At 52.5% G+C, this 115,343-nt stretch carries 115 protein-coding genes and 4 tRNA genes (2 of these 119 only partly in view); 45 read left to right on the forward strand and 74 right to left on the reverse strand.

From position 1 onward, the window contains the following. Together tamB and tamA are read right to left on the reverse strand one after the other, a co-directional pair. Positions 1-231: the beginning of an autotransporter assembly complex protein TamB gene (gene tamB / locus KI228_RS19335; RefSeq protein ID WP_061069564.1), read on the reverse strand. The gene continues 3,549 nt to the left of window position 1, outside the view; only the first 231 of its 3,780 coding nucleotides appear in the window; its start codon is at positions 229-231; its stop codon lies off the left edge, out of view. Then, on the reverse strand, positions 228-1,961 hold the full coding sequence (gene tamA, locus KI228_RS19340) for an autotransporter assembly complex protein TamA (protein ID WP_061069563.1): 1,734 nt from the start codon (positions 1,959-1,961) through the stop codon (positions 228-230). Before tamA ends, tamB begins: the two co-directional genes overlap by 4 nt. 214 nt (positions 1,962-2,175) lie before the next feature. On the opposite strand from tamA, the gene msrA reads away from it, so the two are divergent. The 6 genes from msrA (at position 2,176) to paeA (ending at position 10,214) form a co-directional block, all read left to right on the forward strand. Beyond that, positions 2,176-2,817, forward strand: a complete 642-nt coding sequence (gene msrA / locus KI228_RS19345; RefSeq protein WP_141227657.1) for a peptide-methionine (S)-S-oxide reductase MsrA — start codon at positions 2,176-2,178, stop codon at positions 2,815-2,817. A 585-nt stretch (positions 2,818-3,402) separates the two neighbouring features. Continuing rightward, positions 3,403-3,963, forward strand: coding sequence for a fimbrial protein (locus KI228_RS19350; RefSeq protein ID WP_042999205.1), 561 nt, complete (start codon positions 3,403-3,405; stop codon positions 3,961-3,963). Between the two features lie 64 nt (positions 3,964-4,027). Continuing rightward, positions 4,028-4,747, forward strand: a complete 720-nt coding sequence (locus tag KI228_RS19355) for a fimbrial biogenesis chaperone (protein ID WP_051642297.1) — start codon at positions 4,028-4,030, stop codon at positions 4,745-4,747. A gap of 11 nt (positions 4,748-4,758) precedes the next feature. After that, positions 4,759-7,281 (forward strand): fimbria/pilus outer membrane usher protein, encoded by a 2,523-nt coding sequence (locus tag KI228_RS19360; protein WP_061069562.1) that lies wholly within the window; start codon positions 4,759-4,761, stop codon positions 7,279-7,281. Positions 7,282-7,699: 418 nt separating this feature from the next. After that, entirely contained in the window at positions 7,700-8,692 is a 993-nt protein-coding gene (locus KI228_RS19365) for a fimbrial protein (RefSeq protein ID WP_081097220.1), read from the forward strand. A 184-nt stretch (positions 8,693-8,876) separates the two neighbouring features. Next, positions 8,877-10,214, forward strand: a complete 1,338-nt coding sequence (gene paeA / locus KI228_RS19370) for a polyamine export protein PaeA (protein WP_042999204.1) — start codon at positions 8,877-8,879, stop codon at positions 10,212-10,214. Positions 10,215-10,295: 81 nt separating this feature from the next. On the opposite strand, the gene KI228_RS19375 is transcribed toward paeA, so the two are convergent. Beyond that, positions 10,296-10,502, reverse strand: coding sequence for a DUF1107 domain-containing protein (locus KI228_RS19375; RefSeq protein ID WP_004857160.1), 207 nt, complete (start codon positions 10,500-10,502; stop codon positions 10,296-10,298). Between the two features lie 323 nt (positions 10,503-10,825). On the opposite strand from KI228_RS19375, the gene KI228_RS19380 reads away from it, so the two are divergent. Beyond that, positions 10,826-11,383: a YtfJ family protein gene (locus KI228_RS19380; RefSeq protein ID WP_042999203.1), complete on the forward strand. Its 558-nt coding sequence runs from the start codon at positions 10,826-10,828 to the stop codon at positions 11,381-11,383. Here the strand turns inward: KI228_RS19380 and cysQ are convergent. Next, positions 11,373-12,113, reverse strand: coding sequence for a 3'(2'),5'-bisphosphate nucleotidase CysQ (gene cysQ, locus KI228_RS19385; protein WP_042999202.1), 741 nt, complete (start codon positions 12,111-12,113; stop codon positions 11,373-11,375). The genes KI228_RS19380 and cysQ overlap by 11 nt on opposite strands. Positions 12,114-12,301: 188 nt before the next feature. On the opposite strand from cysQ, the gene cpdB reads away from it, so the two are divergent. Continuing rightward, positions 12,302-14,245 carry a 2',3'-cyclic-nucleotide 2'-phosphodiesterase gene (cpdB, locus tag KI228_RS19390; RefSeq protein ID WP_061069561.1) on the forward strand — a complete coding sequence of 648 codons (1,944 nt, stop codon included), beginning with the start codon at positions 12,302-12,304 and terminating at the stop codon, positions 14,243-14,245. 38 nt (positions 14,246-14,283) lie between these two features. Here the strand turns inward: cpdB and KI228_RS19395 are convergent, their stop codons facing one another. Then, positions 14,284-14,664: a winged helix-turn-helix transcriptional regulator gene (locus KI228_RS19395; protein ID WP_042321550.1), complete on the reverse strand. Its 381-nt coding sequence runs from the start codon at positions 14,662-14,664 to the stop codon at positions 14,284-14,286. 90 nt (positions 14,665-14,754) lie between these two features. Between KI228_RS19395 and KI228_RS19400 the strand changes: the two genes are divergently transcribed. From KI228_RS19400 to ytfE, 4 genes are all read left to right on the forward strand, one after another. Beyond that, positions 14,755-15,603, forward strand: coding sequence for an SDR family oxidoreductase (locus tag KI228_RS19400; RefSeq protein ID WP_141227659.1), 849 nt, complete (start codon positions 14,755-14,757; stop codon positions 15,601-15,603). 81 nt (positions 15,604-15,684) lie between these two features. Continuing rightward, positions 15,685-16,509 (forward strand): AraC family transcriptional regulator, encoded by an 825-nt coding sequence (locus KI228_RS19405; protein WP_061069559.1) that lies wholly within the window; start codon positions 15,685-15,687, stop codon positions 16,507-16,509. 76 nt (positions 16,510-16,585) lie between these two features. Continuing rightward, a complete protein-coding gene (locus tag KI228_RS19410; protein WP_042999198.1) occupies positions 16,586-17,557 on the forward strand; it encodes a DMT family transporter in 972 nt (323 codons plus the stop codon). 88 nt (positions 17,558-17,645) lie between these two features. Then, positions 17,646-18,308 (forward strand): iron-sulfur cluster repair protein YtfE, encoded by a 663-nt coding sequence (ytfE, locus tag KI228_RS19415; protein WP_042999197.1) that lies wholly within the window; start codon positions 17,646-17,648, stop codon positions 18,306-18,308. A gap of 60 nt (positions 18,309-18,368) precedes the next feature. Here ytfE and cycA read toward each other — a convergent pair whose 3' ends face one another. Together cycA and bamJ are read right to left on the reverse strand one after the other, a co-directional pair. After that, a complete protein-coding gene (gene cycA / locus KI228_RS19420) occupies positions 18,369-19,778 on the reverse strand; it encodes a D-serine/D-alanine/glycine transporter (protein ID WP_042999196.1) in 1,410 nt (469 codons plus the stop codon). Positions 19,779-20,100: 322 nt separating this feature from the next. After that, a complete protein-coding gene (gene bamJ / locus KI228_RS19425; RefSeq protein WP_042999195.1) occupies positions 20,101-20,721 on the reverse strand; it encodes a BamJ family beta-barrel-assembly machinery protein in 621 nt (206 codons plus the stop codon). A 222-nt stretch (positions 20,722-20,943) separates the two neighbouring features. On the opposite strand from bamJ, the gene KI228_RS19430 reads away from it, so the two are divergent. Next, a complete protein-coding gene (locus KI228_RS19430; protein ID WP_042999194.1) occupies positions 20,944-21,588 on the forward strand; it encodes an OapA family protein in 645 nt (214 codons plus the stop codon). A 110-nt stretch (positions 21,589-21,698) separates the two neighbouring features. Here the strand turns inward: KI228_RS19430 and KI228_RS19435 are convergent, their stop codons facing one another. The 6 genes from KI228_RS19435 to KI228_RS19460 form a co-directional block, all read right to left on the reverse strand. Then, on the reverse strand, positions 21,699-22,628 hold the full coding sequence (locus KI228_RS19435; protein WP_042999193.1) for a DMT family transporter: 930 nt from the start codon (positions 22,626-22,628) through the stop codon (positions 21,699-21,701). Between the two features lie 144 nt (positions 22,629-22,772). Next, positions 22,773-23,222 (reverse strand): 50S ribosomal protein L9, encoded by a 450-nt coding sequence (rplI, locus tag KI228_RS19440; RefSeq protein WP_042999192.1) that lies wholly within the window; start codon positions 23,220-23,222, stop codon positions 22,773-22,775. A 41-nt stretch (positions 23,223-23,263) separates the two neighbouring features. Then, positions 23,264-23,491, reverse strand: coding sequence for a 30S ribosomal protein S18 (rpsR, locus tag KI228_RS19445; protein WP_000135199.1), 228 nt, complete (start codon positions 23,489-23,491; stop codon positions 23,264-23,266). Between the two features lie 4 nt (positions 23,492-23,495). Then, positions 23,496-23,810 carry a primosomal replication protein N gene (gene priB / locus KI228_RS19450; protein ID WP_042321531.1) on the reverse strand — a complete coding sequence of 105 codons (315 nt, stop codon included), beginning with the start codon at positions 23,808-23,810 and terminating at the stop codon, positions 23,496-23,498. Positions 23,811-23,816: 6 nt separating this feature from the next. Then, positions 23,817-24,212, reverse strand: coding sequence for a 30S ribosomal protein S6 (gene rpsF, locus KI228_RS19455; protein WP_042321529.1), 396 nt, complete (start codon positions 24,210-24,212; stop codon positions 23,817-23,819). A gap of 159 nt (positions 24,213-24,371) precedes the next feature. Beyond that, a complete protein-coding gene (locus KI228_RS19460) occupies positions 24,372-25,136 on the reverse strand; it encodes a TSUP family transporter (protein WP_061069558.1) in 765 nt (254 codons plus the stop codon). 300 nt (positions 25,137-25,436) lie between these two features. Here KI228_RS19460 and yjfY point away from each other — a divergent pair, with 300 nt between their 5' ends. Continuing rightward, positions 25,437-25,712, forward strand: a complete 276-nt coding sequence (yjfY, locus tag KI228_RS19465; protein WP_044257220.1) for a DUF1471 family protein YjfY — start codon at positions 25,437-25,439, stop codon at positions 25,710-25,712. A gap of 99 nt (positions 25,713-25,811) precedes the next feature. Here yjfY and yjfP read toward each other — a convergent pair whose 3' ends face one another. Continuing rightward, a complete protein-coding gene (gene yjfP / locus KI228_RS19470) occupies positions 25,812-26,561 on the reverse strand; it encodes an esterase (protein ID WP_061069557.1) in 750 nt (249 codons plus the stop codon). Positions 26,562-26,742: 181 nt separating this feature from the next. Between yjfP and bsmA the strand changes: the two genes are divergently transcribed. Continuing rightward, positions 26,743-27,072, forward strand: a complete 330-nt coding sequence (gene bsmA, locus KI228_RS19475) for a biofilm peroxide resistance protein BsmA (protein WP_061069556.1) — start codon at positions 26,743-26,745, stop codon at positions 27,070-27,072. 147 nt (positions 27,073-27,219) lie between these two features. Next, positions 27,220-27,495 (forward strand): DUF1471 family protease activator YjfN, encoded by a 276-nt coding sequence (gene yjfN / locus KI228_RS19480; RefSeq protein WP_072140690.1) that lies wholly within the window; start codon positions 27,220-27,222, stop codon positions 27,493-27,495. A gap of 37 nt (positions 27,496-27,532) precedes the next feature. Here yjfN and KI228_RS19485 read toward each other — a convergent pair whose 3' ends face one another. The 15 genes from KI228_RS19485 to nnr form a co-directional block, all read right to left on the reverse strand. After that, a complete protein-coding gene (locus KI228_RS19485) occupies positions 27,533-29,155 on the reverse strand; it encodes an isovaleryl-CoA dehydrogenase (protein ID WP_042999187.1) in 1,623 nt (540 codons plus the stop codon). A gap of 113 nt (positions 29,156-29,268) precedes the next feature. Beyond that, a complete protein-coding gene (gene rlmB / locus KI228_RS19490) occupies positions 29,269-30,000 on the reverse strand; it encodes a 23S rRNA (guanosine(2251)-2'-O)-methyltransferase RlmB (RefSeq protein WP_042321448.1) in 732 nt (243 codons plus the stop codon). Positions 30,001-30,066: 66 nt separating this feature from the next. Then, positions 30,067-32,508, reverse strand: coding sequence for a ribonuclease R (gene rnr, locus KI228_RS19495; protein ID WP_044257223.1), 2,442 nt, complete (start codon positions 32,506-32,508; stop codon positions 30,067-30,069). A 227-nt stretch (positions 32,509-32,735) separates the two neighbouring features. Further along, positions 32,736-33,161 (reverse strand): nitric oxide-sensing transcriptional repressor NsrR, encoded by a 426-nt coding sequence (gene nsrR, locus KI228_RS19500; RefSeq protein WP_042321442.1) that lies wholly within the window; start codon positions 33,159-33,161, stop codon positions 32,736-32,738. A 220-nt stretch (positions 33,162-33,381) separates the two neighbouring features. Continuing rightward, positions 33,382-34,680 carry an adenylosuccinate synthase gene (purA, locus tag KI228_RS19505; protein WP_042321439.1) on the reverse strand — a complete coding sequence of 433 codons (1,299 nt, stop codon included), beginning with the start codon at positions 34,678-34,680 and terminating at the stop codon, positions 33,382-33,384. Positions 34,681-34,783: 103 nt separating this feature from the next. Next, on the reverse strand, positions 34,784-34,981 hold the full coding sequence (locus tag KI228_RS19510) for a DUF2065 domain-containing protein (RefSeq protein WP_042321436.1): 198 nt from the start codon (positions 34,979-34,981) through the stop codon (positions 34,784-34,786). Positions 34,982-35,067: 86 nt separating this feature from the next. Continuing rightward, entirely contained in the window at positions 35,068-36,072 is a 1,005-nt protein-coding gene (gene hflC, locus KI228_RS19515; RefSeq protein ID WP_042321433.1) for a protease modulator HflC, read from the reverse strand. 2 nt (positions 36,073-36,074) lie between these two features. After that, entirely contained in the window at positions 36,075-37,331 is a 1,257-nt protein-coding gene (gene hflK, locus KI228_RS19520; protein WP_042999185.1) for an FtsH protease activity modulator HflK, read from the reverse strand. A gap of 189 nt (positions 37,332-37,520) precedes the next feature. Further along, entirely contained in the window at positions 37,521-38,801 is a 1,281-nt protein-coding gene (hflX, locus tag KI228_RS19525) for a ribosome rescue GTPase HflX (RefSeq protein ID WP_042321426.1), read from the reverse strand. Positions 38,802-38,875: 74 nt separating this feature from the next. Next, positions 38,876-39,184, reverse strand: coding sequence for an RNA chaperone Hfq (gene hfq / locus KI228_RS19530; protein ID WP_061069555.1), 309 nt, complete (start codon positions 39,182-39,184; stop codon positions 38,876-38,878). 83 nt (positions 39,185-39,267) lie between these two features. Beyond that, the gene (miaA, locus tag KI228_RS19535; protein ID WP_044265686.1) at positions 39,268-40,218 is read right to left on the reverse strand and encodes a tRNA (adenosine(37)-N6)-dimethylallyltransferase MiaA; all 951 of its coding nucleotides are present in this window, start codon (positions 40,216-40,218) and stop codon (positions 39,268-39,270) included. After that, the gene (gene mutL, locus KI228_RS19540; protein WP_042999182.1) at positions 40,211-42,076 is read right to left on the reverse strand and encodes a DNA mismatch repair endonuclease MutL; all 1,866 of its coding nucleotides are present in this window, start codon (positions 42,074-42,076) and stop codon (positions 40,211-40,213) included. The genes miaA and mutL overlap by 8 nt, the downstream gene beginning before the upstream one ends. 9 nt (positions 42,077-42,085) lie before the next feature. Then, positions 42,086-43,417 carry an N-acetylmuramoyl-L-alanine amidase AmiB gene (gene amiB / locus KI228_RS19545; protein ID WP_061069554.1) on the reverse strand — a complete coding sequence of 444 codons (1,332 nt, stop codon included), beginning with the start codon at positions 43,415-43,417 and terminating at the stop codon, positions 42,086-42,088. Positions 43,418-43,433: 16 nt separating this feature from the next. Then, entirely contained in the window at positions 43,434-43,895 is a 462-nt protein-coding gene (gene tsaE, locus KI228_RS19550) for a tRNA (adenosine(37)-N6)-threonylcarbamoyltransferase complex ATPase subunit type 1 TsaE (RefSeq protein ID WP_042999180.1), read from the reverse strand. Further along, positions 43,867-45,414: a bifunctional ADP-dependent NAD(P)H-hydrate dehydratase/NAD(P)H-hydrate epimerase gene (gene nnr, locus KI228_RS19555; protein ID WP_044328470.1), complete on the reverse strand. Its 1,548-nt coding sequence runs from the start codon at positions 45,412-45,414 to the stop codon at positions 43,867-43,869. Before nnr ends, tsaE begins: the two co-directional genes overlap by 29 nt. Here nnr and queG point away from each other — a divergent pair. After that, positions 45,413-46,552: a tRNA epoxyqueuosine(34) reductase QueG gene (gene queG, locus KI228_RS19560; RefSeq protein ID WP_151192019.1), complete on the forward strand. Its 1,140-nt coding sequence runs from the start codon at positions 45,413-45,415 to the stop codon at positions 46,550-46,552. The genes nnr and queG overlap by 2 nt on opposite strands. A 268-nt stretch (positions 46,553-46,820) precedes the next feature. Here the strand turns inward: queG and KI228_RS19565 are convergent. From KI228_RS19565 to orn, 4 genes are all read right to left on the reverse strand, one after another. Beyond that, positions 46,821-46,896: transfer RNA gene (locus KI228_RS19565), tRNA-Gly, on the reverse strand. Between the two features lie 81 nt (positions 46,897-46,977). Continuing rightward, positions 46,978-47,053 (reverse strand) — tRNA-Gly (locus tag KI228_RS19570). A gap of 81 nt (positions 47,054-47,134) precedes the next feature. Further along, positions 47,135-47,210, reverse strand: a tRNA-Gly gene (locus tag KI228_RS19575). 295 nt (positions 47,211-47,505) lie between these two features. Beyond that, positions 47,506-48,051: an oligoribonuclease gene (gene orn, locus KI228_RS19580; RefSeq protein WP_042999177.1), complete on the reverse strand. Its 546-nt coding sequence runs from the start codon at positions 48,049-48,051 to the stop codon at positions 47,506-47,508. 106 nt (positions 48,052-48,157) lie between these two features. Between orn and rsgA the strand changes: the two genes are divergently transcribed. The 3 genes from rsgA (at position 48,158) to mscM (ending at position 53,622) form a co-directional block, all read left to right on the forward strand. Beyond that, positions 48,158-49,210, forward strand: coding sequence for a small ribosomal subunit biogenesis GTPase RsgA (gene rsgA, locus KI228_RS19585; protein ID WP_058587211.1), 1,053 nt, complete (start codon positions 48,158-48,160; stop codon positions 49,208-49,210). Between the two features lie 95 nt (positions 49,211-49,305). Further along, positions 49,306-50,277, forward strand: coding sequence for an archaetidylserine decarboxylase (gene asd / locus KI228_RS19590; RefSeq protein ID WP_042999175.1), 972 nt, complete (start codon positions 49,306-49,308; stop codon positions 50,275-50,277). An 18-nt stretch (positions 50,278-50,295) separates the two neighbouring features. Next, on the forward strand, positions 50,296-53,622 hold the full coding sequence (gene mscM / locus KI228_RS19595; RefSeq protein WP_042999174.1) for a miniconductance mechanosensitive channel MscM: 3,327 nt from the start codon (positions 50,296-50,298) through the stop codon (positions 53,620-53,622). A gap of 58 nt (positions 53,623-53,680) precedes the next feature. Here mscM and KI228_RS19600 read toward each other — a convergent pair whose 3' ends face one another. The 3 genes from KI228_RS19600 to epmA all read right to left on the reverse strand — a co-directional run bounded on the left by KI228_RS19600 (position 53,681) and on the right by epmA (position 56,113). Further along, complete coding sequence (locus tag KI228_RS19600; RefSeq protein WP_061069551.1) at positions 53,681-53,995, reverse strand: YjeO family protein; 315 nt, start codon at positions 53,993-53,995, stop codon at positions 53,681-53,683. After that, on the reverse strand, positions 53,996-54,679 hold the full coding sequence (locus tag KI228_RS19605) for a hypothetical protein (protein WP_306683219.1): 684 nt from the start codon (positions 54,677-54,679) through the stop codon (positions 53,996-53,998). A gap of 456 nt (positions 54,680-55,135) precedes the next feature. Beyond that, positions 55,136-56,113, reverse strand: coding sequence for an elongation factor P--(R)-beta-lysine ligase (gene epmA, locus KI228_RS19610; protein ID WP_042999172.1), 978 nt, complete (start codon positions 56,111-56,113; stop codon positions 55,136-55,138). A 323-nt stretch (positions 56,114-56,436) separates the two neighbouring features. Between epmA and frdA the strand changes: the two genes are divergently transcribed. From frdA to KI228_RS19635, 5 genes are all read left to right on the forward strand, one after another. Beyond that, the gene (frdA, locus tag KI228_RS19615; protein WP_042999171.1) at positions 56,437-58,227 is read left to right on the forward strand and encodes a fumarate reductase (quinol) flavoprotein subunit; all 1,791 of its coding nucleotides are present in this window, start codon (positions 56,437-56,439) and stop codon (positions 58,225-58,227) included. Further along, positions 58,220-58,954: a fumarate reductase iron-sulfur protein gene (gene frdB / locus KI228_RS19620; protein ID WP_042999170.1), complete on the forward strand. Its 735-nt coding sequence runs from the start codon at positions 58,220-58,222 to the stop codon at positions 58,952-58,954. Before frdA ends, frdB begins: the two co-directional genes overlap by 8 nt. Before the next feature lie 10 nt (positions 58,955-58,964). After that, the gene (frdC, locus tag KI228_RS19625) at positions 58,965-59,360 is read left to right on the forward strand and encodes a fumarate reductase subunit FrdC (protein ID WP_042321376.1); all 396 of its coding nucleotides are present in this window, start codon (positions 58,965-58,967) and stop codon (positions 59,358-59,360) included. Between the two features lie 10 nt (positions 59,361-59,370). Further along, entirely contained in the window at positions 59,371-59,730 is a 360-nt protein-coding gene (frdD, locus tag KI228_RS19630) for a fumarate reductase subunit FrdD (protein ID WP_042999169.1), read from the forward strand. Between the two features lie 107 nt (positions 59,731-59,837). Beyond that, positions 59,838-60,371 (forward strand): lipocalin family protein, encoded by a 534-nt coding sequence (locus tag KI228_RS19635; RefSeq protein ID WP_042999168.1) that lies wholly within the window; start codon positions 59,838-59,840, stop codon positions 60,369-60,371. Here KI228_RS19635 and sugE read toward each other — a convergent pair. Continuing rightward, positions 60,368-60,685: a quaternary ammonium compound efflux SMR transporter SugE gene (sugE, locus tag KI228_RS19640; RefSeq protein WP_042321373.1), complete on the reverse strand. Its 318-nt coding sequence runs from the start codon at positions 60,683-60,685 to the stop codon at positions 60,368-60,370. The two genes, KI228_RS19635 and sugE, sit on opposite strands and share 4 nt — an antisense overlap. A 256-nt stretch (positions 60,686-60,941) precedes the next feature. Here sugE and KI228_RS19645 point away from each other — a divergent pair, with 256 nt between their 5' ends. Continuing rightward, the gene (locus KI228_RS19645) at positions 60,942-61,532 is read left to right on the forward strand and encodes a LuxR C-terminal-related transcriptional regulator (protein ID WP_044328366.1); all 591 of its coding nucleotides are present in this window, start codon (positions 60,942-60,944) and stop codon (positions 61,530-61,532) included. Between the two features lie 33 nt (positions 61,533-61,565). On the opposite strand, the gene ecnB is transcribed toward KI228_RS19645, so the two are convergent. From ecnB to efp, 3 genes are all read right to left on the reverse strand, one after another. After that, positions 61,566-61,712 (reverse strand): lipoprotein toxin entericidin B, encoded by a 147-nt coding sequence (gene ecnB, locus KI228_RS19650; RefSeq protein ID WP_042999166.1) that lies wholly within the window; start codon positions 61,710-61,712, stop codon positions 61,566-61,568. A gap of 108 nt (positions 61,713-61,820) precedes the next feature. Beyond that, entirely contained in the window at positions 61,821-61,955 is a 135-nt protein-coding gene (locus tag KI228_RS19655; protein ID WP_042999165.1) for an entericidin A/B family lipoprotein, read from the reverse strand. 63 nt (positions 61,956-62,018) lie between these two features. Continuing rightward, complete coding sequence (gene efp, locus KI228_RS19660) at positions 62,019-62,585, reverse strand: elongation factor P (RefSeq protein WP_042999164.1); 567 nt, start codon at positions 62,583-62,585, stop codon at positions 62,019-62,021. A gap of 41 nt (positions 62,586-62,626) precedes the next feature. Here efp and epmB point away from each other — a divergent pair, with 41 nt between their 5' ends. Further along, positions 62,627-63,655 (forward strand): EF-P beta-lysylation protein EpmB, encoded by a 1,029-nt coding sequence (epmB, locus tag KI228_RS19665; protein WP_046401393.1) that lies wholly within the window; start codon positions 62,627-62,629, stop codon positions 63,653-63,655. Between the two features lie 161 nt (positions 63,656-63,816). After that, the gene (yjeJ, locus tag KI228_RS19670) at positions 63,817-64,683 is read left to right on the forward strand and encodes a YjeJ family protein (RefSeq protein WP_061069550.1); all 867 of its coding nucleotides are present in this window, start codon (positions 63,817-63,819) and stop codon (positions 64,681-64,683) included. 166 nt (positions 64,684-64,849) lie between these two features. Here the strand turns inward: yjeJ and KI228_RS19675 are convergent, their stop codons facing one another. From KI228_RS19675 to KI228_RS19685, 3 genes are all read right to left on the reverse strand, one after another. Continuing rightward, positions 64,850-65,203, reverse strand: coding sequence for a DUF4156 domain-containing protein (locus KI228_RS19675; protein WP_042999161.1), 354 nt, complete (start codon positions 65,201-65,203; stop codon positions 64,850-64,852). A 158-nt stretch (positions 65,204-65,361) separates the two neighbouring features. Further along, positions 65,362-67,008 carry a chaperonin GroEL gene (gene groL, locus KI228_RS19680; RefSeq protein ID WP_003025464.1) on the reverse strand — a complete coding sequence of 549 codons (1,647 nt, stop codon included), beginning with the start codon at positions 67,006-67,008 and terminating at the stop codon, positions 65,362-65,364. Positions 67,009-67,051: 43 nt separating this feature from the next. Beyond that, a complete protein-coding gene (locus KI228_RS19685) occupies positions 67,052-67,345 on the reverse strand; it encodes a co-chaperone GroES (RefSeq protein WP_000027827.1) in 294 nt (97 codons plus the stop codon). 272 nt (positions 67,346-67,617) lie between these two features. Here KI228_RS19685 and yjeH point away from each other — a divergent pair, with 272 nt between their 5' ends. Next, on the forward strand, positions 67,618-68,868 hold the full coding sequence (gene yjeH, locus KI228_RS19690; protein ID WP_042999160.1) for an L-methionine/branched-chain amino acid transporter: 1,251 nt from the start codon (positions 67,618-67,620) through the stop codon (positions 68,866-68,868). 53 nt (positions 68,869-68,921) lie between these two features. Here yjeH and KI228_RS19695 read toward each other — a convergent pair whose 3' ends face one another. Then, a complete protein-coding gene (locus tag KI228_RS19695; RefSeq protein WP_044257251.1) occupies positions 68,922-69,398 on the reverse strand; it encodes an FxsA family protein in 477 nt (158 codons plus the stop codon). 340 nt (positions 69,399-69,738) lie between these two features. Between KI228_RS19695 and aspA the strand changes: the two genes are divergently transcribed. The 5 genes from aspA to KI228_RS19720 all read left to right on the forward strand — a co-directional run bounded on the left by aspA (position 69,739) and on the right by KI228_RS19720 (position 75,354). Further along, complete coding sequence (gene aspA, locus KI228_RS19700) at positions 69,739-71,175, forward strand: aspartate ammonia-lyase (protein ID WP_042999158.1); 1,437 nt, start codon at positions 69,739-69,741, stop codon at positions 71,173-71,175. Between the two features lie 114 nt (positions 71,176-71,289). Further along, complete coding sequence (gene dcuA / locus KI228_RS19705) at positions 71,290-72,591, forward strand: anaerobic C4-dicarboxylate transporter DcuA (RefSeq protein ID WP_042999157.1); 1,302 nt, start codon at positions 71,290-71,292, stop codon at positions 72,589-72,591. Between the two features lie 119 nt (positions 72,592-72,710). After that, entirely contained in the window at positions 72,711-73,058 is a 348-nt protein-coding gene (gene cutA, locus KI228_RS19710; RefSeq protein WP_044257253.1) for a divalent cation tolerance protein CutA, read from the forward strand. Then, positions 73,034-74,743 (forward strand): protein-disulfide reductase DsbD, encoded by a 1,710-nt coding sequence (locus KI228_RS19715; protein WP_042999155.1) that lies wholly within the window; start codon positions 73,034-73,036, stop codon positions 74,741-74,743. The genes cutA and KI228_RS19715 overlap by 25 nt, the downstream gene beginning before the upstream one ends. 35 nt (positions 74,744-74,778) lie before the next feature. Then, positions 74,779-75,354 (forward strand): transcriptional regulator, encoded by a 576-nt coding sequence (locus tag KI228_RS19720; RefSeq protein WP_061070653.1) that lies wholly within the window; start codon positions 74,779-74,781, stop codon positions 75,352-75,354. Here KI228_RS19720 and KI228_RS19725 read toward each other — a convergent pair. Beyond that, positions 75,351-75,941 carry a LysE family translocator gene (locus tag KI228_RS19725; protein ID WP_061069549.1) on the reverse strand — a complete coding sequence of 197 codons (591 nt, stop codon included), beginning with the start codon at positions 75,939-75,941 and terminating at the stop codon, positions 75,351-75,353. The genes KI228_RS19720 and KI228_RS19725 overlap by 4 nt on opposite strands. 38 nt (positions 75,942-75,979) lie before the next feature. After that, entirely contained in the window at positions 75,980-76,825 is an 846-nt protein-coding gene (locus tag KI228_RS19730; protein ID WP_044268503.1) for an AraC family transcriptional regulator, read from the reverse strand. Between the two features lie 169 nt (positions 76,826-76,994). On the opposite strand from KI228_RS19730, the gene KI228_RS19735 reads away from it, so the two are divergent. From KI228_RS19735 to KI228_RS19765, 7 genes are all read left to right on the forward strand, one after another. Beyond that, positions 76,995-77,070, forward strand: a tRNA-Phe gene (locus tag KI228_RS19735). 1,235 nt (positions 77,071-78,305) lie between these two features. Beyond that, positions 78,306-78,845: a fimbrial protein gene (locus KI228_RS19740; RefSeq protein WP_044268420.1), complete on the forward strand. Its 540-nt coding sequence runs from the start codon at positions 78,306-78,308 to the stop codon at positions 78,843-78,845. A 74-nt stretch (positions 78,846-78,919) separates the two neighbouring features. Beyond that, entirely contained in the window at positions 78,920-79,603 is a 684-nt protein-coding gene (locus KI228_RS19745; RefSeq protein WP_061069548.1) for a fimbrial biogenesis chaperone, read from the forward strand. Positions 79,604-79,647: 44 nt separating this feature from the next. Beyond that, positions 79,648-82,128: a fimbria/pilus outer membrane usher protein gene (locus KI228_RS19750; RefSeq protein ID WP_104010292.1), complete on the forward strand. Its 2,481-nt coding sequence runs from the start codon at positions 79,648-79,650 to the stop codon at positions 82,126-82,128. 7 nt (positions 82,129-82,135) lie between these two features. Next, entirely contained in the window at positions 82,136-83,128 is a 993-nt protein-coding gene (locus KI228_RS19755; protein ID WP_142765428.1) for a fimbrial protein, read from the forward strand. A gap of 10 nt (positions 83,129-83,138) precedes the next feature. Next, entirely contained in the window at positions 83,139-83,633 is a 495-nt protein-coding gene (locus KI228_RS19760; RefSeq protein ID WP_212807523.1) for a fimbrial protein, read from the forward strand. Positions 83,634-83,770: 137 nt separating this feature from the next. Then, on the forward strand, positions 83,771-84,385 hold the full coding sequence (locus tag KI228_RS19765; RefSeq protein WP_044268435.1) for a helix-turn-helix domain-containing protein: 615 nt from the start codon (positions 83,771-83,773) through the stop codon (positions 84,383-84,385). A gap of 480 nt (positions 84,386-84,865) precedes the next feature. Here KI228_RS19765 and KI228_RS24535 read toward each other — a convergent pair whose 3' ends face one another. Together KI228_RS24535 and KI228_RS19775 are read right to left on the reverse strand one after the other, a co-directional pair. Further along, complete coding sequence (locus tag KI228_RS24535; protein ID WP_109739553.1) at positions 84,866-85,216, reverse strand: type II toxin -antitoxin system TacA 1-like antitoxin; 351 nt, start codon at positions 85,214-85,216, stop codon at positions 84,866-84,868. 558 nt (positions 85,217-85,774) lie between these two features. Further along, positions 85,775-86,140: a FaeA/PapI family transcriptional regulator gene (locus KI228_RS19775; RefSeq protein WP_044257268.1), complete on the reverse strand. Its 366-nt coding sequence runs from the start codon at positions 86,138-86,140 to the stop codon at positions 85,775-85,777. Between the two features lie 168 nt (positions 86,141-86,308). Here KI228_RS19775 and KI228_RS19780 point away from each other — a divergent pair, with 168 nt between their 5' ends. From KI228_RS19780 to KI228_RS19790, 3 genes are read left to right on the forward strand one after another with little or no spacing between them, the layout of a single operon-like run. After that, complete coding sequence (locus KI228_RS19780; protein WP_044257270.1) at positions 86,309-87,037, forward strand: winged helix-turn-helix domain-containing protein; 729 nt, start codon at positions 86,309-86,311, stop codon at positions 87,035-87,037. Next, the gene (locus tag KI228_RS19785; protein ID WP_044257272.1) at positions 87,030-87,497 is read left to right on the forward strand and encodes a FidL-like protein; all 468 of its coding nucleotides are present in this window, start codon (positions 87,030-87,032) and stop codon (positions 87,495-87,497) included. The genes KI228_RS19780 and KI228_RS19785 overlap by 8 nt, the downstream gene beginning before the upstream one ends. A 51-nt stretch (positions 87,498-87,548) precedes the next feature. Then, complete coding sequence (locus tag KI228_RS19790; protein WP_044257382.1) at positions 87,549-88,721, forward strand: HD-GYP domain-containing protein; 1,173 nt, start codon at positions 87,549-87,551, stop codon at positions 88,719-88,721. A gap of 33 nt (positions 88,722-88,754) precedes the next feature. On the opposite strand, the gene KI228_RS19795 is transcribed toward KI228_RS19790, so the two are convergent. The 26 genes from KI228_RS19795 to KI228_RS19920 all read right to left on the reverse strand — a co-directional run bounded on the left by KI228_RS19795 (position 88,755) and on the right by KI228_RS19920 (position 114,206). Beyond that, entirely contained in the window at positions 88,755-89,492 is a 738-nt protein-coding gene (locus tag KI228_RS19795) for an SDR family NAD(P)-dependent oxidoreductase (RefSeq protein WP_044268441.1), read from the reverse strand. A gap of 1 nt (position 89,493) precedes the next feature. Beyond that, entirely contained in the window at positions 89,494-89,745 is a 252-nt protein-coding gene (locus KI228_RS19800; protein WP_141227662.1) for an acyl carrier protein, read from the reverse strand. Then, on the reverse strand, positions 89,732-90,538 hold the full coding sequence (locus KI228_RS19805; RefSeq protein WP_061069546.1) for a hotdog family protein: 807 nt from the start codon (positions 90,536-90,538) through the stop codon (positions 89,732-89,734). Before KI228_RS19805 ends, KI228_RS19800 begins: the two co-directional genes overlap by 14 nt. Continuing rightward, positions 90,535-91,788, reverse strand: coding sequence for a beta-ketoacyl-[acyl-carrier-protein] synthase family protein (locus KI228_RS19810; protein ID WP_044268448.1), 1,254 nt, complete (start codon positions 91,786-91,788; stop codon positions 90,535-90,537). The genes KI228_RS19805 and KI228_RS19810 overlap by 4 nt, the downstream gene beginning before the upstream one ends. Then, positions 91,775-93,154: a TolC family protein gene (locus tag KI228_RS19815; protein ID WP_061069545.1), complete on the reverse strand. Its 1,380-nt coding sequence runs from the start codon at positions 93,152-93,154 to the stop codon at positions 91,775-91,777. The genes KI228_RS19810 and KI228_RS19815 overlap by 14 nt, the downstream gene beginning before the upstream one ends. Continuing rightward, on the reverse strand, positions 93,151-95,082 hold the full coding sequence (locus KI228_RS19820) for an ATP-binding cassette domain-containing protein (protein WP_046401391.1): 1,932 nt from the start codon (positions 95,080-95,082) through the stop codon (positions 93,151-93,153). The genes KI228_RS19815 and KI228_RS19820 overlap by 4 nt, the downstream gene beginning before the upstream one ends. Before the next feature lie 3 nt (positions 95,083-95,085). Continuing rightward, positions 95,086-96,237, reverse strand: a complete 1,152-nt coding sequence (locus tag KI228_RS19825; protein WP_052517424.1) for an efflux RND transporter periplasmic adaptor subunit — start codon at positions 96,235-96,237, stop codon at positions 95,086-95,088. Continuing rightward, positions 96,234-98,342 (reverse strand): peptidase domain-containing ABC transporter, encoded by a 2,109-nt coding sequence (locus KI228_RS19830; RefSeq protein ID WP_141227663.1) that lies wholly within the window; start codon positions 98,340-98,342, stop codon positions 96,234-96,236. Before KI228_RS19830 ends, KI228_RS19825 begins: the two co-directional genes overlap by 4 nt. Positions 98,343-98,350: 8 nt before the next feature. Beyond that, positions 98,351-99,301, reverse strand: coding sequence for an ABC transporter (locus KI228_RS19835; RefSeq protein ID WP_044257288.1), 951 nt, complete (start codon positions 99,299-99,301; stop codon positions 98,351-98,353). Positions 99,302-99,306: 5 nt separating this feature from the next. Then, positions 99,307-99,978 carry a DsbA family protein gene (locus KI228_RS19840; protein WP_044257291.1) on the reverse strand — a complete coding sequence of 224 codons (672 nt, stop codon included), beginning with the start codon at positions 99,976-99,978 and terminating at the stop codon, positions 99,307-99,309. A 63-nt stretch (positions 99,979-100,041) separates the two neighbouring features. After that, complete coding sequence (locus KI228_RS19845) at positions 100,042-100,239, reverse strand: DUF4762 family protein (RefSeq protein ID WP_044257294.1); 198 nt, start codon at positions 100,237-100,239, stop codon at positions 100,042-100,044. 82 nt (positions 100,240-100,321) lie between these two features. Next, complete coding sequence (locus KI228_RS19850; protein ID WP_054176700.1) at positions 100,322-100,990, reverse strand: helix-turn-helix domain-containing protein; 669 nt, start codon at positions 100,988-100,990, stop codon at positions 100,322-100,324. Positions 100,991-101,013: 23 nt separating this feature from the next. After that, a complete protein-coding gene (locus tag KI228_RS19855; RefSeq protein WP_044257297.1) occupies positions 101,014-101,562 on the reverse strand; it encodes a fimbrial protein in 549 nt (182 codons plus the stop codon). Positions 101,563-101,571: 9 nt separating this feature from the next. After that, positions 101,572-102,627 carry a fimbrial protein gene (locus tag KI228_RS19860; protein WP_044257299.1) on the reverse strand — a complete coding sequence of 352 codons (1,056 nt, stop codon included), beginning with the start codon at positions 102,625-102,627 and terminating at the stop codon, positions 101,572-101,574. Beyond that, positions 102,627-103,250, reverse strand: coding sequence for a fimbrial protein (locus KI228_RS19865; protein WP_052517371.1), 624 nt, complete (start codon positions 103,248-103,250; stop codon positions 102,627-102,629). Before KI228_RS19865 ends, KI228_RS19860 begins: the two co-directional genes overlap by 1 nt. A gap of 17 nt (positions 103,251-103,267) precedes the next feature. Then, positions 103,268-104,011, reverse strand: coding sequence for a fimbrial biogenesis chaperone (locus KI228_RS19870; protein WP_044264050.1), 744 nt, complete (start codon positions 104,009-104,011; stop codon positions 103,268-103,270). A 42-nt stretch (positions 104,012-104,053) separates the two neighbouring features. Then, positions 104,054-106,528: a fimbria/pilus outer membrane usher protein gene (locus KI228_RS19875; RefSeq protein WP_044257386.1), complete on the reverse strand. Its 2,475-nt coding sequence runs from the start codon at positions 106,526-106,528 to the stop codon at positions 104,054-104,056. 63 nt (positions 106,529-106,591) lie between these two features. Continuing rightward, the gene (locus KI228_RS19880) at positions 106,592-107,140 is read right to left on the reverse strand and encodes a fimbrial protein (RefSeq protein ID WP_042999111.1); all 549 of its coding nucleotides are present in this window, start codon (positions 107,138-107,140) and stop codon (positions 106,592-106,594) included. Between the two features lie 68 nt (positions 107,141-107,208). Next, positions 107,209-107,739: a fimbrial protein gene (locus KI228_RS19885; RefSeq protein WP_042999110.1), complete on the reverse strand. Its 531-nt coding sequence runs from the start codon at positions 107,737-107,739 to the stop codon at positions 107,209-107,211. Positions 107,740-108,162: 423 nt separating this feature from the next. Continuing rightward, the gene (locus KI228_RS19890) at positions 108,163-108,639 is read right to left on the reverse strand and encodes a type II toxin-antitoxin system YhaV family toxin (protein ID WP_061069544.1); all 477 of its coding nucleotides are present in this window, start codon (positions 108,637-108,639) and stop codon (positions 108,163-108,165) included. 4 nt (positions 108,640-108,643) lie between these two features. After that, entirely contained in the window at positions 108,644-108,979 is a 336-nt protein-coding gene (locus KI228_RS19895; RefSeq protein ID WP_042999108.1) for a type II toxin-antitoxin system PrlF family antitoxin, read from the reverse strand. A 214-nt stretch (positions 108,980-109,193) separates the two neighbouring features. Beyond that, positions 109,194-109,730 carry a ferredoxin-type protein NapF gene (gene napF / locus KI228_RS19900; RefSeq protein ID WP_042999107.1) on the reverse strand — a complete coding sequence of 179 codons (537 nt, stop codon included), beginning with the start codon at positions 109,728-109,730 and terminating at the stop codon, positions 109,194-109,196. Then, entirely contained in the window at positions 109,727-110,323 is a 597-nt protein-coding gene (locus KI228_RS19905) for a molecular chaperone TorD family protein (protein ID WP_042999106.1), read from the reverse strand. Before KI228_RS19905 ends, napF begins: the two co-directional genes overlap by 4 nt. A gap of 44 nt (positions 110,324-110,367) precedes the next feature. Further along, positions 110,368-111,141, reverse strand: coding sequence for a dimethyl sulfoxide reductase anchor subunit family protein (locus tag KI228_RS19910; protein WP_044257303.1), 774 nt, complete (start codon positions 111,139-111,141; stop codon positions 110,368-110,370). Then, positions 111,134-111,760, reverse strand: coding sequence for a DMSO/selenate family reductase complex B subunit (locus KI228_RS19915; RefSeq protein ID WP_042999104.1), 627 nt, complete (start codon positions 111,758-111,760; stop codon positions 111,134-111,136). Before KI228_RS19915 ends, KI228_RS19910 begins: the two co-directional genes overlap by 8 nt. 13 nt (positions 111,761-111,773) lie before the next feature. After that, positions 111,774-114,206 carry a DMSO/selenate family reductase complex A subunit gene (locus tag KI228_RS19920; protein ID WP_151192020.1) on the reverse strand — a complete coding sequence of 811 codons (2,433 nt, stop codon included), beginning with the start codon at positions 114,204-114,206 and terminating at the stop codon, positions 111,774-111,776. 478 nt (positions 114,207-114,684) lie between these two features. Here KI228_RS19920 and KI228_RS19925 point away from each other — a divergent pair, with 478 nt between their 5' ends. After that, positions 114,685-115,343, forward strand: partial view of a nickel/cobalt transporter gene (locus KI228_RS19925; RefSeq protein ID WP_061069542.1) — the 5' portion only. It continues 292 nt past the right edge of the window; only the first 659 of its 951 coding nucleotides appear in the window; it begins with the start codon at positions 114,685-114,687; its stop codon lies beyond the right edge, outside the window.

Raw genomic sequence — 115,343 nt, forward strand, 5'->3', positions numbered from 1 at the left:
CACTTCCCCGGCGTTAACCGCTACACCAGGCTGGTCAAAGCGGATATTTTTCAGCGACAAATCATGCCAGCCGCCGGTGACCTGACCAATTTCCAGCCCCGGTACCCAGCGATTCGCCGCATTGAAGATCAAATGCAGGCCGGTTGCTGTTCCGACCAGAAACGCCACCGCTCCCAGCAACAGCAGGATAAAAATCAGGATGCCGAGGCTTATCTTCTTCCATAAACTCATAATTCAGGCCCCAGACCGATGTAAAACTGTAAACCGTGTTCCTCTTTGTCGCCGACCGGCACGGCAAAATCGAGCTTGATCGGCCCGACCGGAGACTGCCAGCGTACCCCCACCCCGGCGCCGGTTTTGAAATCGCTTTTGCGGATATCACTGACCGCTTCACCGCTATCGACAAACATCGCCCCCCACCATTTACCGGTCACGTTGTACTGGTATTCCAGCGATCCGGTCACCAGCTTCGAGGCCCCTTTCAGGTCACCATTGCTGTACTCTGGTGAGATGGATTTATATTTGTAGCCACGAATACTGCGGTCGCCCCCGGCGAAGAAACGCAGATCCGGCGGCACTTTGTCGAAATCACCGGTTTCGATCCAGCCAAGATTGCCGCGCATCACGAAGCGATGACGATCGTACAGGGAACGGATCCAGACGTTTTGCGCCTGAAAGACCGAGAAGTCGACATCAGAGCCCCAGGCGGTGTTGGAATAATCAATAGAGTAACGCTGGGAATCGCCCCAGGTGGGCATCAGTCCGCCGCGCGAACGGGTTCGGCTGATCATCACGCCGGGATAGAGCAGCATGGTAGTGTTCGTCACCTGCCCCTGCGTAAAGTGGTCGAGACTCCAGCGCAGGTTAATGGCGCGCTGCCAGCCGCTGGAAAGGTCCCAGTAGCGGGAAACCGCAAGCGTGGTGGAGTCCTGTTCGGTATCGTTGAGATCGGTACGCTTAAAGCCGCCTTGTACCAGATAGTACTGCTCCAGCGGGTTCTTCAGCAGCGGCATTTTGTAGCTGAAATCCAGTTGCTGTTCAGGCGATGAGATACTGGCGCTGGTCGTCAGGCTGTGACCGTAGGAGTTCATCCACGGTTTTTTCCACGTGGTCTTCACGCGCGGCCCCACGTCGGTGGAATACCCCACCCCGGTCTCAATGGTGTTTTCCGTTCGCGGTGAAACCACACCCTTCAGCGGCAGTACTTTGGTTTTTCGCGCTTTGTCGAATTCGGGCGCCACAACCACGGAATTAAACCAGCCAGTCGCCGAGAGTCGACGGTTCAGCTCGCCGAGATCTTTTGACTCGTATGCATCCCCTTCTTTAAAGGGCACCAGATTTTGCAGATACTCCTCGCGGATCTGCGAACCTTCAAAGGAGACGTGACCAAAGCGATAACGTTCACCACTGTCGTAATCGATATCCCAGAACGCCTGATGGCGATCAAGCGCAATACCCAACTGGCTCTTATTAAATTCGCTGTCGAAATACCCTTTACGTAGCGCCACGCTGGTGAGGGATTTTTTAAAGGCGTCATAATCCCCATGATCGAGCACCGTACCGATTGCCGGACGCGTTTTCAGCAGATCCAGGTAATCTCTGTCGGTACGCGCGCCGCCGCGTAAAATGACTTCTGTTCCGCCAATGCGCACCGGTTCACCGGGTGTCACTTTGGCTACCAGCACCTGACGCCCTTTCGCCGGAGGCGGACGCAGATCGAAATCGATGGTCGGTTCATAATAACCGAGCGCCTTCAACCCTTCGCGGATAGCGTCATCCACGCGCGCGCGAAAACGCCGATCCGGCGTGACTTCATCACTCTGGATAGTTGAGAGTTGTGCCCGGACGTTTTTCTCCAGTTCTCCTGATAGCCCTTCGACCTGTAGACGGACGTTCGCGGCAAAAGCAGAACTACTCAAACACAGCAGGCTCACCCAACATAACTGACGGATATGTGGCACTTTTTCTCCTGAAATCCCTTATTTCCACCCCTGGAAAAAAATCATAACGCCGCTCCACGGCTTAACAAAAACCCAACAATTGGGGTTGAAAAACAGACGACACCCCAAATATTTCTTATGTTTACTGTAGACGTATTCGTAACGGTTATTGTGTGCAAATACGCGTCTTGTTACAACCTTAACCCCAATTACTGATTTTCGGGAGAACGGCACCATGAGTTTATTTGATAAAAAGCATCTGATTTCACCGTCAGATGCCCTCCCTGGGCGCAATACCCCGATGCCCGTGGCGACGCTGCATGCCGTCAACAAACACTCGATGACAAATGTCCCCGAAGGGATGGAAATCGCCATTTTCGCCATGGGCTGTTTCTGGGGCGTAGAGCGGTTGTTCTGGCAACTGCCTGGCGTTTACAGCACCGCGGCAGGATACACCGGTGGCTATACGCCCAACCCCACCTACCGGGAAGTCTGCTCCGGTGAAACGGGCCACGCCGAAGCGGTGCGCGTGGTGTACGATCCGGCGGTCATCAGTTATGAGCAATTGCTGCAGGTGTTCTGGGAAAACCACGATCCGGCACAGGGCATGCAGCAGGGCAATGACCACGGCACTCAGTATCGTTCGGCTATCTATCCGCTGACGCCGGAACAGGACAGCGCCGCGCGCGCAAGCCTGGAGCGTTTCCAGGCAGCCATGCGCGCAGCGGGCGACGACCGTCCTATCACCACCGAAATCAGCAACGCGACACCGTTCTATTACGCTGAGGAAGACCATCAGCAGTATCTGCACAAAAACCCGTACGGCTACTGCGGTATCGGCGGGATTGGCGTCTGTTTACCGCCTGGAACAAAATAGAGATTATCAGGGTCCTGAGGGACCCTTTCTTTTTCATCAGCCCCGTAAGCGATAATTAATGGCATTCTCTCCATGAGCCATCGCCAGCCGCGTTTCAGATAAACAAATAGACAAAACTAATAGTTAATAACTATTTTCAATACTCTACATACCATTTGAACCAACAGATTGTTCACTTCCCCTACAAAGCAATAACTAAAAAATAACTATATATTTATTAGCTATTGCAATTAATCATTCGTTGCCATCATGCCTCGTGCACCAGGCCCGATTACCCCTTGAACGTCTGTATGATGGGCTCATCCAACATCGTAGATAACAAATATAAAATTTTAACACCTCGCTGCAAAATTGTAATAATCAAGTAAACCAACCATATAGCAATAATAATTTCATCCAAAATTAGATTATAATCTCCTTGAATGGTTTACATAGAATGTCATAATTTAATTTTCAAACAGAAACACTTAATTACAAAACTTCAAGTGAGCATGGGATTTTTCCATATTGCCACCCATAGATACACCTTATGGAAATAACATACGATCACGATATCACTTATATATTATTCTATGGAGCCAGGCTATGAATAGAAAATTAAAATTAATATCAGCAATGGTATTATCATCAGTTGCCATCGGTAATGCGCATGCTGCGTTGACGGATGATCAGGGAACTGTACATTTCCAGGGGAAAATTATTAATCCGCCCTGTGAAGTATCAACAGATTCAAAGACGGTAAACGTGACTTTCACGCCTATGGTCGCAACTACCTTTGCCGCTATCGGCTCTGAAAATCCGCAAACCCAGGACGTAGTGATTAATCTGAAATCCTGTCCAGCCGATACCACCATCAACCTGACGTTCTCTGGTGCGACTGCCACGACCAGCGATCAGCTGAAAGCAATGACAGGTTCGGATGCCACGGGTGTCGGTATTGTCATGTATGGAACTGGCAGTGCAGCCAGTACAAAAGTTGTTTTTGACAACAAGCCGGATGCGGCCTTTGCACAAACCACGCCAGCCGGTGAAGCCAGTGACCTGGCGTTTAATTATAAGGCTAAAGTTGTTGCAACTGTCACGCCAGCGGATATCAAAGGTGGCGATTTCACGGCAGATACAACCTATACCATTTCCTATCCTTAATGATAAAAGCGTAGAGAAGGCATATTGAATGATATGCCTTTCTGGCTTGCCTTATGATTTGTGAATGATGAAAAAATTAATACGTAATTCCTTTTTGTTAACATCTATATTAACGTGCGCGCCAGCGATTTCAGGTGTGCAGGTTGGCGCAACCCGTATTGTGTACCCATCCAATAGTGATGAGGTTCAGTTGACTGTTCAAAGTAAAAACACATCAACGAATCATCTGGTTCAGGCATGGGTAAGTAATATAGACGATCAAGGTGATGCGCCTTTTATTGCTACCCCCCCTCTTATGAAGCTTGGAGCAGGCCAGGAAACTATTTTCCATTTTATTTATGCCAAAAAAGGAGCTGAACTTCCTAAAGACAGGGAGTCCGTATTCTGGGCTAATATTAAATTTATCGCCAGCACGCCTGAAAACATGCGCGATCAGAGTAAATTGCAGATTGCATCCAGAACGCGCATTAAACTTTTTTATCGCCCGACATCTCTTAAGGATAACGAGGCTTTTAGCGCCTACGAAAAAATTAATTTTTCAAGGCAGGGTAATGCACTGAATATAACCAACCCAACCCCTTTTTATGTGACATTTAACTCTATTACTGTTGATGGCAAACCTGTCACTGCCCCAAAAGATACCTTAACAGCCATGACAATGATGGTGGCACCGTATGGGCATATTTCACTGCCAGCAGCATTAAAAGCGAATTCAGTGATCAAATGGAACGCTATTAGCGATTACGGCAGCGCCACACCGAGTAAAGAATCTGTATTAAAATAAGGTTGAATAGAATGGCCAGAGGCGATATAAGCAGTCAAAATCGTTCGGAAAGGTTTGCTTATTCTGCATTAGCCTTAGCGGTAATGCTCTTGAGCACTTATGCCGTTGCGGAAGACCAGTTTAATCTGAACGCCTTAAGCCATGATACGCCACTCGCCGACAGCAATATCCTGCAAAAGTATATTGCCGATAACGAAATGCTGGAAGGCAGTTTTTTATCAACTATTTATTTTAATTCTAATTATGTAGAGAAAAAAGAAATCAACTACAAACTCTCTACAGATAGAAACCGACTTGTTCCTGCTCTCACCAAAGCAGATTTACGTCGTTACGGTGTCAACGTTGATGTGCTCTCAGGCTTTCAAAAAGTGAAGGACGAAGACACCATTGGGAATATTGGGCAATATATAGACGGTGCCAGTTATACCTATAGCGAGAAAACGCAGCGTCTGGATATCCGCGTACCACAGATAGCCTTAAATCAGGAAGCGAAAGACGCGGTCTCACCCGAATTATGGGATGATGGCTTACCTGCCCTCCTGTTAGGCTACTATTATAGTGGATCACAGTTGTACGCCCGAAACAGTAGCGACGGAAATACAAACAGTAATTTTTTAAGTTTAAACTCGGGTGCTAATCTTGGCGGATGGCGGCTGCGCAATGTATCGAACTATTCCGGCGAAAAGTGGGACGAGCTTTCAACAACGTTGACGCATGATATTAAAACGTTGCGCAGCCAATTTTTAGCCGGGGACAGCAGCACACCTTCGGACATTTTTGATAGCATTCAGTTTCGCGGCGTCAGAGTCTATTCTGATTCCACTATGCATCCTTATAGCGAGCAAGGATTTGCGCCGCTGATTCGTGGTATCGCGCACAGTGATGCTAAAGTCACCATCAAACAAAATGGCTATAAAATTTACGAAACCTACGTCGCTCCTGGCACGTTTGAAATTCGGGATATTAATCAGGTTTCATCCGGGAGTGACTTCGACGTTATCGTGACCGAAGTTGACGGCAGCGAACATACTTTTACCCAATCGTCTTCCTCCTTACCGGTCATGCTGCGTAGTGGCAGTTATAGTTATAGCGTGGCCTACGGCAAATATCAGAGCAATGATGTTTCCGACGCGCCTGATTTCGGCCAGGCTCAGCTTATTTATGGTATGCCATGGGGAATGACTGTCTATGGTGGGCTGATTGGTACCGATATATATCAGTCTGCTGCTCTGGGTATTGGTATGGATTTGCACGCTGTGGGCTCAATTTCTTTTGATGCCACTCAGGCCAAAAGCCAGCTTAATGATGATCAAAATGAAACCGGTATGTCATACCGTCTTCAGTATGCGAAAAACATAGATGCGACTAACACTAACCTGACTATCGCCAGTTATCGCTATTCTTCTGCAAATTTTTACACTTTTGCGGAAACACTTAACCATCGAGACTCAGCGGATATAGCCGATGATATGTACTCCTACAGAGATCTCTATAACCGCCGGAGCCGTGCACAAATCAACATCAGTCAAGCATTGGGAGAATGGGGTAGCTTATATCTGTCGGCTTATCAGCAGGATTACTGGAAACTGAATAAGTCTGAGCGTAATTTCACGTTAGGCTATAACGTGATGCTCAATAATGTTTCGTACTCATTTAACGCGTCACAAACGCAGATGCCCACCAGCCAAACGGATACGCAATATTTATTAACCATTGGTATTCCATTGGATAAATGGTTGCCGCAAACCTGGGCGACTTATGCACTTAACTCTTCACAGCAAGGCAATGCGGGACACCAGCTTGGTATTAATGGCATTGCGCTGAAAGACAATAACTTAACTTACAATATACAACAGTCATACTCAGAGCAGAACAACGCAACAAGCGGCAGCATGAATGCCGCTTATCGCGGCTCATCCGGTACACTGAGCGGTGGTTACAGTTATGATAATAATAGTCAGCGCGTGAATTACAGTGCACAGGGCGGCATAATCGCTCATCCTTTTGGTGTAACCTTAGCGCAAACCTTACCGGAAACCATGACATTAGTTCGCGCACCCGGTGCCGCAAATATTAACGTCAGCGGCGCATCAGGTATTTATACGGATAAACGTGGTTATGCCGTAGTTCCTTACAGTAATCCCTATCGGCAAAACACTATATCGCTGAATACCAGTGGCAGTAGAAATAGTGATATTAGCGATCCGGTAAAAACTGTCGTACCGACTCGTGGTGCAGTGGCTCTCGCGGATTATAAAGTGCGCAGCGGAGCACGTGTGCTTTTTACATTGCTGCACGGTAATAGTACTGTTCCCTTTGGCGCTCTGGTCTCAACCCCGCAAGAGGAAGAGAACCCAACCAGCCTCGTCGACGATCACGGTCAGGTTTATATCACCGGTGTCTCCAAAGGGATGAAACTGGTGGCCCTATGGGGAAATGGCAGTGATCATACTTGTGAGACGCACGTCCCCTCATTATCCGAAAGCGCTGACAGCGAAGCGACCGTAATGCGCCTCTCGCTGGAATGCCATTAATATTGCCAGGTGACAAGATGCGAAATAAAGAATGAGTCCGTGCTGCCGTGATAACGTCTCTTTCTCCTCATGGAGATACCACAACACCGGTACGCGTCCGATATTAATGTTACCTGTCTGAAAATGATCCGTACCAGCATAAAATTTAATAGTACGACGATAAATGGAAAAAACACTATGCTTCATTTAGATAATGTTGATATACCCTCATCTGCTCAAGGGGACGGTATTCAAATCCCATCCAATATCCAACCTGTTTATTTCATTGGACAATATGATTTATTAACTCACATAACAACACAAGTGACCTTGTCCTGTCAGGCCTGTTTAATAGGCTTAACCGCGCTATTAAGACCGTAGATGTCAACGCAACGGCGACATTCGATATGATTTAGCGTTACTACTTTACGGATTAATTATGATCTCACGTTTTATACTGACCTGGATACTGCGTATTTTCTTTAGTGTCTGTGCAATATCTTTATCCTGCTCTGCATGGGCAGATTGTACCCTGAGGAACGGTACAAGTACCGTTTTACAGCAAATCAATATACCTGCATTAAGGTTAAATTATACTAACCCGGCAGATACTATTCTTTGGGAAAGCCCCGTTATCACTGCCTCCACTATGGCGGATATCTATTGTTATACTGATCAAGTGGTTGAATCAGGCTATCAATCAGCAAAGACACCGGTAAGTGACATTTCTACTTCCTATGTTTATGAAACGAACAATCCTGGCATTGGTATAAAAATCCTGGCCGGTCAGGATATGTCCAATTTAATCCCCATGGCCTGGCCGCATGGGACTGAGCAAGCTAAGGCGAGTTACGCTTACAAGCAACAAAATTACTTTAAAGTTCAATTAATTGCTACCGGGTCACGAATTACTACCGGTGTCCTGAATTTAACTAATTACAGCGTTGAACGTGTGTTTGGCTCTGCCCGTCAGTATTTAATGTCCTTTAATCCAACCTCGGTGTTCGTGCAATCTGTTGGCTGTGATATTGAAACCAAAGATATTACCGTCCCATTAACAGGATCACAGGGGATTGCTATCACATCACTTCCTCGTTCCGGCAACACCACCTCTCCCGTAAGCTTTGATATTGTTCTTAATTGCGAACAGGGCACGAATGTGAACATAAAATTTGACGGCACCACCACCGACGGTCAAAAAAAGACGTTGGCGTTGGATAATCCTAATCAGAGTTCCTCCGCTCGCGGTGTTGGCGTACAAGTGATGTATAACTACCAGCCCGTCACCTTCGGAAAAGAGGTTTATTTACTGAGCAATGCAGATTCAACGACGATTACCTTGCCTTTTCAGGCGTGGCTGATTCGTCTGAGCGATGCCATCAAGGCCGGAGACGTCAACGCAACGGCGACATTTGATATGATTTATCGCTGATGGTTTTCTCACTTGCCAACAGAAAGAGATCGACGTTTACCCACCGCTAGCGGCCTGCCCCGCCCTTACGCTATACTAGCCCCTGAACTTACCGGCTCACCTCCACGGGCCGGTTTTCATTAAGTTTTACCACATGGATTTATCAACTTCCCTTCCGAGGATCTGGCGTGACGCCGGATAAGATATGTTAAACAGTATTTTCATTATTCTTTGCCTGATCGCTGTGAGTGCGTTCTTCTCGATATCCGAGATCTCACTTGCCGCCTCACGTAAAATTAAGCTCAAACTGCTGGCCGATGAAGGCAATCTCAATGCGCAACGCGTGTTGAAAATGCAGGAAAACCCGGGGATGTTCTTCACGGTGGTGCAAATCGGTCTGAACGCGGTCGCCATTCTTGGCGGTATCGTCGGTGACGCCGCATTTTCCCCCGCTTTTAACTCGTTATTTTCTCGCTATATGTCGCCGGAACTCTCTGAGCAGTTGAGCTTTATTCTCTCCTTCTCGCTGGTCACCGGTATGTTTATCCTCTTCGCGGACTTAACCCCGAAACGCATCGGTATGATTGCGCCAGAAGCTGTGGCTTTGCGTATCATCAACCCGATGCGCTTCTGTCTGTTTGTTTTCACACCGCTGGTGTGGTTCTTCAACGGGTTGGCGAACGTGATCTTTCGCATCTTCAAATTGCCGATGGTGCGCAAGGATGACATCACGTCTGATGATATTTATGCGGTGGTGGAAGCTGGGGCGCTCGCAGGCGTATTGCGTAAACAGGAACATGAGCTGATTGAGAACGTGTTCGAGCTGGAATCGCGCACCGTGCCGTCATCGATGACGTCGCGTGAAAACGTGATCTGGTTCGATCTGCATGAAGACGAGCAGAGCCTGAAAAACAAAGTGGCGGAACATCCGCACTCCAAGTTCCTTGTCTGTAACGAAGATATTGACCACATCATTGGTTACGTTGACTCGAAAGATTTACTGAATCGTGTTCTGGCGAATCAGAGTATGGCGCTGAACAGCGGCGTGCAGATCCGCAACACCCTGATTGTTCCGGATACGCTAACTCTTTCTGAAGCGCTGGAAAGCTTCAAAACCGCCGGTGAAGACTTTGCGGTGATCATGAACGAATACGCGCTGGTCGTGGGGATCATCACGTTGAATGATGTGATGACCACGCTAATGGGCGATCTGGTCGGTCAGGGTCTGGAAGAGCAGATTGTGGCGCGCGACGAGAACTCCTGGCTGATTGACGGCGGTACGCCGATCGATGACGTGATGCGCGTGCTGGATATCGACGAGTTCCCGCAATCAGGTAACTACGAAACGATTGGCGGCTTTATGATGTTCATGCTGCGTAAAATCCCGAAACGGACCGATTCCGTGAAGTTCTCGGGCTACAAATTCGAAGTGGTGGATATCGATAACTACCGTATCGATCAGTTGCTGGTGACCCGCCTGGACAGTAAACCAAGCGTACTGGTGCCGAAACTGCCGGACGTTCAGGGAGACGTTAAAGCGTAGTATTCGCTTATTCTGCCTACTCCAGAAACATCAACGGCTCCCAATGGGAGCCGTTTTTTAAACTACTGCATAGCACTTTGGTTAAGCCATCTCAGTTTGCAGACGCAGAACCTGACGGTTAACTTCGGACATCACAGACAGATGCTGTTTATCCTTCACTTTTGGGATAAGAATCTTGCCCTTATCAAACTCAAAAGCGCCAACGTCCTTGATATATAACCGTCCACGGAACAGGATCTTCACGTACTTCGCCACTTGCAGTGGGTTGTACCGTTGGAAAATTTTCATTGTTATCTCCTGCTTAAGTCACGCCCTTGTGGTCCCACAATCGGTCCAACCGTTCTAAGGCGCAAAATTTAATGCCATTTGACTATAGACTATCTGTACGATGTTTCCAGCGCGTATAAGTTTATTTACCTTTTCATTACAGTTAATCAGAATCATCTCTGAATCAGGGTGCGGTCCTCAGTATAAGCCTTCGTTTTTCGCAGGATTTGTGCGCCCGTCCGCAAACTGGCATCACTCTTGCGGGAAAAAGCATCATTCGCACATATGATTAAAAATCAGACCTAAGTGGTCGGATCACCTGCAAACAATAAGAAGGAAACACCATGACCTTACGTAAGATTCTCGCGCTGGCGTGCCTGTTAGCGCCAATGATGGCCTCCGCGCATAGCTTCGAAACGGGCCAGCGCGTCCCGCCGGTAGGGATTGCGGATCGCGGCGAATTGATTCTTGAAAATGATAAGTTCAGCTATAAAAGCTGGAACAGCGCACAGTTGCCCGGGAAGGTGCGAATCCTTCAGCACATCGCCGGACGCACCTCTGCGAAAGAAAAAAATGCAACGCTGATTGAAGCGATCAAAGCAGCAAAACTGCCCCATGACGTTTACCAGACCACGACGATCGTCAACACTGACGACGCGATTCCTGGCTCCGGTATGTTTGTGCGCAGCAGCCTCGAGAGCAATAAGAAGCTCTACCCGTGGTCGCAGTTTATTGTCGACAGCAACGGCGTGGCCCGTAAAGCCTGGCAACTGGATGAAGAGAGCTCTGCTATCGCGGTGCTTGATAAAGACGGTCGCGTACAGTGGGCAAAAGACGGCGCGCTAACCCAGGAAGAGGTGCAGCAGGTGATTACCCTGCTGCATAAGTTACTCAATAAATAGAGACCCGAAAGCCGGGGTTGAGGAACGACTCACGCGGGGTGTAGTCCAGCGGTTTACCCTGCCAGTCGTGAACGTGCGCCCCGGCTGCCGCCGCGACAGCATGGCCCGCAGCGGTGTCCCAGACGTTGGTCGGTCCAAAGCGCGGGTACAGTTGCGCCTGTCCCTCCGCGACCAGGCAGAACTTCAGCGACGAACCAATCGACGTCGTCTGGTGCTCGCCCAGCTGTTGTAAATATTCTTTCAGTTCGTTGTCTGCGTGGGAGCGGCTAATCACCACCAGCGGCGGACGCGCGTCACGGACCTGAATTTGCTTGCGCACATTGCACTCTTCTTTCCAGGCTTTGCCGTCCGCCGCGCTGTACATCACTTTCATCACCGGCGCGTAGACCACGCCCAGTACCGGTTTGCCCTTCTCGATAAGCGCAATATTTACGGTAAACTCGCCGTTGCGTTTGATGAACTCTTTGGTGCCATCCAGCGGATCGACTAACCAGTAGCGCTGCCAGTGCCGACGCACGTCCCAGGCTGGCGGGTCCTCTTCGGAGAGCACTGGAATATCTGGCGTCAATTGCGTCAACCCTTCAAGAATCACCGCGTGCGCCGCGATATCGGCCGCTGTCACCGGGGAGTCGTCCGGCTTGCTGGTAATCTCCATCGGTTTGACTCCATCATAAACCTGCATAATGGCATCGCCCGCGTTCCGTGCAAGCTGGCATACGTGTTCTAACATTCTCCACCTCATTTGTGGCAGTGCTCTTAACTCATTGTTTTACTTATACCCGATCAAAAGCGAATCCGCCAACTGTGATAGTGTCTGCGGTTTTGCTTGCTAAACTGATGCATGCTTCACAGTTCTGTAAGCAAGAAGATATAAATACATTTTTTACTGTGTTTCAGATCTTAAAAGGATGCCCTCTGATGATTAAGTTTAGTGCAACGCTTCTGGCCACGCTGATCGCGGCCAGCGTGAATGCCGCGACCGTTGATCTACGGATAATGGAAACCACTGATTTGCATAGCAACATGATGGATTTCGATTATTACAAAGATACCGCAACCGAAAAATTCGGACTGGTACGCACCGCAAGCCTGATTAACGCCGCGCGCGATGAAGCCAAAAACAGCGTGCTGGTCGACAATGGCGATCTGATTCAGGGCAGTCCGCTGGGCGATTATATGGCGGCAAAGGGACTGAAAAAAGGCGAGATCCATCCGGTCTACAAAGCGCTGAATACACTGGATTACGCGGTTGGTAACCTCGGTAACCATGAGTTCAACTACGGGCTGGAATATCTGCAAAAAGCGCTGGCAGGCGCGTCATTCCCTTACGTTAACGCCAATATCATCGACGTTAAGACCAAAAAGCCGTTGTTTACCCCTTATCTTATTAAAGAGACGGATGTCGTCGATCAGGAAGGCCATAAGCAGACGCTGAAAATCGGCTATATCGGGTTTGTCCCTCCGCAGATCATGACCTGGGATAAAGCGAACCTGAGCGGCAAAGTGACGGTTAACGACATTACCGAAACCGCACGTCGCTATGTCCCAGAAATGCGTGAAAAAGGGGCCGATGTGGTGGTGGTGATCGCGCATTCAGGACTCTCTGCTGACCCGTACCAGAGCATGGCCGAGAACTCGGTTTATTATCTCAGTGAAGTGCCCGGCGTGGATGCCATTATGTTTGGTCATGCCCACGCGGTCTTCCCCGGTAAAGACTTTGCCAACATCAAAGGCGCGGATATCGCAAAAGGGACGCTGAACGGCGTGCCGGCGGTGATGCCAGGCATGTGGGGCGATCATCTGGGCGTGGTGGATCTGGTGCTCAATAACGACAGCGGCAAATGGCAGGTAACGCAGGCCAAAGCCGAAGCGCGCCCCATTTACGACACCGCTGCGAAGAAATCACTCGCTGCCGAAGACAGCAAACTGGCGGAGATTCTGAAAGCCGACCACGACGCGACGCGCGAATTTGTCAGCCAGCCGATCGGCAAATCCGCAGATAGCATGTACAGCTATCTGGCGCTGGTGCAGGACGATCCGACCGTTCAGGTGGTCAATAACGCACAGAAAGCCTATGTCGAACATTTCATTCAGGGCGATCCGGATCTGGCGAAACTGCCGGTGCTTTCCGCCGCCGCTCCGTTTAAAGTTGGCGGACGCAAGAACGATCCGGCCAGTTTTGTCGAAGTCGAAAAAGGCCCGTTGACCTTCCGCAATGCCGCTGACCTTTACCTGTACCCGAATACCCTGGTGGTCGTTAAAGCCAGTGGTAAAGAGGTGAAAGAGTGGCTGGAGTGCTCAGCCGGACAGTTTAATCAGATTGATATCACCAGCAGCAAACCGCAGTCGCTCATCAACTGGGATGGGTTTCGTACCTATAACTTCGATGTGATCGACGGCGTGGAATACCAGATTGATGTCTCACAGCCCGCACGCTATGACGGTGAATGCCAGACGGTAAATCCGTCCGCAGAAAGGATTAAAAATCTGACCTTCAACGGCAAGCCGATTGACCCAAATGCCACTTTCCTGGTCGCTACCAATAACTATCGCGCCTATGGCGGTAAGTTTGCCGGAACCGGCGACAACCATATTGCCTTTGCGTCACCGGATGAGAATCGCTCGGTGCTGGCGGCATGGATTGGCGCGGAATCTCAACGCGTCGGGGAAATTCATCCGGCGGCCGATAACAACTGGCGTCTGGCGCCGATTCACAGTGAGAAAAAACTGGATATCCGCTTCGAAACCTCGCCGGGGGATAAAGCCGCCGCGTTTATCAAAGAGGAAGGCCAGTACCCGATGCAAAAAGTGGCGACCGATGAGATCGGTTTCGCAATTTATCAGATGGATTTAAGCAAGTAACGTTAATGCCGGATGACATCCCGCCATCCGGCAACGTTTTACGCCGCCCGTTCTTCCCGTTGTGCTAGCACCTGCGGCAAATTCAGCTCAATCCAGTCCGCCAGCGCGGCGACTTTATCACTGACCTGCTCGCCCAGCGGAGTCAAACTGTATTCCACGTGCGGCGGCACGACCGGATACGAAACCCGGTTGATAAACCCATCCTGCTCCAGCGCCTGCAACGACTGCGCCAGCATCTTCTCGCTCACGCCGCCCATTTTACGCCGCAAATCGCTGAAGCGATGTGTGCCGTCACGTAGCGCCACCAGGATCAAGACGCCCCAGCGACTGGTCACATGCTTTAACACCTCACGCGACGGACACTGCTCGGCGAACAAATTGCCGTCGCGCAGTTGTTGAGAAAGAGTCGATGCACTCATCTTTATACTTACCTTTTTGTACGTACTTACTAAAAGTAAGCTTAAGTGCTAGCTTTATAAAACACAAGCGACACATTAAGGAGTCACCTCATGATTGCTATTACCGGCGCGACGGGCCAACTGGGCCAACACGTTATTGAGAACCTACTGAAAACCGTTCCTGCCAGCCAGATTGTGGCCATCGTTCGCAACCCGGCGAAGGCCACCGCGTTAAGCCAACAGGGAATCACCGTACGTCAGGCGGATTACAGTGACGAAGCGGCATTTACCCAGGCGTTACAGGGTGTGGACAAGCTGCTGTTGATCTCCTCCAGCGAAGTCGGCCAACGTGCCGTTCAGCACCGTAACGTGATTAATGCGGCAAAGGCGGCGAAAGTGAAATTTATCGCCTACACCAGCCTGTTGCATGCCGACCGCTCTCCCCTCGCTTTGCACGTTGAACACGTCGATACCGAGAAGATGCTGGCTGACTCCGGTATTGCCTACGCGCTGTTGCGTAACGGCTGGTATACCGAAAACTATCTCGCCAGCGCCCCTGCTGCGCTGGAGCATGGCGTATTTATCGGTGCGGCGGGCGAGGGCAGAATTGCCAGTGCAACGCGTGCGGATTACGCCGCTGCCGCCGCACAGGTCATCAGCACCGAAGGCCATGCCGGGAAAGTGTATGAACTGGCGGGTGATGAATCCTGGACACTAAGCCAGTTGGCCGCAGAACTGAGTAAACAGAGTGGCAAACCTGTCGTTTATCAGAACATGAGCGAAGCCGATTTCGCCGCCGTGCTGAAAGGGGTCGGTTTGCCAGCAGGACTGGCGGAGATGCTGGCCGATTCAGACATCGGGGCATCCAAAGGCGGTCTGTTCGATGACAGCCACACGCTGAGCAAGCTGATTGGTCGTCCGACCACGTCGCTGGCCGAAAGCGTCAACGGTATTCTGTAAGTGTTAAAAATCGGTTAATTATGGTGGCATCCCCGCGCATCCTCTCTGATAATGACAGGACGATGCGTGGGGAGAGACAACGTGCAAGGTGTACCCGAGCAGTTTAGCGATGAAAAAGACAGCGCCCGCTTTCGCCATCTGGCGCAGGTGCCGGGCGTTGAGTTGTATCACGCCCATATTTCACGCTACGCCTTTGAGCCACACACCCACGAAGCGTTCGGCATTGGCGCGATAGAAGCCGGTGCCGAGCGCTTTCGCTATCGTGGCACGCAGTACGTTGCCCCAGCCCACTCGGTCGTGACGATGAATCCGGATGAGCTGCATACCGGCGAGGCCGAAACCGCCGACGGTTGGCGTTACCGGATGATCTATCTGGAGCCCGATCTGCTGGAAGAGGTGACCGGCATTCGTCACTGGTGGTTTCACGACGTCACACGTCACGATCCGCGCCGCTCCCGTCAGATTTGTTCGCTGATCCACGGACTGTGGCACACCGACGATCCTTTAGCGCAAAAAGGATTGTTGCTGGATCTGATCGACACCTTCCAGCCGCTGGCTCGTCATGCCCCGGCGCCACGGGAAGGCGCGCATCGCTTTGAGCGCGTGCGCGACTATTTACATGACAACTACATGCGGCCGGTCACCCTCGATGAACTGGCGCGCGTTGCCTCGCTTAGCCCCTGGCACTTTCAACGTCAGTTCAAAGCCCATTTCCACGTGACGCCGCACCAGATGCTGATGGCGATCCGTCTGTGGCGGGCAAAAGATTTTCTGACTCTCGGTATGCCCGCTGCGGACGTTGCCGCCGCGACCGGCCTGACCGATCAATCCCATCTCACCCGCGCCTTTACCCATCGCTACGGCATCACTCCCGTGCGCTATCAAAAGCAGGTTTATTCGCGCTAATGCGCAAGCTCATACAATACGCGCCCCGGTTCCCTGCCTACACTTTGCGTCATGTTTAACGATGTGGATGTAAAGCATGATTAGCGGTGTGTTGTACGCCCTGCTGGCAGGGTTGATGTGGGGACTGATTTTTGTCGGACCGTTGATCGTGCCGGAATATCCGGCGGTGCTGCAGTCGATGGGGCGTTATCTGGCATTAGGCTTGATTGCCCTGCCGCTGGCATGGCTCGGACGTGTGCGCCTGCGGCAGCTTTCGGCGAAAGACTGGCTGACCGCGCTGGCGCTGACCATGATGGGCAACCTGATTTATTACGTCTGCCTTGCCAGCGCCATTCAGCGCACCGGCGCACCGGTCTCAACGATGATCATCGGCACGCTGCCGGTCGTCATTCCGGTATTTGCCAACCTGCTGTACAGCCAGCGCGATGGCAGGCTCTCCTGGCTACGGCTGGCCCCAGCACTGCTGCTGATAGGCATCGGATTGCTGTGCGTGAACATTGCGGAACTCAACCAGGGCTTGCCTGATTTTAGCGGCTGGCGCTACGGTTCTGGCATCGCGTTGGCGCTGGTATCAGTGGTGTGCTGGGCCTGGTATGCGCTGCGTAATGCCCGCTGGCTGCGGGAGAACCCGGAAAAACACCCGATGATGTGGGCGACGGCGCAGGCGCTGGTAACCCTGCCCGTTTCGCTGCTGGGCTACCTCGTCGCCTGCTTCTGGCTGCATGGGAAAATGCCCGACTTCGCCCTGCCGTTCGGCCCGCGCCCTGCGGTGTTTGTAGGCCTAATGGTGGCGATTGCGGTGCTGTGCTCATGGGTAGGCGCGCTGTGCTGGAACATTGCCAGCCAGCGATTACCGACGGTGATCCTCGGCCCATTGATCGTGTTCGAAACGCTGGCGGGTTTGCTCTACACCTTCATCTTGCGCCAGACCCTTCCCCCTGTGCTGACGCTCAGCGGTATCGCTTTGCTGGTTATCGGCGTGGTGGTGGCAGTCAGAGCAAAACCGGAAAAACCACGCGTCATTCCGCTTTCAGAGCCAGGCCGTTAATCCGTCCCCCCCCCTCGAAAGGGTTATAGCGCTCGATTAAAGGTGCATTTAAAATGCACCTTATATTATTGAGAATGAGGTAATGGCTATGGCTTATCGCGATCAACCTTTAGGTGAACTGGCGCTCTCTATCCCTCGCGCGTCGGCCCTGTTTCGTAAGTACGATATGGATTACTGCTGCGGCGGTAAGCAGACGCTGGCGCGTGCTGCCGCCCGTAAAGAGCTGGACGTTGATGCTATCGAAGCGCAACTGGCACAACTGGCAGAACAACCGATCGATAAAGACTGGCGTACCGCGCCGCTGGTCGAAATTATCGACCACATCATCGTGCGTTATCACGACAGACACCGCGAGCAACTGCCGGAACTGATCCTGCAAGCCACCAAAGTTGAACGCGTTCATGCTGATAAGCCCAACGTACCAAAAGGTCTGGCGAAGTATCTGACCATGCTGCATCAGGAGCTTTCAAGCCACATGATGAAAGAGGAGCAGATACTGTTCCCGATGATCAAACAGGGCATGGGTAGCCAGGCGATGGGGCCGATCAGCGTCATGGAAAGTGAGCATGATGAAGCGGGGGAACTGCTGGAAGTGATTAAACATACCACCCAGAACGTGACGATCCCGCCAGAAGCGTGCACCACCTGGAAAGCGATGTACAACGGCATCAATGAGATGATTGATGATCTGATGGAACACATCAGTCTGGAAAATAATGTGTTGTTCCCGCGCGCCCTCGCAGGCGAATAAAAAAGGCGCCCGAGAGCGCCCTGATTCATGTAATTGCAGAGCCGCGTCGCGGCTCTTTTTTTAACGAACGCCTGCCATCCGCTTCTTACCAATCAGCCACCAGCCCAGACCCAGCGCAATGAACCACAGCGGCGTGACGAGCAGCGCCTGACGGGTATCATCTTCTAGCGTCAGCAGTACCAGCACGAAGACGAAGAACGCCATGCACACCCAGCACATCAGCTTGCCAAGCGGCATTTTGTAGATTGACTTCTCATGCAGATGTGGACGCTGTTTGCGATACACCAGGTATGAGCACAGGATGATAGTCCAGACGAACATAAACAAGATCGCCGACACTGTCGTGATCATGGTGAACGCGCCAATCACGCTTGGGTTGACATACAGCATCACGACTCCGCCCAGCAGGCAGATACAGGAGAAGGTCAGCCCTTTCGCCGGAACCGCGCGTTTAGACAGCTTAGCGAATGCTTTCGGCGCCACGCCTTCCTGCGCCAGACCAAACAGCATACGGCTGGTAGAGAACACGCCACTGTTTGCAGAGGAAGCAGCGGACGTCAGGACCACGAAGTTAATCACGCTCGCAGCGGCAGGCAGACCCACCAGCACGAACAACTCAACGAACGGACTCTTATCCGGCACCACTGAACTCCACGGCGTTACGGACATGATGACGATCAGCGCAAAGACGTAAAACATGATGATACGAATCGGAATCGAGTTAATGGCGCGCGGCAGCGATTTCTCCGGATCTTTCGTTTCCGCCGCCGTCGTCCCGACCAGTTCGATCCCGACAAAGGCGAACACGGCTATCTGGAAACCGGCAAAGAAGCCGCTAATGCCTTTCGGGAACCAGCCGCCATCATTCCACAGGTGAGCAAACGACGCTTCCACACCGGTTGGCGACTGGAAGTGCATGGCAATCATCACCAGGCCGACGATAATCAGCGACACGATAGCGACGATTTTGATCATCGCGAACCAGAACTCCATCTCACCGAACATTTTCACGGTGGCAAGGTTAAGGCTCAGCAGCAGGATCACTACCGCCAGCGAGGCGACCCAGTCGGAAAGACCGGGGAACCAGAACTGCGCGTAGGCCGTAATAGCGACGACATCCGCCATCCCGGTCACCACCCAACAGAACCAGTAGGTCCAGCCGGTGAAATAACCTGCCCACGGTCCCAGCAGATCCGAAGCAAAGTCGCTAAAAGATTTGTATTCCAGATTCGAGAGCAGCAATTCTCCCATTGCGCGCATCACGAAAAAAAGCATAAAACCAATGATCATATAAACAAAAATGATCGACGGCCCGGCGAGACTGATCGTTTTACCCGACCCCATAAACAGGCCCGTACCAATGGCACCGCCGATGGCGATAAGCTGAATATGTCGGTTTGTAAGATTGCGCCGTAGCGACTGTTCAGTCGGAGCCTGTTCGTCGGCGGCGACTTTTACCTGATCTACCATATTTTATTCTTCCTGTACCTGTCTGTGTTGTGCGGGCTCTGCGGCCTTTAATGCGTCTGTTGTGCATCTATGATACGACGATCCTGTTTTCAGGACTTATCGATATTAGGTAAGAATCGGCGGGATGAATACTAAGATTTAGATATTATGTTAATTATATGTTTAAAGTGAGTGTCATATCACTCTGGTAACGCGAATTAGCTCACAAAAATACACGCAACTGATGCATTTGCAAGATAAAACTCCGATACCCGGCAATCGAGCAGCGTTATTGCGCATTTTTCGTCCCCCTCCGGCGTGGAGGGGGAACAGAAGTGACTAGTTACAGAATTTCCAGCAGTTCGACGTCAAACACCAGGGTGCTGAATGGCGGGATCGACGCACCGGCGCCACGTTCGCCGTAAGCCAGTTCCTGAGGAATGGTCAGTTCCCATTTAGAGCCAACCGGCATCAGGGTCAGCGCTTCAATCCAGCCAGGAATCACGCCGTTTACCGGGAATTCAGCCGGTTCGCCGCGCGCAACAGAGCTGTCAAAGACGGTACCGTCGATCAGTTTACCGGTGTAGTGCACACGAACGCGGTCAGTACGAGCCGGGATAGCGCCTTCGCCCTGAGTCAGGACGCGGAATTGCAGACCAGATTCCGTGCTGTTCACACCGTCTTTCTCACGGTTTTCTTCCAGATATTTCACGCCATCTGCGGCCATCGCCTGGAAGCGTTCGCGACGTACGGCATCCGCACGTTCATGGATCTCGCGCAGCGCGCGGTGTACCACATCAACCGGCACGGCTGGCTGCTTGCCTTCCAGCGCGTCAGCAATACCGGCAACCAGCGCTTCAGGCAACAGCCCTTCCAGTCCGGATTCGCTCAGTTGCTGTCCTACCTGCAAACCAATGCCGTAGCTTGCTTGCGCTTCGATAGTGTCAAAAGTCGGGGTTGCCATCGTATTTCCTTTCATCGGATATAAAAAAGTAGCGGGCAGCATAACAGCCAGGCTTCTCCCGGTAAAATGTTGTCTCGGGGTGGATGACAAATCACGACGAAAAAGAAACAATAGGGATATCCCCCTGTATATGTGCCAAAAACGGGGAATATCACGAACATCATAGCGTTAGCTGTCTATACTCTATGATTGAGGAACGAGACGCGGAGCAGGAGGAAAGCCATGCCCGGGCGCTTTGAATTAAAACCAACCCTGGCGAAAATCTGGCATGCACCGGACAATTTTCGCATTATGGATCCGCTTCCGTCTATGCATCGCCGCGGCATTATCATTGCAGCGATTGTGCTGGTCGTCGGTTTCCTTCTCCCCTCAAGCGACACGAACGATACGCCAGCGGTAACCCGTAACGCGCAACTGGATCTCCAGTCGCAGTCTCAACCCCCGACGGAAGCGCAGCTTCAGGCCCAGCTTGTGGCCCCGCAAAACGATCCAGGCCAGGTCGCTCCCGTTGCGCCGGAACCCATTCAGGAAGGGCAACCGGAAGAGCAACCTCAGTCACAGCAACCGCAAACCCAGCCTTTCCAGCAGGATAGCGGCATTGAGCAGCAATGGCGCTCCTATCGCGTAGAGCCCGGTAAAACCATGGCACAACTGTTCCGCGACCACGGACTGCCACCTACAGATGTTTATGCGATGGCGCAGGTTGAAGGTGCGGGGAAACCGCTAAGCACTCTCCAGAGCGGGCAGATGGTGCAAATTCGCCAGAACGCGAATGGCGTGGTGACCGGACTGACTATCGACACCGGCAACAATCAGCAGGTACTGTTTACTCGTCAACCTGACGGCAGCTTTATCCGCGTACGTTAATTCATCATGCCGGGGTCTGCCAGGTCTGATAAGCGTAGCGCCATCAGGCACATCAGCGCCGTGCCGGATGGCGGCTTGCCCTTATCCGGCCTACCACGGCATTGGCGGCGTTACCGCTTCACCTTATTAACCCACCAGATCCCCGAGCACACCAGAACCAGCGCAATCGCGTATTTCCACTCCAGGATATTCTCACCGAGAAAAATCGCGGACAGCACCGCGCCGGAGACCGGGATCAGGAAGTTAAACGGTGCAATCATCCCCACACGGTTATACTTAAGCAAAATACTCCACAGCGCGAACGCCACTGAAGAGAGCAACGTCAGGTAACCGAGAATCGCCACCGATGCGAGACCGTGAACCGCCAGTGTGCCGCCAAAGACATAACCACCGATCACCAACACCAGCCCGCCAATCCCTAACTGATACCCCGTCATCACGGTTGGATCGACCGTCTGAGAGAGTCGCTTACCGTAAAGTGTCGCGGCGGAGAGAATAAATGCCGCCAGCACAATTGAGCCATCGCCCGCCAGGGTAAAATTAAAATCCAGCAGCCCGCTGTTGAAGTTCACCACCATCACGCCGGTAAAACCGAGAATGCATCCCAGCGTTTTGTTGTAACTCAGTTTGTCGTTCTGATAGATGAAGTGCGCCAACAGCACGCTGAAGAAGGTGCCCGTGGCATTCATGATCGATCCCTTCACGCCGGTAGTGAACGCCAGACCGATGTAAAAGAAGATGTATTGCAGCGAGGTCTGCGTCACTCCCAGCAGCGTCAATTGCCCGAACTGCCGGGAACTCAGGCGGCCAATCGGCTTACGCTGCGCTATCGCCAGCAAGAGTAACAGCAGACCTGCGAACAGGAAGCGGTAACCAGCGAAAACAATTTTGGACGGAATATCGTCAGCGGCGATCTGGAAGATCTCATAACCGCTCTTTATGGCCGGATAGGCGCTGCCCCAGAGCAGACAACAAAACGCCGCGCTCAGCCAGACAACATTTTTACGCGCAAACAAAGGTTGCGGGTGCGGAGTATCCATTCATCACCAGATTGAAATTATGTTTTATTTTTAATGATTATCCCGAAAAGGACAAAGAATAGCCAGAGCGAAAAATGAGGGGAGCAGAAAAGCAAAACGCCGACACAAGGTCGGCGTTTCTTACGACGTTATCAGAATAAAAACTTATTCTGCAACAACGTTAATGGTCAGCTTAGCGAATACTTCGCTGTGAACCTGGAAGTCCACTTCGTGCTCACCAGTGGTACGCAGAACGCCGTTCGGCAGACGAACTTCGCTCTTAGCCACTTCAACGCCAGCTGCAGTTACAGCATCAGCGATGTCGCGGGTACCGATGGAACCGAACAGTTTACCTTCGTCGCCTGCTTTAGACGTGATGGTAACGGTTTCCAGTGCGTTGATTTTCTCTGCGCGTGCATTTGCAGCAGCCAGAACGTCAGCCAGTTTAGCTTCCAGTTCAGCGCGACGTGCTTCGAAGTATTCAACGTTTTTCTTGGTAGCAGGAACAGCTTTACCCTGTGGTACCAGGAAGTTACGAGCATAGCCCGCTTTAACGTTAACCTGATCACCCAGGCTACCCAGGTTTGCTACTTTATCAAGCAGAATAACTTGCATTACCTTATCCTCTCAAAGTCGTATTAATGGACCGTGACCGATTACTGATGACGATCAGTGTACGGCAGCAGAGACAGGTAGCGAGCGCGTTTGATAGCGCGAGCCAGCTGACGCTGGTATTTTGCACGGGTACCGGTGATACGGCTTGGGACAATCTTACCGCTTTCGGTGATGTAGTTTTTCAGCGTAGCGATATCTTTATAGTCGATCTCTTGAACGCCTTCCGCGGTGAAACGGCAGAACTTGCGACGACGGAAATAACGTGCCATATGGCTAGTCTCCAGAATCTATCAATTCAATCTGCTCGGCATGCAGAACCATTTTGCTCAGGCCGTTCTTTGCCTTGTGGCAAGAGATGAACCCCTGAACGGTCACTGCGCTACCGACCGTTATACTGTGAGTAATGGCCTGGTTTTCGTGTCCGCTAACAATCACGGGCATTTGGCACCACGCCTGCCGGTGAAATCCGGCTTCCTCCTGCACAGAACGATGCTCAAGCACGAACTGGCAGTGCGGAATTCCTGATGGACTGACCTTTCGAAGGGGGGTCCTGCACACGGTGCCGGACAACACCAGACGGTTGGTCATCAGAAATTACTCTTCAGAATCCCCAGCTTCAGCATCATCTGCGGTTTCGTTTGCGAAATCATCGCGACGCTCACGGCGCTCGTCTTTCGCTTTAACCATCGGAGATGCTTCGGTAACAGCGTGCTTAGTACGCATTACCATGCTGCGGATAACGGCGTCGTTGAAGCGGAAAGTTGTTTCCAGCTCATCGATCACTTCCTGCGGTGCTTCAACGTTCAGCAGAACGTAGTGAGCTTTGTGCAGTTTGTTGATCGGGTAAGCCAGCTGACGGCGGCCCCAGTCTTCCAGACGGTGGATCTTGCCTTCTGCACCAGTGATGGCAGCAGAGTAACGCTCGATCATACCCGGAACCTGTTCGCTCTGGTCAGGATGGACCATAAAAACGATTTCGTAATGACGCATCGAATTGCTCCTTACGGATTATTCAGCCTCCTGTCTGGGTCAGCCGCGGCCCATGGAGGCAAGGAACGTGTTAAAGGTCGGCTGAAAAATTGACGCGTCATAATACTGGTGTCAGGCCGCAAACTCAAGGTGATTCCAGGAATATTTGTCAGGACGCCCTTAATACATATCCAATAGCATTTTGCCGCTGATGCAGATAGAGACAATCACGATCATCGGCCTGATCACTTTCTTGCCGCGCGTGAGGACTACCGTCGCCCCCAGGCGTGCGCCAAGCGCCTGCCCGGCGAACATCACCAGTCCCAGCGACCAGATCATTTTGCCACCGAAAATGAAGAACAGAATAGAGGCGATGTTGGACGCAAGATTAATGAAATTAGAGTGAATTTGCGCTTTATCGATGCTGTATCCCCACAGCAGGATGTAGCACAGGGTATAAAAGGAACCGGCCCCGGCGCCGAGGAATCCATCATAGAAACCAACGCACCCTCCCCCTATCAGGGAAAAGAGAAACAGTGACACCTGCTGCTTCTTTTTTGGTTCAGTGAGATTGGGGGCAAAAATAAAGTACAGCGCTACCGCGATGATGAGTACCGGTAACAGTTTTTTCAGCAGTTCCGGTTCAATGAACTGGATAAGCGTCGTCCCCAGAGCCGCTCCCACAAACGCGGATAAAAAGACATACTTATGCTGCTGGATGTTGATATGTCCGCGACGCAGAAAGTAGATCCCCGACGTCAATGAACTGCCCAGCGCCTGAATCTTATTGGTCGCCAGCGCATTGGCTGGCGGCAATCCTGAGAGCAATAGCGCTCCAATCGATAAAAACCCACCGCCGCCTGAAACTACATTAATAAAACCCGCTATCAGCGCCACCATAAACATAATGGCGAAGTAGCTGAAATTCATGAATGAAATATCCATATCTTTTTGCCTTATTATCATAAAGTTAGCTTTATGTTTCGGCTCACTATAAGCGGCGATGGCCGACAGTGATATTGACGATTCGGTAAGTGTTCTTGTCAGAAAAACAGGTATTTTTCGCCACAGCAAAACGGGCTAGCCGATTGTTTACATTCAGAAAGAACGGATCGCGGTAATTTTTTGAACAACTGCATCAGAAATGGTCGCTATCGACCGACAAAGTAGCGATTAAAATTAAATCAGACGTTATCGACTAACAGGAGAAATCGCTAATCAGAGTCAGCTGTCGAGGAGGTAGGTATGCGAATCCGTTTTGTCACCCTTCTGGCGGGACTGTTGCTCAGTGCAAATACATTCGCCGCCATTGAAATAGACCACCAGCAAGCCCGAAACATGGATGATGTGCAGAGCTTAGGCGTCATTTACATCAATCATAACTTCGCCACTGAAAGTGATGCAGAAAGGGCCCTGAATGAAGAGACCGATGCGCAGGGCGCAACGTACTACCACGTGATCCTGATGCGGGAACCCGGTAGTAACGGCAACATCCACGCCAGCGCGGATATTTATCGCTAGCACCAGGAAAGTCCAACGAAAAGAAAGCCATAGCTTGACTTGCCCCCTGTTCAGGGGGCTTTTTTTTGCATGATGACGTATGGCTAGCTAGCGCCTGCGTCAGAGATGCTGACGGAAAAACGACACCGTTGCGGCCAGGGCTTCGGGCGTAATGCGATGGCGTACGCCTGCTTGCCACTGACAGGTCAAATTGTGGTCCAGGCCGGCCTGAATCATTGCCTGCTGTAAACGGAAACTTTCCGCCGCTGGCACCACATCATCGTCCTGGCCATGCCATAACAGCAGCGGTCTGTCGGCCAGTCGGGCGAGCTGCTGCGACACATCCCACTTCGCCAACGGCGCAATGATATGCGTGAATTCCTCCTGACGGGCGGGCGTGTCCAGGGCACAAGGGGGAAACAGCGTTCGCGCCAGACGGGTGAAATAACCCGAGCCCATCAGGCTGGCGGCACATTTGACCTCCGGATGCTGAGTCATGATCCCCAGCGCAGTCATTGCCCCCATCGATGCGCCGCCAACCGCAAGACGTTCCTCCAGCAGCCAGTTTTCTGCACGCAGTGCCGCACGTAACGCCGTAAACTCCTGCATGCTCTGCTGCAAAATCTGCCAGAAGTGGCCCATTCTCGCCTGTTCGTCACCATTGAAACGCGCCCCATGTCCGGCGGCGTCTGGCATAATGACCCGAAATCCGGCCTGCGCCAGCGCCACGGCAAAATAGCTGTAGACCAGGCTGGAAGAGGTAAACCCGTGGTAGAAAACAATACACGGCAAAAGTGTACTGCGTTGCCCCGAAGGAAAGGCGTGAAGCAGATGATGTTCCGCCAGTTGACATGTTTCAATTTCAATCATTTGCACCTCTTTTGGCGCGGGTATGCTATAGGTCACATTATTAAACAAGGTGACGTATTCAACAACGATTCATAATGTTGAGAACTGGATTACGCTTTCACGACATTTTCATTCGAAAATCGCGCGGAAGGTAACATTTTGGGAACATTCCCCCAAAGGGAAATTAATAAGGCACTACACTATGGCTATCAGGAAACGAGATAGAGTGATGCGTCGGTTTACCTCTTTGATGTTGGTGATGCTGTTAAGTGGATGTAGCATTCTTCAGGGAACGCCACAGCCAGCACCGCCCGTCGCCGATCATCCGCAGGAAATTCGTCGCGACCAGACACAAGGGTTGCAGCGAATGGGAACCGTGACCTCTCTGGTCAGAGGCTCTCCGGATGATGCAGTTGATGAAGTCAGAGCGAAAGCCGCCGCAGTGAAAGCCGATTATTACGTTATTGTCATGGTTGATGAAACTATCGTGACGGGTCAGTGGTACTCACAGGCCGTCTTATATCGTAAATAATCATTGATGGAATTTAAGCCAATTTCACGTAGCTTTACGCCTCTATACGTTTACCTGTGCACAATAAACCGACAGCAGGAGGCTGGACGTTTATTTCGGCGATGGAATGCCCTGCGCATTGCGGGGAAACGTAAAATGGAGCTGACGATGAAACAATCTCTTGCCTTATCCTCACTGCTGTTAACTGCCGGACTGGTGAGTACGACGGCGCAGTCTGCTGAATTCGCGAGTGCGGATTGCGTGACTGGCCTCAATGAAATTGGCCTGATCTCTGTCAGTAATATTTCCGGAAACCCACAGGATGTGGAGCGGATTGTCGCGTTAAAAGCCGATGAACAAGGCGCATCGTGGTATCGCATTATTCAGATGTATGAAGAGCAGCAGCCTGATAACTGGCGCGTACAAGCCATACTCTACGCATAACAGATTGCCGGATGGCGTAAACGCATCCGGCAACGTATCAGCGCAATCCCCCCGTCGCCCGCAGCAGCAACGCGTCCTGTACCCGTTCTGATAACCGCATTCCGCCGCGCGTATCCAGCATCATCTGACACCAGGCCTGGGCAACAGGCGGTGATGCGTGCCGTAACATTTCTATTCCGCATCCCAACAGGAAAATCTGCTGGGTGATCTCACGACCCAGTTCTTCGGAAGGTTTGCGCAGTCGCGGCAAAAGCTGGCGTACCGCGCGATCAAAATGCCTGTCCTGCCCCCTGACCTCAGAGAATGCCTCACTCAGCATCTCATCGACCCCGGTTTGCTTGTTGATAACCCGCAAGACGTCGAGACACATGACGTTACCGGATCCCTCCCAGATACTATTGACCGGCATTTCCCGGTACAGTCGCGGCAGTTCGCTCTCTTCGCAATACCCTACGCCGCCAAGCACTTCCATTGCCTCCGCCACGAACGGAATGCCGCCTTTACAAACGGCAAATTTTGCCGCTGGCGTGAACAGACGCGCCCAGAGTCGCTCTTTGGCATCGCTACGCCGATCCCAGGCATGGGCCAGACGAAACAATAATGCGGTTTGTCCTTCCAGCTGGAGCGCCATACGACTAAGCACCTGACGCATCATCGGTTGCTCAATCAGCGGCTTGCCGGACACCTGACGCTGGTGCGCGTGGTAAATCGCCACCGAGAAGGCGCGGCGCATCAGTCCGTGACTGCCGAGCGCACAGTCAAAACGCGTCAGACCGCCCATCTTCAGGATATGACGAATGCCTTCTCCCTCATCACCAAGAAGCCAGCCGATGGCATCCTGAAACTCGACTTCCGCGCTGGCATTGGAACGATTCCCCAGCTTGTCTTTCAGCCGTTCAAGGCGGATCGCATTGCGCTGGCCGTCAGGTAAAAAGCGCGGGACGAAGAAACAGGAGAGGCCACCTTTTGCCTGTGCCAGCACCAGATGGGCATCACTTTGCGGCACAGAGAAAAACCATTTATGTCCCACCAGCCGGTACGACCCATCCGCCAGACGCTCGGCGCGGGTGGTGTTGCTCAACACATCAGAACCGCCCTGTTTTTCCGTCATCCCCATGCCGATCAGCAGGCCACGTTTTTGGCCCCCCGGCGCAAGATGCGAATCATAGCGATCGCTGTGTAGCGGCGTTTGCCAGTCGGCAAATACGGCGGGCAACATTTGCTGCAATAGCGGTGTCGCGGCAAAAGTCATGGTGATGGGGCATAACGTGCCGGCCTCCACCTGCGCATGCAGGACAAAGCGGGCTGCCCGGGCGACAAACGATCCGTCTCGCGCCGCCTCTACCCAGGGCAGATTGTGAATACGGTTGGCACACAGTCCCTGCATCAACAGATGCCACGCGGGATGGAAGCGAACGTCGTCCAGACGCTGCCCCTGGGGATCGTAACGTAGCAATTCTGGCGGCCAGGTATTCGCCAGCCGTCCCAGCTCCAGCGATTCCGCAGTGCCAAGTTGTTGACCGATACTGGCGAGAAGTTCGCTGTCCCAGCCTGCCCCCTCACGCGCTACGGCCTCGCAGAGCGCGCCATCAGACAGGAACAGATTGCTGTTATTCAGGGGTAACGGCTGATTAAAAACGGTGTGAGTTTGCCAGTGCATTGTGTTTCCCTCCTTCAATGGCATCTCAATAAGTATGGTCAGTCTGAGGGGAGAATGCCTGGAAAGGAGGGCACAAAAAAGCCATCCTGCTGGATGGCTTCAGAAATCGTCTATTAGCTGCGCTGCCGCACAGCCTCGAACAGACAGATGCCTGTCGCGACAGAAACGTTGAGCGAAGAGACGCTTCCGGCCATTGGAATGCTGATCAGCTCATCGCAATGTTCACGCGTCAGGCGACGCATCCCCTCACCTTCCGCCCCCATCACCAGCGCCATACGGCCGGTCATTTTGCTCTGATAGAGAGTATGGTCAGCTTCACCCGCCGTGCCGACAATCCAGATATTCTCTTCCTGCAACATACGCATGGTACGCGCCAGGTTAGTCACCCGAATCAACGGGACGCTTTCCGCTGCACCGCAGGCGACTTTCTTCGCCGTGGCATTCAACTGCGCAGAACGATCTTTCGGCACGATCACCGCATTAACGCCAGCGGCATCGGCGCTACGCAGACAGGCACCGAGGTTATGCGGATCGGTCACGCCATCAAGGATCAGCAGGAACGGTTGATCCAGCGAAGCAATCAGATCCGGTAGATCGTTTTCCTGATACTGACGACCCGGCTTCACGCGAGCGATAATGCCCTGATGGACGGCTCCTTCGCTTTTCTCATCCAGAAACTGACGGTTTGCCAGTTGGATGACCACGCCCTGTGCTTCCAGAGCATGGATCAGCGGCAGCAGGCGTTTATCTTCACGGCCTTTGAGAATAAAGACATCCTGAAAACGTTCAGGAGCACGCTCCAGCAGGGCCTGCACCGCATGGATGCCGTAAATCATTTCACTCATGAAATCACTCGTTAATAGTTAATCATGCCGGGAGACGCAATGCTTCCCCGGCTTACACTGTCCGGCTTACTGTGCCGTTTTCTTTTTAGCGGCACGCTTTGCTTTTGTCGCCGCCGCTATTTTTTGCGTTTTCTCAGAAGGCTTTTTCGCTTTTCTGGCCTCTTTCTTCGCCGCCTTTGGTTTTTGTTTCTTCTCGCCACGGAAAGCGCTGTCAGGCTCGAAATTGGCTTTCTTACCAACCTGACGACGGCGGCCGGTTTTTTTACCCGCATCGCCTTTCTTCGCTCTTTCACGCGCCGTTTTACCTTCGTTACGCGGCGCACGCTCGCTGGAAATCAGGCTGAAATCAATCTTGCGCTCATCCATATTCACGGCTTCGACTTTCACTTCCACGCGATCGCCAAGACGATAAGTCTGGCCGCTGGATTCGCCGGTCAGGCGCTGTCCCACCTGGTCAAAACGATAGTAGTCGTTATCCAGCGAGGAGACGTGGACCAGGCCATCGATGAACAGTTCGTCCAGACGCACAAAGAAGCCAAAGCCGGTGACGCTGGCAATCACGCCTTTAAAGACGTTGCCGACCTGATCCAGCATGAAGTCGCACTTCAGCCAGTCAGCGACGTCACGGGTTGCTTCATCCGCACGGCGCTCAGCCATCGAACAGTGCTGACCCAGTTGCAGCATCTCTTCCATCGAATAATGGTAGCCACCCGTTTCGGTGGTGTTACCTTTATGGCCCTGCTCTTTCGCCAACAGATACTTAATGGCGCGGTGCAGGGAGAGATCCGGGTAACGACGGATCGGCGAGGTAAAGTGCGCATACGACTGTAGCGCCAGACCAAAGTGACCGCGGTTTTCCGGATCGTAAATCGCCTGCTTCATCGAACGCAGCAGCATCGTTTGCAGCATTTCGGCGTCAGGGCGATCGGCAACCGATTCCAGCAGTTCCGCGTAATCGCGCGGCTCCGGCTTATTACCGCCAGGCAGTTCCAGCCCCAGCTCCGCCAGAACAGAACGGAAGGAAGTGATCGCCTCAGTCGTCGGTTTGTCGTGTATACGGAACAGCGCAGGCTCCTGAGCTTTCTCAACGAAACGCGCCGCCGAGATGTTCGCCAGAATCATGCACTCTTCGATCAGCTTGTGCGCATCGTTACGCTGGGTCTGCTCAATTCGCTCAATACGGCGTTCCGCGTTGAAAATGAACTTCGCTTCTTCACTCTCAAACGAGATGCCGCCGCGCTCTTCACGGGCTTTATCCAACACTTTGTAGAGGTTGTGTAACTCTTCGATATGCTTAACCAGCGGCGCATACTGCTCGCGCAACTCCTGATCGCCCTGCAACATGTGCCAGACCTTGGTGTAGGTCAGACGCGCATGTGAGCTCATCACCGCTTCGTAGAATTTATATCCCGTCAGACGGCCTTTGGTAGAGATGGTCATTTCGCAGACCATGCACAGGCGGTCAACCTGCGGGTTCAGTGAGCACAGGCCGTTGGAGAGCACCTCCGGTAGCATCGGTACCACCTGCGACGGGAAGTACACGGACGTCCCGCGATTACGCGCTTCCTGATCCAGCGGCGTCGGCGGACGCACGTAATAGCTCACGTCAGCAATCGCCACCCATAAACGCCAGCCGCCACCGCGTTTCTTCTCGCAATAGACCGCATCGTCAAAGTCGCGGGCATCTTCGCCGTCGATGGTGACCAGCGGCAAATCGCGTAAATCCACACGCCCGACTTTTGCCTCTTCAGGCACCTCTTCTTTCAGACCGGCAACTTGTTTCTCAACGGCGGCTGGCCAGATATACGGGATTTCATGGGTTCGCAGCGCCATATCGACGGCCATACCGGTTCCCATGTTGTCGCCCAGCACTTCGACGATTTTCCCTACCGCTTTGGTGCGGCGGGTCGGGCGCTGGGTGAGTTCAACCACCACCACAAAGCCCATGCGCGCGCCCATGATATCTTCAGGCGGGATCAGAATATCGAAGCTCAGACGGCTGTCGTCAGGAACCACAAAACCCACGCCCGCTTCAGTAAAGTAACGACCGACAATCTGGCTGGTTTTTGGCACCAGAACGCGCACAATACGCGCTTCACGGCGGCCTTTACGATCCGCGCCCAGCGGTTGCGCCAATACCTGATCGCCATGAATGCAGGTTTTCATCTGCTCGCTGGAGAGATACAAATCGTCTTTACGCCCTTCGACGCGCAGAAAGCCATAGCCATCACGGTGGCCAATAACGGTACCTTTCAGCAGATCGAGGCGTTCCGGCAGCGCATAACACTGCCGACGGGTGAAGACCAGTTGTCCGTCACGCTCCATCGCGCGCAGGCGGCGACGCAGGGCTTCCTGCTGCTCTTCGCCTTTTATGTTCAGTTCCACAGCCAGCTCATCGCGGCTGGCCGGTTTTTCGCGTTTAGTTAAATGTTCGAGGATAAATTCCCGGCTTGGGATAGGATTTTCGTACTTTTCAGCTTCGCGTTCCTGGAAAGGATCTTGTGACATTGAGGTTCCTCCATTGTCAGCTCCGGTGGAATTCCGTCGTCTTTCACGCCGTCTCTTTGTTGGCTGCCTTTGCTCTCCCCAGTCGCTTACTTTTGTAAGCTCCTGGGGATTTATGAGAGACATCCCAGTCTCTCACCGAAGGCCAGCCTGCGGCTGTTCAAATTCGTTCCTGACGAATTTGTCACTCAGTTGCCGCCGCGATACGACGCGAAATGCTTTGGACTTCACTATTCCACCAGCAATAATTTATAAAGCGGTTGATTCTCTTCAACCAAATCGGCCAGCGTGTAGTTATCCAGCTCCGTTAGAAAACTTTGCACGGCCTTAGAAAGCGCCTGTTTGAGTCGACAGGCAGGGGTGATGTGGCAAAACTCGCTGCTACAATTCACCAGCGACAGCGGTTCGAGTTCGCGCACGACATCGCCAATTCGAATAGTATTCGCGGCTTTGCCTAAACGGATCCCGCCATTTTTTCCCCGAATAGCAGTTACAAAGCCCGCCCGACTAAGTTGATTGATTATTTTGACCATATGATTACGGGAAACGCCGTAGACGTCTGTCACTTCCGAAATACTGGTCATGCGACCTTCCGGGAGTGATGCCATATAGATTAGCGCTCGTAGTCCGTAATCGGTGAAACTCGTTAACTGCACATCAACCTCAGGGAAAAGGGGGAATCGGGATACATCTTATTTATATTGATGATAAACCAGCCACTAGCCAGGCCGCTAATTTATTTCAGTTCGGAAGGAAAAAAGCGAGGATTTAACGCACGATTAAGCCGGATGACGACGCCTGGCATCTTGTCCGGCCAACTACACTTTGTAGGCCTGATAAGCGCAGCGCCATCAGGCACTGCGCCACGAACCAAAATTATGCGTCGAACGGGTCACGCAGAATCATGGTCTCAGTACGATCCGGGCCAGTCGAAATAATATCAATCGGCACACCGGTCAGTTCTTCGATACGCTTAATGTAGTTCAGCGCTGCCTGTGGCAAACCGCTACGCTCTTTCACGCCGAAGGTGGACTCAGACCAGCCCGGCATGGTTTCGTAAATCGGCTCGATACCTTCCCAATCGTCAGCCGCCAGCGGTGTTGTGGTCACTTCACGGCCATCCGGCATACGATAAGCGACACAGATTTTCACCTCTTTCAAACCGTCCAGTACGTCCAGTTTGGTCAGGCAGAAGCCCGACAGGGAGTTGATCTGTACTGCACGACGCACAGCAACGGAGTCCAGCCAGCCAGTACGACGACGACGCCCCGTGGTAGCACCGTATTCGTTACCCTGTTTGCACAGGAACTCACCGATGTCATCAAACAGCTCAGTCGGGAACGGACCCGCACCCACACGCGTGGAGTAAGCTTTGATGATACCCAGCACGTAATCCACATAACGCGGACCCAGGCCAGAACCTGTTGCCACGCCACCCGCAGTGGTGTTAGAGGACGTTACGTACGGATAGGTACCGTGGTCAATGTCCAGCAGCGTACCCTGCGCGCCTTCGAACATGACGAAATCGCCACGCTTGCGCGCCTGGTCCAGCAGATCGGACACATCAACAACCATAGAGGTCAGGATGTCGGCAATCGCCATCACATCATCCAGCACTTTCTGGTAGTCAACCGCGTCAACTTTGTAGAAGTTAACCAGCTGGAAGTTGTGATATTCCATCACTTCTTTCAGTTTTTCAGCGAAGGTGGCTTTGTCGAACAGATCGCCAACGCGCAGACCGCGACGGGCGACTTTGTCTTCGTAAGCCGGCCCGATACCACGACCGGTAGTCCCGATCGCTTTCGCGCCACGTGCTTTCTCACGCGCGTTATCCAGCGCAACGTGGTAGTCCAGAATCAGCGGGCATGCTTCAGACAACAGCAGACGCTCACGAACAGGAACACCACGATCTTCCAGTCCTTTCATCTCTTTCATCAGCGCAGCCGGAGACAGCACAACACCGTTACCGATGATGCTGATGACGTTCTCGCGGAGAATACCTGATGGAATAAGATGGAGGACGGTTTTTTCACCGTTGATTACGAGAGTATGGCCTGCGTTGTGACCGCCCTGGTAGCGTACAACATATTTAGCCCGTTCAGTCAGAAGATCGACGATCTTTCCTTTACCTTCGTCACCCCATTGGGTGCCCAGTACGACGACGTTGTTACCCATTTTTCAAAATCACCGTTTGCTTAAAAATGGATTCTACCATCGCTTTTTCAGATATACAGCACTTTTTGCATGCAAAAATTAGCTAAATTCGCACGTTTTTTGATCAGCCAATCGTTTTCCTCAACATGTAGTAGACCACAATGCCTGCAACCACAAGTCCACCACCAAAACGACGTAAAGTATTTTCAGGCAACTGCGTCATGGCAGAAATCATCTTCTTCCATGCTCGCGGGTAAAGCATCGGACCTAAACCTTCAAGCACTAAAACCAGCGCAAGCGCGAGCCAGATTGTTGAGTTCATCGGACGTCCTTTATAAAAAGAAAACCACCGGCATCCTCAGGGATGCGGTGGTTTTATGCGTCTAACCTAAAACCGTTGCGACGATATTATCGCGTTGCGGTATTCGGTGTCTTCATGTAGCGGAAGAAATCGCTGTCCGGGCTCATGACCATGACATCCTGATTGCCTTCGAAGCTCTTCTCGTAAGCACGCAGGCTACGAATAAAGGCGTAGAAGTCAGGATCCTGGCTGAACGCATCGGCAAACAGCTTCGCCGCTTCTGCATCCCCTTCACCGCGCATGATACGCCCCTGACGCTCAGCTTCCGCCAGCGTTTTGGTCACTTCATAGTCGGCTGTCGCGCGCAGTTTTTCCGCTTCTTCCTGACCTTGTGAACGGTGACGACGCGCTACCGCTTCACGCTCAGCGCGCATACGGTTATAGATCGCTTCAGACACTTCGGTCGGCAGGTTGATCTGCTTGATCCGCACGTCGACCACTTCGATACCCAATGCGGCCATACTGTTCGGGTTGATCACCGGCACATTGCCGTTGGTTTCAGCCTGAACACGTTCAGCGGCTTCGGCAATCGCGTTATCCGCTGCCGGGGTCGCCACTTCGTCTTCGGTTCCGGCAGAGCCAGAGTTCAGGGCGTCACGCACTTCCAGGGTCAGGCGACCACGGGAGTCGGTCACAATGTCTTTCACATCCAGACGACCAATCTCAGAACGCAAACGGTCAGAGAACTTACGTTTCAACAGAACTTCAGCCTGAGAAATATCGCCGCCGCCCGTCGCCAGGAAGTAACGGCTGAAATCGCTGATGCGCCATTTGATGTAAGAGTCAACAATCAGGTCTTTCTTCTCTTTGGTGACAAAGCGATCGGCCTGGTTATCCATCGTCTGGATACGCGCGTCGAGCATTTTCACCGACTGAATAAACGGTACCTTAAAGTGCAGACCCGGCTCATAAATCAATGGTTTTTTGTCGGCATCACGCACGACGCTGCTGAACTGGAACTTAATTCCGCGCTCGCCTTCTTTCACCACGAAAATTGAGGTGTACAGCACTACCAGCACGATGATGATAATCGCAATAACTGACTTACGCATCGTTATTCCCCCTGACGCTGGTAGTCGTTACGCTGCGCGTTAGCGCGGCGTTGGTCCATAATATCGCCCTGACTGGTGGACGAGGTGTTGCTTGCTCCGCTGCTGCTGGAAGAAGACGTGGAGGGCAGACGCAGCAGGTTCGAACCGCTATCGCTCTTTGCCGCCGGCGCGCTCGCGCCTTTCAGCATCTGATCCAATGGCAGAACCATCAGATTGCCACCTTTGTCGTTAACCAACACTTTACGGGTATGGCTCAACACTTTTTCCATCGTCTCGATATACAGACGCTCGCGGGTAATCTCTGGCGCCGCTTTATATTCCGGAAGGATTTTCGCAAAGCGCGCCACTTCACCCTGCGCTTCCAGGATGGTTTGCGTTCTGTAAGCACGCGCCTCTTCAAGGATACGCTGTGCCTGACCGTTCGCACGCGGCTGAACTTCGTTGGTATACGCTTCCGCTTCACGGATGTACTGCTGTTCGTTCTCACGGGCAGCAATGGCATCGTCAAACGCCGCTTTCACCTCTTCCGGCGGACGTGCAGCCTGGAAGTTGACGTCCAGCAGGGTAATACCCATGTTATAGGGACGAATGGTCTCTTCCAGTTCACGCTGGGTATCGCTACGAATAACGGTACGCCCTTCGGTCAGGATACGGTCCATGGTGTATTTACCGATCACGCCGCGCAGGGCACTGTCGGTCGCCTGACGCAGACTGTCATCCGCGCTGGTTACGCTAAACAGATATTTTTGCGGATCGGTGATGCGGTACTGCACGTTCATCTCAACGCGCACCACGTTCTCATCTGACGTCAGCATCACACCGGAAGCGGCCAGTTCGCGGACGGCTTCCACGTTCACCGGCGTCACCTCGTCGATAAACGTCGGCTTCCAGTTCAGGCCCGGTTCAACCAGATGGCTGAACTTACCAAAGCGTGTCACCACGCCGCGCTCTGCTTCTTTGATGGTGTAGAAACCGCTCGCCGCCCAGATAATGACGATAGCTGCCGCCGCGATGGAGACGACACGTCCGCCCAGATGCGGGCGCGGGCCTTGCGATGAGCTTCCGCCGCCAGAGCCGGTACCTTTACCGCCTCCCAGTCCACCGAGTTTTTTACTCAGCTTGCGAAAGATGTCATCGAGATCAGGTGGCCCCTGCTCGCGACCACCTTTGTTTCCATTTCCCTCAGAGTTGCCGCCTGGTTTGCTGCTTCCCCACGGGTCGCGGTCTTGTCCGTTATTACCGGGCTGATTCCACGCCATGTTTGTGCTCCATATTTGTTATGCGATGCTATACCTGTGTTTTTTGCGCGGCAGATGCGTTGGCTACATCCCTCAGCTCCCGTCACATAGTTGACTATGCTCCAGAGAATTTCAGGACTTGCCGCCTTCCTGCCGCTCAACCTCCACAAGGTACAGAGGCGAAAAAATCTTCAGGCCATATCCGTCAGATCAGACAACATAGTCTTCCAAAGCCGGTTCTTGTTTACAGAGGCGACGCCAGTCAACGATCGGCAGGCGAACTTGCAGACTTACGCTACCGTCATCCTCCATCCACTCTTTTTCTATTGCCTGAAGCTGATAAAAACGGCTTCTCAGACGCCCTTCCTGCGGCGGCAAACGCAACGTATGCTGCGCCACCTCGCCGGAAAGTCGCTCCGTCAAAGCCTGAAAAAGCTGTGGTATCCCAACCCCTGTCTGCGCGGAAAGCCAGACACGGATCGGTTTGTTCTCTTCATCCCGGTCGATACGCGGTTCAAAGTCATCCAGCATATCGATCTTGTTCATCACCATCAGGGACGGGATCTCGTGAGCATCGATCTCTTCGAGAACCGTATCCACTGCGTCGATGTTTTCCTGCACGCGCACATCCGCTGCATCAACCACATGCAGCAACAGTGTCGCCTGACGCGTTTCCTGGAGGGTCGCTTTAAACGCCGCAACCAGATCGTGCGGAAGATGACGGATAAACCCAACGGTATCCGCCAGCACGGTCTCCCCGACATCCGCCACGTCAATGCGACGCAGCGTCGGATCCAGGGTCGCAAACAGTTGATCTGCCGCATAGACCCTGGCTTCGGTTATCTGATTGAAAAGGGTGGATTTTCCGGCGTTAGTATATCCCACCAGCGAGACGGTCGGGACATCCGCCTTAATGCGCGACTGTCGCCCCTGCTCACGTTGCTTTTCAACTTTTTCCAGGCGCGACTGGATCTGCAATATACGGTTTCGCAATAAACGGCGGTCGGTTTCGAGTTGGGTTTCACCCGGACCGCGCAAACCAATCCCGCCTTTCTGTCTTTCAAGGTGGGTCCAGCCACGGACAAGACGCGTAGCCAGATGGCGCAACTGCGCCAGTTCAACCTGCAATTTCCCCTCATGGGTACGTGCACGCTGCGCAAAAATATCTAAGATAAGGCCAGTGCGGTCGATAACACGACACTCACACAGGCGCTCCAGGTTACGTTCCTGGGCCGGGCTCAATGCATGATCGAATAATACGACGGCAGCGCCTGTCGCTTTTACGGCTTCCGCAATTTCAACGGCTTTACCTTCACCAACAAAGTACTTCGGGTGCGGTGCTTTACGGCTACCGGTAATCACCTGCATTGCTTCGACACCGGCGGAAGAGACCAGAGATTCAAACTCCTGGAGGTCTTCCATATCTTTGTCTTGCGAAAAATAGATGTGTACCAGTACCGCCTGCTCACCGGCGTCATAACGGTCAAACAAGCGTCAACCCCTCGATATAGATCAGCGGGGAACGCAGAAATTCTGGCTCCCCGTGTGTAAAACAGCCAAAAACCTTATTCGGTCTCTTCGCTGTCCTGTTGCGCCGCAGAACCCTGCGCGCCGCTACCGTGATGATAGTTACTGCTGGTACCGCCACCGGCATTGTTACTATGATGAGAAACCGGGCGAGACGGGACAACAGTAGAAATCGCGTGCTTATAAACCATCTGACTGACCGTGTTTTTCAACAGGATCACAAACTGATCAAAAGACTCGATTTGACCTTGCAGCTTAATACCATTCACCAAATAAATAGAAACTGGAACACGTTCCCGACGCAGTGCGTTCAGGAACGGATCTTGTAAAGATTGCCCCTTAGCCATTCTCTCTTTTCCTTATATGCTTATTTGTACTTTGAATCTTTCGATTCTGAAAATTGCGCACGATACGCCTTAATTGTACACATTCAGTTCGCGATAGCACCAACAACCTGTAATACTTCGTTCCGCGCCTGCTCAGGTTTCTCACTGTCAAGCCAGTGCACTCCTTCCCAACCGCGTAACCAGGTTACCTGGCGCTTTGCCAACTGCCTCGTGGCGCAAACACCTCTATAAACCATTTCATCGTATGATATTTCGCCTTCAAGGTATGACCACATCTGGCGGTATCCCACACAACGAATGGAAGGCAAGTCCGTATGCAAATCTCCACGGGCAAAAAGCGCCCGAACTTCTGCTTCAAATCCTGAAGCCAACATCTGATGAAAACGCTGCTCGATGCGTTGATGCAACAGCTCACGGCTCGCTGGGGCGATGGCAAACTGATGCACCTGGTACGGTAAAGCATCACCTGACGTTTGCGTCAGTTCCGTTAAAGTTTTACCCGAAATGAAAAAAACTTCCAGTGCCCGGGAAAGTCTTTGCGGATCATTTGGATGAATACGCGCAGCCGCAACCGGATCGATTGTCTGAAGCTGTTGGTGCAACGCATCCCACCCTTGCTCTGCCGCCTGTTGCTCAATTCTGGCCCTGACCTGCGGGTCTGCCGACGGTAACGGCGAAAGACCTTCCAGCAATGCCTTGAAATACAACATCGTACCGCCCACTAACAGCGGAATACGCCCCGCCGCAGTGATCTCGCTCATCTCCGCCAACGCATCGCGGCGGAAATCCGCAGCAGAATACGCCTGCGACGGATCGCGAATATCCAGCAATCGGTGCGGAGCCGCCTTTAACTCTTCAGCGTCCGGCTTCGCCGTCCCGATATCCATCCCTTTGTAAATAAGGGCGGAATCGACGCTTATCAACTCTACTGGCAAAACTTTACGCAATTCAATCGCTAGCGCCGTTTTACCCGAGGCCGTAGGCCCCATCAAAAAAATTGCCTTTGGCAGGCTCGCCTTACTGATATCACTCATGTTTCAGGGCATTCATCGCCGTATGTAAATCAACAGGTTGTAACAGACCACCCGGCGGCGCCTTCACGAGCTGCGGGCAAAGCCGCTCCACATCAGCCAGCAGGGTAATGGCCTGAGCCATTGTCCACTGCGTATGCTCACTCATCAAATTACGCGCAATCCACTGCGCCAGATTACCAGGTTCACGCGCTGACTGTTGCGTCAGGTAGCCTATCAGTTCAGGAATCAAGATTTGTAAATTTTGTTGGCGTAAGGGTAAAGGCACCGCCCGAATGGTCACATGCTGGGCATCTGCCTGAAATTCAATCCCCAATTCCACCAGTGCGCCCTGCGCATTTTCCAGCGCGGCCTTTTCCTCTGCAGACACTTTTAGCCGCAGCGGGATCAGCAACGGCTGAGCGCAAACCTGCCCCTCTCCCGGCGAAAGCTGCGCCTGACGCAGCCAGCGTTCTGCCACGGGCAGCGCCAGCAGGTGAATACTCCCATCGCGCTCCAGCAGCGCGCAGTCGTTGCCCACAATCGTGAGCACACGGCCAAAGCTCTGACTGTGTCCCGACAGTGCTGACACAGCTGGCTCCGGCGCAGGCGATGATTTTGTCGCATGTGTCGGCGTTTGCAGGAGCTGGCGATACACCTCGCCCTGCTGTTTCTGGTAGCCCGGCTGGGCATGCGGCCAGCTTGCCGCCGTTGGGCGCGGCGCGCTGCTGCCCGCTGTCGGTGTGGAGGCGTAGCGCGGTGCCGTAGGTTCGCGGGCCTGCGCCGGCTCAGCAAAATGGTTACGCCCTGCAGCCACACGGTTTTCCGGAACGTGCCGGGGCGCGGGTTCGCCTTCTGCTTCCAGCGGCAATGGCGATTCAAGCTGCTGTTGCAGCACGCTCAGCACGCCCTGGTAGATAAAGTCATGGACCAGACGCGACTGATGAAAACGCACTTCATGCTTGGCCGGGTGCACGTTGACATCCACCTGATGCGGGTCAATCTCAAGGTACAGCACAAATGCGGGCTGTTGATCGGCGCCCAGCTTATCTTCACAGGCCTGACGAATGGCGTGGTTGATCAACCTGTCGCGCATCATGCGTCCGTTGACGTAGCAGTACTGAATTTCCGCCAGCGCCGTCGTGGTGTGATTGGGATCGGCGACCCAGCCGCGTAAGGTCAGATCGCCATGCTGCCACTCAATCGCCAGCGCATGCTCAAGAAACGGCGTACCACAAATGGCGCCCAGACGACGCTCTTGCGGCCCCTCTTTCGCCACCGCACGGTACTGACGTACCATTTTGCCGTTGTGCGACAAATTGATCGTCACATCAAAACGCGCCAGCGCAATGCGCCGGATGATCTCGTCAATATGATTGAATTCGGTTTTCTCGGTGCGCATAAACTTGCGCCGGGCGGGGGTGTTGTAGAACAGATCGAGGACTTCCAGCGTGGTGCCTACCGGATGCGCGGCCGGTTTGACTGTTACCTCCATGTCGCGCCCTTCGGCGTAGGCTTGCCAGGCTTCCTGTTGCTCTGCGGTGCGTGACGTGAGAGTCAGGCGAGATACCGAGCTGATACTCGCCAGCGCTTCGCCGCGAAAACCCAGGCTAATGATCGCTTCCAGATCGTCAAGAGAGGCAATTTTACTGGTGGCGTGCCGCGCCAGCGCCAGCGCCAGTTCGTCTTTCCTGATCCCGCAACCATTGTCACGGATACGGATCAGCTTCGCGCCGCCGCGCTCGATATCAATATCGATGCGCGTTGCCCCGGCATCAAGGCTGTTTTCCACCAGCTCTTTGACCACCGATGCAGGTCGCTCAACCACCTCACCTGCGGCAATTTGGTTCGCCAGTTGTGGCGGTAACACCTGAATCGGCATGCAAATTCCTTAGTTGATCAACGACTCACCCGGCGTAGCAGCGCTCGCGGTTTGCGCCGCACTTCCCTGCGGAGCCGACTGCATCGGATGCGCCTGGAAGTAGTTACGCAGCCCTTTGTAAATCGCATCGGCCAGTTGTTGCTGATACGCATCGCTCGCCAACAGACGTTCTTCACTGTGATTACTGATAAACCCGGTTTCCACCAGCACCGAGGGAATATCTGGCGAGCGCAGAACGCCCAGGCTGGCATGTTCAGGCCGCCGTTTATGCAGTGACCCAATCCGTTCGAGCTGGCCTAACATGTTGGTTGCCACATCATACCCTACGCGTTGGGAATGGCCGAACTGCAAATCCAGCACCGCCTGGCTTAGGTACGGATCGGCCTGACTGTTTGCCAGCACATCCCCCGCGCCGCCCAACAGCTCCGACTGTTTTTCATGTTCTTCAAGCCAGTTCGCCATTTCGCTGTTGGCGCGCCGGTTCGACAGCACCCACACGGAGGCACCCGTAGCGCTGCGGTTGGGCGCGGCATCGGCGTGAATCGACACCAGGAAGTTGGCGTTTTGCTTACGCGCCACGTCAGAGCGCCCCATCACAGAGATAAAATAATCCCCGTCACGGGTTAACACGCCTTTAAACATCGGATCATCATTAAGCAGCGTGCGCAGTTTACGGGCCACCGCGATAGTGACATTTTTCTCTCGCGTACCGCCGGGGCCGATCGCGCCGGGATCCTGCCCACCGTGCCCGGCATCAATGGCGATCACCACTTTGTCACCATTGCTGGATGTCGCTCTGGCCGCCGGGCGCGTCGCCGTATTGCTGCTGATCACGGCGGTGGTGCGATCGTTGCTGGTTTTAAACGGATTTCGCGCAGGTTCAGTCGGACGCGGCGTCACCACCGGCGTTTCGACGCGTTTAGCGACGACTGGAGCGGGGGGTGGTGGCGGAGGCGTATCGGCGTTAATGGTAAAAACTACCGTGTAGTTTCCGCCATTCTGCCGTTTTACCGCCTCGGTTTTCCCGTTTTCGGTTAAATCCACCATCAGTCGTAGTGACTGTGGATCTTTCGCCGTGCCGGAACGAATGGTCTTCACCAGGTTATTACCGCTAAACATCAGCGGAAGCCCCTGAATGACCCCCGTTTGCTTAATATCCAGCGCAACGGTACGTTTGCCTTCATGGGAAAAGGCATAATCGGGATCGCCAATAAAACTGAGCGTAATACGCGCCTGTCGATCGCCGTTGGAGACCTGGATATCGGAGAGGCTGGCGGCTCCGGCCTGCGCGCACAGCAGAACCAGCATGGCCACCAACCCATTTCTGATACGATAAATCATCCCGCCACCTTTAAGGTTAACCGGCTAAACGCGCCAGCAACGAATCACCTGATGAGGAGACAGCACGGATGCGCGCCTCACGACCTTGCGCCTGGTAATCTATGTGTATTTCGACATCCGGGTCCGGGAGTACACCTTTACCCTGTTGCGGCCATTCCACCAGGCAAATGGCATCGTTGGCAAAATAATCGCGGATCCCCATAAATTCGAGCTCCTCGGGATCGGCAAGACGATACAGATCGAAGTGATAGACCATCAGGTTATCGAGAGAATAGGGTTCGACCAGCGTATAGGTTGGACTTTTTACATTACCGGAATGGCCTAACGCCTGCAGGAATCCCCGACTAAAGGTGGTTTTACCCGCGCCTAAATCACCGTAGAGATAGATCACGGTCGCGCCGTTGCAGGCCTTGGCTACCCGTTGTCCCAGGTCTAATGTTGCCTGTTCGTCAGGTAGCGGAATTACTCGATTCATCATGATAAACGTCAATCACATCAGGGTTAACAATACGCTGTAGCGTGGAAAAAAGATCGGTTGCCAACATGCCGCGCATACCTGCACGCGCCGCCAGAACATCGGCCGCCGCACCGTGAGCCACGCAGCCAGCACAGGCTGCATCATACGGGGTAAACTTCTGTCCGAGCAATGCGCCAATAATACCGGAAAGCACATCGCCCATGCCGCCGCTGGCCATGCCTGCGTTGCCGACATCAGCAATTCCCAACGCCTCCGGTTGTGCGGCAACCACCGTTCCCGCCCCTTTCAACACCGCAACGCCTCCGTAACGTTTTACCAGACGCTGTGCAGAATGTAAGCGATCACTTTCAATTTCTGCGACAGAACACCCCAGTAACCGCGCGGCTTCTCCCGGATGCGGTGTGATGACGCGATTGTGACGTTTATCGGGATTGATTGCCAGCAGGTTCAACGCATCGGCGTCCCAGACCATCGGTTTACGGAAATTCTCGACTTTTTGCAGCGCTTTCTTCCCCCACTCCGCCTGCCCGAGCCCAGGGCCAATGATGATGACATCCGCCCATGCGAGGCTTTCGTCAAGGGACTGCGGCGTCAGTTCATGCACCATCAGTTCGGGACGAGCGGTCAGCAGTGGGGCGATATTTTCGCTGCGCGTCAGCACGCGTACCAGCCCCGCTCCGGCGCGCAGCGCCGCTTCACCGGCCAGTCGAATCGCCCCCGCCGTGCCGTGATCGCCGCCGATCACCACCAGTCGACCGTGATCGCCTTTATGCGACGTTGCACGACGCGGAGAGAGCCAGTGCGCAAGTTGTGAGGCGTCAAAGCGTTGAATCGGCGCGTCCTGCCCTGTCAGCCAGTCGTCCAGTCCCAGCGAATTAAAATGAAGGCGCCCGGTCACATCCCGGGCTTTCCCCGTCAGCAGACCGGGTTTCAGGACGATAAAGGTGACCGTGCGTTCGGCCCGGATGACCGCACCGGGCGTCGCGCCCGTTTGTGCCAGCAACCCGGAAGGAATGTCTATTGAGACAACAGGCGCAGGGTGGGCGTTTGCCCGTTCGATTAATTCAGACAACGGCTCGCGCGGCGCCTGGGTTAACCCGATCCCCAGAAGCGCATCAATAATCAGGTCGATATTTTCCGGCCAGGCAATCGCCGGGGAATGGATCACACCTCCTGCATTCAGCCAGGCTTCCCGCGCCTGTGCGGCCTCCTCGGGCAGCGGTTTATCGCTTTCCAGCGCTACCAGGGTGACCAGAATCCCTGCTGCTTTCGCCAGCCTCGCCACCACATAGCCATCGCCACCATTGTTACCGTGACCGCAGAGCACCAACCAGCGCCGGGCATAAGGCCGGGACTCGCGCGCCACGTCAAACACCGCCTCGCCCGCTCGCAACATCAGTTCGAACAACGTGAGCCCCAGCGTGTCAGCAGCTTCTCGCTCCAGCCGTTTGATGTCATCGGCGGGCCAGATGGAGTGTGGTATACTGATGGGGTTTTTCTTCATTGTATGGTCCGTCATGTCAGAGCCCCTCAATCTCAATCAGTTAGCGCAAAATATTAAGCAGTGGGGGCTGGAACTGGGCTTTCAGCAGGTCGGTATTACCGATACTGACCTGAGCGAGTCCGAACCCAAACTGCAGGCGTGGCTGGACAAACAATACCACGGCGAAATGGACTGGATGGCGCGCCATGGCATGATGCGCGCGCGTCCCCATGAGCTACTGCCTGGCACACTTCGCGTCATCAGCGTGCGCATGAACTATCTTCCCGCCCACGCCGCGTTTGCCCGGACGCTGAAAAATCCCTCGCAGGGTTACATCAGTCGCTATGCCCTGGGCCGCGACTACCATAAGCTTTTACGCAACCGCCTCAAAAAGCTGGGTGAGAGGATTCAGCAGCACTGTGTCTCGCTGAATTTTAGACCTTTTGTCGACTCTGCGCCCATACTTGAGCGCCCGCTGGCAGAAAAAGCCGGTCTGGGATGGACAGGTAAGCACTCACTAATCCTCAACCGTGAGGCCGGGTCGTTTTTCTTTCTTGGTGAGTTACTGATTGATTTGCCCCTGCCGGTTGATGCTCCCGTGGAGGAAGGATGCGGAAAGTGCGTCGCCTGCATCACCACCTGTCCGACCGGGGCGATTGTCGCCTCCTACACGGTGGATGCACGTCGCTGCATCTCCTACCTCACCATCGAACTGGAAGGCGTAATCCCTGAAGCATTGCGACCATTGATGGGCAACCGGATCTACGGTTGTGATGACTGCCAGTTGATTTGCCCATGGAATCGCTACTCGCAGCTGACTGACGAAGACGATTTCAGTCCCCGTAAGCCGCTTCATGCGCCCGAGTTGATTGAGCTGTTCGCCAGAAATGAAGCCTGGTTTTTAAAAGTCACAGAAGGGTCAGCCATTCGTCGTATTGGTCATCTGCGCTGGCTGCGTAATATTGCGGTAGCACTCGGTAATGCGCCCTGGAGTGACGCCGCCCTTTCCGCACTGGAAAGCCGCCGGGGTGAGCACCCACTTCTTGATGAACACATTGAGTGGGCCGTCGCGCAGCAGATCGCGAAGCGAAACGCCGACGTGATCGAGGTGCAATCACCAAAGCAAAGGCGACTGGTTAATGCTATCGAAAAGGGACTTCCACGGGACGCCTGAATCGTCCACAGGCTGTGCATAAAAATAAAAACACATTGCTATTCAAGAACGAAAAAATCGTCAAGTGATCGCATTAACAATTTGTAATCTTAATTTAAACTTTGATTTCAGATAGTTATAAAGAAACTATTCACTTAGCGAAGTATTTGAATATTCCGTAGAAAAATCCGATGCTGTGGATAACTCTGTTCACAAGAGTATGACAGATACAAAACGAAACGACCCCAACGCAAAACGCACTGTGGTTGATTTTCTGGAGATAAGAATTTGGAGCGGGAAACGAGACTCGAACTCGCGACCCCGACCTTGGCAAGGTCGTGCTCTACCAACTGAGCTATTCCCGCTTAATCTTCGTCTTTCAAACTGCTGTCGCAATTCGAAATCCTGCGATTGGGTGGTCTGTGCTAAGAAGCACTTTCAAATTTTGGAGCGGGAAACGAGACTCGAACTCGCGACCCCGACCTTGGCAAGGTCGTGCTCTACCAACTGAGCTATTCCCGCTTAATCTTCGTCTTTCAAACTGCTGTCGCACTTCGAAATTCTGCGATTGGGTGGTCTGTGCTAAGAAGCACTTTCAAATTTTGGAGCGGGAAACGAGACTCGAACTCGCGACCCCGACCTTGGCAAGGTCGTGCTCTACCAACTGAGCTATTCCCGCTTAATCTTCGTCTTTCATGTTGTTGCTGTGTTGGCTGCCTTGCTGCAACATGAAATGCTTTGATTAAAATTTGTTGCTGCCGTAACGCATAATTCTCTGTCGTTACGGGAGGCGCATTATACGAGAAATCCTTTCTCCTGCAACCCCTTCAAACGCAATTTTTTGTGAATTTCGTTTGAGTGACGATTTTATCAGCAAAGCGAGTAATTTAGCGGCAATCTTCGGTATACGCAAGCTTCCCGGATGTAAACTGTAGGCCGGGTAAGGTAAAGCCGCCACCCGGCATAGCCACCTTTTAAAGCTTAATAAAATTCTCACGATAGTAAGCCAGTTCCGCCACCGACTCGCGGATATCATCCATCGCCTTGTGCGTTCCTTCCTTGCTCAAACCGTCCAGAATTTCGGGTTTCCAGCGACGAGCCAGCTCTTTCAGCGTGCTGACATCCAGGTAGCGGTAATGGAAATACGCTTCCAGTTCTGGCATGTACTTAAACAAAAAACGGCGATCCTGTCCGATGCTGTTCCCGCAGATTGGCGACTTACCCGCTGGCACCCACGCTTGCAAAAATTCAATCGTCGCCAGTTCCGCTTCACGTTCACCCATTGTGCTCGCCTTCACTCGCTCCACCAGCCCGCTCCCGGTATGGGTACGCACGTTCCAGTCATCCATCAGTGCCAGCTGTTCATCAGACTGATGAACAGCAATCGTTGGCCCTTCAGCCAGAATATTCAGGTTGGCATCGGTGACCAGTGTGGCGATTTCAATTATGCGATCGCGCTCGGGATCCAGACCGGTCATCTCCAGATCAATCCAAATCAAGTTGTTTTCATTGGCACTCATGCTATTTTCCACCCCTCATACGTCACATTCTGTGTGACTACTCTCAACTAGAATTGTGTGTATCATAGATGTTTTGCCCAACATGGGCGACCAGGAGCCAGTACGATTGAGTAAAAATAAACTCTCCAAAGGCCAACAGCGCCGCGTGAACGCTAATCACCAGCGTCGTCTTAAAACGTCTAAGGAGAAGCCAGACTACGATGACAACCTGTTTGGCGAGACCGCTGAAGGGATCGTCATTAGCCGTTTTGGCATGCATGCCGACGTCGAATCTGCCGACGGTGAAATTCACCGCTGCAACATTCGCCGGACGATCCGCTCGCTAGTGACCGGCGACCGTGTGGTCTGGCGTCCCGGCAAAGCGGCTGCGGAAGGGGTCAACGTCAAAGGCATCGTCGAGGCGGTGCATGAACGTACCTCGGTATTGACGCGCCCGGACTTCTACGATGGCATAAAACCCATTGCCGCCAATATCGACCAGATTGTCATTGTCTCCGCGATTTTACCGGAGCTGTCACTCAATATTATCGACAGGTATCTGGTGGCCTGTGAGACATTGCAGGTTGAGCCGATCATCGTACTCAACAAAATCGATCTGCTGGATGACGAAAGCATGGCGTTTGTGAATGAGCAGATGGATATCTATCGTCATATCGGTTATCGCGTGCTGATGGTCTCCAGCCACACTCAGGATGGTCTGAAACCGCTGGAAGAAGCGCTGACCGGGCGCATCAGCATCTTTGCCGGTCAGTCTGGCGTTGGCAAATCCAGCCTGCTCAACGCATTGCTCGGTCTGCAGGAAGCCATTTTGACCAATGATGTCTCTGACAACTCCGGTCTGGGACAGCACACTACCACCGCGGCCCGCCTCTACCACTTCCCACATGGCGGCGACGTCATCGATTCCCCTGGCGTGCGTGAATTCGGCCTGTGGCACCTGGAGCCGGAACAAATCACCCATGGCTTTGTCGAATTTCATGACTATCTGGGGCTGTGTAAATATCGTGACTGTAAGCACGACACTGACCCAGGCTGCGCCATTCGTGCCGCCGTAGAGGACGGGAAAATTGCGGAAACCCGTTTCGAAAATTATCACCGTATTCTCGAAAGCATGTCGCAGGTAAAAACGCGTAAAAACTTTTCTGATACCGATGACTGACAACTAAGCTAAGCATCGCTAGAATCGTCCCCCTTTTTCAGGATCCGGCATCAACGCCGGGTCAGGAACGATAAAACAATAGCCTGGAGGCTACCTTGTTAAACTCATTTAAACTTTCGCTACAATACATTCTGCCGAAACTATGGCTCACTCGCCTGGCGGGCTGGGGCGCGAGCAAACGAGCGGGATGGCTGACTAAGCTGGTTATCGATCTGTTCGTGAAGTACTACAAGGTCGATATGAAAGAAGCGCAGAAGCCAGATACCGCCAGCTACCGCTCATTCAATGATTTCTTTGTCCGCCCACTGCGTGACGACGTTCGCCCGTTGAATACCGATCCGAACGTACTGGTCATGCCGGCTGACGGTGTCATCAGCCAGTTAGGCGCTATCGAAGAAGATAAGATCCTGCAGGCCAAAGGCCACAACTACAGCCTGGAAGCCCTGCTGGCTGGTAACTACCTGATGGCGGATCTTTTCCGTAACGGGTCGTTTGTGACCACCTATCTGTCTCCGCGTGATTACCACCGCGTGCACATGCCATGTAACGGCATTCTGCGTGAGATGATTTATGTTCCGGGCGATCTGTTCTCGGTTAATCATCTGACGGCCCAGAACGTTCCAAACCTGTTTGCCCGTAATGAGCGTGTTATCTGCCTGTTCGATACGGAGTTTGGCCCAATGGCGCAAATTCTGGTCGGTGCTACGATTGTTGGCAGTATCGAAACCGTCTGGGCGGGAACCATCACGCCGCCGCGCGAGGGCGTGATCAAACGCTGGACCTGGCCTGCCGGAGAAAGCGAAGGCTCCGTGGCGCTGCTGAAGGGTCAGGAAATGGGTCGCTTTAAACTGGGCTCCACGGTGATCAACCTGTTTGCGCCAGGTAAAGTGAATCTGGTCGAGCAGCTTGAGAGCCTCTCTGTGACCAAAATTGGTCAGCCGCTGGCGATCTCCACAGAGACATTCGTTGCGCCAGTCGACGCCGAGCCTGCACCACTGCCAGATGAAGAGATCAAAGCTGAACACGACGCCAGTCCGCTGGTCGACGATAAGAAAGACGAAACCTAATAGTAGAAGGACGTTGCTGTGCGCCTGATTATCGCGTTTCTGATGGCCTGGTGCCTCAGCCAGGGGGCGTACGCTGCAACCGCCCCCGACGCCAAACAAATCACTCAGGAACTGGAGCAGGCGAAATCCGCAAAGCCTGCTCAGCCTGATGTTGTTGAAGCCCTTCAGTCTGCGTTGAACGCGCTCGAGGAACGTAAAGGTTCTCTCGAACGCGCACAGCAATATCAGCAGGTTATCGATAATTTCCCGAAAATGTCCGCCAGCCTGCGCGCGCAGTTAACCAATCTGCGCGATGAACCCCGCAGCGTATCGCCGGGCATGACGACTGATGCGCTGAATCAGGAAATTCTCCAGGTCAGTAGCCAGTTGCTGGAAAAAAGCCGTCAGGCCCAGCAGGAGCAGGAACGCGCCCGTGAGATTGCCGACTCATTAAGCCAACTGCCTCAGCAGCAAACCGATGCCCGCCGACAGCTCAACGAAATTGAACGCCGTATTGGCAGCGCCACCGGCAACACCCCGCTCAACCAGGCGCAAAATTTCAGCATGCAGGCTGAATCCGCTCGCCTGAAAGCGCTGGTTGATGAGCTGGAGCTGGCGCAGTTGTCGGCCAACAACCGTCAGGAACTGGCTCGTATGCGCTCGGAACTGGCGGAAAAACAGAGCCAGCAACTGGATGCGTATTTACAGGCACTGCGCAATCAGCTCAACAGCCAGCGCCAGCGTGAAGCCGAACGGGCGCTGGAAAGTACCGAGTTACTGGCGGAGAATAGCGCTGATTTACCGCCGGATATTGTCGCCCAGTTCAAAGTGAACCGGGAACTGTCAGCCGCGCTGAATCAGCAGGCGCAGCGCATGGATCTCGTCGCCTCTCAGCAACGTCAGGCCGCCAGCCAGACTCAGCAGGTACGTCAGGCGTTGACGACGCTGCGTGAACAGTCGCAATGGTTAGGCTCGTCTAACCTGTTGGGTGAAGCGTTACGCGCCCAGGTGGCACGTCTGCCGGAAATGCCCAAACCCCAGCAGTTGGATACTGAAATGGCGCAACTGCGCGTCCAGCGTCTGCGCTATGAAGATCAGCTCAATAAGCAGCCTCAGCTGCGCCAGCTCCATCAGGCGGACGGGCAGCCGCTCACCGCCGAACAAAACCGTATTCTTGAGGCGCAACTGCGCACCCAACGTGAGCTACTGAATTCGCTGTTACAGGGCGGCGACACGCTGATCCTTGAACTGACCAAGCTGAAGGTCTCCAATAGCCAGCTTGAAGATGCGTTGAAAGAGGTGAACGAAGCGACCCACCGCTATCTGTTCTGGACCTCAGACGTTCGTCCAATGTCATTCTCCTGGCCGATAGATATCGTGCAGGATCTGCGTCGGCTGATCTCACTCGACACCTTCAGCCAGTTAGGTCAGGCCAGCGTGATGATGCTGACCAGCAGAGATACCCTGCTGCCGCTGTTTGGCGCGTTGATTCTGGTCGGGTTCAGCATTTACTCGCGTCGCCACTTTACCCGTTTTCTGGAGCGTTCTGCCGCCCGAGTGGGCAAGGTGACGCAGGATCACTTCTGGCTGACGCTGCGTACCGTGTTCTGGTCGATACTGGTGGCCTCGCCGCTGCCAGTACTGTGGATGACGCTGGGATACGGACTACGCGAGGCCTGGCCTTATCCACTGGCTGTCGCGATAGGCGATGGCGTCACGGCGACGGTGCCGCTGCTGTGGGTCGTGATGATTTGCGCGACATTTGCCCGGCCCAATGGCCTGTTTATCGCCCACTTTGGCTGGCCGCGCGAACGCGTGTCACGTGCGATGCGTTATTATCTGATGAGTATCGGGCTTATCGTGCCGCTGATTATGGCGCTCATCATGTTTGATAACCTCAACGATCGGGAGTTTTCTGGCTCGCTCGGTCGCCTGTGCTTTATGCTGATTTGCGGCGCGCTGGCACTGGTCACCCTGAGCCTGAAAAAAGCCGGGATCCCGCTCTATCTCGATAAAGAAGGCAGCGGCGACAATATCGTGAACAGCATGCTGTGGAACCTGATGATAGGCGCGCCGGTGGTGGCGATACTGGCTGCCGCCGTGGGCTATCTGGCGACGTCACAGGCGCTGCTGGCGCGACTGGAAACCTCTGTCGCCATCTGGTTCCTGCTGTTGGTGATTTATCACGTCATTCGCCGCTGGATGCTGATTCAGCGTCGCAGACTGGCCTTTGACCGTGCCAAGCACCGCCGTGCGGAAATGCTGGCCCAGCGCGCCCGTGGCGAAGAAGAGCCGGCTCATTCAACCAGTCTGGAAGGGACCATCGACGTTGATGAGAGCGAAGTCGATCTTGATGCTATCAGCGCCCAGTCGCTCCGTCTGGTGCGCTCCATCCTGATGCTGATCGCCCTGCTGTCGGTCATTGTGCTGTGGTCGGAAATTCACTCCGCATTCGGCTTCCTCGAAAACATCTCGCTGTGGGACGTCACCTCGACGGTGCAAGGGGTTGAAAGTTTAGAACCCATTACGCTGGGCGCGGTGCTGATCGCGATTCTGGTGTTTATCATCACCACCCAACTGGTGCGTAATCTGCCTGCGCTTCTCGAGCTGGCGTTGCTACAACACCTCGATCTCACGCCGGGTACCGGCTATGCCATTACCACCATCACCAAGTACCTGCTGATGTTAATTGGCGGTCTGGTGGGCTTCTCGATGATCGGGATTGAGTGGGCGAAACTGCAATGGCTGGTGGCGGCACTCGGCGTCGGTCTGGGCTTTGGTTTGCAGGAAATTTTCGCCAACTTTATCTCCGGCCTGATCATCCTGTTTGAAAAGCCGATTCGTATTGGTGACACCGTGACCATTCGCGATCTGACAGGCAGCGTAACGAAGATCAATACCCGCGCGACGACCATCAGCGACTGGGACCGCAAAGAGATCATCGTGCCGAACAAAGCGTTTATCACCGAGCAGTTCATCAACTGGTCGCTGTCTGATTCCGTGACACGCGTGGTGCTGACCATTCCGGCCCCATCCGATGTGAACAGCGAAGAAGTGACGCAGATCCTGCTGACCGCCGCACACCGCTGCTCGTTAGTCATCGATAACCCGGCGCCAGAAGTCTTCCTTGTGGACTTACAACAGGGGATTCAGATCTTCGAACTGCGTATCTATGCCGCCGAGATGGGTCATCGCATGCCACTGCGCCATGAAATCCACCAGTTGATTCTGGCAGGCTTCCGCGAGCACGGTATCGATATGCCGTTCCCACCATTCCAGATGCGTCTGGAAAGTTTGAATGGCCGACAAACAGGAAAAACGCTCAGTTCTGCCGGCAGAAGAAGTCGTCCGGCGGGGAGTTTGTAAATCGTTTGTACGTGTATCAGCAGAGGTTGGTTGTATTCCATCAGCCAATCTCTACTTTTTAGAGGCATAAATGATATCGAATAATAAAACGCCATAACCAAAAACTCAGCAGAGTTAACACAACAAAATATTGCCAAATACTGCGATGTTTTTTCCATATAATCACATAGAGGAAAGGGATAAAGATGGGTAGTGTTATTATCATTCCAGCTGCGCGAATATCGTCATTTTCAATATACATCATGACATCACAGATGTTTTTAATTCCCCTTCCATCGATAAACCATTCCTTACTTTGCGTTGACAACATGGTTATCAATAAAATACAAACCACGCCTCCTATAAAATTCAAAACAAAAGCTTTCCAGTTCATTTAATTTCCTTGCAAAATCTTTTGTAGAATATCTTTCTTTTCTATAATTCGTCGGCCATATTCACTATATTCACGTTCTGCAGAGCCCGGTGATTTTCTAATCGAGAGAATAATATCTTCTTTGGCCCGTATAAGTCCGCGATTATACCTGGACCCCGCTAATATAATTTGCTCATCAGTCAGGTGAAGAGTATCAGTATCTGGATTATCATAGAGAATAAGGTCATGTAAATGGAATGCTACAACACGAATGTTAAAACTGTCATCGAGTAAGCATTGTGATAACCTAAATTGCTGAAAATGCGAAAGCGTGTTTGGGTGAATACCGATTGTTCTGGCAGCGACGCCTATCTGGATCGCGATAGAACCAATAGATGTTGCATTGGACAACTCATTGTTGTTCTTTCCCAGGAGCGCTTCTATTACTTGTCTGAATTGCAGAACGCCAACACCATTGAATCTCTCCGGAGTTCCCCTTACTTCAGCCACCGCAACACCCGCAAGGAGTAACTCGGGTATGCACGCTTCATAAGCATATTGTTTAATTTTTATTCGATGATGTACTAACCAGGCAGTTTTGTAATACCAAAGATATGCTTTTCCTGTCATAAAATACCAATTAGTGGGCAACGCATACCAACGGAAAAAAATCCAAACCATTCCAATGAGGGAAAACGTATTCATCAATATCACAAAAAGGAGGCGAACTGATCACGATAACAATCCCATGATAGACCTCACTATTGAAAAGACAATAACTCTTTCGTCACTGCTCAGGATGAGATAGACATCACAATTATAAAAACGCATGTCAGCCTAACACAATATTATTCCAATAAAAAATTCAAGCCATCTATAAAAACAATAAAATATATAATGCCGTTTATATATTCACACAGCGCGTTATATATAAAGAAAAATATAGCTTCTGCAATTAATATCCATCTAATGGTTAAATAAATATCTCGTGCAACATAAATATATGATGAAGTCGTTCATACTAACCATCTACAGCGACTTAACGTTGAAACCTTAAGGTAGAAGTTACAAAAATAAAATGTGGGCGTTAAATATTAACTGAAAAGCATTCTTTAAAGCGGCGAGAAAAAACACGCCGCTTTGCTTTTTTGATTGAACAAGTTATGCGCGATCAACAGTAAACGCGATCACTTCCGCGAGGCTTTCAGCGCCCAGCGCCAGCATAACCAGACGATCCACACCCAGTGCGACGCCAGAACAGTCCGGCATGCCAACCTTCAACGCCTCAATCAGATTGTTATCGATCGGCTGCTGCGGCAGTCCGCGCGCGGCACGCTTACGGTTATCCTGTTCAAAACGTTGCTGCTGTTCACGCGCATCCGTCAACTCATGGAAACCATTCGCCAGCTCAATACCTTTGAAGTAGACCTCGAAACGTTCCGCTACACGGTGATCTTCCGTACTGATCTGCGCCAGTGATGCCTGGCTTGCCGGGAAGTGATACACAAACGTCGGTTTCTCTTTACCAATGTGCGGCTCAACGCCCATCGCAAACAGCAGTTGCAGTAAGGTATCGCGATCTTCTTCCGTATCGGCAATGTTGCTTAAATCCAGCTTTGCGGCAACTTCACGCAGCTGCGTTTTATCCGCAGACAGCGGATCAATCTCCAGATGACGCTGGAACGCTTGCTGATAAGAGAGGCTCTCCGCCGCCGGGCATTCCAGCACCTGCTGCAGCAAATCATCCACTTCGTTCATCAACCGGTACATGTCGTAATGGGGACGATACCACTCGAGCATAGTAAATTCGGGGTTGTGATGACGCCCCATCTCTTCATTACGGAAGCTACGGCACAGCTGAAAGACCGGACCACACCCTGCCACCAGCAGACGCTTCATGTGATATTCCGGGCTGGTCATTAAATAGAGGTTCATCCCTTGAGAGTGACCGGGGCCGACGAAACGCGTTTCGAACGGGAACAGATGAATGTCTGTGACCGTCGCCTGGCTCATGCAGGGCGTCTCAACCTCCAGCACGCCGCGATCGGCGAAGAAACGACGAATTTCCGTCATAATTGCCGCGCGTTTTAACAGGTTAGGTATGGACGCGCTCGGCTGCCAGGTTGCCGTTTCGCTCATGGTTCTTTCTCCAGTTTAAGACAAGGGCACGAAGTCTACTCGTAACGCGGCAATGAAACAAATTTTGCTCAGGAATACTCCGACACGGCTGAAGGGTTAAAAAACCGTAAAGCGATGGTTTAGTAATTAAATTAATCAAGATCACTGATAATTCCGGCCTCTGACACGCTAAAAAAATCGAACACGTCAAATTTCCCACTCATCGCAGAGACTATACTGTTGTACCTATAAAGGAGCAGTGGAAACGCATTCGCACCCCACCTGTTTCAGGGGTTTTACCCGAAATATGTGGTGGCGAAATTACAATAATCTGGAGGAATGTCGTGCAAACCTTTCAAGCCGATCTTGCCATTATAGGCGCCGGTGGCGCGGGATTACGCGCTGCAATTGCCGCAGCGCAGGCAAATCCTAATGCAAAAATCGCACTGATTTCAAAAGTGTACCCAATGCGCAGTCACACCGTGGCTGCTGAAGGGGGCTCAGCTGCAGTCGCCCAGGATCATGACAGCTTCGACTACCATTTTCACGATACGGTAGCGGGCGGAGACTGGCTGTGTGAACAGGATGTCGTGGATTATTTTGTCCATCACTGTCCTACCGAAATGACCCAACTGGAACAATGGGGCTGCCCGTGGAGTCGTCGCGAAGACGGCAGCGTCAACGTTCGTCGCTTTGGCGGGATGAAAATTGAGCGTACCTGGTTTGCTGCGGATAAAACCGGCTTCCATATGCTGCATACCCTGTTCCAGACTTCTCTGCAGTTCCCGCAGATCCAACGCTTTGACGAACACTTCGTCCTGGATATCCTGGTCGATGATGGTCATGCTCGCGGCCTGGTGGCGATGAACATGATGGAAGGCACGCTGGTACAGATTCGTGCTAATGCGGTAGTAATGGCGACAGGCGGCGCAGGCCGTGTGTATCGCTATAACACCAACGGCGGCATCGTGACCGGTGACGGTATGGGCATGGCGCTGAGCCACGGCGTTCCACTGCGTGACATGGAATTTGTTCAGTATCACCCGACCGGTCTGCCGGGCTCCGGTATTCTGATGACGGAAGGCTGTCGTGGTGAAGGCGGTATTCTGGTCAACAAAAACGGCTACCGTTATCTGCAGGATTACGGCATGGGTCCGGAAACTCCGCTGGGCGAGCCGAAAAACAAATATATGGAACTTGGTCCGCGCGACAAAGTTTCTCAGGCTTTCTGGCACGAATGGCGTAAAGGCAACACCATCTCCACGCCGCGTGGCGATGTTGTACATCTCGACCTGCGTCATCTGGGCGAGAAGAAACTGCTGGAACGTCTGCCGTTCATCTGTGAACTGGCGAAAGCCTATGTGGGCGTCGATCCAGTGAAAGAACCGATTCCGGTGCGTCCGACCGCGCACTACACCATGGGCGGTATCGAAACCGATCAGAACTGCGAAACCCGCATCAAAGGTCTGTTTGCCGTCGGCGAATGTTCTTCTGTGGGTCTGCACGGCGCGAACCGTCTGGGCTCTAACTCTCTGGCTGAGCTGGTGGTCTTTGGCCGTCTGGCAGGCGAGCAGGCGATGGAGCGTGCAGCAACGGCGGGCACTGCTAACGACGCCGCCCTTGACGCACAGGTTGCTGGCGTTGAACAACGTCTGAAAGACCTGGTCAACCAGGAAGGTAACGAGAACTGGTCGAAGATCCGCGACGAAATGGGGCTTTCGATGGAAGAAGGTTGCGGTATTTACCGTACACCGGAACTCATGCAGAAAACCGTGGATAAGCTGGCCGAACTGCAGGAGCGCTTCAAGCGCGTTCGCATCACCGACACCTCCAGCGTATTCAATACCGATCTGCTGTACACCATCGAGCTGGGTCACGGCCTGAACGTCGCTGAGTGTATGGCGCATTCCGCGCTGGCGCGTAAGGAATCACGCGGCGCACACCAACGTCTGGACGAAGGTTGCACCGAACGTGACGACGTCAACTTCCTCAAACATACTCTCGCCTTCCGCGATGCTGATGGCACGACTCGCCTCGACTATAGCGACGTGAAAATCACCACGCTGCCGCCGGCAAAACGTGTTTACGGTGGCGAAGCGGAAGCAGCCGATAAGAAGGAGAAGGCTAATGGCTGAGATGAAAAACCTGAAAGTTGAGGTGGTGCGTTATAACCCTGAGACCGACACCGCGCCGCACAGTGCTTTCTATGAAGTGCCTTATGATGAAACCACGTCACTGCTGGACGCGCTGGGCTACATCAAAGATAACCTGGCACCAGACCTGAGCTATCGCTGGTCCTGCCGTATGGCGATCTGCGGCTCCTGCGGCATGATGGTCAACAATGTGCCGAAACTGGCATGCAAAACCTTCCTGCGTGATTACACCAACGGTATTAAGGTGGAAGCGCTGGGTAACTTCCCGATTGAGCGCGATCTGGTCGTCGATATGACGCACTTTATCGAAAGTCTGGAAGCAATTAAGCCGTACATCATCGGTAACCCGCGTACGCCGGATCAGGGACCAAATATCCAGAGCCCGGCGCAGATGGCGAAGTATCACCAGTTCTCTGGTTGCATCAACTGTGGTCTGTGCTATGCCGCATGTCCGCAGTTCGGCCTGAATCCTGAGTTCATCGGACCGGCTGCAATTACCCTGGCGCATCGTTACAACGAAGATAGCCGCGACCACGGTAAGAAGGAGCGTATGGCACAGTTGAACAGCCCGAACGGCGTATGGACCTGTACTTTCGTGGGCTACTGCTCCGAAGTTTGTCCGAAGCACGTCGATCCGGCGGCTGCCATTCAGCAGGGTAAAGTAGAAAGCTCGAAAGACTTTCTTATCGCTACCCTGAAACCACGCTAAGGAGTGCAACATGACGACTAAACGCAAACCCTATGTGCGGCCGATGACGTCCACCTGGTGGAAAAAATTGCCGTTTTATCGCTTTTACATGCTGCGCGAAGGCACAGCCGTTCCGGCAGTCTGGTTCAGCATTGAGCTGATTTTCGGCCTGTTCGCACTGAAGCATGGTGTCGAATCCTGGGCGGGCTTCGTCGGTTTTCTGCAAAACCCGGTGGTGGTGATCCTCAACGTGATCGCCCTGGCGGCAGCACTGCTGCACACCAAAACCTGGTTTGAGCTGGCGCCGAAAGCCGCCAACATCATCGTAAAAGACGAAAAAATGGGGCCAGAGCCGATCATCAAAGGTCTCTGGGCGGTTACTGTGGTGGCGACCGTAGTCATACTGTTTGTTGCCCTGTTCTGGTAAGGAGTCCGGGATGATTAATCCAAATCCAAAACGTTCTGACGAACCCGTATTCTGGGGTCTGTTTGGCGCAGGCGGTATGTGGGGTGCGATTATCGCGCCAGTGATGGTTCTGCTGGTGGGGATTCTGCTGCCGCTGGGTCTGTTCCCGGGCGATGCCCTGAGCTATGAGCGTGTTCTGGCGTTTGCTCAGAGCTTTATCGGCCGTGCTTTCCTGTTCCTGATGATTGTCCTGCCGCTGTGGTGTGGCTTACACCGTATGCACCACGCGATGCATGACCTGAAAATCCATGTGCCGGCTGGCAAATGGGTGTTCTACGGTCTGGCAGCCATCCTGACCGTCGTCACGGCGATTGGCATTCTGTCCGTCTAACGTCATCCGCCCTCTTGTCTGCTGATAAGAGGGCGTTTTTATCATTCCCGCCATTATTTCCCCCACCAGGTTCTACACTTAGGAAAAAACACCCTAAGGATAAAACTATGCGCCTGCTCCCCATCGTTGCCGCTGTAACCGCTGCGTTTCTTGTGGTCTCCTGTAGTACCCCAACCCCGCCACAGGGCGTTACCGTGGTGAATAACTTCGATGCCAAACGCTATCTCGGAACCTGGTACGAAATTGCCCGCTTTGATCATCGCTTTGAACGCGGACTGGAGAAGGTCACGGCGACTTATAGCCAGCGCGATGACGGTGGCCTTACTGTCATCAATAAAGGCTGGAATCCGGACAGGAACAGATGGCAGCAAAGTGAAGGAAAAGCCTATTTTACCGGTGACCCAAGCCGCGCAGCGCTGAAGGTTTCGTTCTTTGGGCCTTTCTACGGCGGGTATAACGTTATCGCGCTCGACAGAGAGTACCGACACGCGCTGGTCTGCGGCCCGGATCGCGACTACTTGTGGATACTCGCCCGCACGCCAACCATTTCTGACGAAATGAAGCAGCAGATGCTGGCCGTCGCGACCCGGGAAGGGTTTGATGTCAATAAACTTATCTGGGTGAAGCAGCCCGGCGATTAGTGGGTGCTTAATTTCAGACCAATAATACCGACAACGATTAACGCCAGACTTGCCAGACGCATGGGATTGGCCGATTCGCCCAGCAGCAGAATACCGGTGATGGCGGCACCGACGGCGCCAATCCCTGTCCACACGGCATACGCGGTACCCACGGGTAGCGTTTTCATCGCCCACGCAAGGAGCGCCATACTGACGATCATCGCGGCAATGGTGATGATACTCGGTGTCAGGCGACTAAAACCGTGGGTATATTTCAGCCCCACCGCCCAAACGACTTCAAGCAGACCGGCGATTAATAAGATTATCCAGGACATATCAGGCTCCAGAGAAATGGGGCCGTCCCCGATGAAAGAAGCGTTCGCAGGTCGTCCTGCAAAGCTGAAGGTGGAAAAAACATTCTTGCCCGAGCGGCGGTGAATTTCAACATTTTTATCTTTCCGCACCTAAAAGCTTGAATTAGGCGCATTTCGCTGCGTATTTTGCGCATTCAGCACTCATCCGACTTCTCTATGATGGGACGCTTTCTGAAGTCAGGAAGCCATTTGCCTTACTTCTGAATGCGAAAACGCTATGTTGAAAATATTAGTGATTGACCGTTGCCACTTCACCCGCACAGGGATCGAGGCATGGCTTAATCATTCCGAACTCTTTAATACGTCGTTTCTGGTCTCTGGGCTCAATAATCTCTTACTGGTTAAAGAGCACATCCAGCAGTGGAAACCTCACCTGGTTATTGCGGACTTATACGGTTTTCTCAACGACACCCTGTCGGCCGAGTCCATTGCCCCATTTTTACTCGCCTGCGGCAGCAGTCCGTTGATATTACTGGAGTCAGGAGGCGTGATGGTAGAGACGCAGCGCTATCCTGTCTGTGCGTCATTAACCAAGCAGGTCTCTTTGGCGATACTGGCTGAAAATATCCACAACGCCCTGCTGAGCGGCTCGGTATCGGAAGCGCCCGGCAATGCCTCGACGCTGCTTACACCTCAGGAAGAGAAAGTACTGACGATGTGGATGGAGGGGGCGAGTAACAACGCGATTGCCTGTGCTCTCAGTATTCATGGCAAAACGGTGTACACCTACAAACGCAATATCCGCATGAAGTTACACATGGATAATCGCTTTTCGCCGTTTCTTGCGCCAGCCGAACTGAAAAATTAACGGCACGACAACACTGCCGTACCGTTTTCACCGTTACTGCTGAGCTTTGGTTGCTGCGCCTGAAATAGCGTTGCCGCCGTCGGAGATGTCTTCGCCCACACCACGTGTGGTGTTACACGCAGTCAACACGGAGGAAAGTACTAACACAGAAAAGATCGCTGCAATTGTCTTTTTAACCATAACGTCTTCCTTTTCTAGCCAATGTTATTTGTGTAGTGCCACTTAATCATAGACAAGATCCCGAACAATGCCGGGAGATAGACGCTTTTTAGGACGATGAGAAGAAAATTAACTGGCCGCGTGGGAAATGGAATTGCCGAGGTGCTTAATATCCTCACCAAAGCCGCGCGCGGTATTGCAGCCCGCCAGCAACGAGGTGGTGAGAAGAATCAGTGTTACAAGACCGAGAAGACGTTTCATCATTCCTGCCCTGGATAAACAATGGCGCAGCAAAGCTGCTGCACCATAATGAGCTAAACGCGCGGATTATTTAACGCGGGAAACGTATTCGCCTGAACGCGTATCCACTTTAATCACTTCGCCAATCTGAACGAACAGAGGCACTTTAACTACGGCGCCAGTAGACAGCGTTGCCGGCTTGCCACCTGTACCAGCGGTATCGCCTTTCAGACCCGGATCGGTATCAACGATTTCCAGTTCAACAAAGTTCGGCGGCGTCACGGAGATAGGCTGACCGTTCCACAGGGTCACGATGCACTCAGCCTGATCCAGCAACCATTTTCCGCTATCGCCAATCGCTTTAGCATCTGCGGAAAGCTGCTCGAAGGTTTCGTTGTTCATGAAGTGCCAGAACTCGCCGTCGTTGTACAGGTAAGTCAGGTTCATATCTACAACGTCAGCGCCTTCAGCAGAGTCAGTCGACTTGAAGGTTTTCTCAACGCGAGTACCGGTCAGCAGGCGACGCAGTTTCACGCGCGCAAAAGCCTGACCTTTACCTGGTTTAACGAATTCGCTGGCTTCAACCGCATAAGGTTCGCCGTCCAACATGATTTTAAGACCAGCACGAAAATCGTTGCTATAGTACGTTGCCATAAGGCCCTCTGAAAATTGTTAACTGGTAGCTAAGCCACAAAATGGCGCATATTGTAACCCTAAATACCCCATCCAGAGAAGATTGGTTATCGCAACTTGCCGATGTTGTGACCAATCCCGATGAACTCCTGCGTCTTTTGAATATAGACGCAGATGAAAAACTGTTGGCTGGACGCGACGCCAAACGGCTGTTCGCCCTGCGCGTGCCGCGTGCATTTATCGCACGTATGGAAAAAGGCAATCCTGACGATCCGCTTTTACGTCAGGTACTTACCTCCGAAGATGAGTTTATTACCGCGCCGGGTTTCTCCACCGATCCGCTGGAAGAACAGCATAGCGTCGTACCGGGACTGCTGCATAAATACCGTAACCGGGCGCTGCTGCTGGTGAAAGGCGGCTGTGCGGTAAATTGTCGCTATTGCTTCCGTCGCCACTTTCCGTACGCCGAAAATCAGGGAAATAAGCGAAACTGGCAGACGGCGCTGGACTACATTAGCGCGCACACCGAGCTGGATGAGATCATTTTCTCCGGCGGCGATCCGCTGATGGCCAAAGATCATGAGCTGGACTGGCTGCTCACACAACTGGAAGCCATTCCCCATATCAAACGTCTGCGTATTCACAGTCGCCTGCCCATCGTCATCCCTGCGAGGATTACGGAGGGGCTGGTTGCCCGCTTCACCCGTTCTTCGCTGCAGATCCTGCTGGTGAATCACATTAACCACGCTAACGAGGTGGATGACGCGTTTCGACAAGCAATGGCGAAACTACGCATCGCAGGCGTTACGCTGCTCAATCAGAGCGTCCTGTTGCGTGGCGTCAATGATAACGCGCAGACGCTGGCGAACCTCAGTAATGCGCTGTTTGATGCGGGCGTCATGCCCTATTACCTGCACGTGCTGGATAAAGTGCAAGGGGCGGCGCATTTCATGGTGACGGATGATGACGCGCGCCAGATTGTGCGTGAACTGCTCACCCTGGTCTCGGGTTATATGGTGCCCAAACTGGCGCGGGAAATTGGCGGCGAACCGAGTAAAACGCCACTGGATTTACAACTGCGTCAACAATAACCTCGCAATCAGGTGTCCGTATCCGGACACCTGTCACCAAAACCCCGGATTCCCCCATTCTGTATGCTATTTTAGCGACACCTTGCGAACTATATATTTAAAAATCATATGTATAAGTCGCAACTAATCGCTGAATTTATTATTGGTGAGGGAGAACCGTTATGGCTATCAGTATCAAAGGAGTGAATACGGGTGTTATTCGTAAAGCGAACGAATTCATCGCGCTGGCGCTGAAAATTAAAGAGCTAAGGAACAAGGAATCGCTGTTTTTTCTACCTGCGCTGGAATTACGCGATCTGCTGATTGCCGTGGAAAGTCGTCTGTACCAGAAACAGCAACTGAACGCTGCCGAACGTCAGCACTACGAAAAAACGCGCGATGCTATCAGCAAGAAAATGCAGGAAAACACTCCCGCGATGGTGGAAAACGAACTTCGACATGCGGATATTCATCGCCGTGTCACCGCCGTCGCCTTAACTGACGCGAGTGGTGACAACATCACACTGACCTTCACGCTTCACGATGGCACAACCTGCGACCTGCGGGTGAACGAATTGCAGATTGATACTTTGGTGTATGCCATTATTCGGGCGATAGAGAACGCGGGTATGCGGGAACTGGCACTGAGGATCTCCTCGTTGCTGGATTTTTTGCCGCTGTACGATGCGGACTGTCTGGACCATGAGCGACTGGAATACGACGCCTACACGCAGTCAGAGTGGAAACACGCGCTTTTCACGCATTATCTTGCGGTACTTTATCGTTTTACGGATGAAACAGGAAAGGAACGGTTCTGCGGCGCTGTCGTGAAAACCCGCGTTCCATCGGGTAGTAAAGAGGCGGAAGCCATTTCCCGTCGTGTACTCGACTTTAGCCCGAGGCTGAAAAAGCTGGCAGGTAAATCGTGTCAGGCTTTTGTCAGAACGCTGACGGCGGATAAAGCGCAGACGCTGACCCAGGAGCAATGCCTGCGCGCGCTACATCATTTACGGGTTCAGTCCGTTAACGCCTCAACACAGCACGCCTGATGGCGCTGCGCTTATCAGGCCTACGACATAACTTCGAGTCATTACACAAAATCATTCAATCAGAATCGCGGCGGCAAGCGAAGAAATCCCCAGGAGCATAGATAACTATGTGACTGGGGTTTCACAGCGCAGCCAACAAAGAGGCTGGTTGAAGGATGAAGTGTAATCAATTAGGGCACTTATAAACCTGGCCAATCATCTCACTGGCCGTCGGGACAAAGCTGGATAACATGCCCTGGCTCGGGCTGCTGACGCCATAAATCACGTTGCCGCCCATCGCTGCTGCCTGGTTGCGCAGGTCATTTGCCGCACCACGCATAGAACCGCCTTCTTCACCGTGCTGACCTGAAAGCCAGTTGCTTTGCTTCCCGGTGGCCGTGCCAATCAACTGACATTCAGCGCCTGGCTTCTCTTCCACAAAGCGAACACTTTGCCCTGCGGAACTCAGTTCGTTGCTGGAGCTACAACCCGCCATCAGTAGCGCGGCACCGACGATCCCTGCTAAATATTTCACGTGCATGTTATTCCCCATAATCAATGAGCTGGACGTTTTGTCCGTCACTGAATCTTATACTAAAAAGATGACCAAAAGAAAAACCCCCGAACATTTCTGCCCGAGGGTTTCTCATTTCTGGGAGATAAACACCCTGCAGCCTGAAGGATGCAGGGTGTAGGCGATTACATCATGCCGCCCATACCACCCATGCCGCCCATACCACCAGCAGCACCTAAGTCAGGCGCGTCGCCTTTCGGCAGGTCGGTTACCATGCACTCGGTGGTAATCATCAGGCCAGCCACAGAAGCCGCGTACTGCAGAGCAGAACGGGTGACTTTGGTTGGATCCAGGATACCCATATCGATCATGTTGCCGTATTCTTCGGTCGCTGCGTTGTAACCGTAGTTGCCATCGCCCGCTTTCACGGTGTTAGCGACAACAGACGGTTCTTCGCCGCAGTTCAGAACGATCTGACGCAGCGGAGATTCCATTGCGCGCAGCGCAACTTTGATACCGACGTTCTGATCTTCGTTCTGACCTTTCAGGCCAGCGATTTTGGAGGCTACGCGAATCAGCGCCACGCCACCACCGGCAACCACGCCTTCTTCTACCGCAGCACGGGTCGCGTGCAGAGCATCTTCAACGCGGGCTTTTTTCTCTTTCATTTCAACTTCAGTCGCAGCACCAACTTTGATGACTGCCACGCCGCCTGCCAGTTTCGCTACGCGCTCCTGCAGTTTTTCGCGGTCGTAGTCGGAGGTGGCTTCTTCGATCTGCTGACGAATCTGAGTCACACGACCCTGGATTGCCGCTTCGTCACCCACGCCATCGATGATGGTGGTGGTGTCTTTGTTGATCACAACGCGTTTTGCCTGACCCAGGTCTTCCAGCGTTGCTTTTTCCAGCTCCATACCGATCTCTTCAGAGATCACGGTACCGCCAGTCAGAGTCGCGATATCCTGCAGCATCGCTTTACGACGATCGCCGAAACCAGGAGCTTTAACCGCAGCCACTTTCACGATGCCGCGCATGGTGTTAACCACCAGCGTTGCCAGCGCTTCGCCTTCCACATCTTCAGCGATGATCAGCAGCGGTTTGCCTGCTTTCGCAACGGCTTCCAGAACCGGCAGCATTTCGCGGATGTTGGAGATTTTCTTGTCAGCCAGCAGGATGAACGGGCTTTCCAGTTCTACTGCACCAGTTTCCGGCTTGTTGATGAAGTACGGTGACAGGTAGCCACGGTCGAACTGCATACCTTCAACGACGTCCAGTTCGTCCTGCAGACCGGTACCGTCTTCCACGGTAATCACGCCTTCTTTACCGACTTTGTCCATCGCTTCTGCGATCAGTTTACCTACGGTTTCGTCGGAGTTAGCAGAGATGGTACCCACCTGAGCAATGGCTTTAGAGTCGGAGCACGGTACGGACAGCGCTTTCAGTTCTTCAACCGCAGCCGCAACCGCTTTGTCGATACCACGCTTCAGGTCCATCGGGTTCATACCCGCAGCAACGGCTTTCAGCCCTTCGGTGATGATGGACTGAGCCAGTACGGTCGCAGTGGTGGTACCGTCGCCTGCTGCGTCATTCGCTTTAGAGGCGACTTCTTTCACCATCTGCGCGCCCATGTTTTCGAACTTGTCTTCCAGTTCGATTTCACGTGCTACGGAAACACCATCTTTAGTGATGGTCGGTGCACCGAAGGATTTGTCCAGAACGACGTTACGGCCTTTCGGACCGAGGGTGACTTTCACTGCGTCTGCCAGTACGTTTACGCCGCGCAGCATTTTCACACGAGCGTCGTTACCGAATTTTACGTCTTTAGCTGCCATTTTCTCTTTCCCTTAAATTCGTATGTTCAGTGTCGTTCGCGGATTACGCTTCAACAATTGCCAGGATGTCGCTTTCAGACATGATCAACACTTCTTCATTGTCGATCTTCTCAGATTTCACACCGTAACCATCGTTGAAAATCACGATGTCGCCGACTTTCACGTCCAGCGGTTGCACGGTACCGTTATCCAGGATGCGACCCTTACCGACAGCGATGATTTCGCCACGAGTTGATTTACCCGCTGCAGAACCGGTCAGAACGATGCCGCCAGCAGATTTGGACTCAACTTCTTTACGTTTAACGATCACGCGATCATGTAACGGACGAATACTCATTGATAGCTCTCCTTTGAGAAAGTCATTATCAGTTATGGGTGACGCCGGCCCGCTAAGGTTCCCGGCTAGTGACCAGAGAGATGGGGATGGGTTTTTGCCCCTTCAAGGGGCAATGTAAAAAAAAATTCTGATCAGCAAAAAATCCTGTAAAAACCCTACTTACCTCACATTTCTCGCCTATTTAATCGCTGGCGTCATAAGCAAATCTGATTGTGATAACATCGAAAACCTGCGCAGTGGCCTGGCATTCAGGCGCAAACGGATAACAACTCATGAGTGGACTGAAACAAGAGCTTGGATTGGCTCAGGGTATTGGCCTGTTGTCGACATCATTATTGGGAACAGGCGTGTTTGCCGTCCCGGCCCTGGCGGCACTGGTAGCAGGCAACAACAGCCTGTGGGCCTGGCCAGTTTTGATTGTGCTGGTGTTTCCCGTTGCGATTGTGTTTGCCCTGCTAGGCCGACATTACCCCAGCGCAGGCGGCGTCGCACATTTCGTCGGCATGGCGTTTGGCCCACATCTTGAACGGGTCACCGGCTGGCTGTTTTTGTCCGTCATTCCCGTGGGTCTTCCTGCTGCGCTGCACATTGCCGCCGGGTTTGGTCAGGCGATGTTTGGCTGGCACGGCTGGCAACTATTGCTGGCCGAACTGGGTACACTGGCGCTGGTGTGGTTTATCGGTTCACGCGGCGCGAGCTCCAGCGCAAACCTGCAAACGGTGATTGCCGGTCTGATCGTGGCGCTGATTGTCGCTATCTGGTGGGCTGGCGATCTCACACCAGCAGAAATCCCTTTCCCTGCGCCAGCCGATATTGAAATGTCGGGGTTATTCTCCGCGCTGTCGGTGATGTTCTGGTGCTTCGTCGGTCTGGAAGCGTTCGCCCATCTGGCCTCAGAATTCAAAGACCCCGAACGGGATTTCCCTCGCGCACTGATGATGGGTCTGCTGCTGGCCGGTTCGGTCTATTGGGCCTGCACCGTTGTGGTTCTGCACTTTGATGCCTATGGCGAAACGATGGCAGCGGCGGCCTCATTACCGGAAATTGTCGTGCAATTGTTTGGCGTTCAGGCGCTGTGGGTAGCCTGTGTGATCGGTTATCTGGCCTGCTTTGCCAGCCTCAATATTTATATTCAGAGTTTTGCCCGTCTGGTGTGGTCACAGGCGCAATATAAACCGGACCATTATCTGGCCCGCCTCTCCTCCCGTCATATTCCACGCAACGCGCTCAATGCCGTGCTGGGCTGCTGCGTAGTCAGTACGCTGTGCATTTATGCGTTAGAGATCAATCTCGATGCGCTCATCGTCTATGCCAACGGCATCTTTATCATGATCTATCTGTTGTGCATGCTGGCAGGGTGTCGCCTGTTGAAAGGGCGGTATCGCGCGCTGGCAATGGTGGGCGGATTACTATGCCTTCTGTTACTGGCAATGGTCGGCTGGAAGAGTCTGTATGCGCTGATTATGTTGGCGATACTGTGGCTGTTTTTGCCACAACGAAAAAAGGTTGAACATCACTTATAGGCCGGTTCCACGAAAATGCCCGGTGGCGCTTACGCTTACCGGGCCTACGGGAATCAGTCGCGACGATCATCCTTGTGTTCGATACGGTCACGTTCTTCATCTTTGCGCTGGAACTCACCGTCAAAGGTGTCGCCACCGCCGGTTCCGGCGCTAAAGCCGCCACCCGGCATCCGGGAAAAACGCAAATGCGGCATCAGCTTCATCGTCAGATGCTTCTGCACCGGTGGTAATAAAAGAAGAAGGCCGAGGAAGTCGGTGAAAAAGCCGGGCAACAACAGCAACAGACCCGCGATGATCAGCGAAACACTCTTGATCATCTCTTCAGCCGGGCTCTCTCCTGCCGCCATTTTCTGCTGCATCAGCAAAAAGTTCTTAAATCCCTGGTTGCGTACCAGCGACATCCCGATGACCGAGGTGAAAATCACCAGTATGAGCGTCATCAGTACACCCATCACATGGGCAACCTGAATAAAGATAGAAATCTCAATATAAACATAGAGAAAGACTGCAAGTAACGGTATCCAGCGCAAAAGGATTCTCCTCAAACGACCGCCGTGATGCCCACGTCGGCCCGAAAATAGTTGCGATTCGCATTAGTCGGATGTAGGGGTAGTTCGCAAAATTTCAAGCTATTTGTACACTTATTTTTAGAGATAATCCTAAAGCGGTGACCTATTTCACAAAATAATAATTAAGGAGTAATTTACCACACTTAAAGTGATCCAGATTACGGCACAATTTCTGAAGCAGAATATGATCTCGTTGACCAGACCGATGTAGGGGATAATCGTCGGTCAAGAAACAATCGAAACCACATATATTCTGTGTGTTTAGTGCATTCATTGGCAGCTTTAAATAAAGAAGGTTCACATGTTAAACAACATTCGTATCGAAGAAGATCTGTTGGGTACCAGGGAAGTTCCAGCCGAAGCCTACTATGGTGTTCACACTCTGAGAGCGATTGAAAACTTCTACATCAGCAACAACAAAATCAGTGACATCCCTGAATTTGTGCGCGGCATGGTAATGGTTAAGAAGGCCGCTGCTCTGGCAAACAAAGAGTTGCAGACCATCCCTAAGAGTGTAGCGAACGCCATCATTGCTGCATGTGATGAAGTCCTGAATAACGGCAAATGCATGGACCAGTTCCCGGTAGACGTTTACCAGGGCGGTGCAGGCACCTCCGTCAACATGAATACCAACGAAGTGCTGGCCAATATCGGGCTGGAGCTGATGGGTCACCAGAAAGGTGAATATCAGTACTTGAACCCGAACGACCACGTGAACAAATGTCAGTCTACTAACGACGCCTACCCAACCGGTTTCCGCATCGCCGTTTACGCTTCTATCGTAAAACTGGTCGATGCTATCAACCAACTGCGTGAAGGCTTTGAGCGTAAAGCTGTCGAATTCCAGGACATCCTGAAAATGGGTCGTACCCAGTTGCAGGATGCAGTTCCGATGACCCTGGGTCAGGAATTCCGTGCTTTCAGCGTACTGCTGAAAGAAGAAGTGAAAAACATCGAGCGTACCGCTGAACTGCTGCTGGAGGTTAACCTCGGCGCAACGGCTATCGGTACCGGTCTGAATACCCCGAAAGAGTACTCTCCGCTGGCAGTACAGAAACTGGCGGAAGTCACTGGCTTTGCCTGCGTTCCTGCTGAAGACCTGATCGAAGCGACCTCTGACTGCGGCGCTTACGTGATGGTACACGGCGCGCTGAAACGCCTGGCGGTGAAGATGTCCAAAATCTGTAACGACCTGCGCTTGCTCTCCTCTGGCCCACGTGCCGGCCTGAATGAGATCAACCTGCCGGAACTGCAGGCGGGCTCTTCTATCATGCCAGCGAAAGTGAACCCGGTTGTACCGGAAGTCGTCAACCAGGTGTGCTTCAAAGTCATCGGTAACGACATCACCGTCACCATGGCGTCTGAAGCCGGTCAGCTGCAGCTGAACGTGATGGAGCCAGTGATTGGTCAGGCGATGTTTGAATCGATTCACATCCTGAGCAACGCCTGCTACAACCTGCTGGAGAAATGTGTTAACGGTATTACCGCTAACAAAGAAGTGTGCGAAGGGTATGTCTACAACTCTATCGGCATCGTCACCTACCTCAACCCGTTCATCGGCCACCACAACGGCGACATCGTCGGTAAGATTTGTGCCGAAACCGGTAAGAGCGTACGTGAAGTGGTGCTGGAGCGCGGTCTGTTGACTGAAGCTGAGCTGGACGATATTTTCTCCGCACAGAACCTGATGCACCCGGCTTATAAAGCAAAACGCTATACTGATGAAAACGAACAGTAATCGTACAGGGTAGTACCATGGAGGGCACGTCAGATGACGTGCCTTTTTTCTTATAAGAAGTTACTAAATAACAACAATTTAATATCAACTTGTTAAACAACAAGGAAGGCTAATATGATAGTTGTCGAACTTATCATTGTTTTGCTGGCAATCTTTTTGGGCGCCAGACTTGGGGGCATCGGGATTGGATTTGCAGGTGGACTGGGTGTTCTGGTTCTTGCCGCTATCGGCGTGAAACCGGGTAACATTCCGTTCGATGTGATTTCCATCATCATGGCGGTTATCGCTGCTATCTCCGCGATGCAGGTTGCGGGCGGTCTGGACTATCTGGTTAACCAGACAGAAAAACTGCTGCGTCGGAATCCGAAATACATCACGATCCTTGCACCGATCGTGACCTATTTCCTGACTATTTTTGCAGGCACCGGGAACATCTCCCTGGCAACGCTGCCGGTTATCGCTGAAGTGGCGAAGGAACAGGGCATCAAGCCTTGCCGTCCGCTCTCCACCGCGGTGGTTTCCGCTCAGATAGCGATCACTGCATCGCCTATCTCTGCTGCGGTCGTCTACATGTCTTCGGTCATGGAAGGCCATGGCATTAGCTACATCCACCTGCTGTCTGTGGTCATTCCGTCCACGCTGCTGGCGGTGCTGGTAATGTCCTTCCTCGTGACCATGCTGTTCAACTCCAGGCTCTCTGACGATCCGGTATACCGTAAACGTCTGGAAGAGGGTTTGATTGAGCTGCGCGGTGAGAAGCAGATCGAAATCAAACCTATGGCGAAGAACTCCGTCTGGCTGTTCCTGCTGGGCGTAGTGTGCGTAGTGGTTTATGCGATCATCAACAGCCCGAGCCTCGGTCTGGTTGAGAAACCGCTGATGAACACCACCAACGCTATCCTGATCATCATGCTGAGCGTCGCGACGCTGACCACGATCATGTGCAAAGTGGAAACCGACGCCATCCTCAACTCCAGCACCTTCAAAGCCGGTATGAGCGCCTGTATTTGTATTCTGGGCGTTGCATGGCTGGGTGACACGTTCGTGTCTCACAACATTGACTGGATCAAAGACACTGCAGGTGAAGTGATTCAGGGCCATCCGTGGCTGCTGGCTGTCATCTTCTTCTTTGCTTCTGCACTGCTGTACTCTCAGGCAGCAACCGCTAAAGCACTGATGCCGATGGCGCTGGCGCTGAACGTTTCTCCGCTGACTGCCGTTGCGTCTTTCGCTGCGGTTTCTGGTCTGTTCATTCTGCCTACTTACCCAACGCTGGTTGCGGCGGTACAGATGGATGACACCGGGACAACGCGTATCGGTAAATTTGTCTTTAACCACCCGTTCTTCATCCCTGGTACGCTGGGTGTGTTACTGGCGGTTTGCTTCGGCTTCCTGCTGGGCAGTTTCATGCTGTAAGTGTTACCTGCGGGGCGTGTTCACGCCCCGCATTTCCCTCCCCTTTATCTAACATCCTTCCCTCGTCCGTTGTATAGTGACCACTCTTTTGCCGGTCATTCTGTTCATTCGAGGTGTTTATGCATGATGTGAGTCGTCAGGATATCGCCCTCTCCGATGCCGTTGTTGTACTCTGTACCGCGCCGGATGAAGCCACCGCCCAGGATCTGGCGGCCAAAGTGCTGGCAGAAAAACTGGCGGCCTGCGCCACGATTATTCCCGGTGCCACCTCGCTGTATTACTGGGAAGGAAAACTGGAGCAGGAATACGAAGTCCAGATGATCTTAAAAACCTCGGTGGCACACCAGGACGCCTTACTCGATTGCCTGAAGTCTCATCACCCGTATCAAACGCCCGAGCTTCTGGTTTTACCCGTTACCCACGGAGACAGTGATTACCTCTCATGGCTCAACGCATCCTTACGCTGATCCTGCTTTTTTGCAGCACATCGACTTTTGCCGGACTTTTCGACGCGCCGGGTCGCTCGAATTTTGTCCCTGCTGACCAGGCCTTTGCCTTTGACTTTCAGCAAAACCAACACGATCTTAATCTCACCTGGCAGGTGAAAGACGGGTATTACCTGTATCGCAAGCAGATCAGTATTACCCCTGCACGGGCGGAAATCGCGGAAGTGACGCTGCCAGCGGGCGTCTGGCATGAAGATGAGTTCTACGGGAAAAGCGAAATCTATCGCAATACGCTCACCATTCCGGTTACCGTCAACCAGGCGCAGTCTGGCGCCACGCTAACGGTCACGTATCAGGGCTGTGCCGATGCGGGTTTCTGTTATCCGCCGGAAAGCAAAACCGTGCCGCTAAGTGAAGTGACCGCCAGCGCGAAGCCGAAACCAGTGGCGCCAGCAGCAATACAGCAACCGCCGCAGCCGGAGCAAGCGCCAGCCCAGCTCCCCTTCTCCGCCCTGTGGGCGCTGCTGATCGGTATTGGCATCGCTTTTACCCCCTGCGTACTGCCGATGTATCCACTGATTTCCGGCATCGTACTGGGCGGTAAACAGCGTCTTTCCACCGGACGCGCACTGCTGCTGACATTCATCTACGTACAGGGGATGGCGCTGACCTATACCGCGCTGGGGCTGGTGGTGGCCGCCGCCGGATTGCAGTTCCAGGCGGCTCTTCAGCATCCGTATGTCTTAATCGGCCTGGCAGTGGTCTTTACCCTGCTCGCCCTGTCGATGTTCGGCCTGTTCACCCTGCAACTGCCATCGTCGCTGCAAACGCGCCTCACGCTGATGAGTAACCGTCAGCAAGGCGGTTCTGCGGGTGGCGTGTTTGTGATGGGCGCGATTGCCGGGCTGATTTGTTCGCCGTGTACCACCGCACCGCTGAGCGCCATTTTGTTGTATATCGCTCAGAGCGGGAATCTGTGGCTCGGCGGCGGTACGCTGTATCTCTATGCACTAGGGATGGGGCTGCCGCTGATGCTGGTCACCGTCTTTGGTAACCGTCTGCTGCCGAAAAGCGGCCCGTGGATGGCGCAGGTCAAAACGGCGTTTGGCTTTGTTATTCTCGCGCTGCCGGTCTTTTTGCTGGAGCGCATCATCGGCGATACGTGGGGCTTACGCCTGTGGTCGCTGCTGGGCGTGGCCTTCTTTGGCTGGGCGTTTATTACCAGCCTGCAAGCAACGCGTAGCTGGATGCGCATCGTGCAGATAATCCTGCTGGCGGCGGCGCTGGTCAGCGTGCGTCCGCTCCAGGACTGGGCGTTTGGCACGACGGTGACCCAGACACAGGCACATCTGGACTTCAAACCGGTGGCAAGCGTTGAGGAACTCAAACAGGCGCTGGCCGAGGCGAAAGGCAAACCGGTGATGCTGGACCTGTACGCCGACTGGTGCGTCGCCTGTAAAGAGTTTGAAAAGTACACCTTCAGCCATCCACAGGTAAAACAGGCGCTGGGCGATACGGTACTGTTACAGGCTAACGTCACCGCCAATAACGCACAGGATGTGGCGCTGTTGAAGCATTTGCAGGTATTAGGACTGCCAACCATCCTGTTCTTCGATACGCAAGGTCAGGAACACCCGCAGGCACGGGTGACGGGCTTTATGGATGCGGCGACGTTTAGTGCGCATTTGCGCGATCGCCAACCGTGAGCGACACTTTCAGAGGTAAAGACGGAGGAATGACCGTGCAACGTGAAGATGTCCTGGGAGAAGCCCTAAAATTACTCGAGATCCATGGGATTGCGAACACCACACTGGAGATGGTGGCCGAGCGCGTAGATTATCCGCTCGTTGAAATGCAGCGTTTCTGGCCGGACAAAGAGGCCATTCTGTATGACGCGCTGCGCTATCTCAGCCAACAGGTGGATATCTGGCGTCGCCAGCTGTTGCTGGATGACACCCTGAGTGCCGAGCAAAAGCTGCTGGCCCGCTACACGGCGCTGGCAGAGTGCGTGAGTAACAATCGTTACCCGGGCTGCCTGTTTATCGCCGCCTGTACGTTTTATCCCGATCCGTCGCACCCCATTCATCAACTGGCAGATCAGCAAAAAAACGCGGCGCACGATTTCACTCACGAACTGCTGACCACGCTGGAGATTGACGATCCGGCAATGGTGGCTAAACAGATGGAACTGGTGCTGGAAGGCTGTCTGAGCCGTATGCTGGTCAATCGCAGCCATGCGGATGTGGAGACGGCGCATCGTCTGGCAGAAGACATTCTGCGCTTTGCCCAGTGCCGCCAGGGCGGGGCGCTGACCTAAGCAAACACTCCCGCCCACGCAGAGATCAACAAACACAACGCCATCACACGCTGAAAACGCACCATCGCCACGGTGGTGCGAAACACTCGGTTTACCGCCTTTCCCAGCCACGCCCAACACAGCAAACATCCGATAGAGATGAGCAAAAACCACAGCGCCATCAATGCAATATCGCGCAGTGCGTGACTCCCGCTCGGCGCAAACAGACTCACCACCGCCAACGCCATCATCCACGTTTTCGGGTTTACTATCTGCAGCAGCGCCGCGGCGCGCGCGGTAAAGCGATGAGATGGTTTTCCGGACAGATTCGCAGCCGGAGCGTTGAATAACTGCCAGCTCATCCAGCTTAGCCACGCTACGCCTGCCCAGCTCATCACCTGCCGCACCAGCGGATGTTGATGCAATATCTCCCCAGCCCCGGCCCCAGAAATCAACACAATCATGCTCGCCGCCACACAACCGCTGACCAACGCAGGTAGTGTCGCTTTCACGCCATGATGCTGACTGTTCGCCAGGATGAGGATATTGGTGGGACCGGGGGTGATAGAGGCGACAAACGCAAACAGCAAAAACGGCGCGATACTCACAGGCAGACTCCTTTTTAGTTGAGCTTCTGACTGTGACGCTATTTCCTGTAAACGTCTGGAAGGTTTGTGCACAAGCGACGGTAATGCGCAGGCGAAATACGATACGCGCGCTGGAACCAGCGCCCCAGATGGCTTTGATCGGCAAATCCCAATGCTGCTGCGACATTAACCGGCAGCGCGCCCTTCGCCAGCATCTGACGTGCCTTTGCCAGCCGTAGCTGAATCAACCATGCGTGTGGAGCGAGGTGAAACTCGCGTTTAAAGCTGCGCGTCAGCGTAAAACGATCCGTTCCGGTCTCACGCGCCAGATCGGAAAGGCCAATGTTGTCACCCATATGCGCATGCAGATAATCCCGGGCGCGATGGGCGATCGCCGCGCTCTGTATCTGCGAAGGGAGGCGCTTTCGCCAGTGGCAATGGGTGGTGAGCTGTGAAAGAAGATGATCCATCGTACTTTGTTGCACAATACGCATCTCTTCGGTATGCAAGGCGTTAAACGTTTCGCCAATGGCGCGCACCAGCTGCGGCTCACGCGACAGCGTCCGGCTGAAATGCAGGGAATAGCTGTCCGGCGTGGTGTCATAAAGGCCCTGCAACGTTTTTGTCAGCCACTGCTCATCCAGATAAAAGGTGAGATAGGTAAACCCACCGGCCACCGGCGCATCGCCATCATGAATCTCACCCGGCTCCAGCAAAAAAGCATCACCCGGTTGGCTGTGGTGACACTCACGCCGACAGTGAAATTGCTGCGTACCGGAAAGGGTAATACCGACCAGAAAGCTATCGTGCCAGTGCGGGTCAAATGCATGCCCTTCAAAATGGGCTTTGATTGTCTCAATACCGGTATCGGCATGTTGTCGCAGCTCAAGCCAGTCGTTTGCCATACTGCCCTCCTCTCGCTGCCAGCATTGCCTGTTCAGAACGCATCTGTCTGGAAGATTTGTGCAAACTGAACGCAGAAACGCACAGATTGCCGCAAACTTAAGCAGTTGAACAGCTTTTCCCTAAATTAGGTTGACTGTCGTGCATGATTACGGTTTAATGCGCCCCGTTGCCCGGATAGCTCAGTCGGTAGAGCAGGGGATTGAAAATCCCCGTGTCCTTGGTTCGATTCCGAGTCCGGGCACCACTATTCATAAGGCCTCGCTGAAAAGCGGGGCTTTTTTCTTTTCTGGCTACGGTAGATTTCTGGTCGTTGCAACACGTTATTTGTTTGCTGGATTTCACGCCATTTCTGCAAATGTTCTTTGCTGTCAAAGACATCCATACTCTCTGATAAGCCTGTAAACAAACCCGCTTTAGTTCCATGCATTTTTTGAATTCCCGGCCAAATCCTGCGCGAGCGCTATACGCTGACAGCGCAATAACGACTGGTTTTGCAGGTCGGGGGTTATAATAAATCGCTGAGTGATGACGATATTAATATTACTTTTCTTTGTGGCTTTTTTATACCATCTTGAGCTATAGAGTAATGTCGGGTGAAAATCGTAATCAAAAGATCAATCATGGGGAAAACGCAATAAAAAGAATAATGACCCATCCAGATTATCTGGACGCATATAAAGTTATATTTTGTTCTGCACTAACTCAAAATCAAACAGGATTAATGTAATAACTATACGTAAATTCAGATTATGACATTCAAGATTCTGTTTGAATATCATACCAATAAGATGCATTTCTGGCTGAACTTCATGTTCCAACTCTCCAACTCATTGATAATAAAAGTCAGACTAATTTCCTGAAAGTGTGTTCGCTGGCGACAATATGTCCTATAACGCCCAGTATATATGTATTGTAGAGATAGTTTCTCTGAAATGAGAAAAAGCAGACCTGACAGTAATAACTGGGCGCTTCATTTTTTCCACACCATTTTTCGGACAGTTTCAGTCTACTGTCTGTAGCGACTTGCAGCAGCCATTGTAGCACACAATAAAACAAAAGTTTACTAAATAACCGATTTGCAGTGACGAACGTACAGTTTTCTGTAAGTAACCAAAGACTTCGCAAATAAAAATTAATACATCACATTTATGCGTTAGTATGGCTTAAGTATTGGTTGCTTAGAGACAAAAAACCTCGCTAACGAGGGGGGATTGCCCCTGTTGGTGCGGATTGCAGTTCGGTGCAATGACCATTGATGCATTGTTCAATGATATGATTTTATTGCGATTAGTCCTTTTTAGTATACGAAAAACCAATAAATAAAGTCCTATATAGGAGTAAAGAGACTAATTAGGACACATTTACTGTTCGGATTATAGCCACATCGAATTAATATTACTCCAGCTAACCTTCTGGGCTCAGTAAGGTGGTTTTAAAGGTTAATAAAAGACATGCGTCTAAGGATAGAAGGATTTAAAAATGAGTAATAAATTTTTTGCTGTTGCGGTTATGAGTATGTCCGTTGTTATGGGGATGTCTACAGCTCAGGCTAACAACGATGGTACTGTTAATTTTACCGGCGAAATTATAGGTACAGCCTGTACGGTTGATATCGGCGCAAATAACACAATGAATGTTGATCTCGGTAAAGTGAGTAAAACTGTTTTTACCGGAACGGGTACATACGCTTCAGCGACTGAGTTTGACTTAAAAGTGAAGGACTGTCCTGCAACTGGTATAAATGGCATTACCGTTAAGTTTGATGGTACTGCGTACGCTGGCGATAATAGTGTTCTTGCTCTTACCGAGGAAGACGGCGTTGCAACAGGCATTGCGATTGAGCTGTTAGATAAGAGTAAAAAAGCCGTTCCACTGTTTACCGATAGCGATTCATACGCTTTAGAGGCGGGTAAAACTGAGCTTACCATGCCGATGTATGCTCGTTATAAGCAGGTGGCCGCAGCTGTTACTGCCGGTCCGGCAAACTCCAGTGTTCAATTTACTCTTAACTACAACTAATTGGTGGAGTATTGACTAATTAGCACGTGGAGTAAATTTCACGTGCTATTTATAATATTATATAAGATATCATTATGAATCGTTCAATTATCTCTATCATAGCTATTTTAGGTGGCTATTTCCTGGCTTCCTCTGCTCATGCTGGGGTTGTTATAGGCGGTACTCGTATCATTTATGATACGACAAAAAAAGATGCGTCCATTACTGTATCCAATCCTGACAATCATCCTTATTTGATTCAGACCTGGGTGGATAATGTAGAGAATGTCACAAAGGAAGTACCTTTTATTGTCACACCGCCCCTGTATCGACTGAATGCTGGCAAGAAAAGCATGATGCGGATTGTCTATACAGAAAGTTCCTTGCCTGAAAATCAGGAATCAATGTTTTATTTCAATGTAAAAGCAATACCTTCATCATCGGAAACGTCCAGTAATGTGTTACAGGTTGTTGTTAAAAGTAAAATGAAATTGATTTACCGACCCAAAAAATTAAAAGGTATAGAGCCTGAAAGTTTTGCTGAAAATCTGCAATGGAATATCAGTGGGAATCAATTAAATGTAAAAAATCCATCTCCATTTTATATGAACTTTGGAGAGATTAAGCTCAATGGTAGCGCGATCAAATCAGCATCATACGTTGCACCAAACTCTAGCGCAAACTTTACGCTTCCTGGTCCGATGAAAAATGGCGCTATATCGTTTAAATTAATAAATGATTATGGCGGCCTGAGTAAAGAATTTAATTCCAAAATATAATAATGGACTATCTAATGAACTGCTTGCAAGGATCTAGCCCTCGAATGAAGAGGTTGGCATTGTTGGTTGCCTTAGTATCATTAGGTTATCCATTTAATGCTTTGCCTCGCGACCACTTCAATTCTGCGCTATTAGAAAATAATAGACCAGAGATCAAAGGGGTTGATTTGTCATCATTTGAAAATGGAATGCAACGCGCAGGGAAGTATCGCGTTGATATCATTTTGAATAATGATTTCTTTGCCTCAAAAGATATTAATTTTTCCAATGGCGAAGATGGGGAACTAACGCCTTGCCTGAGCATGGACTTTCTAAAAAATTTAGGTGTCCTTGTCGCAAATTTTCCAGAACTAAAAGAAACTGATGGTTGTGTAAATTTTAAGGTCATATCTCAAGCTTCAGCTAACTATGATTTATCAAGCCAGGAATTACAGTTGAGTATTCCTCAGGCTGCATTGTCTCAAAAGGTTCGCGGATTTGTAGACCCCTCATTATGGGATGAAGGTATTCCTGCCTTTTTATTGAATTACAGTATTTCTGGCGATGAGACGAAAAATGATGCCGGTGGCACAACGAACAGTCAGTATGCACGCATTCTGCCTGGAATAAATATCGGCCCATGGCGTTTCAGAAATTACAGTTCTATAAATCATGATGATGTCAATGGGACTCAGGTTGATAGCGTTTATACCTATGTTCAGCGTGATATAAAGTTTCTTAGTAGCCAATTGACGATGGGTGATAGCAACACCCCATCCGATATATTTGATAGTGTCGCATTTCGCGGGACGCAATTGGCAACAGATGAAGATATGAAACCTGATTCCTTGCGTGGATATGCCCCCGTTGTGCGTGGCATCGCCAAAAGTAATGCTCAGGTTATGATCAAGCAAAATGGATACATTATTTATCAAAGTTATGTTCCTGCGGGATCATTTGAAATTAACGATCTCTATCCGACAGGACAGGGGGGCGATCTGACTGTGACAGTGAAAGAGCAGGACGGGAGCACACAGGAATTTGTTGTTCCTTATGCATCTTTGCCCCTGTTGCAACGTGAAAAAAGCTTGAAATACAGTGTTACCGCTGGACAATACCGTCCATCTAATTCTGATGTAGAAAAAACACCGTTCGTGCAAGGGACTGCAATTTATGGTTTGCCGTGGGGAATAACTATATACGGTGGTGTGCAGAATGCGAAATATTATAATTCTCTTGCAATCGGCCTTGGGCGTAATTTAGGAATCATTGGTGCTATTTCAGTAGATGTTATTGCTGCAAAATCAGAACTAAATGACTCACGTAGTGAATCCGGACGCTCATTCCGTGTGCGTTACAGTAAGGATTTTGTCGATACAGGCACCAACTTTGCCATTGCCGGTTACCGCTACTCGACGGAAGGTTTTTATAATTTGCAAGAAGTGCTTGAATCATATGGCAATGAAGATGCAATGCCGAATCGCCGCCGTGACCGAGCTGAAATCAGCTTAACACAATCCTTGGGAGAGAATCTCGGCAGTATAACAGGCAACGCGGTACAAGAAAAATACTGGAATAATGATGAAAAACTTAAATCATATTCATTCAGTTATAATAATTCATTCTCAGGCGTTACTTATTCTATAGTCTATAGTTTAAACAAAAATACTACAGCCAATAACGGCGACGGAACGACGTATAACGAAAACTCATTGATGCTCAATGTTAATATCCCGTTGTCAAGATTTTTGCCTGATACATGGGCAAGTTATAACTTAAATAACAGCGAGCATGGTGGCGCGACACAGACTATAGGTCTTAGCGGTTCTGCACTGGAAGAAAATAACCTTACCTGGAATATGCAACAAACAAAAGACCGGGAAAGTTATTCTGGAAGCTTCATGGCCGATTACAGAGGCGCGTTGGCGGAAACAAATCTGGGTTATAACTATAGCCCGGACTCACAGCAAATAAATTACGGTATATCGGGTGGTGTGGTAATCCACAGTGGCGGTGTGACTTTATCTCAACCGCTGGGTGAAACCATTGCTATTGTTGAAGCGAAAGGAGCTAAGGGTGCTGGTATTTATAATCAGGCCGGTTCTGGAATTGATCGGTTTGGTTATGCGGTAATGAATAGCCTTAGTCCATATCGTAAAAATGATATTTCTCTCGATCCAGGCACTTTTTCGGATAATGTTGAAGTTGAAGATAATGGTGTTACCGTCACGCCAACCAAAGGTGCTGTTGTCAAAGCCAGGTTTAATTCTCATTATGGCTATAAGGCATTAGTAACTTTGAAAAATGGCTCAGGATATGTGCCATTTGGCGCAATGGTAAATTTAGTCGGGGGCGATAATTCCGATGAACAGAGTTTTATTGTTGGGGATCTTGGGCAGGTTTATATCAGTGGTTTGAAAAGCGAAAAAGGAAGTTTGTTAGTGAGATGGGGCAATGATGCAAACAATAACTGCAAGTCTCATTACAATCTGGTCGGTCAACCTTCCGCCGGAAATATGTACAAGACAACTGCAACGTGTGAGTAATAACTACATGAATAATTTCAAATATTATCGACTACTACTTATCGTTTTCTCGTTCTTATTGCTGATAATGTCCAGAGAGGCTTTGGCCATTAAATGTGTCGATGCGGAAACACAGAGTCAGACTGCAACCCAGGCGGTAGGGTCTGTGGCGATACCTAAAACTGACCCTGATGGTAGTATGGCATGGCGTTCACCACTCTTTCATTTACAAATTCAATGCTGGTCAGATAACGGCGATAAAAATGAAGATGTCTATTTATACACTAACCCACTAAAATCGGCTGTCGGCACAGGTATACAGCTGGGGGTCGTGGTAAATGGCCAGGATTTTGACGATATAAGCCAGGGAAGCAAGTGGCATATACCGGGCTGGATGGTGAGCTGCCCGGGCGGTGGCACGTCATCTGAATGTAAAGCCAACCACAGTAGCTTTTATACAATCGATTATTATGTCAAGGTCAGGAAAAAGGGATCTGCATCAGGAACCTATCAGGGGAGTGATACATTCGCTGTTTTTCAGCTTGATGGCGTCGGTGGCTTGAACGTCAATGGTAACTATCGTTTTCAAATCACAGGCTTGAAAAAAATTCGCTTTATAGGCTGCAGTGCAAATATAAATGTCACGCCAACAATTATCGATTTCGGTAATATCCTTTTGCCCGATACGACCTCGCCGGATCAATTTAAAGATAAAAAAGATTTTTCAATCACCGTTTCGCGTAGTTGTAACGACCCATTCAATCTGACGGCCCTTTATACCACCACTGCGGAAACTGATGGTGACAAAGTGAGATTTAATGGGATGTATCTGAAAATTTTTGATAAAACTCGCAACGGTTATGTCAATTTCTCTGATATGTTTCAATTGGTTGACTTTGCAAATCTGACTAATGTGCTCAGTGTTACGTTACCCTTTTCAGTAGAGCTTTATTTTGATGGCAGTGTACTTACGCCAGGGGAATATAGCCCAACTGTGACGGTATCAGTTTTTTATAACTAGCGGGAGCTATATGTTTATTTATAAATATTTGGTTGCTTTGCTGCTGCTGTGTTCTGCATACGTATATGCAGTAGGCTCATTCAACCTTAATTTCCATGTCAGGTTATATCAGAACGGTTGCACTGTTATTGGTGATAAAGATATCTATGTTGACTTTAGCGAAGTCGATGTGAAGCAGGTAAACTCAACACCTGCCCAGGAATTTAGTATCGATCTGAATTGTAATGTAGGGATGCCGAGTGTTTCCCTACAATTCGCTGGCGAAGCCGCAGGCACGAATAACCAATATATAAAAAACAATGGGACAGCTGCAAATGTCGCGGTAGAAATAAGAAGCAAAACTGATGATACTTTGATCAGTAACGGGCGTGTTTTAAGCCAGGTCGTTGATCTCGATACAGGCAGAGCATCGTTTCCGATGAAAGCAAAGATTGTACCTTTAGACGGGACGCTCAAATCAGGCACTCTGTCAGCGGTCGTTGAGTTTACCATTTTATATCCTTGATTAAAATATGCAAACCCGAACGCCTCTTGTCATATCAGCCAAGCGATAACGATGGAATCTTTTTTTTTATTACACTAAACTTGATATGAAAACATGGGAACCATGTTTATGAGGCTATGTTTTTGACTGGAGTAAACATGAATACTTCGCCCGCTAATAATAACTATTCAAACCCACTTTTTGAGTTGATGATACGTCATGGTGAAAAGCGGTTGTATAATCGGGCACAGTTTGTTGTTGATGCAACGAATGATAAGAATATCTATTACGTCACCGAAGGAACCATCAATGTGTTTCGAAAAGGAGATAACATTGTTGTCGGAGTGATAAATGCCCCTTTCATGTTTGGTTTTGCTCTGATGTTTAACCCCATTGATATCGTTATTAAAGGGAGTGGGAAAACAGTAGCCTATGTGCTGCCTAATGACAAAGTTCGAGCACTAATTAGTGAGCTTAATTTGTGGGAGTCTGTTGCTGAACTGCTTTCAAGACGTATTGGCTATTACTCTTATAGGGACAAATCCATACTAGGAAAAGATGCTTATGAACTCATCAGCAAACAACTACAGGAATTAATCAAGTACACGTTAGAACAGCGGGTTGGAATTGTAACGTCGACATTTATCATCGACCGCACTGGGCTGTCTCGCAGTCGAGTAATGTATATCCTCAAGCAGTTGAAAGCCGGTGGATATATAAAAATAATAAAGGGAGTGTTACTCGAAGTTAATTCTCTACCGAAGAAATTCTAGATATTTTTCGTATTAAACGGGATGCTCATGTGCAATGACTATTTCGATAATCTATTCAAATATCTGACCATTACAAATAAACCTTCTAATAAACGCACTGCGCACGATGTCACACTTTTGAAAAACGATAAACTTTTCACTGAATTTCTGGGTCATAACTTCAATGGGGTGTAATGGACTCTCTCAGTATACGTCATAAACTTGTATCCCGCAGATCCTAATAGTTTCTTCTACATGAATCACCTGCAATCCGGCATTACCCACCAACGTTGGCCCGATTCCCAGAGAATGCAGAGATTGTTCTCCCCTAACCCTTGCCAATACCACAACAGGGATCGTATCGATCGCATTGCGGCGAAAGCGGCCAGATGAATGTTCGTCATCACCACGCTTGAGGCCAGCGAGTGGTAAACCATTACCTTCGAATCGCCGACGCAACAAATCAAAGTACGGAAGGCGCCGGTAACCTGATTTTTTCATTCACAGCAATTTCAACCGGTTATCTATAAAATCAACACCGCAGCAGAACGGAGTACAAATATTACCGACGTGAGGCGAATCAGGTGCCTGATCCAGGCGAGTGCGAAATGCCTGATCGGTCTGCGGATCAGCCGTAATGATACGCTTCTCGATCAGCGCTTCTCCGACAGCAGTGCGGATTGCTTCCGGGATAAAATCAGTCTGGTTTTTGCCGCACACCTGCTCAGCGAGTTTTAATGCGCAGATTAAGGATTTCGTGTATCCCCGACCGACCGTCCGCGCCCGACAGGGTGTTGTCCTCCTCTGTAGCGATGGACATAAAGTATTAAGCACGCGTAATGCTGATCTCATTAAGATAGAGATGCGATGATGCCGTTTAATTTCGTGCCAGCTACCGAACGGTCTCACCTAAGCAACCAATCTCATGGTTAATACAGAGGTGATTGTCACCTTCCGTTTTATTTCAGGACAGAACAAAAAAAACAAAAGAGAATATATCTACAACGGTATGCGCGGTTCCTCGTGAAAAAACATGCTAACCATGATCGCTAGTGTGTACAAACTCATCAGGACACAGGCCGGATACCAGTAGAGTCAGATGCAATAATCTCTGGCAGGATATAAAGATCATTAACGAGAAATAGTTGCCCATTGAAACCAGATTTCAAGGGCAACTGATAAGCAAACCATTCAAAAATGTAATGCGGCTTAAAAAGTGCTTAGTGCTACGCTTGTACTTACTGGTAAATACGGATCAAGCGTCCACTCTGCACAAGTATAAACAAAATGGACAAAAGGCAATAGTGACAGCATGCGAACATTAATATTTTATTGGGATTTTTCCTAATGGTTCGCGAGATAATACCCAGTATTTTTCATATTATCAGGACTATCTAATTGACTTTTCACTCATTGTTGCAAATGAAAATACCCCTTGTTAGAATGCCAATCAATATCTGTAGAGTCCTTTGACAAAAACCACTGATGGTGCTTTTGCATTTTATTTCTTATAACCTGGCCATATTTCTCCAGCGGAAGAAGTAAGTGTCTGACTTTATAAATTGAAATGCCACACAGATCGGCAAGTTCTCTGGTCGACAGGCCCTGAGTACTGTGATCTTTTAATAGATTGAGAATAAAAAATTGTTCCGGCCCCCTGATCATCGGCAGGTCACTTATTCCCATTTCCGCCGCTAACATCTGCAGATTGTCATGAGGTACGTTGTAGCCTGGATGTGCTGTACCCGGGTTATATGAACGCAGCGAGAGTTTCATTGCAGACTCCTGGATTTTGAAGGTGTTAGCAGTATGCGTTCACCTGATTCAACCAGCAACATTAGCTTGAAATGAACGCAAATACAGGATTTTTATCTAATATTCATGTCGTTTTATTGAGAGATGACTGTATGTTAGAGGAAAGCAGGGTCTAGGGTGGAGATGAACATGAGGTTCGACATTGAGGGATTTATCACTTTTGACACAGAGGATGCGTCTCTCGTTAACCTGTTGACTGGGGATTGCGTTGAATTATCCCAAACCTCTACACGCTTGTTGGCTGAATTGCTCAATCATCAAGGCGATATCCTTTCGAGAAATGAAATCTTTCAGACTGTTTTTGATAAATATGGCGCCAGAGCGTCAAATAGTAATCTAAATCAATATATCTCCACATTGCGCAGAAACCTGAGCGATCTGGGTATCGCAAAAGAAATCATTGTCACGGTTCCTCGTATTGGTTTCAAAATAGCGGAAGATGCCATTATCAATAACGATCGTGAGTATCGAACGCCATTCCTTGAAGAAAAGGAGCCGGAGGCTCCGCCAGTTGAACCACAGAAACGCTGTCTTAAGCGCTTTACCCGCATTATCGCTCTGGCAATTGCCTTCCTTCTGCTCATAATAAATCCAGGTTCATTCAGAGCCGACACCGATATACAAAAACTGGTTGAGGGTCAGTGCGTCATTTTTATGCCCTCCTCACTCTCATTACGAGAGGTGACAAAGAGCTTTGATTTTGTCCCACAACCATTCGATTGCTCAGAGCAAAAGGAGTTGTACGTTTACAAGCAACAGGTACAAGGAGACCTGGGTGATATTGTGCAATTGTTACTCATTAAATGTGATAAAGACAGCTGCATGAGTTTTTATTACAGAGAAAAAAATAATGCCTAAACAAGCCATTTTTCTTTTGATCGGTGTCGGCCTGTTATTGATCGGCGCGGTTTACTGTTTTACCCGGCCCCCGGTTTTCTCATGCGAGTCACAGTTTTCTGTTATCCAGAGTATCAACAGCGACAACATTCGCGCCGAAGGGCTAATTTTTGTCCACATGACGGATGATCAACTTCTTATCAATATTGACGGACTGCTCACACATAATGAAAAAAAGTATTTAATCTCGCGCACGCTCAAAATGAAATATGAAACATACAATGCCAATGCGCATCTGTATAAGATAATGAGTGTCAAAACCATACATGATAATACTGATAATGTTGATGATGAGATTGCTAATAGTTTGTTGTTTGGCAAAGGCCCTGACGACAAAATAATTTTCCTAAAAAAAGTCAATAATAATGTCATACTATTTGGTAACCACGTATTCCCGCAATATGGTTGCAAACGAGATTAATTAGCGTGGTTTTCTTTAACGAAGCACAGCGAAAGTTAAATGTCTCATTATATGAATATAAAATTAATAGAATCACTGGCTTGCATCTCAAAAATAATAGACATGATTAACCCCAGGCTTAACCTGCATCATGTCAGAACGGCATTCATCGCCTGGCACCTGGCCAGGGAATCGCGGTTCACACCTGCACAGTGCAGGAAAACGCTGCTGGCGGCCCTGCTTCATGATATTGGAGGGCTGAACGAGGAATCGCGCCTTCAACCCCTCAGCTATTACGATAATGAACTCAATAACCATGCGGCCGTTGGTGCTGAATTACTGGCGAGCGTTCCTTTACTGAATCCGTTAAGTTCGATTGTTCGCTATCACCACACCCACTGGGACAATGGAAAAGGCGACTACGTTAACGGTGAAAAAGTGCCCAGAGAGAGCCATGTCGTTTATCTGGCGGATCGTCTGGATGTTTTAATCGCCCTTTACCGTGCTAGCGATATATTATCGGCAAAAGAGGAAATTATTAATATCATTGTTGGCGGCGAACATATTTTATATAACCCCGAATTTATCAATGCTTTCAGAAAAGTAGCAAATTGCGAACACTTCTGGTTAAAAATTAAATCCACAGAGTTCGACGATTATATCCAGGACATCCCCCGCATCCATAACGACTCCATCTCTTTGCATAACTTTCGCGATATCGCCAACATGCTGGCGTTTATTATTGATGGGTTCAGCCAGAACGGCGTCCAGCACTCCCTGGTTGTCGGCCGTATCTCCGGTTACCTGGCTCGAGAAATGGGAATTCCCCCGGTCCAGTGCCTGAAAATCGAAATAGGTGGCTTGTTGCATAACCTGACGTCTCTGGCGCTGTGCGCCGCTCCGGCACATACCGGGGAAGATAATGCTATCTGGGGTGAACTCTATCCAATTGAAGCCATTCGGGATATTGCCCGGTGGTGTCAAATTCAAAAGACAGGGGTTGCACAAGCCACCCATCCTCTTGAAGTGAGGATTCTGAAGGCCAGCATCTGGCTGGCGTCGTTGCTGCAGGGCGTCACGCTGTCATCGGAATTTAAAGTACGCGTCGGGGAAACTGCAGAAATCGCCCCTGAACTGGCGGACATTGTGCGGCAAAATAGCGAGGTTTTACTGCAAATTTTTCAGGAGTCGGTCAAAGAGCGACGCGCCCTGGTCCAGAGAATTAACCAGCTAGGCCTGACCTGAACCGCGAGATGCCATTCTCGCGGTTCTTGCTTATCAGGCGGACAAACCACCGTCCAGCACCAGTGTCTGACCGGTAAGATAGCTACTCCCTTCCCCGGTCAGAAACGCAACCGCGCGGGCGACGTCCTGCGTGCGTCCGAGGCGACGCAGAGGAATATTCTGCCGCATGGTTTTCAATCGGGCTTCCGGAATGGCCTGAACCATCTCACCGTCAATCAACCCCGGAGCCAGACAATTCACCCGAATGCCAAAACGCCCCACTTCTCGCGCCAGCGAATGCGTCAGGCCAATCATCGCCGCCTTGCTGGCGGCATAGGCCGTCTGTCCGCTGTTGCCTTTTATGGCCGTCACGGATGACATAAACACAATCGAGCCACTGCCCTGGGTCATCATGGCGGGCAGCAGAATGCGATTCCAGTTCACCACCGCGACCAGATTGTTTCCCAGCACCTCCTGCCAGTCTCGCGCGTTCTGGTGGATGTGCAGCGCGTCATTGGTCATACCGGCGTTATGGATGATAGCGGCAGGCGCGCCATGCGCCTCGAGCAGAGACATGGCTAACTGCTCGACGCTGGCTTCATCGCTGCCGTCGCAGCGAATGCCCTTCACCCAGGTCGACGTACTCTGGCTTTGCGCGATGTCCAGCGTGCGGGCGATCCCGGCCTCGTTGCGACCGGTAAAGACAATGTTCCATTCAGGCAACAGGTGACTCACCAGCGCCTGGCCGATTCCCCGACTGCCGCCGGTGATGAGCATCCATTTCTTTGCCATATCAACCTGCCATTTCCTGCGCAATACGCTGGCTGAGTTCGCGAAGCGTCATGGTTGGATTTTTCATAAACATTTCAGGGCTGAGCGTGACGTTAAATTCACGCTTCGCCAGTACCATCAGTTCAACGTAGTCGAGGCTGTCCAGCTCCAGTTCAGGCAGCGTCGTCTCTGGTGTCAGCGCCTCCGGCGCCAGGTCTTTGGCGTCACAGATCATTTCACTGATTTTGTCGTAGATCATTTCATGCTGGCTCATTTGATTTTCCTTTTGTCAGCGCGCCGACTTTAAGCGTTACGGCATTGCTAATGTAGTGATGTTGATAACAGGTTCGCGCGGCGATTCGCACTACCACCGCGCCATTCGCAAGGTCGCCAACCACCAGGGCCGGCAAAGTGTCGATCTCTAGATGTTCCGGTAGCGACTCTGCTCGCCAGGGGGCCAGCAGATGACTGTCGAAAATGACTTCCTGATGGGTCTGTACAACAGGAAAGTGAGAAAACAGCGCATCCAGCGTCCGACACGTCGGCAGTATGTCGGCAATCGCCTGCTGGCATAACAGCGCGGTATCCTGGAGAAGATGACGAAACAACAGGGCGTCGAGAAAATGCCATTGCTGAGCGTCGGGCAACAGCGGCAGAAACGTCCGATGCAGCGCGGCCAGCGCCGACGAATCCAGAACCCGTTGGCTTTCGCCATCGACGAGTGGCAGGTGGTTCTCCGGCGTGATCTGGCAAGAAAGGCAGGTCTCTTCGGCAGAAAACTCCCGCACCGACGCCGCAACCCGCTTAGTCGCATCGCGCGTCAGTCGATAGGCGGTATCCCGCCACAGCGGTCGACGCAGACGCACGGTACATTTCAGAAACGGGGCGTCGTCGACCGGCGGACTGATAAACCGCTTTACGTCCAGCAAGGCGCGCATGCCATGTACGCTGAGTCCGCTTCCGCCCCGCGCTTTCACCCACGCCTCGTCAAAGTGTACCGGGTTGTAATCGCCCGAAAACGCGGCCCAGCGCCGGGCATCCTGTTGACCATAATGAAGCGGCATCATACGTGCTTCTCCAGAATCAACGCCGCATTCGCGCCACCAAAGCCGAAGCTCAGGTTTAGCGTGCGACGGACATTGCCCGCACGATGGCCCTCAACCACATAATCCAGATCGCAGCATTCATCCGCTTGCTGGAAATTGGCCGTCGCGGGAATGATGCCGTTGGCGATAGCTTGCAGACAGACAATGCTCTCGAAGGTGCCCGCCGCGGAAATTAAGTGCCCGGAGTACGATTTCGTACTGGAAACCGGAATGGACCACACCGCGTCCCGCAGCGCCATTTTTAGCGACTGCGTTTCATTGATATCGTTCAGCGGCGTCGAGGTACCGTGCGCGTTGATGTAGTCGAGTTGCTCCGGTTCCAGCTCCGCCTGTTGCAGCGCATGGGTGATGGTTTGCACGCGGGCAAGACAGTCTTCCGCCGGCGAGGTGAAATCCCAGGCGTCGGAGAAGTTGGCGTAGCCGGTAATCTCGCCGAGGATCGTCGCGCCGCGTGCCAGTGCCCCTTCGCGCTCTTCCAGACACAGCACCGCCGCCCCTTCCGATAACACAAAACCGCTACGATGGGCGCTGAACGGACAGCTGGCGCGCTGCGGATCCGACGCCTCCTTACTCAGTGCGCCCAGCACGTCAATGTTCCACACCGCGCAGTGGCTGGTGAGAGATTCTCCGGCGCCGGCCAGCATCATCTTTGCCCTGCCGCTGCGGATCACCTCGTAAGCGTCGCCAATAGCGATCGTCCCCGTCGCGCAGGCGGCAACCACCGTATTCTGGTAACCATTGAGTCCCCAGAACTGGCTGCATGCTGCGGTGGTGACGCTGGGCATCGAGTAAAAACAGTTAAACGGTGAAGCGACGCCCGCGGCCGCAAACTCACTTTGTGCGTCGTAGCTTTCGTCCAGTCCTCCCCAGCCGGTTCCCATGATCACGCCGCAGTCGAGCGTGCAGTAGTATTCCTGCGGCGGCCTGACGCCAAAGGCCATCGTCATAGCCTGACGTGCCGCGCTAACGGTCAGCCGGGCAAAGCGCGGCAGCCGACGACGAATCACTGCAGGAACACCTGCCAGGCTCGGCTCGTTATCCACCAGCCCGAGAAAATGGGTGTTGATATTCTGCGCCGTTTTATCGACGTAGCGATAGCCCAGACGGTTATCCATCATCGCCTGCCAGCTCTCATCAGCCGTCGCGCCAAGTGGGGTCACGGCGCCATACCCGGTAACGACGACCCGCTTAAATTCATTATTCGGCTTCATGTTGCATCATCCTGTATTGCGTTTCGCCACCCCCTTGCGCCAGCCAGAGCTGCAACGTGGCGTAGAGGTAGTCGTATTGGGTTTGTGCGAGGGCGTTCTCTAACGTCAACAGATCGTCCTGCGCGTTCAACAACGTCTGAAAATCCACGGCGCCCGCGCGATAGCGGCTTTCCGTCAGGGTTAAACGCCGCTGACTGAGGATCAGCGACTGGTGAAGTCGTGCGCGCTGTTCATCAGCACTCAGGCGGTTTTCCATCGCTTCATCCACTTCGGCGAGCGCGGCGTAGGCCGTCGAGCGAAAGGCGATTGCCGCCTGTTTTACCGCGAGATCCGCTTGCTTCACGGTGAGCTGTTGGGTGTTCCACTGGATAAACGGCAGCGCCAGCGTGCCGCCAATCGTGCGGATCGGATCGCGGAACCATTGGCTGAAGATTTGACTGCCGGCATTCAGTGAGGCATCAAGCGAAAGTGCGGGATAAAACTGCAGCCTTGAAGCGTCGTAACCCGCAAGGGCCGCGCGCAGACGCGACTCCGCTGCCTGAATGTCCGGCCGCTGCGCAATCACCCGTAGCGGTGTTTTTTGCGCAATCGGCACCTGCTGGTTTGCATCCAGCGCGGGTGATTCATCGGCATGCTGTTCTGCCGGTCTGTTGAGCAACAGCGCCAGCGCATTGCGCGTATTCTGACGTTGCTGAACCAGCGTTCGCCACTGATTCTCTCGTTCCAGCAGGGCCTGCTGCGCCTGCAACACATCGAGCTGGCCGACCTTCCCGGCGTTAAACCATGACGTCACCTGCTGCACGGTCTGTTGCGAAATCGCCAGACCGTCACGCTGATTGCGAATCTGCTGGTTATACAGTGCGATACGCCAGTACAACTGGGCGGTGGTGCCCATCGTGGTGAGTACCGTCGCGTGATAATCCTGCTCGCTCGCCACCGCTTCCCACTCGCTTTGCTCACGGGCCCGCGCCAGTTTTCCCCACAGATCCAGTTCCCAGCCGATGGTGATGCCGCTGCTGTAGTTTTCCTGCGCGGATGTTCCCCGGCGTGTGTTTTTGCTGTTACTGGCAGAACCGCTGACCGCCACATCGGGGGTCATATTGGTGTCAGTTAACCCTGCCGCCACACGCGCCTGTTGCACGGTGATGGCCGCCGCCGCGAGATCGTTATTGCTTTCCAGCACCTGTTCAATCACCCGCGACAGTCGGGGATCGCCAAAACGTTGCCAGCCGTATTCCGACACCGTGTCGGTAGCAGGCCCCCATTGGGTGGGCAAAGACAACAGCGGACTCTGGTAGTCGCTGCGGGTCAGTGAGCCACAACCCGCGAGCAATAAAAGTGCGAGCAACACAAGCAATCTTTTCATTCGCGAGCCAGCGCCTCGGTTGGGTTGAGGCGAGCCGCCCTGCGCGCCGGAAAATAGCCAAACGTCAGGCCGATCAGGGCAGAAAACCCACAGGCCATCAGCACCGGAAACGCAGTGAACACCATTGAGAACGCATCGGTCGCAAGGGCGAAAAGATGCCCCGCCACCCACGAACCGAACACGCCCAACAGGCCGCCGAGGGCGCAGATCATCACGGCCTCAATCAGAAACTGGTTCATGATGTCCGAGGGACGCGCACCCACCGACAAGCGGATGCCGATTTCATGCGTCCGCTCTGTCACCGACACCAGCATGATGTTCATCACTCCGACGCCGCCCACCAGCAGGGAGATCGCCGCAATGGCGGTAATCAACAACGACATCGAGTCAGAGGTCTTTTGCAACGCATTCGCCAGCTGATCGTCGGTCTGGATAAAGAAGTCCTTCCGGCCATGTTCCCGCAGCAGATGACGTTCCGCCCGCAGCGCCGCCTCATGCGGTTCCAGCCGCGGTTGAAAACGCAGAATCAACGATTCCAGCGGCTTTTCGCCGGTGAGTCGCTGCTGTAATGACGTATGCGGAACCCAGGCGGTCATAAACCCGCCCACCACTTTCGGGCCGGGTCGTGTCGCCACGCCGATCACCCGCCACGGCGCGCCGCCAATCTGGACTATCTCGTCAAGCGGATTTTCGCCACCGGGAAACAGCGTATCGCGCCCAGTCTCATCGAGAATCAACAGCGGTTCGCCTTCCGCGACGTCGCGTGCGGTAAAGCCATTTCCCTGCACAAAGCGCAGCCCTTGCAGGGCAAAAAAGTCCTGTGACACGCCGGAGAGCATCATGGAGGAGTCGAGCCCTTTGCGAACCGCGAGCGTTGTGCTGCTGACCACCGGCGAGACGCCCATGATCCACGGCAACGCCTGTAAACTGCGCACATCGTCCATCGACAATGCGCGCTCCATATCCGGGCGCTTGCTGCCCCACCCTGTGCCGGGATGGATCTCCAGTGTGGTGCTTCCCAGTTTGCCAATCTCGCTCATGATCGCCTGCCGCGCGCCTTCGCCTACCGCCATCGACGACACCACCGACGCAATGCCGATGATGATCCCCAACATGGAGAGAAACGCGCGCATCCGGTGTCCGAGCAGCGAACGCCAGGCCATGCGGACCGCTTCATGAAGACGGCGGCCCAGCGAGGCGCGTCCGTTATCCTGCTCCGGCAGCGTAATCGGCCGGCAAACGGCGGCGTGCTGAACGTCGCGAATAATTCGCCCGTCGCTGATCTCAATCATTCGCTGCGCTTGCCGGGCAACGTCGCGGTCGTGGGTGACGATGATGACCGTGTGCCCAGCCGCATGCAGCTGATGCAGCACGTCCATTAGCGCCTTGCCGCTGACGCTATCGAGTGCGCCGGTGGGCTCATCCGCGAGGATGATATGCGCACCGTTGATCAGCGCCCGGCAGATGCTCACGCGCTGCTGTTGCCCCCCCGAAAGCTGGGCGGGGCGGTGCTGGAGTCGGTTTTCCAGGCCAAGCTGACGTGCAAGACGCTGGGTGCGTGCATTGCGCTCTTGCGCTGACATTGCGGTGTACAGCGCGGGAATGGCGATGTTCTCTTCCGCCGTCAGATACGGCATCAGGTGATAGCGCTGAAATATAAACCCCAGATAACGACTGCGCAGATCGGCCAGGTGCAGGCTGTCGGCATCATGTACCGGCGTTCCGTTGATCAACACCTCGCCGGAAGAAGGTTTGTCCAGGCAACCGATGATGTTCATCAGCGTGGACTTCCCCGAACCCGAAGCGCCCACAATCGCCACCATCTCACCGCTGTGGAGGGTCAGTGAAATGTCGCTCAGCACCGCAAGCGTCTCGCTTCCCGCGCGGAATGTCCGGCAAACCTGGCGTAAGACGATAATCGGTTCCATCCGCTATCCTCGCACCGTGTCCTGCGCCAGCACCACGCGATCGCCGACCTGCAATCCCTCCAGCACTTCGGCGTATTGCCGGTCATTTATCCCAATGCGGATGGTGCGGGTGCGCGTTTTCCCGTTTTCAACGGTCGTGATGGTGTAACGCTCGGTATCCAGCGCCTGCCCGAGCGCCGCGACCGGCACGCGCAATACGTTTTTTGCTTCGGCAATCTGAATAAAGACCTGCGCCGTCATTGACGTTTTGAGCTCGCGCTCAGCGTTAGGCACTTCAAAGGTACCGGTGTAGTACACCGCCATCGCCTGTTGATTACCGCCCATGCCGCTCTCGCCGGGCGCTTCCAGCGCTTCCTGCGGCGCAGGCTGCACGAAGCCCATCGTACTGACGTAGCGTTTATCCGGATTGGCGATGACGTAAAAGCGCAGCGGCTGACCGGGACGGATTTTTTGCACGTCGGCTTCGGAGATACGCGTTTGCACCTGCATGGTGTCGAGGTTCGCCAGCACCAGAATGGTCGGTGCCGTTTGCGAGGAGACGATGGTCTGCCCTTCCCGGGTGACGATACCCAGCACTTCGCCGTCGATGGGCGCCACAATGCGGGTATAGCTGAGATTGGCCTGCGCCGTTTTCACCGCCATCTCCGCCTGCACAATCTGCGCATCGCTCACGTCAATTTGCTGCACCTGCGCATCGTATTGCGCCTTCGCCTGCTCGTATTCACTGCGCACGGCAGAGCCGTCACGCAGCATCATGCGCTGGCGGTTCAGCTCCTGGCGATAACGTAACAGCGTCGCCTGCGCCGACAGTTTTTGCGCTTTAGCGCTGGCCAGTTGCGCGCGCGTGTTGTTGAGATCCGACTCCTGCAACGTGGGGTCAATTTCCGCCAGCAGTTGTCCTTTTTGCACCTTCTCGCCCTGGCGCACATACAGCTTGCGCAATTGTCCGTTGACCTGCGCACCAACGTTAACCTGCACCGCCGGTTTCAGAACCCCCGTCACCAGCACCACCTTTTCGATATCGCCCGTGCCAATGGTCTCCAGCGGTAAACTCTCCTGCGGCGAGGTCGAAGCCAGCGACGCCCAGGTGACACCGATCGCAACGGCCAGCGCTACTGCACCGCCGATCAGCAGCCAACGCGATTTCGGCGTCATACGTTGACCTCCAGCGGGCTGAGCGTGCCGTCGTTCAGTTGATAAACCCGCTGGAACCGCGACAGAATCGCGTCGCTGTGGGTGACCACAATCAGTGACTTACCGGCTTTCTGGCAATGAGCGTGAATCGTCTCCATGACAATGGCCGCGGTGTCGTCGTCAAGATTGGCGGTCGGTTCGTCAAGCAACAACACCGGACGCGAACTGTACAGCGCGCGCGCCAGCAATAACCGCTGACGCTGGCCGAGCGACAGCGCCGCATGGCTTTCGCGGATCAAGGCGTCGATACCGCCCGGTAATCCGCGTACCACCTCACCCAGCGCGAGGGATTCCAGCAATGCCTCAATCTGCCCACGGTCGCGTTCGCGGTAGTGCGCGTCGAACAACGTAATGTTTTCGCGAACCGTGGCGTTAAACAGAATATCCTCCTGACTTTGCAGGCAGACAAACTGCGCCAGTTGTTGCGAAGGGAGTGCCGAATCTGCGGCATAACAGCCCCCCGCCTGCGGAGAAAACAGGCCGGCAATCAGACGGAGTAAAGTGCTCTTACCCGCACCAGATTCACCGACAATTGCAATCTGATCGCCCGCGCGTAGCGACAGCGACACCGACGACAGCACCGGCCTGGCGGGATCGTAGCCATAGCACAACGACGCAAACGTCAGATCCGGCGCGGTATCGGTGGGAAGTTGCATCGCAAACGAAGCGGGCTTCGCCTCGTCTCGTGGCGCAAACAGCGCATGGGCGCGGGTGTCGATCACGTTCAATTGCGATTTCTGAATGATGGCGTAGAAGATACGCGTGACGTAGGAGGTGAATATTTGCCGCAGGAAGCTATAGGCAAAAAAATCGCCCAGTGAGATCAGTTTGCTGTGCACCATCGGCAGAACCACCAGCATAAACACCACCATCTCCAGGCTTCCGGTGAGCTGATACAGCCCCTCTTTCACCTGCTGATAGACCTTCTGGCGTTGCAGACACGAAAACAGATCGCGACTGAAGTTGGCAAATTGTCCCTGGCGCTGTCCTTCCAGTCCGGCGGTTTTGACGGTCAAAATGCCCTGAATAGTCTCCATGAAAAAATCATTCAGGGTGGCGCTTTTCAGCTGCAATTGCTGGGTGAACCAGCGGTCTCGGATCACCGCCCAGACGCTGATGACCCCCATTACCGTGACGCCGACGGCGGAGATCGCCGCCAGCACGGGCGCAATCCAGAACATGATCGCCAGCGCGATCGTGCAGATCACCCAGTCGGAGCGCAGGCCGTTATCCAGCTCAATCTTTTGCAACAGGCCAATCTGCCAGGCCGTGAAGCGGCTGAAGATCTCCCCCGGCGCCCGTTTTTCGAAAAAACGCAGTGGGTTGTGGAGCAGGCGGGAAAACCCCACACCGCTGTGGATCAGCACAAAGCGTTTGATAAAGCGTTCGCTAATCACCCGCACGCCCAGCGCCATCAGTGAGGAGGCGACAAACGCCAGGATAAACCAGCCGTAGGGAAAGTCGCTGCTGGCCACGCTGGAAAAGGCCTGGTTGATGGCGTTGCTCACCATCGTCGGCATCAGAAATAGCGTCAGCGAGACGAGGAAGGTCAGCAGCATCAGCCGATAGATCCCCGGCACCGCCGCAGTTTCCTGCATGCTCATCGCGCGCGGCGCGCTCTGCGCGGTTGTCGACAACGGCAAATCAGGGTCTGCGGCAACGGCCTGCTCAGGTTCGACAATCAGGGCATAGCCGCTGATCTCCTGCTTAAGCGCGGCAAACGGTAACCACTGCTCACCAATCGCCGGGTTCATCACGCACACGTGGTTGCCTTTGCGCCAGGCCAGCAGGACATAGTGACTTGCACCATAATGCAAAATGGCCGGCAGCGGCAGGTCGCTCAGCTCATCGTGCTCAAACAGGACCGGCGTCGTCGCAATACCCAGCCGCGCCAGAATGCTCATCAGCGTATCCAGTGAGATTCCGTGGTCAGAGGCCGGAAACCACTCGCGCAATGTTGCCAGCGAAACAGGCTGCCCCTGCGTCTGTGCCAGCATCGCCACGCACGCCAGGCCGCACTCGTTGGTCTCTTCCTGAAAGATCAGATTCGGGATCGTGGTCGTCATTTTTATCATCAGTGATTAATAAAGAAGAGAGAATGGCTGTGCCAAAGAAGCCACTCCTGCGGATATTCGCGCAGCGTGGATTCAATAATGTCAGGCAGTTCGCGGGCGACATTCTGACTGCTCACCGGCGGACGAATATGAATGTGCAGACCGTTGTGGTAGCTGAGGTGATAAAACACCACCTGCGCCGTAATCACTCCGGAAAGGCGCACCACGCCATTGTGTAACTTCGCGCTGCGGCCGAATAAACGACACGGCAGTTTCGCCGCCAGCGCCCCTTCGGCCTGTAGGGTGTAGTCCGGCGAGATATCGGGAAAAATAATCATGTTCTGCCGTCCGGTAGCGACATCGGTGATGAGCTCCATCAGGCTGCCGGCCAGCGTTTTGTTCTGCTGATGGATGGAGCAATAGGAGAGGTCGATACCGCCCAGGGCACGGGTCTGCGCGTTGTAGAGTTCGGCGCTGGAAGAGACCACCACGCAGGCTTTACCCGGCGTGACGCAGGCACCGACCATCGCCGCCAGCACGTCCGACACCGTATGTAACGGCGCCAGAATGTAAGGAATGTTCTGCTGATGCAGCGGTGCGACTACGGCATCAAGTTCTGCCGCACAGGCACGGATCTGCTGGAGTAGCGCCGGGTTTTGTCCCCATGTTGCGGCCTCTTCCAGCAGGCGGCGACGCACCGCGATCCAGGCCGCGTTCACCCGGCCGGTTTGCCCGATCAGGCAGCGGGTGTTTTCGTTTGCCACCGCATTGCGTAAGCGATAAGAGCGCCCCAGCAACCGTAGCGCGCAGAGTCCTTTCGCTACGGTCAGTAATGCGGGCAGCGGTAGATAACGCACCATTTTTCGCAGCAGAATCAGTGTTCCCTGAGAAAAATTACGCTTCGCGTCATACAGCCATCCCGCACTGTTTTTAAAACTAAATACGCTCCAGATAATAAAAAATCTGACCACCGCGGTTATTTATCCTCTTTCAGCAATTGCAGCATGCGCTGCGCAAATTGAGGAAATTCACTGTCCTGGGCGACCACGTAGCGTTTATTGATAATAAACATCGGCGTCGCGTTAATATCATAATGCGCGGTAATGGCCGCCATCGTGCTGAGACGGTTTTTAACCGCGTCGCTCTGACGCAGAGTATTAAATTTATCCACATCAATATTGTTTTTGACCAGCCAGGCATTCAATGCCTTCTCATCGGTGAGGTCGACATTACGGGTAATAACGGCGTTATAGGCGCTGTCGCGAACGTTCTTTTCAATCCCCATCTCTTCCAGCGTGGCGAAAATCGGCGCGTAAGCAGCAAGACCGCTGTCTTCACTGGTAATATGAATCGCGGTAAATACACTGCCCGGCGGCAGGGTCCGGGAAAATTCCGCCAGATTTTCTTCGTTAGCCGCACAATAATGGCAACCGTAAGACATCACCTCGATAATACTGCGCGCGTCTTTAATCGGACTCTGAGCAATTTGTTCTGTGCTGACTTCACGAAAAGCCTGTGTTTGTGAGTTATCCGTGGCAAAGGTATTAAAGACAAAAATGTGATAACAAAGCACCGTCATCAACGAAGAGATGACGATCAAACACAGCGAATAGCTGATAATAGTGATGCGTTTAAATTGGGTCGCCATAGTATTCTCGCAGCGGAAAAGATAAACCTGGAGGCGCGGGTACCTCCAGGTCATAGCCAATGATTAGCGGTTCGGAACCCCACCACACTTGCTGGCGTTCGCATCTTTCATTGACGTGGTCGTACCGTGCTTATCCGTGCAGGTTGTCAGTTCCTTACAGGAGGTCACACCACCAATAGTGACGTTCTGATACGTGGTTTCGCAGGTTTTACAGGTTCCGCCCACCACGTTTGCCACTTCGATCGCAGTTAATTTTTTCATCTCTGTTTTCCTTACTTAGGGTTTAATGGGGTGCAATCACTTGCACCGATCGCTCGGCAAATACCACTGCCGAAAAGACAGTTCACGGGTCACACGGCATAATTCCCTTGAACACCGTGAATAACGCAATGTTGTTTCTAATATTCAGTCGTTTCATTAAGTGCCGTTTGATATAGCTCAGGCGTCGGACATCAATATTCACTTCACCGGAAATTTGCGACAGCGATTTCCCTTTGAATATCTCTTCCATCAACCACCATTCATTGCCGGAAATCGTATAATTCATTTCCCGGTGGTGCAGTCTTCTGCGGGTGTAATTCACTAATGAATAGCTAAAGCAGCATCCCTGGCGTCGTTGGTCCAATAATTCCTGAAAAAAAGGGGTGATATTGGCGAGATTCTCGCTTTTCAATAACCAGTGCGCGTTTGGCAACAGCGCATACAACGTGAAAAACAGCGGCATGTTGTGCTCGCTTAATAAAATGATCAGATTCTTGTTTTCACGCTGATAGAAATTATTCATGAGCTGCAGCGCGCGAATCCGCTCACGCGGCAGGCTGTCCAAATCGCAGAGGATCCACAGGCAGCAGTCATCATTCACGCGAGTCTGTAACTGCTTAATCAATTGCGTGTAATCATCCGTTAAGGAATATAAAACATCCGTTTTCTCCGCAAGCAAACTGGCAATCACTGTTTTGATTCCTTGCGAAAAAAAGAGATCTTTGTTGTAAAGAAAACACTGATACACCATGCCTCAATATCCTTTTGATGACGCTACTGATAGTTCAATGTGTAATTCGCTGTGGCGGTAAAAGGTCCGGTGGTCAGGGTGCCGTTTGCTAAGGCATCCGGTTCAGCCTCCACAAATGCCTGGAAGTTAAGCCGTAAAGTGGTGTCGCTGATCGCGGCCGGACGGGTCGCCACATTCAGGCGCACAGGCGTATCGTCTTCCTCCAGAAGACCGATCCCCACGCCACCCGCGTTGCCCGGTGATGTGGCGCTGATCGCCAGTCGGTCCGCCAGATTGCCATTGGCAGTACCGCTGAACGTCACCGTCACAGAATCAAAGACGCTCGGCGTGCAATCCTCTAATTTGATCGTGAACGGAACCGGCACTGTTTTTCCGTTGATATACAGTGACTTGGTCGATACTTTCCCGAAATCGACTGGCACCCGCTCTGAATCAGGCGCAATGCTGCACGGGTAGGCCATCACCACGCCGGTGAAACTGAGATCGCCACCCAGCAACTCCCCCAGCGCCCACACCGGGGCCGGAGCGAGCGCCGTCAATAAACCGGCAAAGACCATTGTTATGCGATGCATATTCCCTCCTTACTGGAATTCAGCCACAACCGTTGCAGATGCATGGAACTCACCTTCCGGAATGACGGAGGTGGTATATTTCGCCACCGGCGCGGCAGTCAGGTTCCAGTCGCCTTCGTTATTGGCAAACCCCGGCACGTTATAGAAGGTATTGGGTGCCACCGGGTTGCCCTGACGATCGCGCAGCGCAATGCCCAGCTCGGAACGATCCGTTGTCCCCTGCGTACTCAGGTATTTACCATCGTCAAACGCAGGATTAGCCTGCTGGATCCCCAATTTGATATTCAGTGCCCCCTGGGCAAAACTGCCGCCCTCGCACTTCACATGAATCGGTACGTTTTTGCTGTAATTGATGCCATTCAGTCGGCTACCGATCCCCGGTATGTTGCCGAAGTCAACGACGATCGGCGTCCCCTGATTGACGATACATTTATCCGGCACGGTGATGACACCGGAAGCGATGGTGATGCGGGAAAGCGGCGTTTGCCCCATTGCGCCCGGCCCCAGGCGACCAAAGAGTTTTGCAATCTCAGATCCTTGCAGGTTCACCCCGTTGATAATCGGTTTGGTGATCATAAAGGTCACCTTCCCCTTTGCACCGGAGGTAAACTGGTTGTCAAGGATCGTGCTGGGCGGGTTACAGTAGTTCTGATTGGCGTCGTTTGAGATGTTATCAAACGGTACTGTTTTATAATCTTGCAGATTCCCGCCGATGTAGATCTCAATTTTAACGTCCATATAGTCATTCAGTTTGAGGTAACCCGGCGTCATTCCGGACTGCGTCAACGTCGCCTGAGACATGTAATACACCGGCTGATCCACCATTGACTGTGTACAGTACGCACGCCCCTGGAACATCCCTGCCAGATTAAACTCGTCAGTAATGGTCGCCCCTGCCTGGTTGGAGGTAATATCATGATTGCTGATATTAATCAGATAGTCATAGGTCCCATTCACCGGTTCAATTTCACCGTCCAGTGCGGACCACGCCGCGCCCGGTAAGCCGAGCGTGCTGAGTGCCAGTAAGACCGGCCATTTGCGGCGGAACAGGCCTGACAGTTTCATTACAAGTACTCCATCTTCAGGCGGACCAGGCTGCTAAAGTCACCCGCGCTCACATGCAACCCCGTGGATTCCAGCGCCGCCATAAAATTCAGTTCACTATCACCAGAGTTCACCAGCCAGGGCGCATGGGTCTGCCCGACATCCAGCGCATTCCCGTTTTTATCGAGCAGGCGCACGCCGGCTCCCTGGGTCGTACCGCTGGTGCGTAATAGCTGGCCGTTATTAAGATCGGATTCACCAACGAACGTCAGTTGCACCGCCTGCTCCCCGGTGCTGTAGGCACGCCAGTCATTCCCGGTGGTTCTGGACGCCAGACTCCCTCGCGACTGCGACGCCCCTTTCAGGCAGTCCTTCAGATACAATTTGAAGCGTACCGGCTCACTGCGATCGCCCGCCTGGCGAAAATTCTGCGCGCTGATCTCGCCCATCTCGACATCCTGAATACGCCCTTGTGTCATCAGCACACAGGGAGAGGCAAACACGGTGCCGTGAAACCGGACAATGCCGCTATCTTCGCTGACATGTTCCTGAGCGCTATGCTGTGGCTGCGCGGGCACATCCGCCCCGCACTGAAACGCCACGCCCATCGCAAGGAGGGCCACCGTGAATAAAGGATTTTGCATTGTCAGGTTCCTCCTGGTTAGCCCTGCTGCGCCGGTGGAAGCGCTTTGCAGGTGTTGCCATCGCAACGAAACTTCAGCTCCGGGTGTCCGCCATAGTCGTTCACGTACATCATGGAAAACTGGCTGACATTTCCGTCCGTTACCGCAAACTGCTGGCTCGATTTGGGCGCGATCATGATCCCCGGGAATTGGGTGATCTTCTGTCCGGCCCCTTTGGACAACCCAAGGATCGTGACGTAGTAAGGCGTTGGATTCTGTACCGTCATCTGGTTGCCGTTTTTCTGGAACACCACCTGGTCCTGCCAGATTTCACTCCGGGTCTTCGGGATCACCGCCGCCGGGCGGTAAAACAGCTTGATGCGCGACTGCATGGCCAGTTGCAGCGTATTCGGTTTATCCGGCTTCGGCGGGATCTCCCGGACGTTGAGGTAGAACAGGCTTTCTCTGTCCTGCGGCAGCTTTTCGATCCCGGCGGTTTTGGTGACGCGCGCGATCCCTTTCTGCCCTCCGTTGATTCGCTGTAGCGGCGGTAACACAATCAGCGGCGAGGTAATCTTGTTGCCCTTTTCATCCTCGACCCACGACTGGGCGAGGAAGGGAATATCCGGGCTGGTATTGGACAGATTGGCGCTCGATGAGGCCTCTTTCTCCGTAATAATGACGCGGGTCCGATCCAGAGAGACCCCCGCCTGCGCGTAGCCGCCAATCATGCTCAGCGCCCACGCCGCCATCAGATATCCGCTATGTCTTTTCTTGCTCATTTTTGGCCTTTTATTACAGTGAGATAACTCGTTCTGTCGGGATTAACGACACGGCAGAAGCGTGTTCGCCGATCCGTTGTTTGCGCCTGGCGGGATCGTCACCTGACATTGCTGTTTACCGCCCCACATCACGTTCAGCGTTTCGTTCGCATTGACTCCCGCAAGCCAGGCTTGCCCGTCTTCCAGCACCATCGCGACGCTTACGCCATCGGTGTTGTAAATTTCCGCGCCGAATGGCGGGACGCTGCCATCCGTGAGGCGTAGCGTCCCCATCATCTTCATCCCCTTCGCCATACCGAAGGCCTGATAGCCAATCGCGCCTTCCGTCAGGGTTGTCGTGCTGATGGCTTTTGACGGTTCGATGTCGCTGTCCATCGCATCCACGTCCACGCGGGTGTCAAAACTGTTGTAGCTCACCACATCCGGCACCACGGCAATGCCGTAGCCGTTAGTCCGCGACTTCTTGCCGTTAAGCGGCACGCCGCCAATGCCATTGGTATCCACCATAACGCGCGCCGTGTTGATCGTTGCGCCGCTGTTATGCATCGCGGCACCGTGGCGGGTTGCCGTGAAGCCACCGCGCAGGGTCGTGCTCAGCGCCATGTACTGGCTCTGCTGATAGCTGGCATTGGTATTGATTTCCGCCAGTTGCGAACGATGCTGGTAATAACCGTCAACGCTGGCGTTACCGCTCTGGCTGGCACCGGCACGAATACGCCACAAGTTGTTGTAATCACTGTTGTCGGTGTAGGACGCCATCGGACTGGTTTTGCCGTTGTTGGTCTGGATATCCAGACCCGCCCATTTGTTGTCGCCAATCGGCACCGACAGCGAGAAGGAGATCGAATCGTCTTTGCGCCCTTTGTAATCGGTACGGTAAGCGGAAAGGTTGGCGGTGATACCGTTGATGTCGCCAATGCGGAAGGCGCGCCCCACCGACATGCCGTAACGATCCTGGCTACGCTTATCCCAGTAGTTCTGGTGCGTCCAGGTCAGGAAGACGGTCGTCGCCTTCCCTGCTTCGCCAGCCCAGAAGGTTTTATTCCCGGTGATGGTATAGAGCTCTTTTTCACGCCCGATGTGGTCGTATCCCTGATAGCGTTCATCGAGATACTGCGCCATTGTGCGGAAGTCTTCCTGCGAGAAGCGGTAGCCCGCAAAGGTAATAGAGCTGTTGTATTCGTCGAAGGTTTTCGCGTAGCTCAGCTTGTAAGAGGTTCCTTTCAGCCGGTTGCCGTCTGGCTCACGGCTCCACGACTCGGTGGCGTCAATGGAAATAGCGCCAAACGCATAGAGATCGCGCCCGATACCCAACGACGCCGCGGTGTACTCTTCACCTGAAGACTGTAAGCCGCCATACAGCGACCACGCGTTACTGACCCCCCATGAGAAATCGCCGGAAAGGAACGTTGGGCCCTGCATTTTATGGTTGTAACGGGACGGCGTACCGCCTGAGATGTTGTAACGAACGTAGCCCGGACGCGTGAGATACGGAATATTGGCGGTGTTCACCTGGAAAGTGGAGACCGAGCCGTCCTGTTCTTCGACGCGTACATCGAGCGTGCCACGCACTGAACTGCGCAAATCCTGAATGTTGAACGGCCCGGCGGGTACGGTCGTTTCATAGATGACGCGCCCACTCTGGCTGACGGTCACTTTGGCGTTGGTACGGGCGATACCATGAATTTCAGGGGCATAGCCCTGTAACGCCGGTGGCAGCATCCGCTCATCGCTGGCAAGGTTGACCCCGGTAAAACGCACGGTATCGAAAACCTGCGAATTCAGGTAGATCTCACCCAGCGTCAGTTTCGCCGCCATCATCGGCAAAGGACGGTAGGCGTAGATCTGATTCCAGTCGAAATCGAATTGATGGTTCTGGCTGTAATAGCTGGTCTGATATTCACCGCGCACACGCCAGCCGCCGATGTTCGCGCCCGCCTGGCCATAGCCTGAAACCGCGCTGTAGTTTTCCTGGCCGTTAAACTGGCGGGTGAGTTGCCCGTTGAGGCTGTAATCAAACAGAAGACCCGCGATCCCTTCATCCCAGCGCTCAGGCGGCGTCCAGTTCGGATCGTTATACTTCATCCACGCCTGCGGCACGGTAATTTCAAGCACGCCGGCATAGTTGCTTAATTTCGCCCCTGGCAGACTTTGCAGGGAATAGCAGTTCTCATAGAGCTGGGTGACCTGCGCGCGGGCCTCATCTTTCAGCGCCAGTTTGTCCAGCAGGTCGCCGCTGATGCACGGCAGCGTGCGCTTGCCTTCAGGAGCCTCGATATAACGAATTTTCTCCTGACCGACCGGCTGACCGTTAATACGGATATCCAACAAATAATCACCAGGCGTGACATAGTTGTCGGTTGCAAAACGCGACAGATCAATCTGCGTGCGCTCCGCTGCATCCAGGACATCGGTATTAAACTCAACGCTCTCCTCAGCACTGGTTGTCGCTGCATAGCAGCTATTCATTACCAGAAGAGCAATCATCGTTATAGGGGTTTTTATTTTTACCGACATGATTTTCATCCCGAATAAATCCGTTAAAAACGTCCTGCTTCCTGCCAGGTTATTGTTATGCTGTTAGTGGTAATCCATAAAAAACTGCGCAACGGCAGTAAACTCGCCCGCTTTTATATATTTTTGAACCGGTACCAGCGATGCGGAAAATTTTAAAACGTTATCGGTCTCGCTCAGTTCATATTCCGGAGAGGGTTGACCCAGCGTTAATATTTCACCCTGACTGTCACGTAGACGAATACCAAAGCCATCGGCGTCACCACTGACTAATAATGTGGTGGGATCGGATGCCGCCGCATTGCCCATAAAAGTGACCGAAGCATAAGGATAAAGTGAACCATCGTTGCCTCGTTTCACCACGGAACATCCTGTCAGGCGTATCAACACTGGCCGCGTAATATTGCCTTCATCATTACGATTAATCAGGCTGGCAGAAACATTACCAAACTCAACCTCTATATCCCGACTGTTCGGGTCAAGGCTGCATGCCGCCTCAATCAGTTCACCGCTCATGGCTAATTTACCCGGCGTGACGGTGGATGCTGAAACCGAAGCCGACCCGACCAGAGCGCAAAAATAGACGGCAATGAGGAGCGTATTGTTTATTTTCACTTTGTCCCTCCCTGGTCTACGGTGGAGAAAGTGCGGGAACACGCCCCGCACTCATCACTTCAGGTCAATTACTGGTACGCAATCTCGAAGTTCACGGTGGACTGGAAGGAACCAGCAGCCACGGTTGCGCTTGCGCTTTCTGCTTTCACATAGGCCACAAACGGAATGGTGTTGGTGCCATTAACCAGCTGGACAGGTGTTGTTGCAGTGCCCCACACCACATCCTGGCTGGCGCTGTCACGCAGGCCGATACCCGCACCAGACGCGGTGCCTGAAGTAAAGGCCGCCAGAGTGGCGTCAGTTGGGTTGGTGCTGGTCGGGGTGTAAGTCACTTCTGCAGTTTGCGCTACCGTGATGTCGCAGTGCTGCAGTTCGATGTTCTGGTGTACGTTTCCGGCGCGAGCACCGTTAGCCAGTGCAGAAACAGGAATCTGACCAAAATCAACGGTCACCGGGCTTGAACCTGGTGCCAGACCACAGGCGGTATTTACCAGTTCACCCTGGAATTCAATCACACCGTTCGTTGTGTCAGCTAAAACAGACATAGAACCCAGAGCGGCGCTGAACGCAACAGCCATAGCAACTTTATTCATTTTCATAACAATTTCCTGTTTGTACCAATATCCTGAGAAATAAAGAGTCATCACGTCGCATTCGTTATTTCGTCCTGCTGTAATCAACTCTTGGTTTTGTTCTGGAAATGTCCTGGCAATAATTAAAAATGCAATAATATTAATTACCACCACTCCTTTGAACTGATGAAAATGCTACCAAATCAAAATTTCCACACAAAGCACTACATTTGCTGTGGGATAGATACGCATTGTTAACTCGCAGGGAAAGGAAAGGTGGATTTATATCTCGCGAAGTGGTGTGATAAATCCGAAATACATGACGGGTTTTAGCGGATATAGAATTCAAAAGCGGAGAAGAGATTAGGATAATTCCCGATAATACCGGAAATAAAATAATGATTCAGTAAATTATTGGAATAGTTAAGGTGAAAATATCAACAGTAGAGCTCAAAGATGTTCCTTCCCGTCGTTTTGACAAGCCTGAAGCAAACTTAGCCAGTCGTCGGGTGGATTCCCCTCATCGAGCATTTTCCCGAAAATCTTATAGGCATCGGTCTTGCTGCCGTAGGTGCGCAATGGCCCTTCATCATTCACCCATGCGATGACAATGATCTTACTCTCGAGACTATAACGGAAAAATAAGCGATACCGTCCCCCACCAAACTTCGCTCTCGACCAGTCTGTATAAGCTTTCCCTATACTGTCACCAGGCAGGTAAACAGAAGCTCGGGGTTCGTGGGTAATGTTGGCAATGGATTTCAATAAATGCGCCAGCACCTTGGTCTCTTTCTTCTTCTGGAAAACAATGGGATCTGGAAACCTGTGCTTAAGGTCTTCAACACGTGCGACCAGCGCGTTGTATTGATCGATAAAACAGGGATGAGCGTAGATCGTCCACCCGTTCAGCCATGTGGGAAAATCCATTTTTTCAGTCTTCGTCGCTGATTTCATCATCAAGATTGACGTCGATACCATCAACCAGTTCATAGCCACGGGATAAATCCAGCTTCTTCAGCGTTTGTGGGTTATTCGCCACATCCTGTGATAAGAAGTCCAGGAATGATCGCATCACACCGTCCTCCGTTGCTTCACTGTATTTTGAAAGCAGTACTTCACCCGTGGAAAGCAATGTGTAATGAATACGATCACCACTGCGAAGATGTAAAGCGTCCCTGATCGACGCAGGGATAGTCGTTTGATGTCGTTCCGTCAATTTAGAATCCGCTTCAATGGCAATGTCTTCAGATCGAACATAGGCGAACATATTTATCCCTTTGCGTTACTGTGTACAAATTTTAAACGCATTGTAGGCTCGCCAGAAAAACAATGCAAACGCATTGCAATGTAGTTGCATTGTTAGCAAAGAACTCACGGAGCTGAACGTTACACTCAGAAACTCGCAATGACAGAGGATTCAAAGCCTATAAAGGAGGAAAAGATCAAAACGGGAAGCCGTCTCGCAAATTCGGGCGGAAGGATTATTTCAGACTGACGGCATCAACATGACACTGTACCCGGCATTCACCGCAGCCGGTACAACGCTCGCTGTCCAGCACAGGGATCCCCGTCGCGCCGAGGGTACAGGCCAGTTCGGGGCATGCCTCAACACACTGGTTACACGAGCGCACTGGATTAACGCAGGCAGCGCTGAACGTTGGCCGCAGGCCTGTATCAAAACGCGCCTGTACGCACAGCGCGTCACTCGGGCATGCGGCAATGCACGCCCCACAGCCATCGCAACTGGCATAATCAATAGCCAGTTGCGGGTAGCCGTCTTCGTGACGGGTCAGAATCCCCATCGGGCATGCATCGATACACTGGTTGCATCGGGTACATTGCGCGATGAACTGCGCATCAGGCACGGCTCCCGGTGGCAACGAATGCGCAAGTTGAGGCACCGATACCCCCTCCGGCGCAGTGTGCTTTGCCGCACTGACAAACGCGCGAAACAGCCCACGCCGACTGACGTGCCGATGCGTCATCAGCGCCTGATAATATTTCTCTGACTTGTTCATCCGAAGTACAGCCGTTTCACCGCAGGTTGTAGCGCGCGTTGCTGCTCCATCTCCTGCAGATAACACGCCGTTACGGCGGCAAGACGCGCATAGAACGGGCTCACCGCGCTGTCCTGCACGCGTTCCAGATAGCGATATCCCCACGGCAGCAGATGCACTGCGAATAATTGATTTACCGCCGCGTCTTTACCGGCCTCCAGCAGCGCACTACTGGCTAACAGCATCAGGCCAAACTGATCTTCGGGTTCGCTCTGGCGCGAGTCAAATGCCATTCCCTGCGACTGTAAAAACGCGCGGTATTCCGCGGTGGTATCGCCCATCAGCAGATTATCGCGCTCCAGCCAGACGGAACCCCATGGCGGCGCGGGCATATCCCCTTGCCCTTCGAACAGCACGGAAAATTGCCACGCCAGTTCTTCATCATCCGGCAGCGGCCAGTCAGCACACAGCCTGGCAATCTGCACCGGATCGCGCCACGGATACAGATCGGGCAGCATGGGCAGACTGTCGAACAGCGCTTTCACCTCCGGTCGTCCGGGAGAGTAATAAAACAGTGCACCGAGGATCCTCGGTAATACAGCATCGGGGGTCATCTCTGGCTCCTCCTGAAAACAGAGCGGCCGAAGCCGCTCACAGGTTACATCGGTAACGTCCACAGATTGTAGAACGCAATCCTGCCCACTAGCTCAGCCACGATGACGACCACGGCGGTCATCGCCAGAACCGTGACACTGGACTTCAACCGCGCCCAGGTCACCACCCCAACAATGCCCAGCGCCAGCAGCGCCGCTTGTGCGGTAAACCAACTGGTTTGCGCCGCCGTTAACGCGTCGTCCGCACTCATCAGCGTCGACACATACCCCGGTCGCAGGCAGAAACTTACGAGTATCGCCAGTACGCTCACCAACAGGCCCAGACGCAGCCCGAACAGCCCGGCCAGAATGCCGCCGCCAATCAGCGGCGTCAGCACCATCATCACCGTCGTATACGAGGTGCGCCAGGTAACCACCGTCGGCAACTGGTAGATTTGCGGGATCGCCAGAATAAAGACCACGCCCACCACCGCCGCCAGCCATACCAGCGCTTTACACAGCGCAGTCGCGCCACGGTTAAGCAGCAGACCGAGAGAACCCAGCCCGCCAAGCGTGGCAAACACTGCCGACAGTACAATTTCGTTGCTCATCGGCGAATGACCCACGCGCAGCAGCATATTCAGCGCACGCAGCGGTTGTCCGACGTGGATTACCCCCAGCAGCACCCCAACCCCAAACAGACACATGACACAGAACAGGCCGACGGCCATCCGCCGCGCCTCGATCTGCCCCAGGGTGCCGCCAATCAGCAGCAGAATAAATGCCCCCACTGCGCTTTGGGTAAAGACGGTAAAAAAGACCAGCGGTAACTCATGCATGGCGCACCTCCCCCATGTTCATAATGGCCCCTTCCTTATCGCCCGTAGGTTTGGCCTTCGGATGCGGCTTAATGATGAGGTTAGGATGGGTAAACGACGCGGCGGGTAGTGGCGCAATTTCGTTCTCGCTACCGTATTTCGCGCGCAGTTCATCGATTGGGCCGAAATCCAGCGCTCGCTGTGGGCAAGAATCCACACAGATGGGGCGCAGATTCTGCTCCAGTCGGTCGAGACAGCCGTCGCATTTGCGCATGACTTTGGCCTTAGCATCAAACTGCGGCGCGCCATACGGGCAGCGCATCTCGCAATAGCGGCAGCCCACGCAGATACTGTCATCGACCAGCACCAGACCGTCTTCTTCACGCTTGTGCATCGCGCCGGTCGGGCAGCCTGATACGCAGACTGGCTCATCACAGTGGTTACAGGCGATAGAGAGGTAGTAGGTAAAGGTGTCGTTGTGCCAGCTTTCTCCTTCTTTCACCCAGCTTCCGCCGCCGTATTCATAGACACGGCGGAATTTCGGGCCGACGTCCAGATCTTTATTATCCTTACAACTGACCTGGCAGGTTTTACAGCCTGAGCAGCGCGAGGAGTCAACATAAAAGCCATACTGTTTCATTGCGGATCACTCCTTAAGCGCGTTTGATTTCAACCAGGTTGGTATGCTGCGGGTTCCCTTTCGCCAACGGCGATGGCAGATGACTGGTCAGGGTATTGATGCACCCGCCAACGTCCACACCGTTGCTATCCAGACGGGTCCACGCCCCCTGTGGCATCGCCACCACACCCGGCAGAATCCGCTGGGTCACCTTGCAGGGAATCGCCACCACGCCGCGATCGTTGAACACATGCACCAGATCGCCAGAGTTCAACTGGCGTGCGCTGGCATCTATCGGGTTGATCCACACTTCATCCGGTACCGCTTCATGCAGCATCAACACGTTGGTATAGGTTGAGTGGGTATGGCCTTTGGTGTGAAAACCGCTTAACTGCAGCGGATACTTCGCGGTCAGCGCTTTGTTCAGATGCGACTCTGTCACCGCGCAGAACTCCGGTACCGCCGGGATGCGATCGCCTTCCGGCAGCGTCCACGCTTTCGCGAGATCGGCCAGCGCCTGCGAGTAGATCTCAATCTTGCCGGATGGCGTGGTCAGCGGATTGGCCACGGCATCGGCACGGAAATCAGCAAACGCCAGGCTCTGTTTGTCGGTTGCGATGCGCTGGTCAATGACCCCCATCTCTTTCGCCACCGACCATTCCGGCAGGTACGGACGTTTCTCGCGGATCTGCTGATAGTGCATTTCTGCCCACTGCGCCTGTGTCCGCCCTTCGGTGTACTGCTCACGCAGCCCCAGATGCCCGGCGATATCAGCACAAATATCGTAGGTGCTACGTACTTCCCACATCGGCGTGACCGTTTTCTGCAAGGCGATCATGTAGTTGTGAGACCCCGTGGCATAGGAGCTGTCCACCAGATCTTCCGCTTCGAGATAGCTGGTTTCCGGCAGCAGGAGATCGGCGTACTTCGCGCTCGGCGTCATGTGGTTTTCAATGACGATAATGGTTTCGCACAAACTTTCATCCGCGAGAATTTTGCGCGTGCGGTTGGTTTCACCGTGCTGATTCAGCAGCGTGTTACCGGCCTGGTTGAAGAACAGCTTGATGCCGGTTTTCAGTTTATCCGCCCCCTTCACCCCCATCGTGGTGGCCGTCATCATTTCCGGGCGTTGAATCGCATCCGTCCACAGATAGCACGGAATGGAGGTCTTGATCGGGTTGGTCAAAATCGGTAACAGCGGTACGCCATACGGGGTGCCATAAGGCCAGTTACCGTTATTGGTGCCCGGCAGGCCAAAGTGGCCCGTCAGTGCGGGTAACGTCTGAATGGCGCGCACGGTTTGCTCGCCGTTAGCGTGACGCTGCGGCCCCCAGCCCTGACAAATGTAACAGGCACGAGCCGAAGCGATTTCGCGCGCCAGTTGGCGAATGCGCGTCGCCGGAAGCCCCGTGATCTCCGCCGCCCATTCCGGCGTTTTAGCGATACCGTCATCACCTTTACCAATCACGTAGTCTTTATAGCTGGCATTCGGCGCAGCGCCTTCAGGCAGCGTGCTGCTGTCATAGCCCACGCAGTACTTATTCACCTCGGCTTCATTGATCAACTGTTCGGTAATCAACGTATGGGCGATACCAGCCACCAACGCGGCATCGGTCGTCGGGCGAATCGGCAGCCACTCGGCATGCTCGGTAACTACCGAGTCGGTATAACGCGGATCGATAATAATCACCCGCGCTTTCGAGGCTTCCAGCGCACGACGTAACTCTTCTACCTGTCCGCCGCCAGACATGCGCGTTTCAGACAAATTCAGACCAAACAGCACCACCAGATCGGAATGCGCAATTTGCGTAAAGTGACTTCCGACATACACGCCGTGAGTATAGGGCGTTGCGGTGGCAATTTGCGCCGTGGAATAGGTGTTATGATAATTTAAATAGCCGCCGGTAAGATTTAGCAGACGTTTCCAGGCAGGCGTGCCCTGGGTATGATAATAAGCGCCCGACTGATAATTATAATAAATTGCCTCACGGCCATATTTTTCCGTCACGCGTTTTAATTCTGCAGCGATAAATGCTGTCGCTTCATCCCAGGAAATACGTTTGAATTTCCCTTCGCCACGTTTACCTACGCGTTTCATCGGATATTTAATCCGGTCCGGACTATATACCCGCCAGCGACTGGAACGACCGCGCAAACACGGACGAATCTGATGTTCGCCAAATACCGCGTCGTCTTTTGCATCCTCCGGTTCAATACGCACGATGCGGTCATCTTTAACGATCACTTTCAGCGGGCAACGGCTGCCACAGTTGACCAGGCAGGCACTGTGGCGAACGGTTTCGCCATTGCCGCCTTGCGCAGGAGCGTCGGTCGTTTCAGCCTGCGCGGTGGTAGAGAAAGGCAACGTAATCGCGTTACTGAGTGCAACAGCGGCACCTATTTTTGCGGTGCCTGTCACCGCATCCCGTCGGGACAGCGTTGTGTTTAGCCACTTTTTTATTTCCATCTTTTTTTCTCACATTGCATCCATAGTTATTATTAATAAGTAATCATATAGGGCTAAACACGGCTGATGGTTGATTATGATCAAACGCGCTTTTATGGAAAAATAAAGTGGTAAAACCATGAGACTCTTATCATTTTTCATCTGATAAAAAGCAGTGATTTAACTGAAGATGACATTTTTGTAAACATATAAGAGATAAAAACAGAACAACAGCATAATCATTGTATAATTAATTATATTGCGCTTATATATTCCGTCAGGCAAGCGCAATAAAATTCTTATTTTTGGAACGTATGCCAAAAAGAGTATTCCTGGTCAAAATGAATATTCCTGGCGTTCAGAAACATATTACTTTTTATGCTAATTTAGCAATAATATGATTTTTTGTTATACAAAAAGAAGAAAGCCTTCTGCGTGAACTGAGTTCTTACCGTAAACGGACTATACTGTTTCATCATCCCCATAGCCAGACTGAATCATGATCGTATCCGGACGCCATCCCTCTCTGCGCCTGTCGCTGGCAGGACTCCTGACGCTGACACTGTTTGGGATCGGCTATACCCTGCATCTGCACTGGGGGGCGTTTATTCAGTGGTGTCTGGCGACGCAAATCACCCTGCATCGCTATCTGGTGATGTATCTGCTGCAGTTGAATAATCATCAGTACAGCGGCGGTTTCTGGTTACTGACGGGGGCGTTTCTGTACGGCGTACTGCATGCCATCGGACCGGGACACGGAAAGTTCATCGTGACGACCTATCTGAGTACCAATAAGGAAAGCCTGCTGGCTGCTCGGGTCGTGCCTTTTATTGGCAGCCTGATGCAAGGAGTCAGTGCGATCCTGTTTGTGTTTATCCTCGCGATTGGCTTTAACCTGGCAGCCGGCGATTTGAGCACCAGCCGATGGTACGTTGAAAAAATCAGCGCTGCGCTGATCGCCGGATTCGGCGCGTTTCTCATTTATCAGGCACTTAAATCCATACGCCCGATAACCTTCACCCGATTTACTCCCTTGCATAGCCATGACGAGAAGTGCGGCTGCGGACATCACGGCGTCGGGCAGACGCTGGTGGACGGTAACTGGAAAACCCGGCTGGGGGTGATTCTCGCCATCGGCGCCCGACCATGCAGCGGGGC

The organism is Citrobacter amalonaticus (genome assembly GCF_018323885.1).
GTDB lineage: Bacteria > Pseudomonadota > Gammaproteobacteria > Enterobacterales > Enterobacteriaceae > Citrobacter_A > Citrobacter_A amalonaticus.

What these genes read in the sequence shown, in the direction of transcription:
- msrA (WP_141227657.1), top strand. Translation starts at nt 2,176, where the DNA reads ATGAGTTTATTTGATAAAAAGCATCTGATTTCACCGTCAGATGCCCTC.
- KI228_RS19350 (WP_042999205.1), top strand. Translation starts at nt 3,403, where the DNA reads ATGAATAGAAAATTAAAATTAATATCAGCAATGGTATTATCATCAGTT.
- KI228_RS19355 (WP_051642297.1), top strand. Translation starts at nt 4,028, where the DNA reads ATGATGAAAAAATTAATACGTAATTCCTTTTTGTTAACATCTATATTA.
- KI228_RS19360 (WP_061069562.1), top strand. Translation starts at nt 4,759, where the DNA reads ATGGCCAGAGGCGATATAAGCAGTCAAAATCGTTCGGAAAGGTTTGCT.
- KI228_RS19365 (WP_081097220.1), top strand. Translation starts at nt 7,700, where the DNA reads ATGATCTCACGTTTTATACTGACCTGGATACTGCGTATTTTCTTTAGT.
- paeA (WP_042999204.1), top strand. Translation starts at nt 8,877, where the DNA reads ATGTTAAACAGTATTTTCATTATTCTTTGCCTGATCGCTGTGAGTGCG.
- KI228_RS19375 (WP_004857160.1), bottom strand. Translation starts at nt 10,502, where the DNA reads ATGAAAATTTTCCAACGGTACAACCCACTGCAAGTGGCGAAGTACGTG.
- KI228_RS19380 (WP_042999203.1), top strand. Translation starts at nt 10,826, where the DNA reads ATGACCTTACGTAAGATTCTCGCGCTGGCGTGCCTGTTAGCGCCAATG.
- cysQ (WP_042999202.1), bottom strand. Translation starts at nt 12,113, where the DNA reads ATGTTAGAACACGTATGCCAGCTTGCACGGAACGCGGGCGATGCCATT.
- cpdB (WP_061069561.1), top strand. Translation starts at nt 12,302, where the DNA reads ATGATTAAGTTTAGTGCAACGCTTCTGGCCACGCTGATCGCGGCCAGC.
- KI228_RS19395 (WP_042321550.1), bottom strand. Translation starts at nt 14,664, where the DNA reads ATGAGTGCATCGACTCTTTCTCAACAACTGCGCGACGGCAATTTGTTC.
- KI228_RS19400 (WP_141227659.1), top strand. Translation starts at nt 14,755, where the DNA reads ATGATTGCTATTACCGGCGCGACGGGCCAACTGGGCCAACACGTTATT.
- KI228_RS19410 (WP_042999198.1), top strand. Translation starts at nt 16,586, where the DNA reads ATGATTAGCGGTGTGTTGTACGCCCTGCTGGCAGGGTTGATGTGGGGA.
- ytfE (WP_042999197.1), top strand. Translation starts at nt 17,646, where the DNA reads ATGGCTTATCGCGATCAACCTTTAGGTGAACTGGCGCTCTCTATCCCT.
- cycA (WP_042999196.1), bottom strand. Translation starts at nt 19,778, where the DNA reads ATGGTAGATCAGGTAAAAGTCGCCGCCGACGAACAGGCTCCGACTGAA.
- bamJ (WP_042999195.1), bottom strand. Translation starts at nt 20,721, where the DNA reads ATGGCAACCCCGACTTTTGACACTATCGAAGCGCAAGCAAGCTACGGC.
- KI228_RS19430 (WP_042999194.1), top strand. Translation starts at nt 20,944, where the DNA reads ATGCCCGGGCGCTTTGAATTAAAACCAACCCTGGCGAAAATCTGGCAT.
- KI228_RS19435 (WP_042999193.1), bottom strand. Translation starts at nt 22,628, where the DNA reads ATGGATACTCCGCACCCGCAACCTTTGTTTGCGCGTAAAAATGTTGTC.
- rplI (WP_042999192.1), bottom strand. Translation starts at nt 23,222, where the DNA reads ATGCAAGTTATTCTGCTTGATAAAGTAGCAAACCTGGGTAGCCTGGGT.
- rpsR (WP_000135199.1), bottom strand. Translation starts at nt 23,491, where the DNA reads ATGGCACGTTATTTCCGTCGTCGCAAGTTCTGCCGTTTCACCGCGGAA.
- priB (WP_042321531.1), bottom strand. Translation starts at nt 23,810, where the DNA reads ATGACCAACCGTCTGGTGTTGTCCGGCACCGTGTGCAGGACCCCCCTT.
- rpsF (WP_042321529.1), bottom strand. Translation starts at nt 24,212, where the DNA reads ATGCGTCATTACGAAATCGTTTTTATGGTCCATCCTGACCAGAGCGAA.
- KI228_RS19460 (WP_061069558.1), bottom strand. Translation starts at nt 25,136, where the DNA reads ATGGATATTTCATTCATGAATTTCAGCTACTTCGCCATTATGTTTATG.
- yjfY (WP_044257220.1), top strand. Translation starts at nt 25,437, where the DNA reads ATGCGAATCCGTTTTGTCACCCTTCTGGCGGGACTGTTGCTCAGTGCA.
- yjfP (WP_061069557.1), bottom strand. Translation starts at nt 26,561, where the DNA reads ATGATTGAAATTGAAACATGTCAACTGGCGGAACATCATCTGCTTCAC.
- bsmA (WP_061069556.1), top strand. Translation starts at nt 26,743, where the DNA reads ATGGCTATCAGGAAACGAGATAGAGTGATGCGTCGGTTTACCTCTTTG.
- yjfN (WP_072140690.1), top strand. Translation starts at nt 27,220, where the DNA reads ATGAAACAATCTCTTGCCTTATCCTCACTGCTGTTAACTGCCGGACTG.
- KI228_RS19485 (WP_042999187.1), bottom strand. Translation starts at nt 29,155, where the DNA reads ATGCACTGGCAAACTCACACCGTTTTTAATCAGCCGTTACCCCTGAAT.
- rlmB (WP_042321448.1), bottom strand. Translation starts at nt 30,000, where the DNA reads ATGAGTGAAATGATTTACGGCATCCATGCGGTGCAGGCCCTGCTGGAG.
- rnr (WP_044257223.1), bottom strand. Translation starts at nt 32,508, where the DNA reads ATGTCACAAGATCCTTTCCAGGAACGCGAAGCTGAAAAGTACGAAAAT.
- purA (WP_042321439.1), bottom strand. Translation starts at nt 34,680, where the DNA reads ATGGGTAACAACGTCGTCGTACTGGGCACCCAATGGGGTGACGAAGGT.
- KI228_RS19510 (WP_042321436.1), bottom strand. Translation starts at nt 34,981, where the DNA reads ATGAACTCAACAATCTGGCTCGCGCTTGCGCTGGTTTTAGTGCTTGAA.
- hflC (WP_042321433.1), bottom strand. Translation starts at nt 36,072, where the DNA reads ATGCGTAAGTCAGTTATTGCGATTATCATCATCGTGCTGGTAGTGCTG.
- hflK (WP_042999185.1), bottom strand. Translation starts at nt 37,331, where the DNA reads ATGGCGTGGAATCAGCCCGGTAATAACGGACAAGACCGCGACCCGTGG.
- hfq (WP_061069555.1), bottom strand. Translation starts at nt 39,184, where the DNA reads ATGGCTAAGGGGCAATCTTTACAAGATCCGTTCCTGAACGCACTGCGT.
- miaA (WP_044265686.1), bottom strand. Translation starts at nt 40,218, where the DNA reads ATGAGTGATATCAGTAAGGCGAGCCTGCCAAAGGCAATTTTTTTGATG.
- mutL (WP_042999182.1), bottom strand. Translation starts at nt 42,076, where the DNA reads ATGCCGATTCAGGTGTTACCGCCACAACTGGCGAACCAAATTGCCGCA.
- amiB (WP_061069554.1), bottom strand. Translation starts at nt 43,417, where the DNA reads ATGATTTATCGTATCAGAAATGGGTTGGTGGCCATGCTGGTTCTGCTG.
- tsaE (WP_042999180.1), bottom strand. Translation starts at nt 43,895, where the DNA reads ATGATGAATCGAGTAATTCCGCTACCTGACGAACAGGCAACATTAGAC.
- queG (WP_151192019.1), top strand. Translation starts at nt 45,413, where the DNA reads ATGTCAGAGCCCCTCAATCTCAATCAGTTAGCGCAAAATATTAAGCAG.
- nnr (WP_044328470.1), bottom strand. Translation starts at nt 45,414, where the DNA reads ATGACGGACCATACAATGAAGAAAAACCCCATCAGTATACCACACTCC.
- orn (WP_042999177.1), bottom strand. Translation starts at nt 48,051, where the DNA reads ATGAGTGCCAATGAAAACAACTTGATTTGGATTGATCTGGAGATGACC.
- KI228_RS19600 (WP_061069551.1), bottom strand. Translation starts at nt 53,995, where the DNA reads ATGAACTGGAAAGCTTTTGTTTTGAATTTTATAGGAGGCGTGGTTTGT.
- KI228_RS19605 (WP_306683219.1), bottom strand. Translation starts at nt 54,679, where the DNA reads ATGAATACGTTTTCCCTCATTGGAATGGTTTGGATTTTTTTCCGTTGG.
- epmA (WP_042999172.1), bottom strand. Translation starts at nt 56,113, where the DNA reads ATGAGCGAAACGGCAACCTGGCAGCCGAGCGCGTCCATACCTAACCTG.
- frdB (WP_042999170.1), top strand. Translation starts at nt 58,220, where the DNA reads ATGGCTGAGATGAAAAACCTGAAAGTTGAGGTGGTGCGTTATAACCCT.
- frdC (WP_042321376.1), top strand. Translation starts at nt 58,965, where the DNA reads ATGACGACTAAACGCAAACCCTATGTGCGGCCGATGACGTCCACCTGG.
- frdD (WP_042999169.1), top strand. Translation starts at nt 59,371, where the DNA reads ATGATTAATCCAAATCCAAAACGTTCTGACGAACCCGTATTCTGGGGT.
- KI228_RS19635 (WP_042999168.1), top strand. Translation starts at nt 59,838, where the DNA reads ATGCGCCTGCTCCCCATCGTTGCCGCTGTAACCGCTGCGTTTCTTGTG.
- sugE (WP_042321373.1), bottom strand. Translation starts at nt 60,685, where the DNA reads ATGTCCTGGATAATCTTATTAATCGCCGGTCTGCTTGAAGTCGTTTGG.
- KI228_RS19645 (WP_044328366.1), top strand. Translation starts at nt 60,942, where the DNA reads ATGTTGAAAATATTAGTGATTGACCGTTGCCACTTCACCCGCACAGGG.
- ecnB (WP_042999166.1), bottom strand. Translation starts at nt 61,712, where the DNA reads ATGGTTAAAAAGACAATTGCAGCGATCTTTTCTGTGTTAGTACTTTCC.
- KI228_RS19655 (WP_042999165.1), bottom strand. Translation starts at nt 61,955, where the DNA reads ATGATGAAACGTCTTCTCGGTCTTGTAACACTGATTCTTCTCACCACC.
- efp (WP_042999164.1), bottom strand. Translation starts at nt 62,585, where the DNA reads ATGGCAACGTACTATAGCAACGATTTTCGTGCTGGTCTTAAAATCATG.
- epmB (WP_046401393.1), top strand. Translation starts at nt 62,627, where the DNA reads ATGGCGCATATTGTAACCCTAAATACCCCATCCAGAGAAGATTGGTTA.
- yjeJ (WP_061069550.1), top strand. Translation starts at nt 63,817, where the DNA reads ATGGCTATCAGTATCAAAGGAGTGAATACGGGTGTTATTCGTAAAGCG.
- KI228_RS19675 (WP_042999161.1), bottom strand. Translation starts at nt 65,203, where the DNA reads ATGCACGTGAAATATTTAGCAGGGATCGTCGGTGCCGCGCTACTGATG.
- groL (WP_003025464.1), bottom strand. Translation starts at nt 67,008, where the DNA reads ATGGCAGCTAAAGACGTAAAATTCGGTAACGACGCTCGTGTGAAAATG.
- KI228_RS19685 (WP_000027827.1), bottom strand. Translation starts at nt 67,345, where the DNA reads ATGAGTATTCGTCCGTTACATGATCGCGTGATCGTTAAACGTAAAGAA.
- yjeH (WP_042999160.1), top strand. Translation starts at nt 67,618, where the DNA reads ATGAGTGGACTGAAACAAGAGCTTGGATTGGCTCAGGGTATTGGCCTG.
- aspA (WP_042999158.1), top strand. Translation starts at nt 69,739, where the DNA reads ATGTTAAACAACATTCGTATCGAAGAAGATCTGTTGGGTACCAGGGAA.
- dcuA (WP_042999157.1), top strand. Translation starts at nt 71,290, where the DNA reads ATGATAGTTGTCGAACTTATCATTGTTTTGCTGGCAATCTTTTTGGGC.
- cutA (WP_044257253.1), top strand. Translation starts at nt 72,711, where the DNA reads ATGCATGATGTGAGTCGTCAGGATATCGCCCTCTCCGATGCCGTTGTT.
- KI228_RS19715 (WP_042999155.1), top strand. Translation starts at nt 73,034, where the DNA reads ATGGCTCAACGCATCCTTACGCTGATCCTGCTTTTTTGCAGCACATCG.
- KI228_RS19730 (WP_044268503.1), bottom strand. Translation starts at nt 76,825, where the DNA reads ATGGCAAACGACTGGCTTGAGCTGCGACAACATGCCGATACCGGTATT.
- KI228_RS19740 (WP_044268420.1), top strand. Translation starts at nt 78,306, where the DNA reads ATGAGTAATAAATTTTTTGCTGTTGCGGTTATGAGTATGTCCGTTGTT.
- KI228_RS19745 (WP_061069548.1), top strand. Translation starts at nt 78,920, where the DNA reads ATGAATCGTTCAATTATCTCTATCATAGCTATTTTAGGTGGCTATTTC.
- KI228_RS19750 (WP_104010292.1), top strand. Translation starts at nt 79,648, where the DNA reads ATGAAGAGGTTGGCATTGTTGGTTGCCTTAGTATCATTAGGTTATCCA.
- KI228_RS19755 (WP_142765428.1), top strand. Translation starts at nt 82,136, where the DNA reads ATGAATAATTTCAAATATTATCGACTACTACTTATCGTTTTCTCGTTC.
- KI228_RS19760 (WP_212807523.1), top strand. Translation starts at nt 83,139, where the DNA reads ATGTTTATTTATAAATATTTGGTTGCTTTGCTGCTGCTGTGTTCTGCA.
- KI228_RS19765 (WP_044268435.1), top strand. Translation starts at nt 83,771, where the DNA reads ATGAATACTTCGCCCGCTAATAATAACTATTCAAACCCACTTTTTGAG.
- KI228_RS24535 (WP_109739553.1), bottom strand. Translation starts at nt 85,216, where the DNA reads ATGAGATCAGCATTACGCGTGCTTAATACTTTATGTCCATCGCTACAG.
- KI228_RS19775 (WP_044257268.1), bottom strand. Translation starts at nt 86,140, where the DNA reads ATGAAACTCTCGCTGCGTTCATATAACCCGGGTACAGCACATCCAGGC.
- KI228_RS19780 (WP_044257270.1), top strand. Translation starts at nt 86,309, where the DNA reads ATGAGGTTCGACATTGAGGGATTTATCACTTTTGACACAGAGGATGCG.
- KI228_RS19785 (WP_044257272.1), top strand. Translation starts at nt 87,030, where the DNA reads ATGCCTAAACAAGCCATTTTTCTTTTGATCGGTGTCGGCCTGTTATTG.
- KI228_RS19790 (WP_044257382.1), top strand. Translation starts at nt 87,549, where the DNA reads ATGAATATAAAATTAATAGAATCACTGGCTTGCATCTCAAAAATAATA.
- KI228_RS19795 (WP_044268441.1), bottom strand. Translation starts at nt 89,492, where the DNA reads ATGGCAAAGAAATGGATGCTCATCACCGGCGGCAGTCGGGGAATCGGC.
- KI228_RS19800 (WP_141227662.1), bottom strand. Translation starts at nt 89,745, where the DNA reads ATGAGCCAGCATGAAATGATCTACGACAAAATCAGTGAAATGATCTGT.
- KI228_RS19805 (WP_061069546.1), bottom strand. Translation starts at nt 90,538, where the DNA reads ATGATGCCGCTTCATTATGGTCAACAGGATGCCCGGCGCTGGGCCGCG.
- KI228_RS19810 (WP_044268448.1), bottom strand. Translation starts at nt 91,788, where the DNA reads ATGAAGCCGAATAATGAATTTAAGCGGGTCGTCGTTACCGGGTATGGC.
- KI228_RS19815 (WP_061069545.1), bottom strand. Translation starts at nt 93,154, where the DNA reads ATGAAAAGATTGCTTGTGTTGCTCGCACTTTTATTGCTCGCGGGTTGT.
- KI228_RS19820 (WP_046401391.1), bottom strand. Translation starts at nt 95,082, where the DNA reads ATGGAACCGATTATCGTCTTACGCCAGGTTTGCCGGACATTCCGCGCG.
- KI228_RS19825 (WP_052517424.1), bottom strand. Translation starts at nt 96,237, where the DNA reads ATGACGCCGAAATCGCGTTGGCTGCTGATCGGCGGTGCAGTAGCGCTG.
- KI228_RS19830 (WP_141227663.1), bottom strand. Translation starts at nt 98,342, where the DNA reads ATGACGACCACGATCCCGAATCTGATCTTTCAGGAAGAGACCAACGAG.
- KI228_RS19840 (WP_044257291.1), bottom strand. Translation starts at nt 99,978, where the DNA reads ATGGCGACCCAATTTAAACGCATCACTATTATCAGCTATTCGCTGTGT.
- KI228_RS19845 (WP_044257294.1), bottom strand. Translation starts at nt 100,239, where the DNA reads ATGAAAAAATTAACTGCGATCGAAGTGGCAAACGTGGTGGGCGGAACC.
- KI228_RS19850 (WP_054176700.1), bottom strand. Translation starts at nt 100,990, where the DNA reads ATGGTGTATCAGTGTTTTCTTTACAACAAAGATCTCTTTTTTTCGCAA.
- KI228_RS19855 (WP_044257297.1), bottom strand. Translation starts at nt 101,562, where the DNA reads ATGCATCGCATAACAATGGTCTTTGCCGGTTTATTGACGGCGCTCGCT.
- KI228_RS19860 (WP_044257299.1), bottom strand. Translation starts at nt 102,627, where the DNA reads ATGAAACTGTCAGGCCTGTTCCGCCGCAAATGGCCGGTCTTACTGGCA.
- KI228_RS19865 (WP_052517371.1), bottom strand. Translation starts at nt 103,250, where the DNA reads ATGCAAAATCCTTTATTCACGGTGGCCCTCCTTGCGATGGGCGTGGCG.
- KI228_RS19870 (WP_044264050.1), bottom strand. Translation starts at nt 104,011, where the DNA reads ATGAGCAAGAAAAGACATAGCGGATATCTGATGGCGGCGTGGGCGCTG.
- KI228_RS19875 (WP_044257386.1), bottom strand. Translation starts at nt 106,528, where the DNA reads ATGTCGGTAAAAATAAAAACCCCTATAACGATGATTGCTCTTCTGGTA.
- KI228_RS19885 (WP_042999110.1), bottom strand. Translation starts at nt 107,739, where the DNA reads ATGAAAATGAATAAAGTTGCTATGGCTGTTGCGTTCAGCGCCGCTCTG.
- KI228_RS19890 (WP_061069544.1), bottom strand. Translation starts at nt 108,639, where the DNA reads ATGGATTTTCCCACATGGCTGAACGGGTGGACGATCTACGCTCATCCC.
- KI228_RS19895 (WP_042999108.1), bottom strand. Translation starts at nt 108,979, where the DNA reads ATGTTCGCCTATGTTCGATCTGAAGACATTGCCATTGAAGCGGATTCT.
- napF (WP_042999107.1), bottom strand. Translation starts at nt 109,730, where the DNA reads ATGAACAAGTCAGAGAAATATTATCAGGCGCTGATGACGCATCGGCAC.
- KI228_RS19905 (WP_042999106.1), bottom strand. Translation starts at nt 110,323, where the DNA reads ATGACCCCCGATGCTGTATTACCGAGGATCCTCGGTGCACTGTTTTAT.
- KI228_RS19910 (WP_044257303.1), bottom strand. Translation starts at nt 111,141, where the DNA reads ATGCATGAGTTACCGCTGGTCTTTTTTACCGTCTTTACCCAAAGCGCA.
- KI228_RS19915 (WP_042999104.1), bottom strand. Translation starts at nt 111,760, where the DNA reads ATGAAACAGTATGGCTTTTATGTTGACTCCTCGCGCTGCTCAGGCTGT.
- KI228_RS19920 (WP_151192020.1), bottom strand. Translation starts at nt 114,206, where the DNA reads ATGGAAATAAAAAAGTGGCTAAACACAACGCTGTCCCGACGGGATGCG.